Consider the following 115,343-nt stretch of genomic DNA (forward strand, 5'->3'; position numbering starts at 1 on the left):
CGCCGCCGATAATCAGCAGCTTGGGGGAGCCTTTAGGCATGGAGGGGCCATTACCACTCCCCGGAGGCATGCCACCCGGAGGGGAACGACGTCCCTTTTTGCCAAATAGAGATCCCAAGCGACTATTGAAGTCACGCCACACCTCGTCGAGGTCAGGCGGGCCATCTTGTTTCTCGGGGCGGCGAGGTGGCTCGGAACCGTTTTTGCCACTGTCTCGTCCCCAACCGGGATCATTGAGATTGAATATTTTATTGTTCAGACGCATTGTTTTCCGCGAAATGACCTGATTCGACGATTGCTGCACGCAACCCGTCCAATCCGATGCGCTCTAAAGCGCTAACAAAGACTCGGGCAATAGTACCATGTTCGTCCCGCTCTACCCGTGGCTCATAGCCAGCCTGGTCAATTTTGTTGTAGACCAGAATACGAGGTATCTCATGGGCCCCGATGTCCTCCAGAACCTTATGAACTTCAGCGATTTGCTCATCGCGTTGAGGGTTGGCGGCATCGACCACATGCAGCAATAAATCCGCATGGACGGTCTCTTCCAAAGTGGCCCGGAAAGCCGCGATCAAGGTCGGCGGCAATTCCCGAATGAAGCCCACCGTATCCGAAATCACGACCTGCCCAGCCCCTTCAATCCAGATACGGCGCGTCGTGGTGTCCAAGGTAGCAAATAACTGGTCGGCCGCGTAGGCATCCGCCCGAGTCAAGGCATTGAACAAGGTGGATTTACCCGTGTTGGTATAGCCCACCAGTGACACCGACAACGTCCCGCTGCGAGTGCGGGCACGGCGCTGGGTACTGCGTTGACGCTGCACCTTGGCCAGACGTTCTCGCAAGGTACGGACTTTGTCGCCAATCATGCGGCGGTCCATTTCCAACTGTGATTCACCTGGACCACGCATCCCGATCCCGCCCTTTTGGCGTTCCAGGTGAGTCCACATCCGGGTCAATCGGGAAGTCAGGTGCTGCAACTGCGCCAGTTCGACCTGCAACTTACCTTCATGGCTTTGCGCCCGCAGGGCAAAAATATCCAGAATCAGAGCAACCCGGTCGACAACGCGCAATTCCAGCTTACGCTCCAGGTTACGCTGCTGTGCCGGGCTCAAGGCATGGTCAAAGAGCACCACTTCGGCCTCTGTCGCCTTGGCCAGCGCGACGGCCTCTTCCAGCTTGCCTGTACCAATGTAGTAAGCAGAATCTGGGCGGGAACGACGCACGACCAACTGTTCCACAATCTGGGCGCCAGCACCTTCGGCCAGCATGACGAACTCTTCCGCATGGGCTTTATAGTCCAGCTCGCCCATATCCACACTAATGACCAGTGCCTTCAACGCTTGCTCCAGAAATAAAGACCCGCCCGCGGGCTCCGCGAGACGGGTCTTTCAGAGTACAAAGAACTGGGTGAGGATTTATTCAGCCTGCTCATCCGCAGCCAAAGTAACAGGGCGTGCAGGAACGACGGTAGAGATCGCGTGCTTATACACCATTTGAGTGACGGTATTGCGCAGCAGTACGACATACTGATCGAAGGACTCGATCTGACCTTGCAGCTTGATGCCGTTGACCAGGTAGATCGACACAGGGATATGCTCCTTGCGCAGCGCGTTCAAAAACGGGTCTTGTAGAATTTGCCCTTTATTGCTCATTGGTGATGCTCCGGTTATGTTGTTTTTCCAGAAATGGAAGCGAATCCCACTACTTTACCGGGTTTTCCCTGAATTCGCACGTTCCAAACTGGAGATTTTTATCTAATAAGTGTATATCAGGCGCCTTGCCCTAAAATCTGCCGCAAACTGTTACACAGTCGGGCACACTGCTCGGGCGATCCTACCGTAATACGTAAATATTGCTCAATGCGTGGCTGACGGAAGTGACGAACCAAAATCCCCTGCTCGCGCAGGGCTTGCTGAATACCCGCTGCCGAATGCTTAGGGTGCGTTGCCAACAAAAAGTTCGCTTTCGAGGGTAAAACCTCAAAACCCAACTGCTCCAGATCGGCACGCAACTGTTCGCGAGCATCAATCACCGCCTGGCATTGACGGTCAAAATACTCCGTATCCTTCAAGGAAGCCACGGCGCCCACCTGGGCGATGGTGTCCATGGGGTAGGAGTTGAAACTGTCTTTCACCCGCTCCAGAGCCTGGATGATGTCGGCACTGGCCAGGGCATAACCAACACGCAGGCCTGCCAAGGCACGTGACTTGGACATAGTCTGGATCACAACCAGATTGTCATACTTTTCCAGCAGGCTGACCGAAGAGGTACCGCCGAAATCCACGTAAGCCTCATCCACAACAACCGTGGTATCCGGGTTGGCAGCCAGAATGGTTTCGATATCTTCCAGAGACAGCGGAATACCGGTAGGTGCATTGGGGTTGGCAAAGATAATGCCGGCGGGCGGCAGGCTGCGCTTGCGCACATAGTCCTGCACGTTCAGCGTGAAGTCCTCACGCAGGGGCACGATATCAGCGGGCACACCAAAGTACGAACAGTAAGTGGTGTAGAAGCTGTACGTGATATCGGGCAGCAGGACCGGACGCACACCACGCAGGAACAGGGCGCTGAACACATGGGCCAGCACTTCGTCCGAGCCATTGCCCAAAAAGACATTATTGGCTTTGACGCCATGGTTGTGCGCCACGGCGTCACGCAGCTCCTGCGCGCTGTAAGAGGGGTAAAGACGCAAATCGTCGGTCGCCGCCTGGCGGATCGCTTCCAATGCCTTAGGCGACGGACCGAAAGGATGCTCGTTTGTGTTCAGCTTCAAGAGGTTATCCAGCTTGACCTGCTCACCCGGTACATAGGGAGAAAGCCCTGCTACATGATCACTCCACAAACGGCTCATTACGCGTCCTTCAGATAAGGGTTTTTAGATGATTTGAACTCGATGCGCAAAGGCGTGCCTTCCAACTTGAAGGCCTCGCGAAAACGCGTCTCCAGATAACGGCGATAACTGTCCGAAATGGCATCCAGGGCGTTGCCGTGAATCACCACAATCGGCGGGTTCATGCCACCTTGGTGAGCATACCGCAACTTGGGACGGAAAATACCTTTGCGTGGCGGCTGTTGCTGTTCCACCGCTTCTTGCATGACACGCGTAAGTTTGGGAGTCGACAGCTTGGCGAACGCGGCGGCGTGTGCGGCATTGACCGACTTGAGCAAGGGATTGATGCCCTGCCCTTTCAGAGCCGACAAAGTATGCATCTTGGCAAAGCTCAAAAAACGCAGTTTGCGATCGAACTCACGCTTGATCCACTCGCGCTGGTACTCGTCCAGCCCATCCCACTTATTGATGCCGACAACCAGCGCACGGCCGGTCTCTACCACGAAGCCGGCAATGCTGGCGTCCTGGTCGGAAATTTCCGTGTGGGCATCAATCATCAGCAAGACCACATTACATGCCTCAATCGCCTGCAAGGTCTTGATAACAGAGAACTTTTCCACCGCCTCGAACACCTTGCCGCGTTTGCGCAAACCGGCCGTGTCGATCAGGGTGTATTCCACCCCGTTGCGCTCGAACTCGATTTCAATGGCATCACGCGTGGTACCAGGCTGATCGAATGCAATCACGCGATCCTCACCTACCAAGGTGTTGATCAGGGTGGACTTGCCCACATTGGGGCGGCCCACAATCGCCAACTTGATACGATGCTGAAACTCCTCATCGTCCTGGCCCTCGCTATCAGAATCGGGGCTGGGCACCTGCTCCAGAGCCAGATTGATCAGCTCTTCCACGCCATCGCCGTGCGAAGCGGAAATCAGGTAAGGCTGGCCCAGACCCAGTTCGTGAAACTCTGCCCCACCGGCCTCATAACGCATGCCTTCGGCTTTATTCACGGCCAACAGCACTTTTTGACCCAGCTTGCGCAGCAACTGCGCAATTTCCAGATCCAGGGCATTGACACCTTCACGGGCATCGACCAAAAAGACAACGACATCGGCCTCGGCAATTGCTTGCTGAGTCTGGCGAGCCATCTCCAGCAACATGCCGGTTTTAGCGACAGGTTCAAAACCGCCCGTATCGACCACAATGTAGGGACGTTCACCCACCCGGCCTTCGCCGTAATGACGGTCGCGGGTCAGGCCCGGGAAGTTCGCCACCAGAGCCGCGCGCGAGCGCGTCAAGCGGTTGAACAAAGTGGACTTGCCAACGTTGGCCCGACCGACCAAAGCCACTACGGGCTTAAAAGAAACGCTTTTCAATTGATTCCAACCAAGACCAAATTACCATTGCCGGTCTGGACCAGAACCCCGCGTGGGGTTCCGACCAAAGGCGACACAATGGCACCACCGCCGACACTGACCCGGCCCAACAAGGTGCCGTCCAGTCGCGATAGAAAGTGAACATAGCCTTCCATGTCACCGGCGGCAAGCGCCTGGGGCATGACGGCCAAAGGAGCCAGACTACGGTTACGCAACGCATTCTGCGTCCAGATCGTTTGCCCGTCAGTCATGGCAAACGCTTCAATCTGGCTGCGGCTATTGGCGGCATACAACATATGGTTGTCCGCTGCGATACCGGTACCGGCCGAAAATTCCCTATCCCACACCAAGCGCCCACCTTGGGAAACGTCAAAGCAGGCTACGCGCCCCTGATAGGTGGCGCCGCACAACAAAGGATCGACGACCTGGGGAGCACCCACAACGTCATTAATGCGCTCCAGGTCGGTTGCACCGCGAGAAACAGAGATACTACCTTCCCACACCAGATTTCCCTGAGCGGCGTCAATCGCCATCAGGCGACCATTGGGCATACCTGCCAGCAACAAACCGTCGATAATGCGCATCTGCATGCTGGTTTTCAATGACAAGGCCGGACCAGGACGCTGTAAGCTCCAACGCAAATCACCCGTACTGGCATCAAAGGCTTGCAAGCGGTAGTCACTAGTGCGCACGACAACCACACCAGCACCAACGGCAGGAGGCACATTCACGGCACTGCTGCTACGGCTGCGCCACAATTCCTTGCCCGAGTCGTCAAACGCAATCACGTTGCCATCCACTGAAGCCACGGCCGTCACTACGCCATCCGAACCTGCACCAGCCGTCAACTTCTTGCCGGCATTGGTCGACCACTGCACACGACCCGTATCCAGATCCACCTTGCTGACCTGACCCGAGACCGATGCAGCGTAGACCGAAGAGCCAGTCACTTGCGGTGCAAAGCCCGAATCTGCCCCGCTGCCAATAGAGGTGCTCCAGCTAATTTTGGCGGCCACACCGGGCGTGTATTCCGTCAAGGGAGTGGGCTCGAAACGTGGGTCCTTGCTGGAGAACATGGAGCAACCAGCCAAAGCGGTCAGACTCAAAGCCAGAGCACTCAGACGCAAGGCACGCATGGCAGAGGATGAGGATGGGCGAATAGTAGAAAGAGACATGCGTTAAGCTCCTGCCAGGGCATCAAGTTTGATCTGGACCAACTGCGAAATAGGGTCTTGCTTGAGCAACTCCACGGCCTGTTTCCAGGCGTCGCGCGCTGCATCGTTCTGTCCTTGAGCGGCCAGAATATCGCCTTTGCGATCCGCAAACAGACCGGCAAAGCTGGCAGGAGGATTTGCCAGTTGAGCCAGCGCTTCGTCATAATTCTTTTGTTCCAGCAAGATACCGGCCAGACGCAGACGTGCCAGCGGGGTCAGCGCGGGGTCGTGGTTGGTTTTGACCATCCACTCCAGTTGCTCTCGAGCAGGCGTCAGATTGCCGCGTTGCTGCAAGGCCTGGGCAGCCAGCAGAACACCGCGAGAGGTGTAGCCAGACTTGGGAAAATCGTTACGCAAGGTCGTGCTGGCAGCCAGCACGCGGGCATCAGCCTCTTCGCCGGTCTGGGCAGCAGCACTTTCCAGCGCCTCAAAGTAACCCATGGCCTGACCTGCCTGATGGCCCTGGTACCACTGCCAACCGCGCCAGCCCGCTACCGCAGCCAACGCGGCAAACGCCAGCACAATGCACAAGGTGCCCCAGCGGTCCCACCATGCTCGCATGGCATCTAGTTTTTCCTGTTCTTCAAGATCGTAGGCCATGCTCAAATCCTTGCTGACAAAACACTGGCGAGTTCAGAAAAATCAACAGACTGTTGCTGCTCGGCGCCATCCGCAGCACGCAACCATTTCACACTGGCCTGTTCTTTTTGGAGTTCATCGTCACCCAAAATAACGGCGGCCTGCGCGCCACTGGCATCAGCCCGTTTGAACTGGGACTTGAAGCCACTGGAGCCTGCATGGACGATCACCTGCAAACCGGCATCACGCAATTGCTCGGCCAACAGTGAGGCCTTGCGCTGGGCAGCCTCGCCTTGGTGAACCATATAAACCTGACATTCAGGAATGGCTGGCTGCTCGCCATCTTGCGAGCACAGATCCAGCAAACGCTCCATGCCAATGGCGAAACCCACGGCAGGCGAAGGTTTGCCACCCATCAATTCGATCAGGCCATCATAACGGCCACCACCGCACACCGTACCTTGTGCACCCAGGCGATCCGTTACCCACTCGAACACAGTCAAGTTGTAGTAGTCCAGACCACGCACCAGGCGCGGGTTCAGTGTGTAGGCAATACCGGCATCATCCAGACGCTCGCACACGCCCTGAAAATGCGCACGGGACTCTTCACCCAGGAAGTCGAACAGGCGTGGAGCTGCATTGGCCATTTCCTGCATGGCCGGATTTTTGGTATCCAGCACGCGCAAGGGATTGGTATACATGCGGCGCTGGGCCTCTTCGTCCAGCACATCCTTGTGGGCTTCCAGGTGTTCGATCAAGGCCGCACGGTGGGCGGCACGCTCTTGCGCCTGCCCCAGGGAGTTCAGCTCCAGACGAATATCCGTCAAACCCAGCTTCTTCCACAAACGAGCCAGCATGACGATCAGCTCGGCATCCACATCCGGCCCGGGCAGACCCAAGGCCTCCACATCAATCTGATGGAACTGACGGTAGCGGCCACGCTGCGGGCGCTCATGACGGAACACCGGCCCCATTGCATAAACACGATGAGGGCGATCGTACAAGAGATTATGTTCGATAGTGGCGCGCACCATGCCCGCCGTAAATTCGGGGCGCATGGTGAGCTTGTCGCCATTGAGCGAGTCGGTGAAGGAATACATTTCCTTCTCGACAATGTCGGTGACCTCGCCAATACCACGGGCAAACAACTGGGTATGTTCCAGCACGGGGGTACGCATATTGCGATAGCCATAGCTGGCCAACCAGTCCCGCACCAGAGCCTCCAGGGCTTCCCACTGTGCGCTTTCACCCGGTAAGGTGTCTTTCATGCCCGTCAGGGCGCGGAGCTTTTGAAACTGCTGCGTCATAATTCTAATGGTTTGCTCGCCATAGACTGACAAGCGTGTTGATCAAACCGTTGGAGCCTTGCCATAACGGCGCTCAACGTAATTCTGGACAATGGTCTGAAATTCTTGAGCGATAGTATCACCCTTCAGGGTCACCACCCGCTCGCCATCCACATAGACGGGTGCCGAGGGTACTTCCCCGGTTCCCGGCAAGCTGATGCCGATATCGGCGTGGCGGCTTTCCCCTGGACCATTGACCACACAGCCCATCACCGCGACGTTCATGGTTTCCACGCCGGGATACAGATCTTTCCAGACGGGCATCTGGTCACGCAAATAGCCTTGAATATCGTTGGCCAGCTCCTGGAACACCGTACTGCTGGTGCGACCACAACCCGGACACGCCACCACCATAGGGGTGAAGGCACGCAAACCCATGGTCTGCAAAATTTCCTGAGCCACCACCACTTCACGGGCGCGATCGCCACCGGGTTCGGGCGTCAGGGAAATACGAATGGTGTCACCAATGCCTTGCTGCAACAAGACGGACAAGGCGGCGGTGGAAGCCACAATACCCTTGCTGCCCATCCCCGCTTCGGTCAAACCCAGATGCAGGGCGTAATCGCAACGCGCGGACAAATCCTGATAAACCGTAATCAAATCCTGCACATGGCTGACCTTGCAAGACAGCACGATACGCTTGCCGTCCAGACCCAGCTCTTCGGCACGCTGGGCATTGCTGATGGCCGAAAACACCAAGGCATCACGCATGACAGCTTGCGCCGTCCAGGGGTGTGCGCGTTGATTGTTCTCGTCCATCATGCGGGCCATCAGCTCGTGATCCAGGCTGCCCCAGTTCACACCGATACGCACGGCCTTGTCGTAACGGCAGGCGATTTCAATCATCTTGGCAAAGTTATCGTCCCGACGCTTGCCCCCGCCCATATTGCCCGGATTGATCCGGTACTTGGACAAGGCTTGTGCGCATTCCGGAAAGTCGGCCAGCAGCTTGTGCCCGTTGTAATGAAAGTCCCCCACCAAGGGAACATTGACACCCATGCGGTCCAATTGCTCACGGATCGCCGGCACTTCTCGCGCAGCTTCCGGGGTATTGACGGTAATACGCACCAGCTCGGAACCCGCACGCGCCAACTCCTTGACCTGGATGGCCGTTGCAATGGCATCGACCGTATCCGTATTGGTCATGGACTGCACCACGACAGGAGCCGAGCCCCCCAGTTTCACGACATGATCGCCCCAGCGCACATCCACCGTGCGCGTCACCCGTTTGGGTTGAGCACCAACCGGCAAGGGCTGGCAAGCAGAGGGAGTTCCGGGACCCTGCGTCATTTCTTCAAATCCTTAAGCCAATCAAACACCAACCATTGATCAGGAACCCAGCCCCGATCAATGGCGTAAAAACCGGCTACCAACAACAAAACAATAATGATTAGAATCCAGATCCAGCCTGAACCACCGCGTGATTCGGCATATAGGCCCAAATCCGTACTGGCCAGCCCCGAACCGGAATGATCACGCGGTACGGGCTTGGGGGCTGCAGTATCACTGACCTGAGATTCCAGCATGACCAGCACTGCCGAGACATCGGTCTCGAGAAAGCGCGCATAATTGCGCACCATGCCACGCAAGGGCTGCCCCCCGGGCAACTGACTCCACTCCTGAGCCTCCAGAGCCTCCAGTTGCCGAACCGAAAACTTCAGGCGGGTGGAGGCTTCGTTCAGCGTACACGATTGCGCCAGACGCAACTCACGGAGTGTGGGACCCACACCTGAGCCCGCTTCCGGCGCCGATTGCTTGGTAGGGTCCAGAGTCTCGCTCATGCACGTTCCTGTTTGATTTGAATGACGGCCCGATCAGGCAAACGCTGCTCGATACGGGTGCGATCACGAATATCACCCGCCAACTGCCCGCAAGCAGCCGCAATATCGTCGCCACGCGTCTTTCGTACGGTAGTGACCACTCCGCCATCCATCAGCCTTTGGGCAAACTGTTTGACCCGTGCGGCAGAGGAGCGCTTCAGACCGGACTGCGGAAAAGGATTAAAAGGGATCAGATTAAATTTGCAGCGCACAATGCGCGCGATATCCAGCAATTCCTGCGCATGTTGGTCGGTATCGTTGATGCCGTCCAACATGATGTATTCAAAGGTAATGAAGTCACGCGGGGCATGCTCCAGATAGCGATTACAGGCATCCAGAAGCTCGGCCAGCGGATACTTCTTGTTCAGCGGCACCAGACGGTCGCGCAACGCATCATTGGGCGCATGCAGCGACACAGCCAGAGCCACCGGGCAATCTTTGGCCAAACGATCCATCATGGGTACCACACCGGAGGTGGATACCGTCACGCGACGGCGCGACAGACCGTAGGCATTATCGTCCAGCATCAGGCGCAAGGCACCGAGCACCTGATCATAATTAAGCAAGGGCTCGCCCATGCCCATCATGACCACATTGCTGATGACGCGCGTACTGGTTTGTTCAGCTTCCCCGATACGGGCCGTTTCAGGCGCACCCAGCAAAGCACGGCGGGCAAACCAAAGCTGACCAATGATTTCAGAGCTTGTCAGGTTGCGGTTGAAACCCTGGTAACCCGTGGAACAGAATGGACAGGCCACGGTACAACCAGCCTGACTGGAAATGCACAGGGTGCCCCGATCATCCTCGGGAATGAAAACCGCTTCGACGGCGTTATTGCTGCCTACATCAAACAGCCATTTACGAGTGCCGTCGGTAGAAATGTGTTCGTGCGACATGCTGGGCGCAGTGACAACGCAATTGGCGCTCAGCTGCTCGCGGAACTCGCGCGCCAGATCTGTCATCTGCCCAAAATCGTCCTGTTGACGCTGGTGTATCCAGCGCTGCAATTGGCGCGCACGGAAAGGCTTGCCGCCCCATTGGGCAACCAGTTCAACAAGTTGCTCCGGGCCCAGGCCCAGAATATTGGTAGGTTCGAGCGATGACATAAAAATAATACCTTCACGCGGTCTGGCGACTCATTTTTTGCAGAAATGCAAAAAAGCCTCTTCTTGTAGGACTTACCCGGCACACCAGAGTTCCAGTGGGCCGGGCAAGTCTTGATCAGAGTGCCGCCGGTACTGCGCGGTTTAGCCAATTAACGGCTGTAAACGTTGCACTCTGGGAAGAAGAAAGCGATTTCGACAGCAGCAGTTTCAGGAGCGTCGGAACCGTGAACAGCGTTGGCGTCGATGCTCTCAGCGAAGTCAGCGCGGATGGTGCCAGCGTCAGCTTTCTTGGGGTCGGTAGCGCCCATCAATTCGCGGTTCTTGGCAATGGCGCCTTCACCTTCCAGAACTTGTACGAATACAGGACCGGAAACCATGAAGTCGACCAGATCCTTGAAGAAAGGACGCTCGGCGTGCACGCCGTAGAAGCGCTCGGCTTCGCCACGGGACAGGTGAACCAGGCGACCAGCGATCACTTTCAGGCCAGCGCCTTCAAAGCGGGAAATAATCTGACCGATCACGTTTTTAGCAACAGCGTCGGGCTTGATAATGGACAGAGTGCGTTCAATAGCCATGTGAAAATCCAAATAAGAACAATATAGTGTAGTCTTTGCTGCGTAAAGCAAAATGCAGATCCGACGGTTCGCGCTAAATTTTTTAATGAAAACAAGCACTTTCATCAGATTTACGGCAACCCGGCATTTTACCACGCCAAAGACGCACGGCCACATCTTAAAATAGTGCATCTTACATTCGTTTTTTACCCAGGATTAGTCCCGCCCTATCTGGCACCGAACGTGCCAAAAGGGGCAGGCAGACCGCATCACCATGACCAACTCATCCGCAACGACCTCCGACGAGCAATTATCCAAGAGCTTTGAACCCCAGGAAATCGAAACGCGCTGGTACGCGCGCTGGGAGCAAGCCGACCTTTTCAAGGGAGGCCAGCACGTCCTGCCCTTGGGTGATCATCAGTCCGAACCCTTTGTCATTCAGTCCCCACCACCGAACGTCACCGGGACTTTGCATATGGGCCACGCCTTTAACCAGACCATCATGGATGGCCTGACGCGCTACCACCGCATGAAAGGCGACGATACGGTCTACATTCCTGGCACCGACCACGCCGGGATTGCCACCCAGATCATTGTGGAGCGCCAGCTCGATGCCCAGAACATCAGCCGCCACGACCTGGGTCGCGAGAAATTCCTGGAAAAAGTCTGGGAGTGGAAAGAGAAATCCGGCAACACCATTACCAGCCAGTTTCGCCGCCTGGGCGCGTCCTGTGACTGGAGCCGCGAATACTTCACCATGGACGATAATCTGTCCCGTGGCGTGCTGGAAACCTTTGTCCGCCTGTACGAACAAGGTCTGATTTACCGTGGCAAGCGCCTGGTGAACTGGGACCCCGTACTGGGCACCGCCGTGTCCGACCTGGAAGTGGTCAGCGAGGAAGAGGACGGTCATCTGTGGGAAATCCGCTACCCGCTGACTACACCCCAGGGTGATCTGACCCACCTGACGGTGGCCACCACCCGTCCGGAAACCATGCTGGGCGACGTTGCCCTGATGGTGCACCCTGAAGACGAGCGCTATATCGGCCTGATCGGCCAGACCGTTACCCTGCCCCTGGTCGGCCGCTCCATCCCGATCATTGCGGACGATTATGTAGACCCAGCCTTCGGCACCGGTGTCGTGAAGGTGACCCCTGCTCACGACTTCAATGACTATGCTGTTGGCCAACGCCACGGCCTGGAAATGATCAGCATCCTGACACTGGATGCCCACATTGCCGACACCGCTCCCGAAGCCTATCAAGGCCTGGAGCGCTTTGCCGCGCGCAAGCAAATCGTGGCCGACCTAGAAGCCCAGGGCCTGCTACAGGCCGTCAAGCCACACAAGCTGATGGTGCCACGTGGCGACCGCACCAATACAGTCATTGAACCCATGCTGACTGACCAGTGGTTTGTAGCCATGAGCAAGCCCGCTCCGGAAGATTCACTGCACCCCGGCAAGAGCATCACCCAGGTTGCCCTGGATGTGGTGGCCGATGGCCGTGTGCGCTTCTACCCCGACAACTGGTCCAACACCTACAACCAGTGGCTGAACAATATTCAGGATTGGTGCATTTCCCGTCAGTTGTGGTGGGGTCACCAAATTCCCGCCTGGTACGCCGAAGACGGTAGCCTGTTTGTCGCCCGTTCCGAAGAAGAAGCTCTGGAACAAGCCCGCGCCGCTGGCGTGACCGGCCCACTGCGCCGCGACGAAGACGTGCTGGATACCTGGTTCTCCTCCGCCCTGGTGCCCTTTACCGATCTGGGCTGGCCTGAAGAAACTCCAGATCTGGCCCGTTACCTGCCCTCCAGCGTGCTGGTCACTGGTTTCGACATTATTTTCTTCTGGGTTGCCCGCATGGTCATGATGAGCATGCACCTGACCGGCCGCGTTCCATTCAACACCGTCTACGTTCACGGACTGGTGTGCGATATGGAAGGCAAGAAGATGAGCAAATCCAAGGGTAATACCATTGACCCTGTGGATTTGATCGACGGCATCGATCTGGAAAGCCTGATCCACAAACGCACGTTTGGCCTGATGAACCCCAAGCAGGCACAAAGCATTACCAAACGCACCAAGAAAGACTACCCCGACGGCATCCCCGCCTTCGGCACGGACGCACTGCGCTTTACCATGGCCGCCTACGCCACTCTGGGCCGCAATATCAACTTCGACATGAAGCGTTGCGAAGGCTACCGCAACTTCTGCAACAAGCTGTGGAATGCCACCCGCTTTGTGTTGATGAACACCGAAGGTCATGAGCTGCACACCGACGCACCCGCCGAACTGAGCTTTGCTGATCGCTGGATCATCAGCCTGTTGCAAGGCCTGGAACAGGACGCCGAGCGCGGTTTTGCCGACTACCGTTTCGACAACGTCGCCAATGCCATCTACCACTTTGTATGGGACGAGTACTGCGACTGGTACCTGGAGCTGGCCAAGACCCAGATCCAGAACGGCACGCCCGAGCAGCAACTGGGCACCCGCCGCACCCTGATCCGCGTACTGGAAGTGGTGCTGCGCGTAGCGCACCCTATCATCCCCTTCATCACGGAAGAACTGTGGCAGAAGGTCTCGGTGGTGGCTGGTAAACGTGCCGCTGACGAAACCACCAGCATTTCGGTCCAGCCCTACCCAATTGCCAACCCCGCCGCGGTTGATGAGCAGGCAGTGGCCCAGGTTGCCGAACTGAAAGCCCAAGTGGACGCCATCCGTGCCCTGCGTGGCGAAATGAACATTTCGCCCGCTCAGCGCGTACCGCTGATTGCCCAAGGCAACGCCGAAACCCTAAAAGCCAACAGCCCGTATCTGGCTGCGCTGGGCAAGCTGGAAAGCGTGGAAATTGTCGATCAACTGCCTACCGATGCAGGCGCACCGGTACAAGTGATCGGCACCACGCAACTGATGCTGCACGTAGAGATTGACGTGGAAGCGGAGCGTATCCGCCTGTCCAAGGAAATTGAACGCCTGCAAGGCGAAATCAGCAAGGCCGAAGCCAAACTGGGCAACGCCAGTTTTGTGGAGCGTGCCCCAGCAGCCGTAGTGGAACAGGAACGACAGCGCGTCATTCAGTTTGGCGAAACCCTGGCTAAAGTCCAGCAGCAATTTGCTCGCCTGAACTAACGGCCTCCCAGCACAAAAAACTGGCTGCAATAAACGACACCCCAAAGATTGGATGCCTATCCAACCTTTGGGGTGCTTTTATGACGAAGCAGGATAGATAGCCCAGATTGGCTGCATCATGGCACAACCGTGCCCAACAATGGCGTGCTCAGTCCCGACTTGCCTCAAGACCATACATCAAAGGGACGCCAGCCTGGCCTACGGGTGCATACATTCGCCGCCCCGGGCCCTCATGCATCTGCTTAAAACCCTTCCAGCCATTTGAATACGGATACTCTTCCAATTTTCGCAAACGCAAACCGGCCTCCAGCAAGACACCAACCAGTTTAGCCAAGCCCCAACTAAACTCCACACTGGGATGCGGGTTCTCAAACTCCTGCATACCTTCAGTTTTGTCTGAAAGCAGCAACCCTTCGCCTGATTCCGCTACGTAATCACCCACCCCTTCCGGGAACACCATGGGCTGGGTATTGAAATAATCGTATTTCAGCGCCCAGTGCTCATCAAAGCAAAGCGCAAAGGGGTGGAACTCCACCAGCACCAAACGCCCTCCAGGCTTCAAAACAGAAGCGACGCCCTGCGCCCACGCCCTTAAATCCGGCAACCAACACAAGACACCATAGCTACTGAATACAATATCGTATTGCAGCCCCTGACTGGCAGCCTGCCTTAACCACTGCACCACGTCTTCGCGATGAAACGCAGCCGGAATACCCGTATCTCGAGACAGAGCCGTCGCAAAGGAAATCGCTTCATCGGCGATATCAACCCCAGTCACTAGTGCCCCAAGCGTGGCCAAACTCAAACTATCCTGCCCGCAATTGCATTGCAAATGCAGCAGTGAGCGCCCCTTGAGTTCACCTAGCAGCTCCAGCTCCTCTGGAAACAAAGTAGAACCACCACGGCGAAAGAACTGAGCCTGATCCCCTTTATGACTATTATGGGCAAGTGTTGCCGCATTCCAGGACTGGCGATTTTGTTGCTCAACTTTACTCATAACCCCCTCATGGGCCACCCTAAGCAGCACACCATCAGATTACTTGCCCAATGTCATACCCACCCCAAGCCGCTTATGACACTCCCCCGTCATCAAGCGAGGCCAGGAAACGCTCATCTGCCTTGTTAAGCTCACCACGCTGACGGGCCTGTTCGATCAACTCCGGGCGCCGCAAGGCGGTCAAACGCAAAGACTGCTCACGCCTCCATGCCTGGATGCGACCATGATGACCGGACATCAAGACCTCAGGCACAGCCTGATCGCGATAAACCTCAGGACGCGTGTAATGAGGGCTGTCCAACAAGCCACTATTGTCGGCATGGAAAGAATCCTGACGAGCCGAATCGGCATCATTCAACACGCCGGGCAAGAGGCGGACCACGCTGTCGATAATCGCCAGCGACGCGATTTCACCGCCAGACAGCACAAAATCACCCAAAGAAAGCTCCTGGGTGACGCGTGCATCAATAAAGCGTTGATCTATCCCTTCGTAGCGACCACAAACCAGAACCGCGCCGGGGCCTTGAGCCAGCTCCTGAGCCACAGCCTGATTAAAGCGTCGCCCTGTAGGGCTAAGTAAAATCACTTCCGGCTTATCGCCACGGTCAGCCAGAGCCTGATCCAAAGCGTCGTTCAAGGGATCAGCCAGCATGACCATACCAGGACCACCTCCGTAAGGGCGGTCATCCACTGTGCGGTGCACATCGGTGGTATAGTCGCGCGGATTCCAGGTCCGCATCTGCCAGATGCCCTGCTTGTGCGCACGGCCGGTGACACCAGCCTGGCTGACCACATCAAACATGTCCGGGAACAGGGTCAGGGCATCAAATCGCATGAGGACTCGGCAAGAGAAAAAGCAGATACGCGTTATAAACCCGGCCAGTCAAGCCAAAGCACCACACGCGCACAGGATTGAAACGATCAGATCGCCCAGTGGCTGTGCAACTCGCGGGCGGACATATCCACCGTATGCACAATGGCTTGCACAAAGGGAACCAGCTCTTCTTGTGGCCTACCCTGTTCGTCCTTTTCAGGTGTAAAGACACCCTCGGCATCCCAGGAGCCACGATGCACGACCAAAATGGAATGCGCGCCGTTATCCAGCACCTCTACCACTTCGCCTAAGCTTTCAGCTTGGCCGTCCTGCTCGCCAAAAAAGCGGCAGCCGATCAGATCGACCCAATAAAATTCGTCTTCGTCCGCTTTGGGAAAAGCGGCACGGGATACCCAAACGGTATGCCCCTTAAGAGCTTGAGCCAGCTCTCGATTATCCAGACCTTCAAACTGCGCCACGATGGTTGCCCCATGCTGCTTTGCGGTTTGTACTTGTCTGGGTGACGCAGACGCAAAAACGCCCGCCTGAGATTCAGGCCGGGGCGTTTTTAACCACCACGTTTTTACATTCAGCAGCGCTTTGGTTTGCATGGAGTGCGGCTGGATTTTGACCCAACCACGTACGCCATAAGCGGAAACAATGCGTCCAAGCTCAACAAGGTCAGCAGGAATCGCTGGTTGCTTCACACTAACACCACTAAAAAAACAGGTGAATCAACTTAGGCAGCCGAAGCAACCTTAGCCGAGTATTCTTTCAACAGGCGAGCCACAGCAGGCGAAACCTGAGCACCGTTGTCGGTGAAGTGCTTAACGCGGTCCATTTGCAGACGCAGGTTTTCATGACCTTCGCCAGCAACGGGGTTGTAAAAACCCAGACGTTCGATGAAGCGACCATCACGGCGTTGGCTCGCCTCGGCGGCTACTACGTTGTAAAAAGGACGCTTTTTGGAGCCACCACGGGCCAAGCGAATTACCACCATTGATAATCCCTTTATTGTGTAAGGTAAACAAAAAATTCTAGCACTATTCTGGCACGTATGCCAAAAGTAACACGCTAAGATAGCAGATTCAGTGCTAGATACGCAACAGACAAAACAGTATTCTACCGCCGTCAGCTTACCGACGGCGTAAAAAATGCAGAGTTTTTTCAGCTTGCTGGTCTTGAGCCAACAGTTCATTGCCAGTTTGGCGACAAAAAGCCTGAAAATCTTGAATAGCGTGCTGATCGGTTGTAATGACCTGCAACACTTGCCCGGACTCCAACTGCGCCAAGGCTTTCTTGGCACGCAAGATAGGCAAGGGGCATTTCAGCCCGCTTGCATCCACCTGCAGATCGCTATTGGGCAAAGCGCCGGTCTCGGACATCGTCATTACGCACCTAACTTGCTTTGTACCCAGGCCTGCACCGAGGCATTGGCCTGAGGCAGGACGCTGGCATCGGTACCGCCGCCCATGGCCATATCAGGACGTCCACCACCCTTGCCGCCCATTTGCGAGGCCACAAAACCCACCAGATCACCGGCCTTGACCTTGGCGGTCAGGTCAGGTGTCACGCCCGCCACCAGACTGACCTTGCCGTCGGCCACGATGGACAGCAAAATCACGGCAGACTGCAGCTTGTTCTTCAACTGATCGGCCATTTCGCGCAGGGCTTTGGCTTCCACGCCTTGCAGCGTGGCCACCAGCAGACGGCTGCTGTCATTCAAGGGTACGGCTTGGGCCAACAAGTCCTGGCCGGCCGAAGCCGCCAGCTTGGATTGCATTTGTTCGCGCTCGCGCTCCAGATCCTTGATCTGAGCTTGCAAGGCACTGATACGGGCAACCAAACCTTCTGGTTGGGTACGCAGGCTGGCAGAGGCATCGTTCAGCAGACGTTCCTGGGCTTGCACCCAGTGCAGGCTGTTGGTGCCGGTGATGGCCTCAACACGGCGCACACCAGCGGCTACGCCACCTTCCGAGACAATCTTGAACAAGCCGATATCGCCCGTACGCTGAACGTGCGTACCACCGCACAGCTCGCGAGAGAAACCAATATCCAGTACACGCACTTCGTCGCCGTACTTTTCACCAAACAAAGCCATGGCACCGCCGCTGACGGCGTCGTCAAACGACATCAGCTGGGCTTGCACGGCCTGGTTAGCCAGAACCTGATCGTTCACAATGGCTTCAACTTGAGCGATTTGCTCGGCCGTCATGGCGGCATCGTGAGCAAAGTCAAAACGGGTCTTGTCAGCGTCCACCAGGGAGCCACGTTGTTGAACGTGACCGCCCAGCACCTGACGCAAGGCCTTGTGCATCAAGTGCGTGGCCGAGTGGTTACGGATCACACGCTCACGACGCTCGGTATCCACCTGGGCTTGAACAGTCTGGCCCACAGTCAGCGTGCCAGCGTTCAGCACACCCTGGTGTCCGAAAACCTGATTGGAGATCTTTTGTGTATCTTGAACGTCAAAGGACAGCCCTTTGGCGTCGCTCAAGATACCGGCATCCCCTACCTGACCACCGGACTCGGCGTAGAAAGGTGTGGCATCCAGAACCACTACCGCTTGCTGACCTTGGGTCACGGATTGCACAGAGGTGCCATCCACATACAAGGCGGTAACCGTGCCGCTACCTTCCAGAGTGGTGTAACCATCAAAGCGGGTTTGCACACCGGAATAGCTCAGGCCTTCGGCTGTTTTGAACTTGCCCGAAGCGCGTGCCATCTGACGCTGGTTTTCCATGGCGACTTCAAAACCGTCCAGATCGACCTCGATGCCACGCTCGCGGCAGATGTCGGCGGTCAGGTCCACAGGGAAACCGTAGGTGTCGTACAAGGTGAACAGCGTCTGGCCGTCCAGCTTGGCATTCTCTGGCAGGTTGGCCAAAGCGCCTTCCAGAATACGCATGCCGTTTTCCAGCGTTTCGCTGAAACGCTCTTCTTCCTGGCGCAGCACTTGTTCGATACGCTCGCGCTGGCTAATCAGCTCGGGGTAGGCTTCGCCCATGGTCTGGCCCAAGTCCTGCACCAAACGGTAAAAGAACAAGCCCTTCTGACCCAGCTTGTGGCCGTGACGCAGGGCACGGCGAATAATACGGCGCAGCACATAGCCACGGCCTTCATTGCTGGGGATGACCCCATCAATGATCAAGAAGCTACAAGCACGGATGTGGTCCGCAATTACCTTGAGCGAGTTATTGCTCAAGTCGCTGGTCTTGGTTTCGCGCGCGGCGGCTTGAATCAAGGATTGGAACAGATCAATTTCGTAGTTGGAGTGCACGTGCTGCAGCACAGCCGAAATACGCTCCAGACCCATCCCTGTATCCACACAAGGCTTGGGCAGCGGTGTCATGGTGCCGTCGGCGGAACGCTCGAACTGCATGAACACCAGGTTCCATACTTCGATGTAGCGGTCGCCGTCCTCTTCAGGCGATCCGGGAGGACCACCCCAGACATCGGCGCCGTGGTCGTAAAAAATTTCCGAGCAAGGACCACAGGGGCCGGTATCGGCCATCTGCCAGAAGTTGTCCGAGTTGTAACGCACGCCGCCCTTGTCGCCGATGCGGATGATGCGCTCTTTGGGCACACCAATTTCCGAGGCCCAGATATCGTAGGCCTCATCGTCTTCCTGGTAGACGGTGACCCAGAGTTTTTCTGCAGGCAGTTGGTAAACCGTCGTCAGTAGTTCCCAGGCATAGCGAATAGCGTCTTGCTTGAAGTAATCGCCAAAGCTGAAGTTGCCCAGCATTTCAAAAAAGGTGTGGTGGCGGGCGGTGTAGCCCACGTTTTCCAGATCATTGTGTTTACCACCAGCACGAACACAGCGCTGAGAACTGGTCGCACGCTTGTAGGGGCGGGTCTCTTTACCCGTGAACACGTCTTTGAACTGCACCATCCCTGCGTTCGTGAACAGCAAGGTAGGGTCATTCCCTGGAACCAAGGAAGCCGAGGAAACGATGTGGTGTCCCTTGGATTCAAAAAAAGAAAGAAACTTCTGACGAATTTCTGAGGTTTTCATTACATGCAACGCGATGGAAAATTTAACTGCCTATTATAAGACGATCAGCCTTGCAGCCCATGCGCGCGCTGCGCTGGCACAACACCTGCCGCCCCGGCATAGCAGTGAGAAGCCCGGACGCCACACTCCCTTTACGAGCGGCTGCGTAAGCGTCAGATAGTACTGTTTTCAGCGGGCAGAAACAACAATTCCGACCCTGGCGAGTCGGAATGTGAATGCACCCTGCTCAGATTCAGGATGTTGTCTTGATGGGCCAGGAGGCATGAACCCTGGCCCTGCCCCGATCAGGCCTTGGGCTGATAGGGATGATGCTCGGCCCAGTGGCGAGCAATGTCCACACGACGGCACACCCAGACACGCTCATGCGATTGCACGTAATCCAGGAAACGCTGCAAGGCGCGGAAACGGCCAGGACGGCCGATCAGACGGCAATGCAAACCGATGGACAGCATCTTGGGAGCCTCTTCGCCTTCCTCGTAAAGCACATCAAACGCGTCTTTCAGGTAGGAGAAGAAATGATCGCCAGTGTTAAAGCCCTGAGGAGCCGCAAAGCGCATATCATTGCTGTCCAGGGTGTAAGGCACGATCAACTGAGGCTTGACAGTATTGTCGCTGAGCTGAACCTCGGCCCAGAAAGGCAAATCGTCACCGTAGTAGTCGGAGCTATACAGGAACTGGCCCTCTTCAGCCACCAGGCGCAATGTATTTGGGCTATCGCGGCCGGTGTACCAGCCTTCGGGATGGTGGCCCAGCAAGTCCGTCAGCACGTTCACGCACTGGCGCATATGCTCGCGCTCGACTTCTTCGGACACGTTCTGGTAGTGAATCCAGCGGTAGCCATGGCAAGCGATCTCATGACCCAGGCGCACGAATTCCTGAGCCAGCTCGGGATGACGCTCCAGCGCCATGCCCACCCCAAACACGGTCATGGGCAGGCCACGCTTTTCAAACTCGTTCAGAATCCGCCAGACACCAGCACGCGAGCCGTATTCGTAAATGGACTCCATGGATAAGTGACGGTCCGGGTAAGCGGCTGCACCAATAATTTCAGACAAAAACTGCTCAGAGCCCGGGTCACCGTGCAGGACGCAATTCTCGCCGCCTTCTTCATAGTTCAAGACAAACTGCACCGCAATGCGCGCCCGATCAGGCCATTGTGCATGGGGCACGTTTTTACCGTAACCGACCAGGTCACGAGGGTACTTGCTCAAGGACATACCGTCTCCGTTTAGCGTTTTACGCTGAGGGCCAGCCAAGGATCGGCAGCATTGCCATCACCCGCTTCGCTCATGCGATGTTCACAATCACTTAAGTGATGATGCATAGCCAGATGCGCGCCTTCGGCATCGCCCTGACTAAGCTTGTCCAAAATCTCTTTGTGCTCGTAAAACGAACACGCCTGTTCGCCCGGTGTATCGTGATACGCAATGATGAGCGTGGTGCGGGCGCACAAGGTGTGCATCAACTCGGTCAGTTCATCATTGCCAGCGCAGCGCGCCAGCATCACATGAAACGCATTGGACAGGCGCAACCAGCTGATGCGGTCGCCATTTTCAAAAGCGTGCTGTTCACGTTCCACCATTTCATACAGGCCAGCCAAACGCTCCGGCAGATCCGGGTAGCTGATCAGTTTTTGCAGAATCAAGGCTTCCAGATCACGCCGCAGTTCAAACACGTCCCGTGTTTGCTTGGCCGTCGGCTTCCAGACAAAAGCACCCCGATTGGGTTCAATGACCACAATCTTGTCGTGTTCGAGGGCAGCCAGCGCCGCACGAACGGTCGCCCGCGAACACTCGAAAATCGTGCATAGCGTGGCTTCCGTCAGTTTGGTTCCAGGCAAAAGACGGCGGTCAACGACCGCATCAAAGATCTGGCTATAAACACGCCCGACCTCGCTATCTGCCATGCCTCCCTCTAGCAGCGAGGAGGCGCTGGGCGCTTGGGATTCACTGCTCATCCCCTCTTGCCGCCGTATCTGAAGCATAGAATTTCTCGTTATTGACTATTGACAATTATTCGGTACCCCGACAAAATCGTCAACATAAATTGTCGACAATCTGATTCCTCAAACAGAGCGACAGTTTCGGGGCCTCAACCCAGCGCACTGATCCTTGCACCGTTGGCCCCCGGCCGGTTCTCAAAACTGGGCTCGCTGGACCTTTTTTGATCACCATAAACCGGAGACATTTATGGGAAAGCTATCAACCCATGTCCTTGACACGACTCAAGGACGCCCAGCCAGCGGCGTGCGCGTCGATCTTTATTCCATCGAAAACGATCAACGTACTCTGATCAAAACCACTCACACCAATAGCGACGGTCGCTGTGATGAGCCCCTGCTGCAAGGCCAGGCCATGCACACGGGCGTTTTTGAACTGGTGTTTCATGCAGGTGACTACTTTGCCGCCAGCGGTGTGACTCTGCCCGAGCCACGCTTTGTGAATCAGGTCGGCATTCGCTTTGGTATCGCTGATGCCAATGCCAATTACCACGTACCTCTGGTCGTGACCCCCTGGTCCTGGTCCACCTATCGCGGCAGCTGATCGCGTATCCAAGTCGACTTTTCGCTTCTATACGAAACCACTCTGATACGAGATCTTTATGTACGCTTACCTACTTGAGTACGGCAACCTGCTGCTGCGCTGGTTGCACGTAATTGCGGCCGTCGCCTGGATCGGCGAGTCCATCTACTTTGTGATGCTGGACAACGGCCTGAAACCGCCTAAAGGCGAAGAAAGCAAGAAACGCGGCGTGTTTGGCGAGATGTGGGCTGTCCACGGCGGCGGCTTCTATCACAACCAGAAATACCTGACCAACCCGGCTGAGCTGCCCGATGACCTGCACTGGTCTTTCTGGAAGTCCTACACCACCTGGTTGTCCGGTTTCTTCCTGTTCGCCCTGCTCTACCTGACCAAGCCCGAGTTCTATCTGGTCAACCCCAACAGCCCCTGGGAATGGGCGGCTCAAATGACCGGCACCCAAGCCAACGTCATGGCTATTGCCTTCCTGGTACTGGGCTGGGTGGTCTATAACGGCCTGTGCCGCTTGATCAGCCCCAACATGAACCGCGACGGTCTGCTGAGCGTGGCCGTGGCCATCATGATGGTGGTCGTGGCTTACCTGAGCGCGCACATCTTCTCGGGTCGTGCTGCTTTCTTGCTGACTGGCGCTGTCATGGCCACCAGCATGTCGGCCAACGTGTTCTTCTGGATCATTCCCGGCCAACGCCGCATGGTCAAGGCACTGAAAGCCGGTCAAGCCCCCAACCCTCTGGATGGCAAGCGCGGCAAACAGCGTTCGGTACACAATACCTACTTCACGCTGCCCGTTCTGCTGCTGATGCTGAGCAACCACTACTCGTTCACGTATAACAACCCCAATGCGTGGATCATCATGGTGCTGTTCATCTTTGCCGGCGCCCTGATCCGTCAATACTTCGTGCTGATGCACGCTGGCATCAAAAAGCCTGCCTACCCGGCTGCCGGTGTTGTGCTGCTGCTGATCGTGGGTTACCTCGCGGCACCTGCCAGCCTGAAAGGTGACGTTGCCAGTGCTCCCGCAGCCGCTAACGGCGCAGAAACCGTCAACGTTGCACGCATCCAGGAAATCATGGATGCCCGATGTGTTCAGTGCCACGCGGCCAAACCCAATGCCGACTTCGGCTTTACGGCTGCCCCTGCCGGCATGTTGCTCGATACCATCGACAACACGGTGCTGCACGCCGAACAGGTGAAAACCGTGGTGCACTCCAAGTACATGCCCCTGGGCAACATGACGCAAATGACCGACGAAGAGCGTGCTGCCATTGCCGCTTGGAGCGGTACCCGCGACTAATGCAGAACAAGGCTCAAGCCTGACCGAGCGACAAGCTCCGTGGTCACTTTCAACCCCGATCTGATGAAAATCACGTCGGGGTTTTTTCTTTCTCAAGGACTGTGGGGAGACGCGCCAGATCTGCGACTTGACGGGCTCCTGGCCTTGAGGAGTCAATGACATACAGGCTCAAGGATATACGGGCTGGAAAACTGAATCATGGTGACTTTGAAAGCCCGAGTTTGGCTAGACGCATCCCCCCGGCCTCAGGAAGGCAAACAGAGTTTTATGGATTGAACTTCCGGCTGCGACTGCTGAGCCTGATCCGAGGCGGTTGACAGATTCAAAACCTGAGCCTGTCCCCGACTGTGGCTTTGGCTTTGGCTTTGGCTTTGGCTTTGGCTTTGGCTTTGGCTTTGGCTTTGGCTTTGGCTTTGGCTTTCAGCATGTTCCCGGGGCAGCCCTATTTCAAGCTCAATACAGCGACTATCTAAAGACAAGAGGCGCATTTGCCTATCTCGCTCGCGCCCTATCGGCCATAACTGTCCTTGCTGAAACAGGAGCAGGCGCTGCCCATGCTGCACCTCAGCCAGCAAGCGCGTATCCCGCCCATAGACAGCTTTCAGTTTTAATCCAGGAATAGCTTTGCTCGATCTGCTCTTGTCCACGTCCGGTTGAGCCAAACCCGCCCCCTCCTGCCCCTCTAATGGCCTGGAACATGAGACCATGTTCTGTCGCGCCTGCTCGGCCTCCAGCAGCAACATATCGCGCACGACCGAAACCATGGCTTCAGTCGCTTGAGCTGGCAAGCTAAGTATCAGCGCTCCGCCAAACAGAATGCTCAAATACCTGCGCGCGTTCCTCCTTGCCCGAACCTGCCCACTCATCAACATAGCCTTCCAGCTCCACGATAAAAACGCTGCCCAGCAGCGAGGGATAAGACTGCGGACTCACTGACAAGCTCAACCTGTCCCACTGCAACTGAGGCAAGTGTGCGGCGAGCAGGTAGGCTGAACGCAAAGGAGACTGACTGCTCCAAGTACGACGCCAGGCATCTGGTTCTGATTGATCTCTGGTGCGCCGAGACTCCTTGGCTTGGATCAGAGCCTGTGTCTGCTCCCCAGCCTTTGCTTGCAGCTGTGTGTTCACCTGATTACCGGTTTGAACTTGCCCTGAATACTGAGATTGGTGGTGCGCCTGTGCCCGGGCAAGCGAAAAACGCATAAATGCGGGCTGCAAAGCCTTCAATTCGGCAATCAGGTTGGCTGATGACTCAACAGGCAGCGTTCGCTGACCTTGTGGCGATGGGCGCTGTTGCTCCTTAGGCAGATAAGTGCGTTGCACATGCAATTCAGCCTGCCCTGCCCCTGTCAGCGCCAGCATGTTCGGAGCGCGAGTTTGACGCTGCATGGCCAAACTAAAGCTTTGTACATCTTCAAACCCATAGCGTGCATGACAGTCCCAAGAAGCCACGCGACGACGGCAGTCCACCTCCTGCAAGCGCCAGCCCACTCCTTGTGCCGGCAGCTCCTCAATCAGATCCAGAACAGTCTGCGCGCTAGATAGCGGCAATGTATTACCCTGCTCAAGAACCCCTTTGCCAGCAGGCTGTCGTTCAGCCCCCACCCCACGAGAGTCGGCAGAAAAAACGCCTGCCAGAGCCAGCACCACCAGCAACGGCGCAACAAGCAAGCGAAGAGGGACCTTACTGGGACGCCAAAGCTCTCTGCCGCCTTGACGCTGCATACAAGCCTGCGCTCGTCTACCCTGCTCCAGGCACACCCATACATCATCGGGTTGCCGCAGTTCACGTATGACGGGATAGCGTTCCTGCATTGCCTGTCGCAAGGCCTGCACCTGCCCGACCTGTGTCAGCACACAATCGCTGCCTTCCACAACCAAACCCTGCTCCAATGCCAGGAACCACAACAGGCCGGGAGCCACGGCCCATAAAAGAAAAACCGCTTCATCAGGGTGATGCACAGCCAGACACGCAGCCGCCGAATAAGCCCGCATATGCCTGCGTTTTACCCGTGTTGGCCCCTCTTGAACCAATCGCAATATCGAGTGTGTCCGTTTGGAATAGAGCCACCGGTTTTGTACCCAGCCTATTGCTTGTCCTGCTGCCTGCCCTTCCAAGAAACAAGCCCAATGCGATTGTGTCGAATTCCGAGTGTGAGTCCAGCGCGCGTCCTGTCCGTGACGTGCCCATTGCAAACCAAACCAATACTCACGCTTGGCTGTAGAAGCACTCATTTCTCTCTCCCGCCGCTACCCACAGAGCGGCTAGCTCGCGCACTATCGAAGTACCACAATTCAGGCTGGTGCTTCAACGCTGAACCCAATGCCTCCAAGCGTTCCGGTGTATCAGTCACCAACAAAGCATGGGGCGGCACCCCAAGCACCTGGACCCTTCCAGCGCGAGATAGAAAAGCTTGTGCCGTGTCTTGCAGATAAACATGGGCGGCGTTTTCCAGACTTGGCGTTTCAGTCTGCACAGACGTCACAGCGGACTCGAAGGCACTAGCTGCAGGTTTATCCAAATAAGCAGCATTCACAGCTTTGATCAGCGGTAAGGCAAAGTGACGCGTTTCCGTGCGATATAACTCGATACGTCCTGCCCGATAGCGCCACCGAATGCTGTATACCGCGCTGACTTGATTGAGCAACTCCGGCAAGCGTAATTGCTCAAAAACCAGGCTGCCATATTGGGGCAGCACTTCCAACTGATCCCCCACACTGAGTCGCGGCAAGAAAAGCGCCAAAGGCAGTCGCGCCTCCGGGCTGATGGATACCGTCAGATCCGACAAAAAAGACAAGCGGCGCGCCAGTTCATCCAGACCAGGTAAAGGCGTTTCCAAGGAAAAGCTGAATGTCTGTCTGGAACTCATCAGGTCTGGTGAGTCAGCGGCTTGCTGGATGGGCACAGCAGCGCCCAACAGCCAAGGTCTATCAACAGACTGGGCCAGTGCATCTGTAGGCAGGTCTAACTTGCCAAAAAAAACAGCATCGTCCAGCCACGGCGGGTCAAGGTGATGCTCCGCTGTTTGCAAAGCACAGCCCGACAACAAAACCAAAAGCAGCAAAAAGAGGTGATTCATGACCGCTCCTGCTGCTGCACACTCGGGTCGCAGGGTTGCGGACTGGCCAGAACACGCAGCACCTGATTGGAATAAAAACAGGCCTGCAAAGAATGGGCGTTCAGTTGTGCCGCCGTCAGCAATTGGACCACCGCAGACTCAAAGTTCCCCTTGAAGCTGGCGGCAGCCTTGACAGGAAAATCCACCTCCAAAGTCCAATGTTCCGGCGCAAAAACCCATTTCGCTTGTTTGGCCCAACGCATTAGCGCCTGCCTTAGCGTCCGATCTTTCAAACGCAGTTCAAAAACAGTGGAATCAGGGTTCGGGAGATTGACCGCCCACGTATCCGAGCTGGCTTGAAAGGCAACCCGTTGCACCAACTGTGCGGGCGCGGGCTCTGGTTCCAGCTCCAGCACTTGTACCGCCCCCACAGAGCTCGGTTTCAAGGGATCTCCTACAGGCAAAGGCCGGGCTGAAACATCCGATTCCTCTGCCCCTGACAAGGCAGAGCCTTCACTCTGGCTACTCTTGCGCCGCAGACTGGCCTGTGCCTGCGCCTTGCCTGCACGAAACACCAGCTCCGCCCACAAGCCATCGACTAACTGAAACTGCCCCGAAGGTCGTAGCGACAGCAGCACTTCCTGGCCGTCCCTGCGGCCAAACACCGCTGGCAAAATCTGATCTGGTGCAAAATGCAGCCAAATGCGCGTCCCGTTATCAAAGACCTGCATAGGCCCCACTTTGGGGTCGCCGGATAAGCGCCAATCAAAATTGAAGACGCGCGCACCCGGATCGGCCAACAGACCATCCGGCCCCTGACTGGACTGACAGGCAGACAGCCCAAGCGCACAGATCAGCACGATGCAGAAACGGACAAGAAAACGCATTACAAACACCCAAAGAAAAAACCCCATGTCCCGTCAAGGGCATGGGGTCTATCTTCAAGGATGCTTGCTCAAGCCGCTAGATCGGCTTGTACGCACAGATAAATCAGCGTCCTCTCTGTGCCACCAAACGATTAGCTTGCGTGGCGGCAGTACGCAATGCCGTCATGGCAGGTTGCTGCCCATCCAGCGCACTTTCCAGGCTCTGATTGAACACGGCACGAATCTGACGATAGTTACGGAAATTGCCCTTGGCTGTGCCCGACGTACCGCTGCTGTAGGCTCCCACCAGGTGCATCCAGTCGCCCTTGTCCTTGTAGTAGTCGTTGCCTGTGGCATTAAAGGCTTCGCGGCTCACCGGTAAAAAACCTGTCTTCTGGTACCAACGTGCGGCGTTCTCAGGCTGAGCCAACCAGCTGATGAAACGGGCCGAAGCCTGATTCTGTTCGGCATTATGGCCTTTTACCGCCCACAGCGCCGATCCGGTCACAAACGGTTTACCAGGAGTTTGGGTCACTTCAGGATAGTAAGGCAGACCAGTCACTGCGTACTTCAAGCCACGCGTGTCGCTGTATTCACCAATATGGCCGGAGTTCGAGAACATGACGGCACATTCGCCCTTGGCAAAGCGCTGGGGCGATTCTGGCAATGTGCCGGGCTTGACCATCAGCTCGGATTTCACCCAACTGATCATCATGGACAGGTGACGGATGTACATCACATCAAAGTCAAAGCCCACTTTGCCTTTCACCTTGGGACCCGGTGCCAGACCGTAAATCTGGTTATTCACCGCTGCCAGGTTCTCCAGGTTGATGGAGACAGACTGATCCGAAGTCAAGGGACAACGGCGCGAGCCTTTATTGGCCAGATCGACGAGCTGGGCCTGCAAATCCAGCCAGACACGGCTGGGCACCGCAGGCTCGATCTTGGCTTTATCAAACGCGTCCAGGTTGTAGTACATGACCGGAATTTCGGCCATATAAGGGAAGCCTTGCAATTGACCGCGGCCATTGCGCACAAAGGAGTTCGAGGCCAGGAACCAGGACACATTATCCATTTTTTCCCGAGCCAGCAAGGTGTGCATAGGCATGATGTAGGGGCGATCAGCGACCTCGTCCAGGCCGGACATCTCGCCTAATTGCACCAGATTGGGCAAATCCTTGCCCGCTTGCAAAACCTGTTCTAAAGAAGCTTCCGTATCATGAGCCTTGACCGACACCTTGACATCGCTCTGGCTACGATTGAAATCCCGAACCAAGCGTTCAAACTCGTCCTGATTGTGCGAGTTCAAAGCGGTCCAGACCTGAATATCAACGGCTGCCAGGGCAGTCGACCCGAACAGCAAAGCGGCTGAGCCACCCGCTGCCATCGCCAAAGCCATAACACCCCGTTTCAACAGTAATCCGCGTAGATTTTTCATACATCCTTCATGATAAAAAAGGAAATTCAGGTTCGGGTTTGTGTCCCATGAGCAGGTCTGCCAGGGCTCGGCCAGAGCCTACACCCATCGTCCACCCCAGGGTGCCATGCCCGGTATTCAGGTACAGGTTAGGTATGGAAGAGCGGCCTATCAGTGGGATATTTGATGCTGTGGCAGGACGCAGTCCTGACCAGAAATGAACATTATCAAAATCCAATGCGCTTGGGAACAGATCCGCTACATGCGTTAACAAAGCCTGACAGCGGGCGGGGTTCAAATTGCGCGAATAGCCCGACAATTCTGCAGTTCCAGCGACCCGCAGGCTATCACCTAAGCGGGAAAAAACAAGTTTGTGATCTTTATCGGTCAGGCTGACCGTGGGCGCCCCCTCGGGAACCAGTACCGGAAAAGTAGCCGAATAGCCTTTAGCCGGGTAAACGGGGCAGGAAATCCCCAGCGGCTGTAAGACGGTGGGACTGAAGCTACCCATGGCCACCACAAAGGCGTCTGCCTGTATGGACTCGTACGTACCGTCCGGGCCAATGACCTCGACACCTACCACACGCCCCTTGGCCGTCAGCAAACGGGTGATTTGTGTAGAAAAGCGAAACTCCACCCCGGCTCGCTTGGCCATGGCCGCCAAACCGCAGGTAAATTGGTTGGCATCACCGGATTCATCATCCTTGGTATAGTCGCCACCCACAATCTGGCCACGGGCCGACGCCAGAGCAGGCTCTAACTGCACCAGCTCGTCCACGCTCATGATGCGGCGATCCACCCCCATATCGCGCATGATATCGGCCATCTGCTGAGAATCATCCAGGCTTTGAGCATCACGGTAAAAAGTGATGATGCCTTTTTCCTGATGGCGGTAATCAAAATCCAGGCTAGGACGCAATTGCTTGAGTGTGCTGCGGCTGTATTCCGCCATGGCCACCAGGGCGCGCACATTGGGCGTAACCCGTCCAGGCAGGCATTCACGCAAGAACGACAGGCACCAGCGCCACTGGCGCAGATCCAGACGCGGACGGAATAACAAGGGAGCATCGTCCTGCAACAACCACTTCAGCAGTTTGAACGGCATTTTCGGGTTGGCCCAGGGCTCGGCATACGACACCGAAATCTGGCCGCCATTGGCACGCGAGGTTTCCTGCGCAGGGCCGGTTCCCCGCTCCACGACCACCACCTCACAACCTTGCTGGCTAAGCCACCAGGCAGTTGATACCCCAATAATGCCGCTGCCCAGAACTGCTACTTTCATGTGTACTGTCCGCTTGTTGAGCTATTGACCAAGACGCTTACTTTACATCTGCCAGGGACGTAAAGGCATCTGCAAAATAATTGTCCGGATTCAGTTGGGCCTGCTCCACAAAATCCTTGCGCGCCGCTTCAACCATGCCCGGCGCGCCACAGGCGTATACCTGCCAGGCTGACAGGTCCGGCAAATCAGCCAGCACAGCTTGATGCACAAAACCGGTGCGGCCTGTCCAGCCATCTTCAGGCTGAGCGTCGGAGACCACCGGAATGAAACGCAAATTAGGCAATTCGCTGGCCCATTTCTCGGCCAGTTCGCGCTGGTACAAATCCTTGGGTCGACGCCCGCCCCAGTACAGCGCCACTTCGCGCTGGCTGCCGGTTTGAATCAGGCGTTCGATCAAGGCCTTGATCGGAGCAAAGCCCGTACCGCTGGCCAGAAACACCATAGGAGCCGCGCTGTCTTCACGCAGAAAGAAAGAACCCAGAGGCGCTTCCACACGCAGAATTTCGCGCTCTTTCATGGCGGTGGCACCGGCACCGAACACGTGATCGGTAAACACGCCGCCGGGCATGTGACGAATATGCAATTCCACCTGATTGTCTTCCCGTGGCGGTGTGGCCATGGAGTAGCTGCGACGGCTGCCGTCCTTCAGGATGAACTCCAGATACTGACCCGGGTAGTAACGAAATGGCTCGGATGACGGCATTTGCAGACGCACCACCATCACATCATCACGTACTTTTTCCAGGCCCACCACGCGCGAGGGCATTTTGCGAATCTGGATATCGGTCGCCATACGAATTTCGTGGGACTCGATCAACATGTCGCTGCTGGGCTTGGCCTGACAAAACAGGGTGTAGCCTGCAGCGCGATCCTCTTCGCTCAACAATTGCTCGGGCGCACGGCCTGCCTCGTACTCACCTTCAATGACCTTGCCACGGCAAGACGAACAGGTGCCGTTGCGGCAGCTATAGGGCAAGACGATACCGGCATTCAGTGCGCCATCCAGCACAGACTGTCCGGGCTGAACGTCAAAACTGTGCCCGCTGGGCTGAACCGTGACTTTGAAACTCATATCCAACACTCAAAAAAGAAATCTATCAGGCGGAGGGCCAGCCTCCGGCGGCTATACAAATTCAGGCCTGTTCAGGTCGATGCAACACAGGGTCGTTCAATTTGAGCGACAGGGTCTTGCCCTTGCCTGCGCGCTTGCCCAGATAATTGGCCAGCATATCCAGATCCATCACGATGGTAGACGGACGTTTGCGATTCACCCCGCTAACGGCCAGACCCGCCTCCCCAAAGGCCACCCATTGACTGAGCGTATCGCCATCGTTCAGCTTGATCAGCACCGTGCCACGGCCGCCTTTGGACAGCACCTTCAGTTCCTTGATATCCACCACCAGGAAACGCCCCTGTTCGCTGAGCAGGCCTACGTACTGGTCATCCGGACGCAAGGCCAAAGGTTTGAGCAGCTTTTTGCCGTCCTCAATAGTGACAAACTGCTTGCCCGCTTTCTGGCGTGTATTCATGTCGCCTTGAGAGGCCACAAAACCGTAGCCGTCGCAGGCAGCCAGCAAATAGTTCTGATCCAAAGGAGCGCCCAGGATGTGCTCGATAGGCGCACTGGGGCTGACTTCAATCATGGAGGTAATGGGCTGACCGTCTCCACGCGCCGAAGGCAAGCTGGAGACCGGAACAGTATAGACCCGGCCATCGGTACCGATGGCGACCAGGTCTGTGGTACTACGGCACTCCAGCGCATCGCGCAAGCCATCGCCCGTCTTGAAACTGAACTGTGAAGCGTCATGACCGTGGCCCTGGCGCGAACGCAGCCAGCCTTTGCGCGACACAATCACGGTGACCGGCTCATCCACCACCTTGGTTTCCAACACAGCACGCTCGGCCGCTTCAATCAAGGTGCGACGCTCATCGCCATAGGTTTTAACGTCTGCTTCGATTTCTCGAATCATCAAGCGTTTCAAGGATTTGGGATCGTCCAACAGCTTTTGCAAAGACTCCTGTTCCTCCAGGCGCTCTTTCAGCTCTTTCTCGATCTTGAAACCTTCCAGACGGGCCAACTGACGCAAGCGCATTTCCAGAATATCGTCAGCCTGGCGCTCGCTTAAATCAAAGCGCTCCATCAAGGCAGCACGCGGCTCGTCGGACTCACGAATGGTTTGAATGACCTCGTCCACATTCAGGTACACCACCATGCGCCCTTGCAGCACATGAATACGATCGGTGACCTTGTCCAGACGGTAACGAGTACGACGCTCCATCGTGTGACGACGAAATTCCAGCCAGCTCAGCAAGACCTGACGCAGGGAGCGCTGGCCAGGACGACCGTCCGTATCGATACATACCAGGTTGATGGAGACGTTGCGCTCCAGGCTGGTCTGTGCCAGCAAGGTGGTCACGAACTCGTCCCGATCAATGGCGCGGGATTTGGGTTCAAACACCAATCGCACCGCAGCCTGCTTGCCGGACTCATCGCGCACGGCGTCGAGCATGTTCAGCATCAAGGCTTTGGTTTGCTGTTGCTCGGTGCTCAGGGATTTCTTGCCCGCCTTGACCTTGGGATTGGTGCGCTCTTCAATCTCTTCCAGAATCTGCTGAGAGGAGCTGCCGGGCGGCAATTCAGTGACCACCAATTGCCATTGACCACGTGCCATTTCCTCAAATACCCAACGGGCACGTGCCTTGATGGAGCCCCGGCCCTGAGCGTACACCGCCGCAATATCATCGGCAGCGGAAATGATCTGGCCACCCCCTGCAAAATCCGGGCCAGGAATGATCTCGTGGATGTCCTGGTCGCTTAAATTCGGGTTGCGCAGCAGGCTGACACAGGCTTGGGCTACCTCACGCAGGTTGTGCGACGGAATCTCGGTGGCCATCCCGACAGCAATCCCCGATGCGCCGTTAAGCAACATGATGGGCAAGCGGGCTGGCAAGGTCACCGGCTCTTTCTGGCTGCCATCGTAGTTGGGGATAAAGTCCACCGTGCCTTCGTCCAGCTCGTCCAGCAGCAACCGCGAGAACGGAGTCAGGCGCGCTTCCGTATAACGCATAGCGGCGGCATTGTCGCCATCGCGCGAGCCAAAATTGCCCTGCCCGTCCACCAGCGGATAGCGCAGCACAAAATCCTGCGCCATACGCACCATGGCGTCATAGGCGGCCTGGTCACTGTGGGGGTGATATTTACCCAGCACATCCCCCACCACGCGCGCCGATTTCACAGGCTTGGCCGTTGGGCCCAGGCCCATGGCATCCATCGCATACAGAATGCGGCGCTGTACCGGCTTCTGACCATCGGTCAGGTCGGGCAAAGCCCGTCCGCGTACGACCGAGACGGCGTAATCCAGATAAGCCTGTTCCGCGTAAGTCCCCAGCGTGATGCTATCGTCCGATCCCGCCGGCTCAAAATCCAATTGATTGCTGTCCATAAATAACTCTTAAATCGGGCTTAGACGTCCAGATCGGCCAAATTGCCTTTTTCTTCCAACCAGGCACGGCGGGCAGAGGCCTCGCCCTTGCCCATCAGCATGGTGAACATAGCCTGCGTGCCGCTTAAGCCATCTTCGCCCCAATGCACTGGCAATAAACGACGGGTATCCGGATTCATGGTGGTATCCCACAACTGCTCCGCACTCATTTCACCCAAACCTTTAAAACGGCTGATGCTCCAGGACTCGTTGCGTATACCTTCATTGCGCAACTTCTCCAAAGTGGCATCCAGCTCGCCCTGATCCAGACAATAGATCTTGCGAGCCGGGCGTTTGCCAGCGGCAGGCACATCGACGCGGAACAAGGGTGGGCGCGCCACATACACGTGCCCGGCTTCGATCAGCTTGGGGAAATGGCGGAAAAACAAAGTCAGCAAGAGCACCTGAATGTGCGAGCCGTCCACGTCCGCATCGGACAGGATACAAATGCGGCCATAGCGCAAACCGGACAAATCCGGCTCGGACTGGGCATCATGCGGGTCCACGCCAATGGCTACGGAAATATCATGAATTTCCTGGTTGGCGAACAGGCGATCCCGGTCCACTTCCCAGGCGTTCAGCACCTTGCCGCGCAGGGGCAAGATGGCCTGAAATTCCTTGTCGCGGCCCATTTTTGCAGAGCCACCGGCCGAGTCGCCTTCGACCAGAAATAGTTCGGAGCTCTCCAGATCGTGCGATTCGCAGTCCGTGAGCTTGCCGGGCAACACGGCTACCCCGGAGCTTTTACGTTTTTCCACTTTCTGGGCCGAACGGGTACGGGCCTGAGCCTGACGCACCGCCACTTCAGCCAATTTTCGACCCTGATCCACATTCGCATGCAGATGCAGTTCCAGTGCGTTGCGTACATAGCCACTGACCAGACGCACGGCATCGCGGCTATTGAGTTTTTCCTTGATTTGCCCCTGGAATTGCGGATCCAGCACTTTGGCCGACAGCACAAAACTGGCACGGGCAAAAACGTCCTCAGCCTGCAGCTTGACGCCCTTGGGAATCAAACTGTGCAGCTCGGCAAAGCTGCGCACGGCCTGATACAGACCATCACGCAAGCCCGATTCGTGCGTCCCCCCGGCACTGGTCGGAATCAGATTGACATAAGACTCGCGCACAATCTGAGAGTCCAGGGTCCAGGCCACGACCCAATGAGCCCCTTCACCAGGGGAGAAATTATCGTCATCCTTCGGGGCGTACTGGCGGCCCTCGAATAGAGGCACCAACAACTCCACGCCGTCCATCTCTTCTTGCAAATAACCGCGCAAACCGTCCTCATAGCACCATTGCTGGCGCTGGCCGGTTTTCTGCTGCACCAGCTCCACGGTCACCCCTTCCAGCAAGACCGCTTTGCTATGCAGGATGTGCGTCAGTTGAGCCAGGGGAATCTGGGCGGAGTCAAAGTACTTGGGGTCAGGCCAGACCCGCACACGGGTCCCGGTCTTGCGCTTGCCCACGGTGCCCGTCTGGGTCAGGGGCTGCTCCAGCTCGCCGTCGGCAAACACAATTTCATTGGCTTGCCCGTCGCGCCAGACCAGCACTTCCAGGCGACGCGACAAGGCGTTGGTCACCGACACACCCACCCCATGCAAACCGCCGGAAAAGGCATAGGCTCCGCCATTGAGCTTGTCGAACTTGCCCCCGGCATGCAGTCGAGTGAACACCAGCTCAACCACGGGCGCATTCTCTTCAGGATGCAAGCCAACGGGAATACCGCGCCCGTCGTCTTCGACCTGGATACCGCCGTCCTCCAGCAAGGTAACGGTCAGGGTGCGGGCAAAACCAGCCAGGGCTTCGTCGGCGGCGTTATCGATGACCTCCTGCACAATATGCAGGGGATTATCCGTGCGGGTATACATGGCCGGGCGCTGCCGGACCGGTTCCAGCCCTTTAAGCACCCGTATAGAAGATTCGTCGTAACGTGTAGTAGACAACTTGATTCCCGGTAGATCGTACAGAAAAACGCTATTTTACGAGTGGTTAGGCGCCAGTGGGGAAACGCTTTATTGGCGCGCGTTGCGCAGTGAATGCACATTATCAACCAGACGCAATGGTATCCTGTCAAAAATTGGCAACAAGACCGTCGCAATTGGCCGTAGAATACATTGTGCTCAGGTCACGCCACACGTATAGTTTTTCGTTATCTTTTATTTTTTTGCATTTTGCCATGAGCGACTCCATCATTCACGTTACAGACGCCTCCTTCGAGAGCGACGTCCTCAAAGCCGACCTTCCTGTTTTGGTCGATTATTGGGCTGCCTGGTGCGGCCCCTGTAAAATGATTGCACCTTTGCTTGATGAGGCGGCCGAACTGTATCAAGGTCGTGTTATCATCGCTAAGCTCAATGTCGATGAAAATCCCGACACTCCTGCTCAATTCGGTGTTCGCGGTATTCCAACGCTCATGCTGTTTAAAGACGGTAAAGTCGCCCAGACTAAAGTCGGTGCACTTTCCAAGTCTCAACTTAGCGCGTTTCTCGACAGCTCCCTGTAATCTCTGATTAACCGCACGCAGGCCCATCGCTGGCCTGCGGTCTGCTGCTGAAAGCCCTTCCCCACACTCATGCACCTGAACGAATTAAAAGCTCTGCACGTCTCGCAGCTGCTAGAAATGGCTGCCACTTTGGAAATCGACAACGCGAACCGCTTGCGCAAGCAAGAGCTGATGTTCGCGATCATGAAAAAGCACGCCAAAAAAGGCGAGCAGATTTTCGGTGACGGGGTGCTTGAAGTCCTGCCGGATGGTTTTGGCTTCCTGCGTTCGCCAGAAACCTCCTACCTGGCCAGCACAGACGATATTTATATCTCTCCCTCGCAGATACGCCGTTTCAATCTGCACACAGGCGACTCCATTGAAGGCGAAGTGCGCACCCCTAAAGACGGTGAACGCTACTTTGCCCTGGTCAAGGTCGACAAGGTCAACGGCATGCAGCCCGAGGCCATCAAACATCGCATCATGTTTGAGAACTTGACCCCGCTGCATCCTGATCAGCCCATGCGCCTGGAGCGTGACATCAAAAGCGAAGAGAACATCACAGGCCGTATCCTGGATATCTTCTCGCCTATCGGCAAGGGCCAGCGCGCCCTGATCGTAGCCAGCCCCAAATCCGGTAAAACCGTGATGATGCAGCACATGGCTCACGCCATCACGACCAATTACCCCGAGGCCGTCATGATCGTCCTGCTAGTGGACGAACGCCCCGAGGAAGTGACCGAAATGCAGCGTACCGTACGCGGCGAAGTGGTGGCCTCCACCTTTGATGAACCCGCGACGCGTCACGTACAAGTGGCCGAAATGGTGATCGAAAAGGCCAAACGCCTGGTTGAATTGAAAAAAGACGTGGTGATCCTGCTGGACTCCATTACCCGTCTGGCTCGCGCCTACAACACCGTGGTCCCTGCTTCGGGCAAGGTATTGACCGGTGGTGTAGACGCCAACGCCCTGCAGCGCCCCAAACGCTTTTTTGGTGCTGCCCGTAATCTGGAAGAAGGTGGCTCCTTGACCATCATCGGTACTGCCCTGATCGAGACCGGCAGCCGCATGGACGAAGTCATCTATGAAGAATTTAAAGGTACCGGCAACTGCGAGATCCATCTGGAGCGCCGCCTGGCCGAAAAACGCATTTACCCTGCCATCAACCTGAACAAGTCAGGTACACGTCGCGAAGAATTACTGATCAAACCCGACCTTCTACAAAAGGTCTGGGTTTTGCGCAAATTCATCCACGGAATGGATGAAATTGAAGCCATGGAGTTTATCCTGGACAAAATCCGGGCAACAAAGACCAACTCCGAATTCTTCGACATGATGAAGAAGTAAATCGAACATCCTGCGCAAGCCTCTCTATACGAGAGGCTTGCTTGCGATGGGCGTATTGATCGGGTGCAATCCCATGCATCCATTCTTTCAATCTGCTGAGTTCTACTCGAAATCTCAGTATTGCAAACAGAGTTCGCTTGCAATGAAATCTATCTCTCTAGAACAGTTCCTAGCCAGAGTGCAGTCCCGCGACCCAAGTCAGCCTGAATTTATGCAGGCCGTACGGGAAGTGATGACCAGCTTGTGGCCCTTCATCGAGAAAAACCCCCAGTACGCCGACCACGGTCTGCTCGAGCGTCTGGTTGAACCCGAACGTGTTATCCAGTTTCGCATTTCCTGGGTAGATGATCGTGGTCAGGTTCAGGTCAATCGCGGCTTCCGTATTCAGCACAATAATGCCATTGGTCCTTTCAAGGGCGGCATGCGCTTTCACCCCTCGGTCAATCTGTCTATCCTGAAGTTCCTGGCTTTTGAGCAGACCTTCAAAAATGCCTTGACCACCCTGCCCATGGGCGGCGGCAAAGGCGGCGCGGATTTTGATCCCAAAGGCAAATCAGATGGCGAAGTCATGCGCTTTTGCCAGGCCCTGATTGTTGAGCTTTACCGTCATCTGGGTCCAGACACCGACGTTCCTGCAGGTGATATCGGCGTAGGCGCGCGTGAAGTGGGCTTTATGGCCGGCATGATGAAAAAACTCTCCAACAGCGCGGCCAGTGTCTTTACCGGCAAGGATTTGTGCTTTGGCGGCAGTTTGATTCGCCCTGAGGCCACGGGTTATGGCACCGTATATTTCGTACAGGAAATGTTGGCACGTAAAGGGCTGTCTTTAGACGGCATGACAGTGTCCGTTTCTGGCTCGGGCAATGTCGCTCAGTACGCCATTGAAAAATGCCTGGACCTGGGTGCCAAAGTGGTGACCGTTTCCGACTCGCAAGGTTGCGTGGTGGATATGGATGGCTTTACGCGTGAAAAACTGGCGGCTCTGATGCACATTAAAAATGTACAGCGCGGCAGCTTGGTCGATTATGCCCAACAACACCGCCTGCTGTACGAGCACGGAAAACGTCCTTGGCACATCCCCGTCGATGTCGCCCTGCCTTGCGCAACCCAGAACGAGCTCGATGGCAAAGACGCCGAAATTCTGATCAAGAATGGTGTGCGTTGCGTCGCCGAAGGTGCCAATATGCCCAGCACGCTGGACGCAGTCGATGCCTTTATCCACGCCAAGATTCTGTATGCCCCAGGTAAAGCCAGCAATGCTGGTGGTGTCGCCGTCTCTGGTCTGGAAATGAGCCAAAACGCCCAGCGTTTGAACTGGACACGTGAACAAGTTGACGCAAAGCTGCACTCCATCATGCGTGACATCCACGAAAATTGTGTGAACTATGGTCAAGAAAGCGACTTCATCCACTACGTTAACGGCGCCAATATTGCCGGCTTTGTCAAAGTCGCCAATGCCATGCGTCATCAAGGTGTTTATTAAGTTTTGCGCCTTGCTCAGTAGTCAAAAAACCGCCCACAAGGCGGTTTTTTTTGTCCACAGAATCCGACATTCATATAACGGCAGCCAGATAAGCTCCCTGAAAAAAGCTCGTCAGCACTCCACAAAAAATCAAAACCGAGCTTTTTGATCCACCGCCGCTGCCATGGCCTTGCCAATCGTGGCTATGGCCGCATTGCGCGCTTGCATCGAGGCCTTGGTTTCCGTGATGTAGACAGCCGCCACCAGCGGCCCACGCTCAGGGGGCCACATCACCGCCACGACACCGCGTGTGCCGTAAGCGGCTGCCCCGGTTCGGTCTGCTACGGTCCAGCTTTCAGGAACGCCAGCTCGCAACAAGGGCCCGCCCACTTCGTTATGGCGCAACCAGTCAATCAGCCGATCACGGTCTGAGGCTTTAAGCGCGTCGCCCAAAACCAGATTCCGCAAAGTTTGCACCATGGCTTGCGGGGTCGTTGTGTCGCGCAGGTCGCCGGGCGTGGCTTCATTCAAGCTGGGCTCGTTGCGATCCAGGCGCGTCACCGTGTCACCCACGCCACGAAGAAAGGACGTGATAGCCTCAGGCCCGCCCAGAATCTCCAAAACCCCATTAGCGGCACTATTGTCGCTGTTGCGCATCGTGATCGCACACAATTGAGCTGCTGATACCTGCTGGCCGATCAGCTCCTTTGTGGTGGGTGCGTAAGACTGAATGGCCTCCTCCTTGATCAGCCAGGCAGTTTTCATCGCACCTGGCCCTCGGGCCAACAAAGCCGCACAGATCAAGGCCTTGCTGGTACTGGCCATAGGAAAGCGCTCATCGGCACGGTATTGCCACCACTGCCCGTCTGCCGTGTCCAGTACGGCCAGACCAACACGGGCCTGCAAGGACTGTTCGACCTCTTGTACGGCCCGAACCACCGGATGGGTTTGCGCCCCAACAGCATGGAAAGACAGGCCCGCCACAACCAATGTCGCTGCCAGTCGTTTCAGTCTATGTGCGCTCATCGGCCCATCCTTGGTATAAGAGTTAAATCACGAAAAAACCTTGCTGCTACCCTGACGAAGACCTACGCAAAAGCGTTTTGGGCAAAACACTTGGTCTCAAGGCTCAATCCGCAGTTGCTTCTCTTTTTTCGCAGTGCTGGCCGCAGGCACCTCCAGCTCTTTGAGCTGCGGATCATCAATCTTGCCTGTCACTGCATAAGAGACAGACAGGTGACTGCTCATTGGGATCTGCATCAACCACTGCGTCAACAAAGCCCCTACCCCTACCATCGGGTTAACCGTGAAATAGGCCGCAATCGCCGCGCCGCTCATATCCAGATTCGGATTAACCACCGCAATCAAATCCAACGTCTCATCCTTGATATCAATCCAGCCTTCCAGGTTGACCGCTCCCGCCGGGCCCTTGATCTGATAATTATCCAGCTCCAGCTTGCCCTGCGACAGGTTCATGCGCCCGGTCAGGCTATCGAATGCAAAGCCTTGCTTCACGGCGCCGAACAAGTCCATATCCAGTCTGCTCAAGCGTGAAATGGACTGCAGGCTGAGCAACTCCAGCAATTTTGCCGAGCGTGATTTCAGGCTGATAAAGCGTCCTTTACGTAGATCTACATTGAACTGGCCACGAATGTTGCGCTTATCAAAAGACCAGGGGAAATTACTCCAGAACAAGGCGGCCTGCACCGTTCCCTCGCCATCTTTAATGGACTCTGTCAACAAGCCGCTGACATCCACAAACTGCCCCAAATTGCTTACCTGGCTATTGGCGAGCAATTCCAGCCCTCGCTGTGGCCCACTCAATGCCAAAGAACCGTAACCGTGCAGTTGCATGCCCTGCGCGTTCAAGGAAACGTTTTCAAGGGTCCATTTGTGGCCCTTTCCTGCGGGCTTGCCTTTGGCTTCCAAAGCACCAAAGCGCACGCCCTGTATCTGCAAATCATCCACTTTGAACGAGATCGCAGGCAAAACCAGATCATCGCTCATGGGCAGGTCGGCGTCGGGCCAAGCCCAATCCGGCCTGCCACCATTCAGGTACAAATGGGAAAAATTGGCGTTGAACATGCCGGTATAGCGGCCACCTTGATGCTGCGCCTGCAAACGCCCTTCGGCTTGCTTGGCCTTCAGGCTCAGAAACAAGCTGCCAGCGGCATCTTCCGTGCTTTCCATCTCCAACTGATCCAGCACTTGCCCTCTAAAAAATGCCTGATCCGCTTTCAGGCGCACCCGTTCCAGCAAAGGCAACAGGGGACGGCCCGACGGAATCAAAGGACTGCCGTCCAGATTTTGACCGAACTCCTCGACGACTCTCTCCCAGGCATCCAGATCCATACGGTCATAGCGGCTATGCAATTCCAGGCCACGTTTGGGCCAACTCACTAGCCCCGGCGTTCCCATGCTGCCACTTTGAAAATAGCTGCCTTGACGGGAACCTTGAGCATGCAACAGGTTCAACAAAAAGGTCTGTCTGTCTTGCAGGCTGATCTGCAAGCGGTCCATCTTGGCGGCAGAGTCGCTGCTCCAATCTGCCTTCAATTTGGCTGCACGCTCGGCAGGTTTGTAGAAAGGCTCGGGCAAGTTCAGCGCCAGCCCCGTCAGATCGGACTCCGCGCCAAAGGAAAAAGAACCCTTGGCATCGAGCTTCATTAATACCTGATAGGGAGTCTGCCCTTGCAGACGCTGTACGCCCTTCAATTCCAGGTATTGCTCCAGACCTTGCGCAGTGATCACACCATTCAGGCGCAAACCGGGCTTGCCGGGCTCGAGCACACCACTGATTTGGGTGTCGCCCCCCAGCACCTTGCCCGTCAAGGTTTGGGCACTGACGCCCTTTTCACTGAAGGCGAGCTCGCCCTTTAACGCCGTCAATGACGGAGCTTCAGGCATGTACTGAAACTCGCTATTGTTCATCTGGATTTGCCCCTGTACCTGGGTGTCATCCGCATTATCCAAGGGAACCTGCAATTTGATGGGTACAGTCCAATCCCCTTTAACGCGACTGTCGGCCAGCAAGCCATCCAGCAAGGCGTTCAGGGGGGACTGGTGCACCAGGGCCAGATAGCTGGTCGCTGGAGCCTGAGACACGCCCTCCAGCTTCAGAAAGCTGTTTTGCTCCAAGGACGTGATGTGGGTCTGAATATCCCGCAGCACAATATCCGGCTGCTTGGCGATAGGCATGCGCGCCTGCTGAGCCACAATATCCAGATTATCGTTATGCATGCGTATGCTGCCTTGTATGCCTTCCAGACGTGGCCAGGCCAAACGTTGGGGCTGGGCAGGCTGATAATCCACAATCCCTTCACCCAAAATCCCGACCACTTCAAAGCTGCCATCCGCCGGGCTCAGGCCATACGGGAAGGTGTCCAGGCCACCTTGCAAGCGGATTGTCCCGTCTCGTACCGCCCCCTGTACCAGTCCAGCCTGCATCCATTCACGCGCCAAAGGGTTGACCGTCAAAGGCAGGTAATTCACCAAAGCCGCCAGATTCAGGTGCGTGAATTGCCCCTGCCAGTCAGCCACACCCGCCTCAAACTTGGCATCCTCACGCCAACTACCTGTTAATTGCGCATCTAAATCAGGATTACGCAGAGCCAGATTCATGTTGCCAAGGCTCAGTCTGGCCTGCTCATCGCGATGAACCATGCCTTGGGCATTGAGCTGATCCAATGCCAAATAGTGGGCAAACAAATCGGGCAGGCGCAGACCAAAGCCATTCATCGACAGCGTCCACTGCACATCGCCACTTTGCTTGCCTTGGGCCAATGCCTGCACATCACGTAAACTGCCATTGAGCTCCAGATGGGCTTGCTCCAACTGCAGGCGATCTTCGCTATCCGTCAGCACGGCCACATCCTGCAATTGGGCTGCCAGTTGCATCTGTACGGCCTGGGCGGCTTGAGGCTGGCGGGCCTGGGCACGCACATCGATCCAGCCTCTGTCCAGAATCACAGGTACGTCCAGCCAAGGGCGCAGCGCGGGAGTATCGACCCCATTGGCCTGCACCGTCATCTCCCAGGGCAAGTCCATCACATCCACGTTTTCGGGCAGACGACGCTTGCCCTGCACGCGCAAGGCCAAAGCCAGGGATTCGCCCAGATCGGCGGGCAAGGCCGTAGCCAGATTGACCTCGTGCCAACCCTGCCTGTAGCCAATCTGCAATTCAATCGATGGCAGATCCAAGGCGGGGGCACCACGCAGATCATCCTGCCATTGCAAGGACGTACCCTGAATATGAATGCCGCGCTGCTCCAGCAACCAACGAACCGGCCCTTGCCAGACTTCGGGTTCTGCTGGGGCACGGTCATTGTTAAGATCCAGTACCTGGCCCATCACCAGAATTTGGCCCTGAAGATCGCGCCGCACCGGGATCGTCAAACCTTGCACATCCAGCTGGCGCAATTGCAGCGAACCGCTGAACAAGGACTTCCAGCTGATATCGGCTTGCAGCTTGGGCAACTGCAACATGGGCTCTTGCCCTGGCTCTGACAGCGACAGGTTCGTCACAGAAAGATGGGGATTCCAGCCCTGCCAGTCGCCTTTTAATTCTTGAATCTGAACTTGCAGGCCGGTTTGCTCACTGATTTTCTCCACCAGATAGGGGCGCAAATTATCCAGTTGGGGCACGAGCAGATAACGTAGCCCGACAAGGCTTAGCATCAGCGCAAAATAGAGCACTAGCGCCAGTCGCACAAGCCCTCGAACTACCATGCAATCAATTCCCGAGTATAGTTAGATACGGTCATTTCCGGCCTTGTCAGACAAGTCATCTCACTTGTCGTCCCCCCTTATCCGAAAAGCCTCTTATCGTATGAGCCAGTCCATTATATTGAAGCCCGTGATGCAATGGTCCGGCCCCTTGCGTCGAAAAGTAAACGCTCAGCCACAATTTGGGGCGTGGTTGCAAGAGCAAGCCCAGCACCCTGTCACCGCCACACTGATTACGCAATGGTATAGGACTTTACTGCCCGAACCCGATAATGATCGCTTGGCACAAGTGCGTCAGGCCTTGCGCCAACTGCGTGAACGGGTCTTTCTGGTACTGATGATCCGTGATATCAATGGTCTGGCCCCTCTTGAAGAGGTGATGCTGGCCATGAGTAGCCTAGCTGATCTGGCCGTGGCACAAGCGTATGAAACCGTCGCCCGACAACTGGCTGAAGTACACGGTATTCCTAAAAACTCGGAAACTGGCTTACCCCAGGAGATGATTATTTTAGGTATGGGTAAGCTGGGTGGAGGGGAATTAAACGTTTCCTCAGACATTGATCTGATCATGCTCTATGACGAGGACGGTGAGACCGATGGCCGCCGCCCCCTGAGCTATCACGAGTTTTACGGCAAAGTAACCCAGCGCATGATGCCCGTGCTGTCCGATACCGACGCCTTCGGGCAGGTATTTCGCACGGACCTGCGCCTGCGTCCGGACGGGGATTCCGGGCCGCTGGCCTGGAGCATGCAGGCGCTGGAAAACTATCTGGTCAACCAAGGCCGGGAATGGGAACGCTATGCGTGGATCAAGGCCCGCCCTATCAAGGCCCAGGCTTTTAAGGGCAGCCGCAGCGCCGGTGATGTGCATCACTTCGAGGCACTGCGTACCCCTTTTGTGTACCGCAAATATTTTGACTTTGATGCCCTGTCTGCCTTGCGCGGCCTGCGCGAGCGCATTCGCCAGGACTGGACGCGCCGCGCCCTGAACCGCAATGGCGTGGAAACCTGGCACAACATCAAGCTGGGAGACGGTGGGATCCGGGAAATTGAGTTCGTCGTCCAGCTCAATCAGCTGATTCGCGGGGGACGACAGCCTTCCCTGCAAACACCCAGCCTGCACAAAGCACTGCAAGGTCAATGTGCGGCCGGTCTGCTGGACCAGGAGGTCTGCGACAAGCTGCTGGCCGCTTATACCTTCTTGCGACGTGTCGAACACCGCCTGCAGTATCGCGAGGACGAACAAACCCATTTGCTGCCCCAGGACGAGGAGCTACGCACCGAGCTGGCGGCCACCTTAGGCCTGAGCCTGGCTGATTTCGACGAACAGTTAGGCCAGCACAGAAAATTTGTCTCGCACACCTTCCGCAATGCCTTCCGTCTGGCAGGCATGGGCGAAGAAGCCAGTACCGAACCTCCTGCGGCGGCTGCACCCGCCCCCGAAGAAAGCAAGGCAGAGCACGATCAGGCTTTGCAGGAACGCATCGAACAATTGCGTCAGGCTCTGCTAAATAGCCATCGTCTGCGCAGCCTGCCCAATGCCAGCCTGGATCGCGTACAGCGCCTGATCCCCTTGGCCGAGGACTACGCCTGCCGCTCCGAGAACCCGGAAGTCACCGCAACCCGCCTGTTCAACCTGATCGAGCTGATCGCCCAGCGTAGCGCGTATCTGGCTTTGCTGGCCGAGTACCCAGATACGCTGGCCCGCGTTGCCCGAATTGTCTCGGCCAGTCCGTGGGCCGCACAGTATCTGGCTCAATACCCGCTCTTACTGGACAGCCTGATCGAATGGCATTCGCTGATGGAGATTCCGGACTTTGCCGCCCTGTCCGAGCAAATGCGCCGCGATCTTGATGCCTGCCGCTTGCCCGATGGCCAAGCCGATGTCGAACAGCAGATGAACATGATGCGCGACTGGCAGCACCAGATCACGTTCCAATTGCTGGCCCAGGACCTGGAAGGTGTACTGACCGTCGAGGCTCTGGCCGACCAACTCTCGGCTCTGGCCGATATGATGCTGGCCGAGACACTGGAGCGCACCTGGCCTCTGACACGCCCCCGCAGCCTGGGCCCAGAACACGACTCCTCACCGCACTTTGCCGTCATTGCCTACGGCAAACTGGGGGGCAAGGAAATTGGCTATGCGTCCGACCTGGATCTGGTATTTCTGTACGACGATCCCAGCCAAGACAATGTAGAGCGCTACATCAAGCTGGCGCGCCGCATGACCAGTTGGTTGTCGGCCATGACCTCCTCGGGACGTCTCTACGATATTGACCTGCGTTTACGCCCCGATGGCGATGCCGGTTTGCTGGCTGTCAGCGTGGATGCCTTCGAGCAGTATCAGACGCGGAGTGCCTGGTCCTGGGAGCATCAAGCCATTACCCGTGCCCGTTTCGTGACCGGGGATGCCCAGATCAAAAACCGCTTCGATGACATCCGCCGATCCATCTTATTGATGGAACGGGACCAACGCAAATTACGTGCAGATATTCTGGACATGCGTGACAAGATCAGTGCCGGACACCCCAACCGCAGCGAACTTTTTGACTTGAAGCACGACCGGGGCGGCATGGTGGATGTGGAGTTCATCACCCAGTATCTGGTGCTGTGCCATAGCCGCGAGCATCCCAAACTGCTGGAAAACCTGGGCAATATCGCCTTGCTGGGTATTGCCGCGCAGGCGGGCCTGATCGCGGTCGACCATGCTCAAGAAGTGGCCGATGCCTACCGAGCCCTGCGCCGCCGTCAGCACGCTTTGCGTCTGGAAGGAGCAGAAAAAGCCCGTGTGCCGCAATCTGAGCTGACCCAGGAACGGCAGGCCGTGACACGCCTTTGGGACGAGGTCCTGGGGTACTAAGGCAACAGATTGATTTCACTAAACTTTGCCAAGAATCTACAATAGTCGCATTGATTTATTGTGCGACCGACTCGGGACGCCTTTTTACTCGGATTCAGATTCATGTCCACTCAGCTCAATCGTCCAGTTTTAACCATGCCGGAGAAGCGCGAGAAATTGCTGCTGCACTCCTGCTGCGCCCCCTGTTCGGGCGAGGTGATGGAGGCCTTGCACGCCTCGGGGATTGAATACACCGTTTTTTTCTACAACCCCAATATCCATCCTGTACGCGAGTACGAACTGCGCAAGCAGGAAAACATCCGTTTTGCCGAACAGCACGGCATCGAGTTCATTGACGCCGACTACGACGTAGATAACTGGTTTGAACGTGTACGCGGCCTGGAACACGCTCCCGAGCGTGGCGAGCGCTGCACGGTCTGCTTTGACATGCGCTTTGAGCGCACGGCCCTCTACGCCCATGAAAATGGCTACGACATCATCTCCAGCGTGCTGGGTATCTCGCGCTGGAAAGACATGAACCAGATCAACGACTGCGGCGAACGCGCCGCAGCCCGTTATCCGGAGATGAAGTACTGGACCTACAACTGGCGCAAAGGGGGCGGCTCGCAACGCATGCTGGAAATCAGCAAACGCGAGAACTTCTATCAGCAGGAGTACTGCGGTTGCGTGTACTCGCTGCGGGACACCAACCGCCACCGCCGCTCGCAAGGCCGCCCTCGTGTCGAGATCGGTGTGAAGTTCTACGGCAAGGACGAACTGGACCTGACACCGCCTCCAGCTCCGGTTCAAGAGAACGCTTAAAAATGGGAATAGGCTGGTGGCTGGATTGATCATCTCACTGGGGGCCTATTCCTCTTGAGACCCTAGGCAGGAATGATTTAGAGGCCAGCCGATAGGCACTTAGCCGATTAACCTCCGTCTACGACACGGAATATCAGCATTCATCTAGATGCTGACGGCCAAGCGATCAAACCACTTCAATCCAAAACACCATCGCCTAGTCTCAAAGTCACGTGTTCCAAATAGCAATGAGCACAAAAAAACCGCCTTGGATTTCCAAGGCGGTTTTTCTTTACAACGTCGATGACGAGGTGCAACACGGCAGCCTACTTTAAAACCTCAACTTGAGTGACGCATTAAGCAATCCGGTAGCACCGTCGCCATCAAAGCCCTGCTGATTACTGGATACTGCGGGTGAACGTAAACTCGCCGTCCTTCCAGTCCACAGGCACCACGTCTTTAGGACCAAAGCGGCCTTCCAGGATCAGGCGTGCCACCGGGTTCTCAATATACTGCTGAATAGCACGTTTCAAAGGACGGGCACCGAACACAGGATCGAACCCGGCCTTGGCCAACTGCGCCAAAGCAGCGTCGCTCACTTCCAGATGCATGTCACGCTGAGCCAGGCGCTGATCCAGACGTTCAAGCTGGATACGAGCAATGGACTCGATGTGTTCTGCTTCCAGACTGTGGAACACCACCACCTCGTCGATACGGTTCAGGAACTCGGGGCGGAAATGCTGTTTCACTTCTTCCCACACCACTTCCTTGATCACATCGTAAGGCTCGCCCGACAAACGCTGGATATGCTGCGAACCCAGGTTGGAAGTCATGATGATCACCGTGTTGCGAAAGTCCACCGTACGGCCCTGGCCATCCGTCAAACGACCATCGTCCAACACCTGCAAGAGCACGTTAAAGACATCCGGGTGAGCCTTCTCCACCTCATCCAGCAGAATCACCGAATACGGTTTGCGACGCACGGCTTCAGTCAGGTAACCTCCCTCTTCGTAGCCCACGTAGCCGGGAGGCGCCCCGATCAAACGAGCCACCGAGTGTTTCTCCATGAATTCGCTCATGTCGATGCGAATCATGTGATCCTCGGAGTCAAAGAGGAAGTTGGCCAATGCTTTGGTCAGCTCGGTCTTACCCACACCGGTTGGCCCCAGGAACAAGAAGGAACCATACGGGCGGGAAGGGTCAGACAGACCCGCACGCGAGCGACGGATAGCATCCGACACCAAACGTACCGCTTCACCTTGGCCGACCACACGCTTGTGCAGGTAGTCTTCCATTTGCAAGAGCTTTTCACGCTCGCCCTGCATCATCTTGGACACAGGAATACCGGTTGCACGTGAGACCACTTCCGCGATTTCCTCGGCACCGACCTGCGTGCGCAGCAAGCGAGGTTTGTCCTGATCGGCCTTGTCCATATTGGCTTCGGCCGCTTTCAGGCGCTCTTCCAGCTCGGGCAGCTTGCCGTACTGCAGCTCAGCCAATTTATCGAACTGGCCCTTACGTTGCAGCTCAGCCATTTCGGCACGAACTTTCTCGATTTCCTCTTTAACAACTTGCGAGCCCTGAACCGCCGCTTTTTCGGCTTTCCAGATCTCTTCATAGTCGTTGTACTCGCGCTGCAGCTTTTCCATCTCATCATTGATGGCCTGCAAACGACGCTGAGAGGCTTCATCCGTGTCCTTGATGACGGCTTCACGCTCGATCTTCAACTGAATGATGCGGCGATCCAGCTTATCCATGACCTCGGGCTTGGAGTCAATCTCCATACGGATACGGGCAGCGGCCTCATCGATCAGGTCAATGGCCTTATCGGGCAGGAAGCGGTCCGTAATGTAACGCTGCGACAGCTCGGCCGCAGCCACAATGGCCGGGTCGGTAATCGCCACACCATGGTGCAGCTCGTAGCGCTCCTGCAAACCACGCAGGATCGCAATAGTGGACTCCATGTCCGGCTCGTTAACCAGCACCTTCTGGAAACGACGCTCCAAAGCGGCATCCTTCTCGATGTACTGGCGGTACTCGTTCAGCGTGGTGGCACCAATACAATGCAGTTCACCGCGCGACAAGGCCGGTTTGAGCATGTTGCCGGCATCCATCGCACCTTCGGCCTTGCCGGCGCCCACCATGGTGTGCAGCTCGTCAATAAAGACAATGGTTTTGCCATCGTCCTTGGACAGCTCTTTCAAGACAGCTTTCAGACGCTCTTCAAATTCGCCACGGTACTTGGCACCGGCCAGCAAAGCAGCCAGGTCCAACACCAGAACGCGCTTGCCCTTCAGGGTTTCAGGCACTTCGTTGTTCACGATACGCTGCGCCAAACCTTCCACGATGGCGGTCTTACCCACCCCAGGTTCACCAATGAGAACAGGGTTGTTCTTGGTACGGCGCTGCAGAATCTGGATCGTGCGGCGAATTTCGTCATCACGGCCAATAACCGGGTCCAACTTGCCCAGACGAGCACGCTCGGTCAAGTCAGTGGTGTATTTGTCCAAGGCCTCACGATTGCTGTCACCTTCAGCGTCACTCACATTGGCACCACCGCGTACGGCTTCAATGGCCGCCTCCAGCGCACGGCGCTGCAAACCCGCATCGCGCAAAGCACGACCGGTTTCGCCTTTATCATCGGCCAGGGCCAGCAAGAACAATTCACTGGCAATATAAGTATCACCGCGTTGAGCGGCTTCCTTGTCGGTTTTAGCCAAAGCGGCTTGCAAGGCCGAACTGAGCTGCTGCTGACCTTCCGCCCCTTGCACCTTGGGCAGATTGGAGATCAGGCGGTTAAGCTCGTTTTCCAGGCGGGGAATGGCAACGCCCGCACGAGCCAGCAAACTGCCTGTGCCTGAATCGGCATCAGCCAGCAAGGCGACCAGTACGTGGGCGGGTTCCAAATAGGGATTGTCTTCGCGAACAGCCAGGCTCTGCGCATCGGCTAGAGCCTGTTGAAACTTCGTTGTCAATTTATCGATTCGCATAGAATTTTCACTTGAGAAAATATGCGAGAAGCTAAAGCAAACAGTTACTAAATACTGCTTGCCCAGATTTCGCAACAAATAACAGGATGAATTGAAGATGAGGACAAAAACCAAGTATTCAAGTGTTTAGATCGCTTTTAAACAACAGCATGCCAAGAGCAGTATTACCGCGCTGTACCCGGCATGGACAGCCGTTTCACGTGTGACAAGAGCCTTAAGAACTAAACATATTAAGGATTAGCGGGAATACCAACCAATAAAAAGCTACAATTACACTTGATTTGACTCAAAGATTTAGCGTTTCGCCATCTGACATTATTCCTTATGCAAAAACGTATCTCGGTTACCGCTGACTCCATACGCTGCTCCAGCTGTATGCTCAATGAGGTGTGTCTACCTCTTGGGATGCCTAAGCACGAAATGGAGCGGTTGGACGAATTAGTCAAGGAGCGCATCCGCATCCCTAAGGGCGGCGTGCTGTTTCGACTGGCCGACTCAGTCGAAGGAATCTATGGTCTGCGCTCTGGTTCGATCAAGATGCAGCTGGAAGATTCCACTGGCCACATTCAGATTACGGGTTTTTTATTACCAGGAGAAATCCTGGGCATGGACAGCCTGGTTGAAAATCGCCATGTTTCCCATGCCATCGCCTTGGAAGACAGCGAAGTCTGTGTGATTCGCCTTGATGATCTGGACCGCCTGTCGGCCCAGTTGCCTATATTGCAACAACAGTTCCGTCGCCTGATGAGCAAGGAAATCAACCGCGCCCATCAGTTGATGATGACCTTGGCTGGACTGCGTTCCGAACAGCGCCTGGCTGCCTTCTTGCTGAACCTGTCCCAGCGTCTATCACTACTGGGCTACTCCCCTTACGAGTTCATTCTGCGTATGAGCCGCGAAGAAATCGGCAACTTCCTGGGCCTGACGCTGGAAACCGTCAGCCGCCTGTTCTCACGCTTTGCACGCGAAGGTCTGCTGAAAATCTCTCAGCGCGAAGTCCACTTGCTGGATCTGGCCGCCCTGCGCTCTCTGGCAGGCACGGAGTGCGATTGAGCCTCATGGCTGCTGCCTAGGCCTCAAACAGGCTGCTGAACGTCTTTACAGCCCACTATACCGCTCCCCAGCACCCAAGCCCACACAAAAAAAGCACATGCAATTTGCATGTGCTTTTTTATCGTTTGGTGCTTGTCCGAATCAGTCCAGACTATCTGCCGGTTCAGCCAATACCGCTGGCGAACCGGCCGACATATACAAGCTAAGCGCGCACGCAACTGCAACGGCCAACCAAAACAGAAAAAACGCCACCGTATAAAAGGTCAGTCGATCTACTTGCATATGTCCAAGCACAACGATGTCCAACGGGTCTACCAAAGCAAACACAATTGCACTGAGCACCCCGGCGACCAGGAATGAAGGCCACAGTATCCACATCAACGATCGGATGGTCATTCGTACCCCCTTCTTGAACGGAAACATACTTCTCTCAACCCTAGCGTAACGGTGAATCGATTACGTTTAGCGCTGCTCAGGGGCAGGCTCTACCTTGCTGACAACCAGACCCTGCTTGACCCCTCCGTCCGTAATCCCTTGATTACTGAAATTCTGAAAGGCCAAGACAATCGTAATGACGCAGCCCACAATAGCCAGAGCTGGCCCTGCCATCAACAACCATGGCCACGGCTCGCGCCACCAGGGTCCACTGTCCTTTGATTCGTCCATGTTTTGCTCTTTATAAAATTACTGAGGAATGTAAAAACTACTGCGTTCGTTCACGTAGGTCTTGCGGCCCCCGTCGTGCTCGCCTACCGCCTGGATAGAAATATCATACAGGCCCGGCTTGGCACTACTAATTGGGACTTGCACCACGACCGGCAACAGTCTATTGCCTGCAGGCGCCACATGAATGTGATCCTGGCCGTTCTCGGTCAAATGAATGCGCGCGCCTTCCAGACCTGTGACGGACAACTGCAGCTCCATAGCCTCTTCCGAGGTATTGATCACTTGTAGACGGAACACGTTTTCAATCATGCCGCCGGGCACTTCGCGCCCCAGCGCGCCACGATCACGAATCACGTCCACGCGCATGGGCGTACGGGTCGCCAAGGTGTAGACGAAAGCACCACAAATGACGGCCAGAATCAGGATGTAAGACAACACGCGCGGTCGCAGCATGCGACGTCGCACCTGAGACTGCGTCATGCGTTCCTTGATGGCACGCTCTGAGGTGTAGCGGATCAGGCCTTTTTCGTAGCCCATCTTATCCATGACCTGGTCACAGACGTCCACACAGGCACCACAGCCGATACACATGTACTGCAAGCCATCACGAATATCGATACCGGTCGGACAGACCTGAACGCAGAGGCTGCAGTCCACACAGTCGCCCATGCCGGCTTCTTTGTGGTCAATCTTGCGAGATCGGCCACCACGGGTTTCACCCCGCACAAAGTCGTAGGTCACCACAAAGGTATCGCTGTCCACCATGGCACTTTGGAAACGTGCGTAGGGGCACATGTACTTACAGACGGCCTCGCGCATGAAACCGGCATTACCCCAGGTGGCAAAGGCGTAGAACAAGAGCCAGAACCACTGCCAAGGGCCCAGGGACAGAGCGATCAGCTCGCCGCCCAGTTCGCGGATAGGAGCGAAGTAGCCAATAAAGGTAAAGCCGGTCCACAAAGCGATCACGACCCACAAAAAGTGCTTGGTGGCTTTGAGACGTAATTTACGAGCGTTCCAGGCCTGTTCATCCAGACGGATACGCGCCAGACGATCCCCTTCCACCTTGCGCTCGACCCACATGAAAATCTCTGTGTAGACCGTCTGCGGACAGGCGTAGCCACAAAACAAGCGGCCCGCCATAGCGGTGAAAAGGAATAAAGAGAAAGCAGATATCAGAAGCAGCACCGTCAGGTAAATAACGTCCTGGGGCCACAGAATCATGCCAAAGATATAGAACTTGCGTTCCAGCAGGTCAAACAGCACGGCCTGACGGCCATGCCATTCCAACCAGGGCAGACCATAGAAAATGATCTGCGTGAAATACACCATCCAGATCCGCCAACGGGCGAACACGCCCTTGACGGATCGTGGATAGATTTTGCTACGAACATCGACCAGCGCCTTCTCGACTTGCGGAGAGGTTCCACCCGCTCCCTTGGTGTTACGTGGAGGTTGCCACTTGGGCACAGTTCCCTGCGCATTATCAGCGCTGGGTTGGGAAGAATCACTACTCATTGCATGTCCTGAAGGCGTCAGATCAATTTAAAAGACATTAGTTAGCCTGGGTCGGCGCGGGATTGGACAAGCCCCAAACCCAGCCCGCCAGCAACCGGATCTGCTCTGGCGTCAATGCTCCTTTTTGTGCCGGCATCTGGTTCGTGCGGCCCTGCAGCACCGTCTGAACAATAGTGGCCTCGGAACTGCCATACAACCAGTAATCGTCCGTCAGGTCAGGCGCCCCCATCAGCGTATTACCTTTGGCATCCGCGCCGTGGCAGGCAAAACATGCGCTGTCGTACACACGTTTGCCCGCAACCAGGCGCAAAGGATCTGCCGCCAGACCAGACAAAGAACGCACATACTGAGCGACGTCCGATGCTTCAGCCGGGCTGAACTGGGACTGTGGCGGCATAATGCCGGTACGGCCTTCGGTAATGGTGTACAGAATCGCATCGGGCTCGCCACCCCACAACCAGGCTTTGTTGGCCAGGTTAGGGAAGCTTGGAGAGCCTTGGGCATCCGAACCGTGACACTGGGCGCAATTGTTCAGGAACAAACGCTGGCCAATTTCACGCGCTTGCGGATCATGAGCAATCTCTTCAATGGGCATTTCGCGGTAACGAGCGTACACAGGCTCCAGACGCTCATTAATTTCGGCCTGTTGCTGCTTGACCTGCTGACCAGCGGTAAAGCCCAAAGTCCCCTTGAAGCTACCCAAACCGGGATACAGCACCAGATAACCCAATGCAAACACACACAGGCCGATGTACATCACCGTCCACCAGCGAGGCACAGGTGTATTCAGTTCGGTCAGGTCACCGTCCCAGACGTGGCCAGTATCTTCCACGTCCACTGTTTTGCCCAGAAATGCGCGCTGGGTAAAGAGCAGCCACAAACAAAATATGATGCCAAGCAAGGCGATGCCGGAGATCCAAAGGCTCCAGCCATTATTAAAAAAGTCACTCATTCGGAACCCCCAGGGTTTTTATCGTTGCTTCCCTCGTCGGGCAAGGCGAAAGGCAGAAGCGCTGCTTCTTCGTTGGCCTGGCGGCGTCCCCGAGAGAACGCCCACCAGCAAATGCCAAGGAAGGTCGCCATCGCCAAAGCAGTCATAACACCGTTGATGATGGCTACCATTTAGAAGCTCCCCTGCTCCACAGCTTTGGCAGCTGCGTCGCGACTGGCCACACCCAAACCCTGCAGATAAGCGACGACCGCATCTTCCTCGGTCTTGCCTACCAATTGCTCGGGAGCGGCATCAATTTGTTCCTGCGTGTAAGGCACACCCAATGTACGCAGCACATTCATGCGATCCTGAATGTTTGCACCTTCCACCGAGTTCTTCTGCAGCCATGGATAGGCAGGCATATTGGACTCTTTGACCACATTACGTGGATTGCGCAGGTGGATGCGGTGCCACTCATCGCTGTAACGCTGACCCACACGGGCCAGATCCGGACCGGTACGCTTGGAACCCCACAGGAAGGGGTAGTCGTACACAGACTCACCGGCCAGCGAGTAAGGACCATAGCGTTGCACTTCGGACTGCAACATACGGATCTGCTGGGAGTGACAGCCAACACAACCTTCACGGATGTAGATGTCACGCCCCATCAGACGCAAGGGTTCGTAGGGCTCGACCCCTTCAGTGGGCTGGGTGGTCGAGTGTTGGAAAAACAAAGGAACGATTTGCACCAGGCCCGCGAAGGAAATCACCAAGATACTCAGAATGATCAGCAGCCCGGTATTTCTCTCGATCGTGGCGTGAGAAAAGCGCTTATTAGTGTCATTAGCCATGATTTACTCCTTAGGCCAGCAAGGTGGTTTGGCCCACCAGCGCTGGGTCGCGGGCATCCGGGTTTTTCAGAGGCACAACGGGGTTGATATCTTTTTGACCTGCACGAATGGTCAGGAACACGTTCCAGGACATGAGCAAGATACCGGCCACAAAGAAGGCGCCGCCCAAAGCACGGATTGCGTAGAAGGGGTAAGTAGCCTTCACGACTTCCACAAAGCTGTACGTCAAGGTGCCATCCACACCGGTTGCACGCCACATCAAACCTTGCATGACACCGGCAATCCACATCGCGGCGATATACAGCACGACGCCCAGAGTCGCCAGCCAGAAGTGCAGGTCGATCAGACGAGGACGAGCCATTTCCGTGCGGCCGTACAAACGTGGGATCAGGTAGTACAAGGAACCGAAGGTAATCATGGCAACCCAGCCCAGCGCACCAGAGTGTACGTGGCCCACTGTCCAGTCGGTGTAGTGCGACAGCGCGTTGACCGTACGGATAGCCATCATGGAACCTTCAAAGGTGGACATGCCGTAGAAGGACAGGGCCACAACCATGAACTTCAGAATCGCATCAGTACGCAGCTTATGCCAAGCACCCGACAAGGTCATGATGCCGTTGATCATACCGCCCCAAGAAGGAGCCAGCAGAATCAAGGAAAACGCCATGCCCAGCGATTGCGTCCAGTCTGGCAAGGAGGTGTACAGCAGGTGGTGAGGACCGGCCCACATGTATGTAAAGCCCAGGGCCCAGAAGTGGACAATGGACAAGCGGTAGGAATAGATAGGACGGTTGGCCTGTTTGGGGATGAAGTAGTACATCATGCCCAGGAAAGACGTGGTCAGGAAAAAGCCCACGGCGTTATGACCATACCACCACTGAACCATGGCGTCCTGCACACCGGCGTAAGCCGAGTAGGACTTCATGAAGCTGACAGGCAATTCCAGGTTATTGAAAATATGCAGGACAGCGATCGTGACAATGTAAGAGCCAAAAAACCAGTTGGCCACATAAATATGACGCACGCGGCGCTTGACGATCGTGCCAAAGAACACAATAGCGTAGGCCACCCAGACCAGCGTAATCAGGATGTCGATGGGCCATTCCAGCTCAGCATACTCTTTGGAGCTGGTGTAACCCATAGGCAAGGTAATGACCGCTGCCACCAGCACGGCCTGCCAACCCCAAAAGGTAAAGGCAGCCAGCTTATCGCAGAACAAACGGGCCTGACAGGTACGCTGTACCACATAGTAGGAAGTGGCAAACAAGCCAGTTCCACCAAAGGCAAAAATCACAGCGTTCGTATGCAGTGGACGTAAACGTCCAAAACTAAGCCACGGTGTGTCGAAATTGAGTTCTGGCCAAATCAACTGCAAGGCAATAAAAAGGCCTATTGCCATGCCGATGACGCCCCAAAATACGGTCATGATGGTGAACTGCCTCACAATCCCGTAATTGAAGACTTCGGCGTTATTTCCGACTGCATCGGAAGTGCCCATTTGCTTCCCCTAAACAAACATTGTTAATACAAGCGACAACAAGCTACATCATCCCGCAAGTCGATAAACTGCTACTTGATGCTTATCAAAAAACATCGGAAAGCACGCGTTCACGCGTGTTTCCGCCCTGCAGACTGTGTGTCGCCGACCATTTGCAGGGCTAAAAAAACAAAACAGTAAGAATCAGGTATCAGGTGGACGCTCTGCGCCCGACAGACCCGCAGTGGAGTCGTCGTCCAGCAAGATGGAATCAGCTGCGTTGCCCGTATCCTCGAACTGGCCGGCAAAAATTGCCCACCAGAAAGACACGCCGATAACAATGACTAGAAAAATGGAGATGGGGATCAGGACCAGCAACGAGCCAAACATCTCAGCCCTGCCTTGCTGCTGGAGCGGTCCACTGGGCCGATACCTCGCGGCTGCGGCTGCGATAGATACGCCAAGAGTTGGCCGCAACAGCCAAAGAGGACACCAGCATAGAGACGGCAGCCAACCAAGGGGCCACAATACCCAAGGCCGCCAGGGGTGTCATCAGCAGATGCCAGACTATAGAACCGTACAGGTTTTGACGGGCGATGCGGCCCGTTTGCTGGGTCAGCTGTACAACTTCAAACTCGCTCTTGGCGGGTCGAGCCAGCAATCCAGCATGCGCCGAGGCAACGGCTGAAGGAACCGACATAGACATAGCACAGGGACAGCTCATGACCAGCATGGCGACCACCACCGGAACGACATGCGAGGGGTCCATCCAGTACCAAACCAAACCAAAGGCGGCGGCCAACACCAACTGAATACTGACAAACCAGAAAGCCAAGGTATTGGCATGGCCTGTGACGGACTGACGAAAGCGTTCAATCAGGTCATGGGAGGCGGACTGCGTCACCGACTGGCGCGCGCACAGCTCCAGATAACGGGCCGTCAACAAAAAGGCCACGAACATCGTGACCGAGTCGTAATACACCTCGCCCTGCTGCGTCCAGGTGTTATAGACGCTAGGTAGGAAGGCGCCAACAATACCCAAGGCCACGGGCACATCCATGCCTACGCGACCTTCGGACAAGCTTTTGACAGCCCCCTTCAAGATGGGCCAGGCACAGTACAGAACAACGGGCATGGTCAAGCACAGACCGGCCCAGTTCATGAGCACAATGACTTGCGAAAGAGATTCAATATCTTCAGCACGAGTGCTGAAGGAGCGCATATAGCCGGGAAAAGCAAACATCATCACCTGCATGGCGGCCAGCCAGGACAGACCCAAACGGGCTAATGTGTGCCGCCGGCGTGACCGTTGCTCATCAGTGAGAGGCTTTGGGAGGGAAAAAATCGAATATGCGCGCATGAAAGGACTATAAGCCACTGATATTTCTTCATTCTTGATTTAAATCAATACGACTTTGTTTGGATCCTATATCGTTGTCCATATGCATCTTGTTCAGGCCGTTCCCCCCCCAACACGGCGCTAACTGTTCAATGCTTTCAAGGCTGCTTATTAGCAGCCTTTTTTTTATTCCCAAGCGCAAGGTGGAACAACGATTTTGCATTAGCTAATTACGCCTTGTGCGGCCAAAGTCTAGCACGCCTTTTCTCTATGCAAACGGCTTGATTTTCAAGGATTTTTATCACGAAATGATGCTGCAGCGCGAATGCAAATCAATTCATGAAAGCTTGAATCCTGAATTTAACAATACGCAGGCTTTGCCAGCCACGTCGCAAGCCTTTTCAGGCCTGTTTTCTGCTTCCTTTTCGATACTTTCAAAGTCTGTTCAAAACCCCTTCCAATAAATATCAAGCCTTCAAATTTGATATTTGAAATATGTAGCTTTTAAGCAAAAAAGTGGCACCCAAACAAAAAGCAGCCCACCGACTGGAGCGTACGGTGGGCTGCCTGCAACCAGAAAAGGGGCTATCTACCCTTCCCTGTCCTGCTTATGCCTCGGAGGGCGCGAACTGCTCGGCTTCTGTAGAGCCGGCCAGCGCGGTCGTCGAGGACTTACCGGCTTCAACTGTCTGAGTGACAGCGTCAAAGTAGCCTGTACCCACTTCGCGCTGGTGTTTCACAGCGGTAAAGCCCAGCGGTGCAGCGGCGAACTCCTTTTCCTGCAATTGAACGAAGGCGCTCATCTGGTTGCGGGCGTAGCCGTGAGCCAGTTCAAACATGCCGTAATTCAGTGCGTGGAAGCCAGCCAGAGTGATGAACTGGAACTTGTAGCCCATGGCACCCAGTTCGCGCTGGAACTTGGCAATGGTGGCGTCATCCAGGTTCTTCTTCCAGTTGAACGATGGCGAGCAGTTGTAGGACAGCAGCTTGCCAGGGAACTGACGGTGAATAGCTTCGGCAAAGCGGCGAGCGTATTCCAGATCCGGCGTGGAGGTTTCGCACCAGACCAGGTCGGCGTAAGGAGCGTAGGCCAGACCACGGGCAATGGCTTGGTCCAGACCTGCACGGGTGCGGTAGAAACCTTCAACCGTACGCTCATCCAGAATGAAGGGGCGATCGTACTCGTCCACATCGCTGGTGATCAGGTCGGCTGCGTCTGCATCGGTACGGGCAACCAGAATCGTGGGAACGTCCAGAACATCAGCGGCCAGACGAGCAGCCACCAGCTTGGAGATGGCCTCACGAGTTGGCACCAGCACCTTGCCACCCAAGTGACCACACTTCTTGGCCGAAGCCAGCTGGTCCTCGAAGTGAACGCCAGCAGCGCCAGCCACAATCATGGCTTTCATCAGTTCAAATGCGTTCAGCACGCCACCGAAACCGGCTTCCGCATCAGCCACGATAGGAGCAAAGTAATCCACGTAGCCTTCATCGCCTGGGTTCACCCCTTCCATCCACTGGATCTGATCACAGCGGGCCAGCGAGTTGTTGATGCGGCGCACCACGGAGGGCACCGAGTTAACGGGGTACAGCGATTGGTCAGGGTACATTTCGCCGGCGCTGTTGGCATCGCCAGCCACTTGCCAGCCCGACAAGTAAATCGCTTTCAAACCGGCCTTGACCTGTTGCATGGCCTGGTTACCCGTCAGGGCGCCCAGCGCATTGACAAAGGGTTCCTGATTGATGGACTGCCACAGACGTTCTGCGCCACGGCGAGCCAGAGTGTGCTCCTCGACCAGAGAACCACGCAAACGAATGACTTCCTCAGCGGTGTAACCACGCTTGATACCTTGCCAGCGTGGATCTTCTGCCCAGCGTTTTTGCAAGTTGCGGATCTCAGTTTCTCGAGCATTCATGATGGACTCCTAAGATGGATTTAACAGTGAACAAGATGACTACAGTCTACCCAAATGCTGCATCGCAACCATGTTTTCTATCTTATATAAGAGTAAATATTTTTTCCTTTTATATCAAATATATAGATAATTTATTTCGAGATATGAAATGACTTATCTGTTTATGAAATGAAAAACGGTGCAGCGCGACAGCCGGTTTTTGCATACTGAGACAAGGATTTCACAATGTGGGATAATCGCCCTTATACCACCCGGCGGGCGCCTGTTCGCTGCACCGGTTTTCTTATCTATTTCTGCAATACCCGCCAATGAGCAACACCTCCCCACTTAAAGACTCGCCTCTTGGACACGATGTGGTTTATCCCACACGGTACGATCCCAGCGTCCTGTTTGGCATTGAGCGCTCCCTGAACCGGCAGACACTTCGCGTTCCGGAACAATGGCATGGTGCCGATATCTGGAATGGCTACGAAATTTCCTGGCTCAACACAAAAGGCAAGCCCGTCGTCGCTCTGGCGCGGTTTGTCATTCCCTGGAACAGCCCACGCATCATCGAGTCCAAGTCGTTCAAGCTTTACCTGAACTCGTTTAATGATGAGGTTGTGGAAGACATAGCCAGTCTTGTGCAGCGTATGGAGCAAGACTTAAGCGCGGTTGCCGGTGCCGCCGTCAACGTGACGCTGATTCCGCTCAGCGCCTTGAATGGTCAGCCTATTGCCCAGTTGGAAGGCCACTGTATTGATGAGCTGAATATCAGTATTCAGGACTACACGCCACAAAGTGGCTTGCTTCAATGCCTACCAGACGCCCCCATCGTGACCGAGTCTCTGGTCTCTGATTTGCTCAAGTCCAATTGCCCTGTCACCGGCCAGCCCGACTGGGGCAGCGTGCAAGTGCGTTACACAGGCCCGCAGATTGATCCTGCTTCCTTATTGCGCTATATCGTTTCGCTGCGCCGTCACACCGAGTTCCATGAACATTGCGTAGAGCGCCTGTATAGCGATATTCAGCAAAGCTGCCAGCCCGAGCGTTTGCTGGTGTATGCGCGTTATACCCGCCGTGGAGGCCTGGATATCAACCCCTGGCGCAGCAGCCATGCGGATAGCGTGCAAGAGCCACGACTGGCGCGCCAGTGATCACTATAACGATGCGCTCAAACCAGAAAGGCCAATGTGCTTTTCTGGTTTCACAGTGCCAAGCTCCACACTAAGACACGACAAGGCCAAGCAAGGCAAGAAAAAGCCCCAAAAACCGATCAAGTTTTTGGGGCTTTCTTTTATGACCGCATCAGACGGTCATCATTGCAAAGTGCATCAGGATTTAGTCGCGCGACTTACTGTCGAGGCCACATACATAGCCAAGCCAGCCGCCGTCCAATACCCGATGGCCGCCCCGTACCAGGGAGCCTGAGTCAAACCCACATCCAAGAGCAAGCCAAATCCCACGGGCGCCAGAGAAGAACCGACGTCCATGCCGGAGTACACCAGGCCATAGACAGCGCCAGTAGAACCTTTGGGGGTGACACGACGTATCAGCATGTCGCGCGATGGTGAAGCGATGCCCGAGCAGAAACCAGCCGCCCCCACCACGAACAAGGCCAGGGAAGGCATGATCCAACCTGCGCCCAGCACCAACAGCAAAGCCCCGGATACGCATAGAGACACAAACACAATCACTTCAGAGCGCGGTGTGGTGGAAGCAATGAAGCCACCGACAAACATGCCCGCCGCCGAGGCCAGCATAAAACCGGACAAGGCCGTGCCTGCCACCACCTTATCAATGCCGTACGTGTTATGCAGCATGGGAATAGTGTAGTTTTGCACGACCGCCATCGCCGCTGTGGCAAAGGCAAAGAAAAGGAAGGCGCCCCATAAGGAGGGACGCGACAGCAAGGTAGACAGTGTCGTCCAGACCGATTCCTTGCTTTGTGGACGAGCCGGCGCCGCACCCGAGGCTGTACGCCCCGCCAAGGCATCCCGGTTTATCAGTACCAACACCAACACAGCCGCAATCAAGGCCGCCGCCGACAATACGGCAACACGCCAGTTGAAATAAATGGTCAGCGTCGTAATAAAGACAGGCGTCAAAGCCCAGCCCAGATTTCCCGTCAAGCCGTGGGCGCTAAACGCGTGCCCCAGACGAGCCGAGCTGACACGATGGTTAAGAATGGAGTAGTCCACGGGATGAAACACCGCATTACCTACCCCGCCAATCAATGCAGCCGCCAGCAACATGCCGTAGCCATTGGCCATGCCAATCAGCAAAGCAGCGACAACAAAACAGGACAAGCCCACTTTCAGAACCGGCAAAGCGCCGATACGATCAACCAGAAAGCCCGAGGAGGCCTGTCCAAAGCAGGAGACCAGATAAAAGGTGGTGACCAGCCCACCCAGCTTCAGGAAGTCGTACCCGAACTCCTGCCCCAAAGCGATGTAAAGCGTAGGCAAAATCAGTTGGAAAAAATGCGAACTGGCGTGCGCAATACCGATAACACCGATCACCTGCCAGTCCTGTGAACCGTCAGGCCCCGCCCCGTCCAGCGTTCTTGTTGATGAATTAGCCATTGGTCTTAACGTTGCTTTTTCTTGATCTCCGGCCAGGCCTTCTGCAAGTAATAGCACATGGACCAGACCGTCAGGACCGCAGCAACAATAATCAGGGCTTGCCCAATGATCCGTGTCGGCAAGCCCATGACGGGCGACCAGTACAGCAGACAAGGGATGGCAACCATTTGCGCGGCGGTTTTGAATTTACCCAAGCGATGAACAGCCACACTACCACTGGCGCCAATCTTGGCCATCCATTCCCTCAGTGCCGAAATGGTAATTTCACGCCCAATGATGATCAGGGCGATAAACGCATCCACACGGCCAAGATCGAGCAAAACCAATAACGCGGCGCTGACCATGAGTTTGTCCGCAACCGGATCCAGGAAGGCCCCGAACGAGGAGGTCTGGTTCCAGCGACGAGCCAGCCAACCATCAAACCAATCCGTCGCGGCGGCCACGATAAATACGGAGGCGGCCCACAGATCGCGTGTCTCCATGCTCAGCCAACTGGCTGGCAGATAAAACAAGGCAACGATCAGCGGAATCAGGACGATGCGAAGCCACGTCAGGGCTATGGGCAGATTAAAAGGCATAGCTTGGATACCAACCTAATTTAAAACAAAGGCTCTCGCCTATCGTAAAGCATGATAAATGCGTTCGGCCAGTTCAACGGATATTCCATCAACCGCACTGAGCTCATCAATACTGGCATCGGCAACCCCGCTAAAACCACCAAAGCGGGCTAACAGACGCTGACGCCGTTTGGCGCCAATCCCGTCAATATCTTCCAGGCGTGACACATTACGCGTTTTGGCACGTTGAGCGCGCATGCCCGTAATGGCAAAACGGTGCGCTTCGTCACGTACCTGAGCAACCAGCATCAGTGCTGCAGACTCCACCCCCAAAGCCACAGGCGGGCGATCATCGGCAAATACCAGGGTTTCCAGACCTACTTTACGCTTTTCACCCTTGGCAACACCGACCAGAACATGAATATCCAGGCCCAGTTCCACAAAAACCTGACGGGCGATCTCGATCTGACCCTTGCCTCCATCAATCAAAACAATGTCGGGCAAGGGCGCCAAACCCTCTGCAACCCGCGAGAACCGTCGGTTCAGCACCTGGCGCATGGCCGCGTAATCGTCACCGGGCGTGATGCCTGCAATGTTGTAGCGGCGATAAAGCGAATTCTGCATTTCATGGTGTTTATAAACCACACACGAGGCCTGTGTGGCCTCCCCTGCTGTGTGACTGATGTCAAAGCACTCGATGTGCAAGGCATCGAGCTGTGCCTCATCCAGATCCAATTGCAAGGCTTCGGCCAGTGCCCGGGTGCGATCGGCACGGGCGGTCGATTCACTTAAGACCCGGGCCAATGCCAGGCCAGCGTTCTTGGTAGCCTGCTCCAGCCAGATCTTGCGCACACCTTGGGGGCGCACCACGACACGCGCCTTCACCCCCGTCTGCTCGGCCAGCAAAGGCATCAGGTCTGCATCGGGTAAGGCGTGTGAGCACACCAGAACCGGCGGCATGCGACGCTCCAGATAGTGCTGGGCGATAAATGCCGCCAGCACATCACTGGGAGTGTCATCGTTGATTTGTGTGGGAAAGAAAGCGCGGTCGCCCAGGTGACGGCCACCACGCACCATGGCCAGGTTCACACAGAACTTACCACCGGCGTTCAGCACCACGATAATGTCGACGTCTTCCTTGCCCACCTGCTCCATGCTTTGCTGCTGCAAGACAGCAGACAAGGCTTTCATCTGGTCGCGCAACATCGCTGCCTGTTCGAAATCCAGCGAATCTGAGGCCTGCATCATGCGCTCTTGCAGCTCGCCCAGAATTTCCGCCGTATTACCATCCAGAAAACTGATGGCGCGCTGTACATCAAGCTGATACTGCTCGGGCGAGATCAGGTTGACACAGGGTGCCGAACAGCGCCCGATCTGGTGCAGCAAACAGGGGCGACTACGGTTGGCGTAGACGCTGTCCTCACAGGTGCGCAAACGAAATACCCGTTGCAGGATCTGAATGGTTTCACGCACCGCCCAGGAGTTGGGATAAGGGCCGAAGAAATGCCCCTTCCCGCTGGTACTGCCCCGGTAATAAGCAATACGCGGCGCCTGGTGGGCGCTGATCATCAAGTAGGGGTAGGACTTGTCGTCCCGGAAAAGAATGTTGTAGCGCGGCCGCAGACGCTTGATAAGGTTGTTTTCCAGCAGCAAGGCTTCAGCCTCGCTGCGGGTCACGGTGACCTCGATGCGCGCGACGCGCGCCACCATATGGGCAATACGGGGACTGCTCAGCGTTTTCTGGAAGTACGAGCTGACACGGCGCTTGAGATCACGCGCCTTGCCCACATACAGTACCTCGCCCTGTTCGTCGATATGCCGGTACACGCCCGGCAGATTCGGCAAATCAGACAGATAGGATTTTAGATTGAAGTCCGCGGGCATATTGATAGTGTTCATCCGCTTGCAAAGCGTCCCAATCCAAGGCTGGCGTGGTGGGCATCAGACGACGAATGCGGTTTTGCGATTCCTCGGACATCGTGAAGTCCAGGCGCGAGAGCAAGTCGTCGGCCAGATCAGGACGATTGCATACAAGCACCATGTCGCAACCGGCCCCCAAGGCGGCCTGAGCACGTGCCAGGATATCGCCCACAACAGTGGCGCCTTCCATGGTCAGGTCGTCAGAGAAAATCACACCATCATAAGCAAGGGCTTTGCGCAGCACGCGTTGAATCCAATAGGGTGAAAAACCGGCTGGCAGTGGGTCAACCTTGGAGTAAATCACATGAGCGGGCATCACCGAGGGTAATTGCAAAGTGCCCAGCCAACCGTAAGGGGCCGCATCCTCATCCAGAATTTCTTCCAGGCTACGGTCATCGACGGGGATCTCGTGATGCGAATCCGCCTCTACCCCGCCATGCCCTGGAAAATGTTTGCCACAAGCGGCCATGCCAGCTTTGTTCAGGCCACGAATCAAGCCGGCGGCCAACATGGACACAGCACGCGGGCTGCGGTGGAAAGAACGGTCACCGATCACTTTGCTAACCCCCCAGTCCAGATCCAGCACGGGTGTAAAGCTCATGTCCACGCCGCAGGCGCGCAACTCGGCAGCCAGCACATAGCCTGTGTCGGCAGCGACGGCAGCCGCCTTGACGGCATCGCGCGTCCAGAGTTGCCCAAGCTGGCTCATGGCGGGCAAAGTCGTAAAACCGTCTTCGCGGAAACGCTGGACGCGGCCACCTTCGTGGTCCACGGCAATCAACAAAGGCTCATTGCGTACTTCGTGAATGGACTGGCACAGAGCGGTCAGTTGGGCACGGCTTTCAAAGTTGCGACTGAACAGGATCACGCCGCCGACCAATGGATGACGCAGGCGCTCGCGCTCCTGATCCGTCAGAACCATGTCTTGTACGTCCACCATGACCGGGCCCGGAGGCAATACTGCTTGCGAGGAAAAACTCATTTAGTGTCAGACTCAGCTAAGGGTAAAGGGGATACTTCCGGCGCTTTGGCTTCCAGCACCACAAAGGCCATGGCCATATCGGATTCATCCGTCAGGGAAATATGGACGGCCCCGAACCGGGCATCAAACCAGCGGCGCAGATCTGCGGACAGGTGCACCGCAGGACGGCCTCCGGGTGCATTCAGGGTTTGCATGCGCGACCAGGCCATCGGCATGCGCATGCCCAGCCCCACCGCCTTGGAAAAGGCTTCCTTGGCCGCGAAACGGGTGGCCAGATAGCGCAGGCCACGCACCGGATCACGTGCCTGACGGCGGGCGTAGACTTCGCGCTCTTGCTCGCCCAGGATGCGCTTTACAAAGCGATCACCATGACGAGCCAAGGCGCGCTCGATCCGGTCAATACGGATCAGGTCGGTGCCGATGCCGGCAATCAAACCGGGCTGTATTGGGGGCATGATGTCATCGGAAAAAAAACGCAAAAACGGCCTGCGCCGCCTACCAGCTTGCAATGATACCGTGAGAGCGCCGAATACAAAAACGGCCCTGCCTGGGCAGAGCCGTTTTTTTACTTCAGGCCAGGCACGTTCAGAACGCGCGCTTGTCGATCACGCGTTTGGCTTTACCGGTTACGGTACGCTCGACCATGCCGGAGGACTGCACCCGGATACGTGCGCTGACACCGATAAAGGTCTTAATAGAGTGAGTCAAACGACGGGCCAGTTGCTCGCGCTGGGCTTCATTCAAATGATTGAACTCGGCACGCACTTCCACCAGAATTTCCAGCTCGTCCATATTGCCATTACGGCTCAGAACCAGTTGATATTGGGCAGCCAGCTCAGGCATTTTCAGAACCAGTTCTTCGACCTGGGTCGGGAACAGGTTCACGCCACGCACAATCAACATATCGTCGCTGCGGCCCGTGATCTTGCCGATGCGGCGCATGCTACGCGAAGTAGGAGGCAACAACTGTGTCAAATCGCGAGTGCGGTAGCGAATGACGGGCATGGCTTCCTTGCTCAAGGAGGTAAAGACCAACTCACCGCTTTCGCCCTCGGCCACCGGTTCGCCGGTTTCAGGGTTGATGATTTCCGGGTAGAAATGGTCTTCCCACACCACTGGGCCGTCCTTGCTTTCCACACACTCCATGGCCACGCCTGGGCCCATCACTTCGGACAGACCGTAGATGTCCACGGCATCAATACCGGCACGCTGCTCAATGTCCAGGCGCATCTGGCCTGTCCAGGGCTCGGCACCAAAAATACCGATACGCAGGGAGGTATCGCGTGGGTCCATACCCTGACGCTCAATCTCTTCGACGATATTGCAGAAGTACGAGGGGGTCACCAGAATCACGTCGGGACGGAAATCCTGAATCAGCTGAACTTGTTTTTCAGTCTGGCCACCGGACATGGGGACCACGGTACACCCCAGACGCTCGGCACCGTAATGCGCACCCAGACCGCCGGTGAACAGGCCGTAGCCGTAAGCCACGTGAGCAATGTCACCGGGACGGGCACCGGCCGCCCACATGGAACGGGCAAACAAGTCTGCCCAGGTGGAAATGTCCTTCGCGGTATAGCCAACCACGGTAGGCTTGCCCGTGGTGCCGCTGGAAGCGTGAACACGTGCTACCTGCTCACGGGGAACCGCAAACATCTTGAAGGGGTAGTTGTCACGCAAATCTTGCTTGGTCGTGAAGGGGAACTTGGAAATATCCGACAACTGCTTCAAATCGTCGGGGTGTACGCCCGCTTCATCAAATTTCTGCCGGTAATGCGGCACATTGTCGTAAGCATGCTTTAGCGTCCATTTCAGACGTTCCAGTTGCACGTTACGGATTTCGTCAACACTGGCATGCTCGATGGCATCGCGGCCAACCTGTTCTTTAATTGCTGTCATGGTGTACTCCTGCCCTGCCGCTGGTGTGGTACTACCGACCCCCCCGGGGTCCACAGGGTATGTATCGTCAAAAATTATTTTTTTTCAATCCCGCCCAATACCGTGCCATTTAGCCGGTACGAGCGCCCACGGAACAAGGCAATGCGCTTGTCGTTCTGGTTGACCACCTCGATGTCGTAGACACCGGTGCGGCCTGCCAGGGACGCCTCGACAGCGCGAGCTGTCAGGACATCCCCTTCAAAAGCAGGTGCCAAGTAATCGATAGTGCAACCGGACGCAACCGTCGGTGCATTGCGAGAATTGCAGGCAAACGCAAAGGTGCTGTCAGCCAAGGCAAAGATGAAACCACCGTGACAGGTCTTGTGGCCGTTGAGCATGTCGGCGCGCACCGTCATGCTCATATTGGCTGCACCCGGTGCCACGCTGTCCAGGCTCAGGCCCAGGCCCTGAGAGGCCTGGTCATTGCCATACATATGCTCGCTGACCTGTTGGGCCAGCGTTTGTGGGTCTTCAACAGCAAGTGCGTTGCTTTGCATTACTTTCCTTTGAATTGGGGGGCACGTTTGCCCAGGAATGCATTAACACCCTCGCGATAATCCTCGGATGCACCCAGTTCACGCATCAAGTCGCGCTCCAGATCCAGCTGTTGATCAAGCGAATGGGCATCACTGGCATAAATTGCTTTCTTGGCATAGGCCAGACCTTTGGTCGGCGCCTGTGCAAAATGAGCTGCCAGCTCATTCAGGCGAGCCTGAAACGCGTCGTCATCCACACATTCCCAGATCAGGCCCCACTGAGCTGCCTGCTCGGCCGAGAGCTTATCGCCCAGCAAAGACAGCCCCATGGCACGCGCTGTACCCACCAGACGCGGCAAGAAGAAGGTACCGCCGGTATCGGGCAAGAGGCCCAAGCGGCAGAAAGGCTGGATGAAGCTCGCCGAGCGGGTGGCGATCACGATGTCACCGGCCAAGGCCAGGTTGGCTCCGGCACCGGCTGCCACACCATTGACGCCGACCACCACAGGGGCCGCCAGCGCGCGCAGACGACGCACCAGCGGTGCATAGAATTTTTCAATGGTGGCACCCAAATCCACGGGGGCATCGCCTGCACTCATCTGGCGCTCGGACAAGTCCTGGCCAGCGCAAAAGCCACGACCATTACCCGTCAGAATCAGTACACGCAAATCGGTGCACTGTTCGACTTTGTCCAGGGCCTGAGCCAGCTCACCGTGCATATCGGCCGTAAAGCTGTTGAGCTTGTCGGGACGATTCAAGGTAATGCGTGCTACGCCATTTTCCAGCTTAAATTGAATACTTTGGTCAGTCACCTGGCCACCCTCCTTTAGAAATGCCAGCGAGTCTGAACGACACGGAAACGATTAGCAACATAGGCCGAATCCGACAGGGATGCGTTAGCGGCCGGGTTGGCGCCCGTGCCGTGGAAGTCGCTGTAAGCGGCGGTCTGGTTGATGAACACAGCGCCGGTCAGGTTCAGGGACAGAGACACGCCGGAACGCTCGGCCATGCGCTGGATCTTGGCGGTCACCGCATCATCGGTGCTGTAAGCCGACAAGGTCAGAGCACCGTGCTCAATCACGTTGCGACCGGCCACTTCAATGCTTTGCTCGGTCGAATCGGTTTGCACCACAAACACGATGGGGCCAAACCACTCTTGCTGGATCTCGGGCTGGTCCACACGGGCCTGCAAGACCAGCGGTGTACGTACGCGGGCACCGGGAAATGCGGGGTGTTCCAGCGTCTGGCTGTCAGCCAGGATAGGCATGCCCAGTTGGCGAGCCTGATCAATACGCTGTGCGCAGGCTTCGTTTTGCACGGCGCCGGTAATTTCAACGGCACGGGCCGGATCGGACACCAGCTTTTGCACGGCTTGTGCCAAGCCTTGAGCGACTTCATCAAAGCTCATCACGCCATCGGCAGTACGGATACCGTCGCGAGGCACATAGATGTTTTGAGGAGCGGTACACATCTGGCCGGAATACAGCGCAAAGGAGAAAGCCAGATTGCGGGCAACAGCCTTGAAATCATCAACCGAATCAATAATGACCTGGTTCACACCGGCTTTTTCGGTGTAGACCAAAGCGTGGCGAGCATTTTCTTCCAGCCAGTTACCGTTCTGGCTGCTGCCGGTAAAGTCGATCAGCTTGACGGCCTTGTTCATGGCCAGTTGCTGGGCGGTGTCTTCTTGAGGCTCGTGAGCGGCCAGCAAGACCACATTAGGATTGAAACCGGCTTCGGCCAGCACGTCGCGGGCGACGGCAACGGTAATGGCCAAAGGCAGGATTGCGCCAGGATGCGGCTTCACAATCACGGTGTTGCCGGTAGCCAGGGAAGCAAACAGGCCTGGATAACCGTTCCAGGTCGGGAAGGTGGAGCAACCAATCACCAGACCTACGCCACGGGGCACCACCTTGAACTGCTTCTTCATCTGGATGGGATCGTGCTTGCCCTGGGGCTTGATCCAGTCAACCAGACCAGGGATACGGGACATTTCCTGCCAGGCATAGGCCACAGCTTCCAGCGCACGCTCCTGAGCGTGAGGGCCACCGGCCTGGAAGGCCATCATGAAGCCCTGGCCCGTGGTGTGCTGCACAGCGTGAGCAATCTCGAAGCTGCGCTGGTTCAAGCGATGCAGGATTTCCAGGCAGATACCAACCCAGGCTTGCGGGCCAGCATCACGCCAGCTGTCCAGCGCCAGTTGCGACTGGGCCAACAATTGATCCACGGGAACTTTGGGGTAACGAATGCCCAGATCAAAACCAAAAGGCGATTGCTCATTGCCCACTTCTCCTTGGGCGCCTTCCAGCGTCAAAGGAAAAGCTTTGCCGCGGTAGGCTTCAAAAGCAGCCTGACCATCCTGAGCCGCGGTTTCGCCGTAGGCGCGCGGGCTGGGATTTTCAGGATAAGCGCTCCAGAAGTTGCGCTCCAGAATGCTGCTCAACGCGTGATCCAGCGTCGCCTGATGCGTTTTGAAAAAATCTGCTGCCATACAATGTGCTCCTGAAACTAGTAGGACGCCAAGCCGGGAAGCTGGCGTCCAAATTCTTGGAAAACCGCTTGTTCGCTGCGGTCTTAGGTTTCCTGATCGAAGTCAATGACCACCCGGTCGGTCACCGGAAAGCTTTGACAACTGAGCACGAAACCGCGGGCTACTTCGTAATCTTCCAGTGCAAAGTTGGCGTCCATGTCCACTTCGCCCTCTACCACTTTGCAACGGCAGGTAGAACAAACCCCACCCTTACAGGAATAAGGCAACTCCAGCCCTTGCTCCAGTGCCGCATCCAAAATACTGCTGTTGCTCTTGCTGATGGTCAGGTTGCGAGTAATGCCATCCTGAATCACGGTCAGTTCACACTCTTCCTTACCCGGAGCCTTGCGCGACTCCTCGCCCGTACGCAAGGCACGCGGGCCTTTAGGGGCACCGAACAGCTCGAACTTGATCTGGGATTTTTCCAAGCCATTTTCCTGCAAGGCGGCAACCACCTGCTCGCTCATGTCCTGGGGACCGCAGACAAAGGCCACATCCACACTGGCGGGATCGAACCATTGCTGCATTAGCTGACGTACTTTTTCGCCGTCCAGACGACCGTTGAACAAGTCAATATCCTGCGTTTCCCGGCTCATGATATACACGATGGAGAAACGTTCCATATAGGTGTTTTTCAGGTCCTCGATCTCTTCGCGGAACATGATGGCCGAGGAAGCGCGGTTACCGAAAAACAGCGTGAAGGTCGATTTTGGCTCGGTATCCAGCGCGGTTTTCACCAGCGACAGAATCGGGGTAATACCACTACCGACCGCAAAGGCGGCGTAACGATGGGCCTGGCTGGGATCAAAGTCCACGGTAAAGTTGCCATCAGGTGGCATGACTTCCAGGGTGGCACCCGCTTCCAGATGGCTGTTGGCCCACGTGGAGAACGCCCCATCATTGACACGCTTGATCGCCACGCGCAGCAAACGGTCGTGCGGTGCCGCACAGATCGAATAGGAGCGGCGCAGTTCCTGGCCGTCCAGATGGGTGCGCAAGGTCAGGTACTGACCGGGGCGGAACTGAAACACATCCTGCAAATCGTCGGGCACGGTAAAAGCCACCACCACGGCATCGCGGGTGCTGCGGGAGACCGAGGCCACAGGAAGGGAATAAAACTGACTCATAGGACTAATGCGCCTTAAAGTAATCGAATGGTTCACCGCAGCTGATGCAGCGATACAGCGCCTTACAGGGTGTAGAGCCAAACTGGCTGATTACCCGTGTATGCGTGGAGCCGCATTGAGGACAGGCCACCACGGGCGCCTCGGGCTGACGCAGCAAACCAGAAATATCAACTGCACTTTGGGCCGGAGGAGCGATACCGTAGTCGCGCAAGGCCACTTTGCCCTGCTCGCTCATCCAATCGGTCGTCCAGGCCGGTGACAACTTGGTCTCTACCCGAACCTGCTCGATACCGGCCTGTTGCAAGGCCTGTTCAATCGAGTGGCTCATCTCGTACATCGCCGGACAACCGGAGTAAGTCGGTGTGATGGTGACCACACACACGCCCTGCTCCCAATTCACGTCACGCACAATACCCAGGTCCAGCAAGGAGATCACGGGGATCTCCGGATCTGGAACCGTGGCCAATACTTGCATGACCTGCTCGGTGCTCCAGGTCTGTGTCATGACGATCACCAAGTGGCGTCGGGGTACATACGTGGCAGATGCTGCATTTCCGCCAGCAGATACCCTAACGCTTCCGTGTGGCGGCCTTGTGGACCACCGCGATAAGCCTTGTGCTGAGCATCCTGCTCGGCCGGGCAACGCAAGGTGGCACGCTCGAGCGCATTTTGGATGTATTCCAGGCAAGGCTGCCACAGACTGGCCATCAAAGGCACGGCTTGGCGCTGAGCCAGTTCCTCGGTGATCTCGTCATCCAGAAACAACTCACCCAGGTAGAACCAGGCATCATCAATGGCTTGCTGCATGCGTTTGTGGCTCTCTGGCGTACCGTCGCCCAGGCGCACAATCAGGTCGGTCGAGCGCCGCAGGTGATACAGCACTTCCTTATGCGCCTTCTGGGCAATTTCACGAATCTGCTCGTCGCTGGATTCGATCAACTGCTCCAGCAGGAAGCAATGCCAGGCATCAAACAGAAACTGACGTGCCAGCGTGTCGCCATAGTGACCATTCTCGCGCTCGACCAGCAGGTAGTTGGTGTACTCGTGAACATCACGGTGATAGGCCAGACGATCTTCGTCACGGCCCTGGCCTTCGGTTTCGCCAGCCAGAGTCAGCCACATGCGAGCCTGACCCAACAGGTCCAGTGCGGTATTGGCACAGGCCAACTCTTCTTCCAGAGCCGGGCCGTGGCCAGTCCACTCACCCAGACGCTGTGCCAGCACCAAGGTGGAATCGCCCATGCGCAGGGCGTAAGAAAACAGGGCTTTGTCCATGCCGGTTCCTACATATTGATGCCGTCAGGCATTGGAAAAAAAGTAGGGTGGCGGTAGACCTTGCTGTTGGAAGGCTCGAACAGCGGGCCTTTGTCGCCAGGGCTGGAGGCCGCGATATCGGCGGCACGCACGACCCAGATGCTCACGCCTTCATTACGGCGGGTGTACACATCGCGGGCATTGTTAATCGCCATTTCGGCGTCCGGAGCGTGCAGGCTGCCCACATGTTTGTGGGCCAGGCCGTGCTGGCTGCGAATGAAAACTTCCCACAGGGGCCAATCGTTCTTGCTCATAACTGAAAATTCCTTGCTGTGCAGCGGTGCTGTCAAAGCGCCTGCTGCGAATCGGATCGAATCAGAAACCGTACCGGCTTCTTAGCCTTGATGATCAGGCTACCTTGCGGACGCCTTCCTGCTTTTGGGCATGGGCATCCAGTGCATCACGGAACCAGGCGCCATTTTCGTGGGCCTGGACTCGGGCTTGGAGTCGCTCACGATTACAGGGACCATTGCCCTTGATCACTGCCCAGAATTCTTCCCAGTCAATCTCGCCAAAGTCGTAGTGACCGCGCTCTTCGTTCCAGCGCAGATCAGGGTCGGGAATGGTCAGGCCCAGGTACTCGGCCTGAGGTACGGTCTGATCCACCATCTTCTGACGAAGTTCGTCGTTGGAGAACAGCTTGATTTTCCACTGCATGGACTGAGCGCTGTTGGTGGAGTCCGCATCGGAAGGACCGAACATCATCAAGGCAGGCCACCACCAGCGGTTGATGGAATCCTGAACCATCGCCTTTTGCTCGGGCGTGCCATGCAAGCACATCTGGAGCAGCAAGTCGTAACCCTGGCGCTGGTGGAAGGATTCTTCCTTGCACACACGTACCATGGCACGGGCGTAAGGACCATAGGAGCAACGGCACAGCGGAATCTGGTTAATGATGGCCGAGCCGTCAACCAGCCAGCCGATCATGCCGATATCGGCCCAGTTCAGTGTGGGGTAATTAAAAATGCTGGAATACTTGGCTTTGCCCGACAGCAAGTCATCGACCAGCTTGTCACGGCCTACGCCCAGTGTTTCGGCAGCGCTGTACAGGTACAGACCGTGACCGGCCTCATCCTGCACCTTGGCCATCAAGATGGCTTTGCGTTTGAGCGAAGGGGCGCGGGTAATCCAGTTGCCTTCAGGCAGCATCCCGACGACCTCGGAGTGCGCGTGCTGAGAGATCTGGCGCACCAAGGTTTTGCGATAGGCTTCGGGCATCCAGTCCCTGGCTTCGATGCGGACACCCTCATCGATGCGCTCTTGGAACCGACGTTCTTCGTCGGACATCTGCTCGACATCCTGGACCTGCTTGACGCCTGTCTCTACAAGTTGTGCATACATGACCATCCCCGGTAAGAGTGCTGAAAGCGCCCAAACAAATTTTGTTTCGACGCAAACCATATACACTTCATTATTTAATACGAAAAATGTGATGTCAATCGCAAAACCGTATCATATGAGCCCAGAACAGATACTTTAAGGGTAAATACTTAGACGTAAAAAAACCGAGGAGCGACAAATCGCTATCCTCGGTTTTAATCCAGCCAAAGCGCCCCCACCTAGAACAGGCTGCCCGATTACCTATCTGGCTCGGACCCGCGCAACATCGACCTTGCCTGTTCTTGCTGCTTACAGACGGATGAAGTGCTCGCGGTAGTGTTTCAGCTCGTCAATGGACTCATAAATATCGGCCAAGGCCTCGTGACGGCTTTGCTTGACGAAACTTTTAACCACTTCAGGCTTCCAACGCAAGGCCAGCTCTTTGAGCGTACTGACATCCAGATTACGGTAGTGAAAGAAGGCTTCCAGGCGGGGCATGTAGCGGTACATGAAACGGCGGTCCTGACTGATGGTATTGCCGCACAAAGGCGATTTGCCAGCCGGTACGTGCTCTTTCAGGAAGTCCAGCAACTGGTCCTCGGCCTGCGCCTCGGTCAGGGTAGAAGCTTTGACCTTGTCGATCAGGCCACTGCGGCCATGCGTACCCTTGTTCCAGGCGTCCATGCCATCGAGCAATGCATTGCTTTGATGAACCACCAGAACCGGGCCTTCGGCCACCAGAGTCAAGTCTGCTTCTGTTACCACGACCGCAACTTCAATGATGCGCTCTTTGTCCGGATCCAGTCCTGTCATCTCCATATCGAGCCAGACCAGACGCTGTGTATGAACCGCCATATAATCATTCCTCAAAACGCCCATTTTACATATAGCCACCTACATGCTGACCTTGTTGTTCATTATCTTTCTGCTTGCAGACGTTTTGCTGCGCTTTTATCTAGGCCTGCGGCAGATCCGGCACGTTTATCGTCATCAAAACGAGGTGCCTGCCGAGTTTTCCGAACGCATTGGCCTGCATAGCCATCAACGTGCAGCGCGCTACACCATCGCACGCACCCGACTGGGCTTGAGCGAGCGTCTGGTCGAAGCCCTGGTGCTGCTAGGCTTTACGCTGCTGGGAGGCTTGCAATGGCTGGATGTCACGCTGGGCAACTGGATCAGCCATGAGCTGCTGCGTCAGCTCGCCCTGATTGGCGCGGTATTAGCGATTATGGGTGTCGTGGGCCTACCTTTTGCCTGGTATCGCAAATTTGTACTGGAAGCACGCTTTGGTTTTAACCGCATGAAGCCCGCGCTGTTCTTTGCCGATATCGCCAAAACGCTGCTTATCATCCTGATTCTGGGTACCCCCTTGTGTGCCGCCCTGCTCAGTCTGATGGATTGGGCTGGCCCATCCTGGCCCTGGTACGGCTGGGGACTGTGGCTGGTTTTCAACCTGCTAGTGCTGTGGCTGTACCCGCGCGTTATCGCCCCCATTTTCAATACCTTCAAACCGCTGGAAGATACCAGCCTGCGTGAGCGCATCAATGCCCTGGCGCAGCGTTGCGGCTTTCAGACCAATGGCTTGTACGTAATGGATGGCTCGCGCCGCTCCGCCCATGGCAATGCGTACTTCACCGGCCTGGGTCGCCAAAAGCGCATCGTATTTTTTGATACCTTGCTAAACAAGCTGCAACCCCAAGAAGTGGAAGCCGTGCTGGCGCATGAGCTGGGTCACTTCAAACATCGCCATATACAACGTCGCCTGCTGATCAGCGTGCTCACATCCCTGATCTTTTTCCTGCTGGCTGGCTGGGCCTGGGGCAAGGTGGGTTTTTATACCGGGCTGGGCGTCATTCCCCAACTGGGCCGCCCCAACGATGCCCTGGCTCTGATCCTGTTCTTCATGGTGGTACCCACCTTCACCTTCTGGATGGGCCCCTTGAGCGCCCTGCTCTCGCGCCGGGATGAGTATCAGGCCGACAGCTTTGCCGCCCAGCACAGCCAGGCCCAGGACTTGATCAGCGCCCTGCTCAAGCTTTATAACGACAATGCCGCAACCCTGACACCCGACCCTGTGCACTCTACCTTTTACGATAGCCACCCCAACGCGATTGATCGCATCCGACACCTGAAAAGCCTGGCATGACATCCAAATACATTAGCGGTCTTGTGACTGCCGCCCACGGTCGCCACTACTTTGTCGAGCTGCCTGATGGCGAAACCATCAAGTGCTTTCCACGCGGAAAAAAAGCCGGAATTGCGGTTGGCGATCAGGTCAATGTACTGATGCAGGCCAAAGGAGAAGGCTCTATTGAAGCGGTGCAGGAGCGACGCAATCTGCTGTATCGCTCTGACGATTTCCGCACCAAGCAGTTTGCGGCCAATATCGATCAGCTTCTCATTGTGGTCGCGCCCGAACCCGCTTATGCCGAAGACTTGCTGGGGCGCGCCCTGGTCGCGGCCTGGAGTGTAGATATTGAGCCGGTAATTATTCTGAACAAGGCTGATCTGAGCACTCACCTGGAACGTGCGCGCGCCAAGCTGGCCCCCATCGCCGCTTTGGGCGTGCCTATTCTGGAAATGGTCGCACTGGAGCCGGAACAGACACGCGCAGCCTTGGCCCCTTGGCTGGCGAACAAACGCACCTTGCTGCTGGGACAAAGCGGCATGGGCAAATCCACCTTGCTCAATGCCCTGGTCCCGGATGCAGGCGCGCTGACCCAGGAATACTCGCAAGCCCTGGGCGCAGGCCGACACACCACCACCAGTACCCGCCTGTATCACCTGCCCAATAGCGGCGACCTGATCGACAGCCCCGGTTTCCAGGCCTTTGGCCTGTCGCATATGACACAGGAAGATATTGCGCACGGTTTCCCCGACTTTCGCAAAGCCGTGGAGTCCTGCCGCTTTTATAACTGCACCCACAGGCATGAGCCGGGCTGTGGCGTACTGGCCGCTATCGAAGCAGGCAGCATCCACCCTGAGCGGCACGCGCTATACCAACGACTACTGGCCGAGCACGAAAACAAGCCACGTTATTAAGGGAATGAGGGGCGAAACACAACGCCCTTTTTTTTTGAAGGCAGGATCCGCTGCCAGAGTGCCCGCTTGACAGGCCTGATTACAGGCCGTTGGACCGAGTATCCCCGCCAGCGGACAACTGCACCCAGGCAGCCGACAAATGGTGGTAGAGATTGCGGATCAAGACCGCTGTGGCACCCCAGATAAAATATGAGCCCCAAGGAATCGAAAAGTAATAGCGTCCCGCCCCATCCGGCAAATCCGCGTGGTGCAACTGATGGCGCTGCGGGTCTAACAAGACCGACAAGGGCACTTCAAAAACCTCGGCCACTTCGGAACTATCGGGCAAGACCTGAAAGCCCTCTTGCAACTCGCCAATAATGGGGCGCATTGCAAACTGGGTACTGGTGACAAAAATAGGATGCTGACCCAGGTAACGCACAAAGCGCGGCTCGATGCCGATCTCTTCCTGGGTTTCACGCAGGGCCGCTTCTACGGGCCCCAGATCCGACGCCTCGATACGCCCACCAGGAAAACTGATCTGCCCAGCATGGTTATGCAAATGCATGGCCCGACGTGTAAAAATGACGGTGGGCCCCTCCGGGCGCTGCATCACGCCAATACACACGGCGGAGCGCACATTCATGGAACCGGGCAAAAACTCTGGATAAAAGGAGCCGCGAAACAACGGCTCGACCTGCCACTGGATGGGCTGGGCAAAGGCACTACGCAGAAAATCCAGTTGCTGGGCCTGAGCAGGCAATTCAGGCAAAGCGTCTAATGCAACCAGGGGCTGGCTGCGAGGGTCGAACCCAGGAACGATAACGGGCCTGATACGAGGCTTATCCATAAGAACGGGTAGTGATCCCACATAAAGACAAAGGCACCCGCCTGGGTGCCTTTGCATCGCTGTTCGCTAGGGGATTAGTTACCCGAACGACGAACGAGTTTTTCTTTGATGCGAGCGGCTTTACCCGAGCGTTCGCGCAGATAGTACAGTTTAGCACGACGCACAGCGCCACGGCGCTTGACTTCGATGCTGGCGATCTGCGGGGAGTACAGTTGGAATGTACGCTCAACGGCTTCGCCAGAAGAAATCTTGCGAACGGTGAAAGCAGAATTCAGACCACGGTTGCGACGGCCAATAACCACGCCTTCGTAAGCCTGCACGCGCTTGCGTGTACCTTCAACCACGTTTACGTTCACAACAACAGTGTCACCAGGACCGAACTCGGGAGGCAGCTTGCCACCGGTCAGGCGCTGGATTTCTTCTTGCTCAAGAATAGCGATCAAATCCACGATTGACTCCAAAACCATCGTATCAGCCGCACACATTATAAAAATCGCGCTGACAGAGGATGAAAAAATGATTAGCCAATAATTCTATCAGTAAAAGGCTTAAATCACCAAGCCTTTTGAGTGATTACGGCTGCGTTTCCAGGCGTTTAACTACGTTAAAATACGACACTTTGGGCATCATGCCCCTGTATTAAACGCAGTAAAAGCGCAGATTTACTCGCTTCGCCTCTCCCTTGGCAAAAAGGGCCGACCTTATTAAAGGACACAGTCTATGCATGCTGAATACAAAGTTCCTGGCGGCAAGCTGGTCGTGATCGATCTGGATGTCAAAGACCATATGATCGAACAAGCACGACTGAGCGGCGACTTCTTTCTGGAACCTCCCGAAGCACTGGGCCTGATCAATCAAGCCCTACAGGGCTTGTCCGTCAATAGCAGCGCCGAAGAAATTGCGGCTCACGTTAGCCGCGCCCTACCTACCAACATCGATATGTTCGGCCTGGACTCGCAGGCGATCGGCGTGGTCGTGCGGAGGGCCTTGGCATGATGAGCTGGAACGAGTTGCCTTGGGAGCTGATCCATATGGAGCCGCAGCCCGCTGCCCTGCATATGGCGCTGGATGAAATCATTACCCAGGAAGTCAGTGAAGGCACCCGCGCCCCTACCCTGCGTATCTGGGAGTGGCAAGAAGCTGCTGTAGTGATTGGACGTTTCCAGTCCCTGCGAAATGAAATTGAAGCCGAGGTCGCCGCCCATCACGGTATTCGTGTGGTGCGTCGCATCAGTGGCGGTGGCGCCATGTTTATCGAACCTGGCAATACCATTACCTATTCGCTTAGCGTACCCAAACAATTTGTAGCCGGCATGACCTTTCAGGAGTCCTACGAGTTTCTGGACTCATGGGTCATTGAAGCCCTGCGCGACATTGGTATTGATGCCTGGTACCAACCGCTGAACGACATTACCAGCGCCGGTGGAAAAATTGGGGGTGCCGCACAAGCACGACGTGGCAATGCCGTCTTGCATCATGTCACCATGGCCTACGACATTGATGCTGACAAGATGTTGGAAGTTCTACGCATCGGCAAAGAAAAGCTCTCAGACAAAGGCACCACCAGTGCCAAGAAACGCGTGGACCCTATCCGCAGCCAAACAGGTATGAGCCGTGAAGCGGTTATAGAAGCCATGCTGGATATATTCCGCAAAAAGACGGTTCTTAACCCCGGCACACTACCCACTTCAACATTGGAACAGGCCGAAAAACTGGCACGCGACCGCTTCCTGTCAAACGACTGGACACAACTGGTGCCCTGATCGCCCCCTCTGGAGCAGCACAAGGACGTGGCTTCAAAACCCGCCCATGCTGCCCAACCATAACAAGCCAGGAATACTGGCACCCCACACAGCAACCAAACACACATCCATGACCTTGGCTTTGAAAGACAAGGGCTTGTTAAATGGACTGGAAGAAGCTGCAGAGCGAACCGGGCCACGGAAACGTGGAGTGGCTTGCGGACGGTAATGACGGCTTGGACTAGACATGGCTAACTCCATTTACTGTTTTCTTATACAGTACTGTACTTAAAACTAGCAACCAGTGCAATCAGTACCTGTCATGATGTTGCGCTTGCCCCACTGACACACTGCAAACCCAGTCCTGACGCCACTTACAGCCAATTGACCATAAAGCGTACCATCCCTGCCCTAACCGTCTTCGCGACTGAAAAGCCACTTGCATCCAGTGCTTTGCACAGTAGTTCCATACCGTAACGATGCCCACAAAAAAGCCCTCGTGCCATAAGCAGGAGGGCTTTCTGTCTGAGCCTAAAGGCCAAGTAGCAATTACTTGTTAGGCTGAGGCGTCACACGCAGGTAGGGACGAATCTCGGTGTAGCCTTTAGGGAACTTCTGCTTCAGAACTTCAGGATCTTTCAGGCTAGGAACGATAATCACATCGTCGCCGTCTTCCCAGTTCACTGGCGTAGCCACGCTGTGGCTGTCGGTCAGTTGCAGGGAATCGATCACGCGCAGAATTTCGTTGAAGTTGCGGCCCGTGCTGGCAGGGTACGTAATGATCAGACGCACTTTCTTGGCAGGGTCGATGATAAACACCGAACGCACTGTCACGGTGGTGCTGGCGTTGGGGTGGATCATATCGTACAGATCCGACACCTTGCGATCCGCGTCAGCCAGGATGGGGAAATTAACGGTGGTTTTTTGAGTTTCGTTGATATCGTCAATCCACTTGCCGTGGGAATCAACATCATCAACGGAAACAGCAATTACTTTTACGTCGCGCTTGGCGAACTCGTCCGCCAGCTTGGCGGTATAACCCAGTTCGGTGGTGCACACAGGCGTAAAGTCGGCTGGGTGGGAGAACAAGACGCCCCAGCTATTACCCAGAAACTCGTGAAACTTGATGGTGCCGGCGGAGGATTTTTGTTCAAAATCAGGGGCCAGGTCACCCAGACGAAGTGTAGCCATTGCGTTCCTCTTTTTGAAATGCAGCCGCGATCAGGAGATCGTCAACTTAAATGATCAGGACTAGTCAGATGATTTTGTCAGTATAAAGAGCGCGTTTCAAATAATTTAAAGCTATATCAATATACCGAAAAAAGGCCCGGCAGCCAAACAACTGCACGGGCCTTGATGGCTTGAGCCAGGTCGGCTTACAGCAGTTCGGTCGTCAGGTAAGGCATCAGCTCCGCACCATCAGCCACGGATTGAGCCAAAGCATTAGCACGTGGCAACAAGTGGCTGGCAAAGAACACGCTGGTCGACAGCTTGCGGCGCAGGAATGGATCCTGATCACCTTCGCTCAGTGCTTTTTCTGCTGCCAAGGCGGCACGAGCCATCTGCCAGCCGGTCAACACATAGCCGGACAGCATCAGGAAAGGTACGCTGCCCAGGAACACGGCAGGCAGGTCTTTCTGAGCGTTCATCAAGGTGAACATGGCAGCACGTTCCACACTCTTGACACCTGCCTCCAAACGATCAGCGATCAGGGTCAGTGCAGCTTTGTGCTCACCACCTTGAGCCGCACGTTCACGCAGCTTGGCAACAGTCGCGCCCAGCTCCGGAGCCAGGCCCTGGATCACAGCGCCGGCATCACGCAGCACCTTGCGACCGATAAAGTCGTTGGCCTGAATGGCAGTGGTGCCTTCATAGATAGGCAAAATGCGCGAATCGCGGTAGTGCTGGGCCGCACCGGTTTCTTCGATAAAGCCCATACCGCCATGCACCTGCACACCCAGGGAAGTGACTTCCAGAGACATTTCAGTGCTGAAACCCTTGACCACAGGCACCAGGAATTCGTACAGAGCCTGATAACGCTTGCGGGCATTTTCATCTGCACTGTGACGCGCCTTGTCGTTCACACCAGCGGCGAAGTAAGCCAACGCGCGGGAGCCTTCCGTCAGGGCACGCATTTGCACCAGCATGCGCTGTACGTCGGGGTGATGGGCAATCGACACGGCCTTGCCGCCAGTCAGAGGCGCACCCTGCACACGATCGTTGGCGTAGTCAAGGGCCTGCTGGAATGCACGTTCGGCCACGGCGATACCCTGCACGCCCACCGCGTAACGAGCCGCGTTCATCATGATGAACATGTACTTCAGGCCTTCGTTTTCCTTGCCGACCAGATAGCCGACAGCGCCCTCGCCCACATCGCCTTTGCCTGAGCCATACAACAGTACAGCGGTTGGGCTGCCATGAATGCCTAGCTTGTGCTCCAGCGATGCACACCAGACGTCGTTACGAGCGCCCAAAGAGCCATCGTCGTTCACCATGAACTTGGGCACGATAAATAGCGAAATCCCTTTCACGCCGGCAGGTGCGTCGGGCGTGCGGGCCAGCACCAGATGGACGATGTTCTCGGCCATATCGTGCTCACCGTAAGTGATGAAAATCTTTTGCCCGCTGATGCGATAGCTGCCGTCATCTTGAGGAACTGCGCGGCTGGCAACCTGGGCCAGATCCGAACCGGCCTGAGGCTCAGTCAGGTTCATGGTGCCGGTCCAGCGGCCTTCCAGCAAAGGCGGCAGGAAGCGTTCTTTCTGTTCGTCTGAACCCACCATAGACACGGCTTCGATCACGCCATCGGTCAGCAAAGGACACAGGGAAAAAGCCAGGTTGGCGGCATTGATGTTTTCACACGCCACGGCACCGATCAGCTTGGGCAGGCCTTGGCCGCCCAGTTCAGCTTCGTGCTGCAAACCTTGCCAGCCGGCTTTGGCAAATTCTTCAAAGGCTTTTTTAAAGCCGGGTGTGGTGGTGACCACACCGTCATTCCATTTGGCACCATTCTGATCACCGGCGCGGTTCAAAGGTGCGACTTCCTGCTCAACGAAGCGGGCGTTCTCATCAATAATGGCATCGATCAACTCGGCCGAGAAATCCTCAAAGCCAGGCAATTCCAGCACACCAGGTAGATCAGCCAGCTCTTTAAGTGCAAAGCGGATGTCTTGGGTGGGTACACGATACGTCATGAACACTCCTACACAGAAACAAAAAGGACCGAAGCCACAACCAGGCCCCTGGGGTATACGCACTGAAAAAAAGCCTGCTGGAAAAGTATCCAGCAGGCCGTTTGGCGCTTAGAGCGCTTTTTCTAACTCAGGCACAGCCTCAAACAGGTCCGCGACCAAACCGTAGTCAGCCACGCCAAAAATAGGCGCTTCGGGATCTTTATTGATGGCCACAATGACCTTGGAGTCCTTCATGCCAGCCAAGTGCTGGATGGCACCAGAGATACCCACAGCCACGTACAACTGAGGAGCGACGATCTTACCGGTCTGCCCCACCTGCCAGTCGTTCGGTGCATAGCCGGCGTCCACTGCAGCGCGCGAGGCACCCAGGGCAGCACCCAGCTTGTCAGCCAGACCGTCCAGCAATTTGAAGTTTTCGGCGCTGCCCATACCACGGCCACCGGACACGACCACACCGGCACCTGCCAGTTCAGGACGGTCGCTCTTGGCTACTTCACGGCTGACGAACGTCGAACGGCCCGAATCTGCCACAGCGCTCAGCTCCTCAACAGCGGCACTACCACCTTCAGCGGCCACAGCGTCAAACGCGGTGGTACGCACGGTGATCACTTTCACGGCATCGCTGGACTGAACGGTGGCCACAGCGTTACCGGCATAAATCGGACGGGTGAAGGTGTCTGCCGACTCGACGGACAAGATGTCCGACAATTGGGCGACATCCAGCTTAGCGGCCACGCGAGGAGCAATGTTCTTGCCCGAAGCGGTGGCAGGGAACAGGATGTGGCTGTAGTTCGAAGCAATGGCCAGCACTTGGGCTGCCACGTTCTCGGCCAGACCCTCAGCCAATGCAGGCCCATCGGCCAGCAGCACTTTGCTGACACCCTGGGCTTTGGCAGCCGCCTGGGCCACGCCAGCGGCCTGATTACCCGCGACCAGAACATGCACATCACCGCCGATCTTCTGAGCGGCAGCCAGGGCATTGAGTGTTGCAGCCTTCAGCTGCTGATTGTCGTGCTCGGCAATAACAAGGATAGCCATTTAAATCACCTTCGCTTCGTTCTTCAGTTTCTCGACCAGTGTGGCAACATCGGGCACCATGATGCCAGCAGCACGAGCTGGGGGCTCGGTCACTTTCAAGGTTTTGATACGAGGAGCCACATCAATGCCCAGTTCTTCAGGAGTCAGGGTTTCCAACGGCTTTTTCTTGGCCTTCATGATGTTGGGCAGTGTCACGTAACGAGGCTCGTTCAAGCGCAGGTCAGTAGTGATCACGGCAGGCAGGCTCAGTTTCAGTGTTTCCAGGCCACCGTCCACTTCACGAGTGACCGATACGCTATCGCCCGACACTTCAACTTTGCTGGCAAATGTGGCTTGTGGCCAGTCCAGCAAGGCAGCCAGCATCTGGCCGGTCTGGTTGGCGTCGTCGTCGATCGCCTGTTTGCCCAGGATCACCAACTGAGGCTGTTCTTTGTCCACCACGGCCTTGATCAGCTTGGCCACGGCCAAAGGCTGCAACTCGACGTCGGTTTGTACCAAAGTGGCCCGATCAGCCCCAATGGCCAGCGCCGTGCGCAAGGTTTCCTGGCTTTGCGCCACACCGCAAGAAACAGCAATCACTTCAGTGGCTGCACCGCTTTCTTTGAGGCGGGTGGCCTCTTCGACAGCGATTTCGTCAAAGGGGTTCATGGACATTTTCACATTGGCAATGTCCACCCCGGTTTGGTCAGATTTCACGCGTACCTTGACGTTATAGTCAACTACGCGTTTCACGGGTACTAACACCTTCATGTAATGTTCTCCAGTGCAGTCTTAAATAAAAATTGTTCTGTTGAAATAAGGCTTTGGAAGAATTCCAAAGCCCGGAGCCAATCGCCTAAAGCCCGGCGAAGGCCTTGATATGGGCCACCACGCTACGTCCCAGGGACGAGGGATCGTACCCCCCTTCCAGCATACTGACCAGACGATGTCCGGCACTGGGCGCACAGGCTTGGACCACCATGGCAGTCAATTCCGCATAATCGGCTTCAACCAGGCTTAGCTGTCCCATCTCGTCTTCACGGTGAGCATCAAAGCCTGCCGAGAAAAAGACCATTTCAGGGGCAAAAGCCTCTATGCGGGGCAAACAAACCTGCTTGAACAGATCGATAATCTGAGCAGACTTGGTGTAGGCCTCAACCGGTATATTTACCATGTTTTGCGCTGCCGGGTCCTGAAAGGAATCAGGAAAAAACGGGGACTGAAAAAAACTGCACATCAGAACTCGATCGTCGCCGGCAAAAATCTGTTCGGTTCCATTGCCGTGGTGCACATCAAAATCGACGATCAGCACCCGCTTGAGGCCATATTTTTCCAAGGCATAGGCTACAGCGACAGCGATATTGTTGAAAAAACAAAACCCCATCGCCCGCGCCCGCTCGGCATGATGCCCAGGAGGTCGTACAGCACAAAATGCACCGGCCGCCCCTTCATTCATGACGCCATCGACGGCATCCAGACCCGCCCCGGCAGCGGCATAGGCAGCTTCCAGGGTATGGGGATTCATCAGGGTGTCAGGATCGATATTGAAATACCCCTGCTTGGGCAATTGCTCTTTTAGCTTTTGCACATAAGCAGCATCATGCACCCGCAAAATATCCTCATCCGTGGCCAGCCGAGCTTGTCGCTGAGCCAGATAGGATGCCAGACCGCTGGATAGCAGTTGATCATTTATGGCATCGAGCCGCTGCGGACTTTCCGGATGCCATCGACCCATCTCATGCAAATGGCACGATGGATGGATAAAATATAGTGTCTCCATGAGGATGGATTATGTTCAGACCCACTCGAATTTTGCAAGCAGTACTGATCGCGCTGAGCACTGCCGGCTGCGCTTCCACCACTTCACAAGCTCCGTCTTCGGACACCAAACCCAATAACGGCGCGGTTTTCCTGACCCCAACAAAAAATACTGAGGCCATCACAATCAAGGCCTTAGCCGAACCCCAATCCATTCAGGCTGGCCAGTCCCGTTCTGGCCGGACACAGTTTTTTAAATTAAACGGTGAATTAAACGATGATATTGCGGCCTACGCCCAGGAAGTGGCAACAGCACGCGACATCCCATTGGATCTGGTCACTGATATTTTGCAGCAAGCCCAATATAACGAGACCGCTGCCAGATTAATGCGTCCCACCAAAGGGCGCATCAAACGCAGCTGGGTAACGTATAAAAAACGCAATGTAGACCCAGCCCGCATTCAAGGTGGCGTCCAATTCTGGCAAAAGCATCGATTGGCGCTGGAGCAGACCTCCAAAGACTATGGCGTGCCACCCTCAATTATTGTGGCCATCCTGGGCGTGGAAACCGTCTACGGAAAAATCATGGGTGATTTCAAGGTGCTGGACGCCCTATTTACGCTGGGCTTTGCCTATCCGGACGACAGTCGGCCCGAGCGCGGTCAACTATTCCGCGATCAATTGGCTGATCTGATCGAACTTCACTATCAAGGGGAGCTGGATGCCCGGATTGCTCAAGGTTCGTTCGCCGGTGCCATGGGTATGTCCCAATTCATGCCTGGCAGCCTGATACGCTATGCCGTGGACGGTAACGGAGATGGCCGCATTGATCTGCGCAACAATCCCGCCGATGCCATGGCTTCGATTGCCAATTTTTTGCGGGCACATGGCTGGGAACCTGGCTTACCCGTTTTTGCGCCGGTTGAGTTGAGTAACGCGAACAAAGGCATGGTGGACGGCGGCATCTACCCCAAGCTGAGCTGGACGCAATTGACTAATGCCGGTGCCAAAATGAAGGGCCAGAGCCACAATGCAGGCCCTTGGCAGCAGGCTCAATTAGGTGTGGTGAACCTGGTGGATGAGCCACGCAATACCACGGAGTATCGCCTGGGTACGCCCAACTTCTTTGCCATTACCCATTACAACCGCAGTTATTTTTATGCCAGCTCGGTCGCCGACCTGGCTTCCGAACTGGCTAAACAAATGGGTTATGGCAACCCTAATTAATTAAAGATGCCGGTAGACAGGTAACGGTCGCCACGGTCGCACACAATAAAAACGATCGTGGCGTTTTCTACGCGCTGAGCAACGCGCATAGCGGCCACCAAGGCACCGCCAGACGAAATGCCAGCGCAGATTCCTTCTTCAGCGGCCAGACGGCGCGTCATGATCTCGGCCTCTTGCTGGCCGATTTCCTCGAACAGATCCACTTTGGATGGATCGTAAATCTTGGGTAAGTACTCTTCTGGCCATTTACGAATGCCGGCAATTTGCGCCCCTGGTGCAGGTTGAGCACCCACCACCACAATGCCACTGTTCTGGCTGCGCAAGTAATTACCCACACCCATGATGGTGCCGGTCGTACCCATAGCGCTGACAAAGTGCGTGACCTGCCCGTCGGTTTGCTTCCAGATTTCCGGACCAGTGCTGTGCACGTGAGCTGCTGGATTGTCCTTGTTGGCAAACTGGTCCAGCACCTTGCCCTGCCCTTCGGCCTGCATCTTCAGCGCCAGATCACGAGCGTACTCCATGCCACCCTGATCGGCGGGCGTCAGAATCAACTTCGCACCATACGCTGTCATGGACGCACGACGCTCCAGCGACAAGTTATCGGGCATGATCAAAATCATTTTGTAGCCACGTACGGCCGCAATCATGGCCAGCGCAATACCCGTATTGCCGCTGGTAGCCTCGATCAAGGTGTCTCCCGGCTTGATGTCGCCGCGACGTTCAGCCTCTTGAATCATGGAACTGGCCGCCCGGTCTTTGACCGAACCGGCAGGGTTATTGCCTTCCAGCTTGGCCAACAAGACATTACCGCGTGCCTGCCCAAACTCGCCCGGAATACGCTGCAAGCGCACCAAAGGGGTTTGGCCAACGGTATCTTCAATGGTGGGATAGTTTTTCATCGATCAATCTCTTACCTTGAACAAGAAGGCAGCCAGCTCGCACTGACTGCCCATGCAGACTCAACAAACCACTAGCTTAAAGCGAGTCTACGCCCAGAGCTACGGCTTTCTTCTTATATCCGCGCCGGCCGTATTGGAAACGGCCTTGCTGGCCGCCTTGGCGGGCTCCACTTTCAAACCCGACTGCTCCATCGTAATAATCTTTTTGGCACCTATCCCTTTAACCCGGTCTGCCAAATCCTGTAGAGAATCAAAGGGGCCACCACGCTGACGTTCCTCAAGGATCAGCTCGGCCGTCCGGGGGCCAATGCCCTTGATTTGCTGGAGCTGCTGGGCATCCGCGGTATTCAGGTCGATTGCCGTCGCCAACCCCCAAGGCCCAAACAAACATAGGGCAAGCAGGACGCGCAAAACAGCACCACGCCAGCGTTGCATCGAACGCAACTGGCGATTGGAAACAGGGGACGACTGGGCAGAGGTACACATGATAAAGGCTCCTTGAAAAGAAGCCTTTATGGTGCCGCCTAGATGATTGAAAAAGCGGCCAGAAGCGCGCGTTTAGCCATGCGTGGCAGCCCGCATGGACTTTCTTGTCCTGGCTCTTAACGCAGAGCGCCTGACTGAAGCAGACGACGTACGTACTCGGCCACGCCGGTCTGCACGTCATGGAAAGGCTTGTCGTAGCCAGCGGCACGCAATTGAGTCAAGTCAGCCTGCGTGTGGCTTTGATAACGGCCTTTCAAATCATCCGGGAATGGGATGTATTGCAGGAACTGTTGCGTCACCAAATCTTCCAATTCCAAGGCAGGCAAACCATCGTGTTCCCGCAAGGTGTTGACGACCGTTTGGGCCACATCATTGAATGGCTGAGCACGACCCGAACCGCAATTGAAAACACCGGACTGCTTGTCTTGACCCAGGAAATGCAGATTCACCGACACCACGTCATCAATAAAGACGAAGTCGCGCTGCTGCCCACCATCCACATAACCATCCCAACCACCGAACAGCAGCACATGACCGTCACGGCGGTATTGCAGCATATTGTGATAAGCCACCGATGCCATGCGCCCTTTGTGCTGCTCTTGTGGACCGTAGACATTAAAGTAGCGCAAACCCACCACGGGTGCGCTCAGTCTATCCAGATGACGACGCAGCACTTGGTCGAACAGGAACTTGGAATAACCGTAAACATTCAAAGGGGCTTCGTTACTAAGGTCTTCGGCGTACAGCGGGCCCGCACCGTAAACAGCGGCGGACGAAGCGTACAGGAGAGGGATGCGCTTGGCCTGGCAATACTCAAAGATTTCCAGTGTCACGCGATAGTTATTGTCCATCATGAACTGGCCATTGCGCTCGGTGGTGTCCGAACATGCGCCCTGATGCAGTACAGCTTCAATATTGGAGAACTCGTCCCGCGCCAAACGGGCACGGAAATCATCCTTGTCCATATAGTCGGCAATTTGACCATGCACCAGATTGACGAACTTGTCGCCATCGCTCAGGTCGTCCACCACCAGAATGTCGGTCACACCCTGCTGGTTCAGGCCTTTCACCAAATTGCTGCCAATAAAGCCAGCGCCACCGGTCACTACGATCATGCCAATTCCTTTGCCGTCACAATGGACGTACCCAATTTTCCGACCACGATACCACCCGCACGATTTGCCCAGCGCATAGCCTGCAACCAATCCAGGCCAGCCGCTCGCATCACCGCCAGCGTTGCCAATACCGTGTCCCCGGCACCCGAGACATCAAACACCTCTTGTGCCTGGGCATCCACATGCTCACGCCCCTGCTCGGTGAACAAGGTCATGCCTTGCTCGGAACGGGTAATCAGCAAGCATTCCAAATTCAGCTTACGACGCAAATCCTGGGCGCGTCGCATGAGATCATCTTCATCTTTCCAAGCACCCACGGCTTCCTGCATTTCCGAACGATTCGGGGTCAGAATAGTGGCGCCCTGGTAGCGCTCGTAGGTCTTGCCTTTGGGGTCGACCAAAACGGGAATATTCTTGGAGCGTGCCAAGGCAATCAGGCTTTCCACCTGCGCCAAAGCGCCTTTGGCGTAATCAGACAAAACCAGCACCTGATGCTGATCCAACAGATCGCTCATATTTTGCTGTAGCTGCTCCAGAGCGCCGTCAGCAGGGCTTTCTTCAAAGTCCACCCGCAACAACTGCTGCTGACGACCCAGTACTCTCAACTTCAAGGAAGTGGGCATCAGAGGGTCTTGCACCCAGTGGGCCTGAACATGGTCGGCTCTCGCCAAGTCTTGCACTGTCTTGCCCGCTTCATCCTGCCCAATCACGCCAAGCAAGCTGGCTTGAGCACCTAAAGCAGCAATATTGCGCGCCACGTTGGCAGCACCACCCAAACGATCCTCCACCCGGCCCATCTTGACCACGGGGACAGGGGCCTCGGGGGAAATACGATCCACATCACCAAACCAGTAACGGTCCAGCATGACATCGCCTACTACCAGTACACGACTGGCGGCGACGGCTTCACCTGGAAACGTCATCATTTCAACTCCTCAAGGCGCCGAGGGGCATACGTCTCCCAGGAGTTGCAACCAGGACATTGCCAGTAAAAATGGCGAGCCTCAAAGCCGCAAGAACTGCAAGAATATCGATCCAGGCGCTGTGTATGCCTGTGAATCAAAGAACGCAGCAGACTTAAATCCGCGCCCGCAATAATTTGATCGACACCGACCGCTTCTGCGCCTTCGGCACCTTCTTTGCTCTGCCCTTGATCCTGGAGTTCGACTTCCAGCATCTTGTCCAGACCCAATAAAGAAGGATGGGCGCGCAAGGCATCGCGCGCAAAGGCCCAGGCCTGCAAATGGCCTTCCTGCTCACGCAGAACGCGGAACAGCACATTGAAAATATCCAGGCTGGGGTGCTGCTGATAATGACTACGCAGCATGGCAACACCTTCTTCACCACGACCCAGCTTGCGATAACTGTCCAGCAACTCGGTAGCGTACAGACCCACATATTCGGGGGCACTGCTCAGGATGGACACCAGATAGGCACGCTCCTGCTCGTTCTGCCCTTGCATACGCGCAACACGAGCACGCAAACCAGCAACCCGAGCCTGGGAGGCATACATGCCCTGACCAGTACCCAGTTTGCGAATGGCATTATCAGCCTCGTCCAAGGCTTTGGCAGCACGTTCGAAATCAGGCTGCTTGCCCTGCAAGGCCCCTTCGGCCTGCTCACACTGGTAATGCACCAACTGCGGCACGGGCTCATCGACCAGGGCTCGCAGGCGGCGCACCGCTTCGATCGCACGTGGCCAATCATGCTCGGACTCATAAATACGAATCAAAGCGCGCATGGCCGGTATCGCAAACCGCGTTTCACGCACCGCCTCAAAAGCGGCTTCAGCCCGATCCAGCATGCCAGCTTTGAGGAAATCCTGGGCAATCTGAAACTGGGCATTTTCACGATCTGCAACAGGCAGATCGGCACGCGACAGCAAACTTTGATGCACACGGATAGCGCGCTCCATTTCGCCTCGACGGCGAAACAGGCTGCCCAGTGCAAAGTGCAGCTCGGTGGTTTCAGGGTCCAGTTTGGCCACTTCCACAAACGCATCAATGGCACGATCCGGCTCTTCATTAAGCAGGAAGTTCAACCCCTTGAAATAGGAGTCCGGCAACGTGCGGGTTTCGGACATCATTTGCCGAAAATCCACCCGTGCTGCGACCCAACCCAAAGCAAAAAGAATGGGTACAAAAACCAACCACCAGGTTTCAAAATCCACTGTTTACTCCAACGGCTTACAAAGGCGCCAAGGGGGCGACGGTCTCGGGCGCAACAGCAGCCGTGTTCACAGGCGCTTGCTGCACTTGCTCGAGCCTGTCTTGCAAACGGTCCATTTCGCGGCGCAAGCGGTTGACCTCGCGACGGCGACGCATGACTGCACCCACCATCAAAAGCAGCCCCAACACCAAGCCTAAAATAAACGCGGCCAGCATCACGACGATCAGCGGGACGTCTTGAATAATATGCTCGGCAAAGAAGCTGACCTGCACGGGTTCGGTGTTTTTCAGTGCGAACAGCAGCACGATCACAAAAACGAGCAGACGCAGTACCCAGACTAGATAGCGCATTTTTAGGGCTCCAACAGTGTTTTTATAATGTCTGATTGTACGTGCAAGCGGAATTTAGCGCACACGCAAAACAGGCCCTGTAAAGGGCCTGTGTAATCAGTGTGCAAGTAGGTCTTAACCGTGACGGACTCTCGCATTGAGCTGCTCGAAGGCTGAGGACTGGTCGTCCGCCTCGATTTGCTCTTGCTCAAGAAAGACAGAATCGACTCGCTCGCGCAACTCCTTACCCGCTTTGAAGTGAGGCACCTGTTTACCAGGCACCATCACTTTTTCACCGGATTTGGGATTGCGCCCTACCCGCGGCGAGCGGGTAGAGAGCGAAAAACTGCCAAACCCTCGGATTTCGATCCGCTGACCACTGGCCAGAGCCTGGGTCATCGAATCCAAAACCGTTTTCACGGCGAAATCCATATCGCGCAGAGCCAGCTGCGGATAGCGACTGGCCAACAACGCGATCAGCTCAGACTTTGTCACGCTGATTAACCGTCGTCACGTTGCTGCTGGTCCAGCTTGGCACGCAGCAGAGCACCCAGATTGGTCGTACCGGACGAAGCGCTGGCTTCGGTCAGGCGGGCCATGGATTGAGCGGTTTCGGCAGTATCACGAGCCTTGATGGACAACTGAATCGAACGGGTCTTGCGATCCACGCTCAAGATCATGGTTTCGATTTCCTGACCTTCTTTCAGAGCCGTCGTGGCATCTTCAACACGACCCGAGGAGATCTCGGAGGCGCGCAGGTAGCCTTCAACGTCCAGCGACAGAGTAACAACCGCACCCTTGGCTTCGACCGACTTGACAACGCCGCTAACCACAGCACCCTTGTCGTAAGTCGCTACGAAGTTGTTGAATGGATCGCCTTCCAGCTGTTTGATACCCAGGGAAATGCGCTCTTTGTCGGTGTCGATACCCAGAACCACGGCGTCAACTTCGTCGCCCTTCTTGAAGTTGCGAACGGCTTCTTCACCCGTCTCGGACCAGGACAGGTCGGACAGGTGAACCAGACCGTCGATGCCGCCTGGCAGACCAACAAACACGCCAAAGTCGGTGATGGACTTGATGCCACCGCGAACCTTGTCACCGCGCTTGAAGTTGATGGCGAAATCTTCCCATGGGTTGGCACGGCACTGCTTCATGCCCAAGGAGATACGACGACGATCTTCGTCGATTTCCAGAACCATGACTTCGACTTCTTCACCCAAGGTCACAACCTTGCGTGGGTCAACGTTCTTGTTGGTCCAATCCATTTCGGATACGTGAACCAGACCTTCGATACCGTCTTCCACTTCAACAAATGCACCGTAATCGGTCAGGTTGGTAACCTTGCCGAACAAACGGGTGTTTTGTGGGTAGCGACGTGCCAGACCGATCCATGGATCTTCGCCCAGCTGCTTGACGCCCAGGGAGACGCGGCTCTTTTCCTGATCGAACTTGAGAACCTTGGCTTCGATTTCCTGACCCACCTGCAGAACTTCGGATGGGTGACGAACACGGCGCCATGCCATGTCGGTGATGTGCAGCAGACCGTCGATGCCGCCCAGATCCACGAACGCACCGTAATCGGTGATGTTCTTGACGATACCTTTGACGATAGCGCCTTCGGACAGGGTTTCCAGCAATTTCTGACGCTCTTCGCCCATGGAGGCTTCCAGCACAGCGCGACGCGACAACACAACGTTGTTACGCTTGCGATCGAGCTTGATAACCTTGAATTCCAGGGTCTTGCCTTCGTATGGCGTGGTGTCCTTGACAGGACGCAGGTCAACCAGCGAACCAGGCAAGAAGGCACGGATGCCGTTGGTCATGACAGTCAGACCGCCCTTGACCTTACCGGTGATGGTACCGTTGACCAGCTCGCCGGACTCAAGCGCTTGCTCGAGGGACAACCAGGCCGACAGACGCTTGGCGCGGTCGCGGGACAGGATGGTGTCGCCGTAGCCGTTTTCAAAGGCATCGATAGCCACGGAAACGAAGTCACCTGCTTGAACTTCCAGTTCGCCCTGATCGTTCAGGAACTCTTCCAGAGGGATCAGTGCCTCGGACTTCAGGCCAGCATTGACCAGAACGTAGTTGTGGTCAATACGCAGAACCTCGGCGGAGATAACTTCGCCGCTTTTCAGGTCTTGGTTTTTAATGCTTTCTGCAAACAAATCGGCAAAGCTTTCGCCGCCCGTTGCGTCTGTGTGAAGGTTAGTGGACATTAAATCAATCCGTTAGCCAAAATGGCCATAAAAAACACACCAGGCAGAACCCGGTGGAGTGAACAAAGCCCGATCAGCACGGGATTAGGCTGTCGGGACCGCAATACCCGACCAAAGGTCGAGCACCTTATTTACAACTTCCTGGATGCTGAGCTGGGAAGAATCCACAATGTGGGCACCCTGCGCAGGCACGAGCGGGGCATGGGTTCGAGAACGATCACGTTCATCGCGCGCACGCAAATCCGCCAAAAGACTCGTAAGATTAGCAGAAATACCCTTTTCGCTCAACTGTTTACAGCGTCTTTGGGCTCGCACTTCTGCATCTGCCAGCAAAAATATCTTTAAAGGCGCGTCCGGGAACACAACGGTGCCCATATCGCGCCCATCGCCCACCAAACCGGGCGCAACGCGAAAATCCCGCTGCCGTTGCAAAAGCGCCTCACGCACCAGTGGCAGAGCTGCCACTTGCGAAGCCAGATTACCTACTTCTTCCTGACGGATAGCATCACTGACATCGTCGCCGTCCATGTAGATATGGGGGTAGTCAAAACGCACGTTCAGGTTCTGGGCGGCGTGCTGGACCTGAGCCTCGTCCTGCACATCCACACCACGACGCAGGCAGGACAAGGCTGTCAGGCGATACAAGGCACCGCTATCGAGCGTATGCCAGCCCAGCCGCTGCGCAACCAGAGAGGCAATCGTTCCTTTACCGGAAGCCGTAGGACCATCAATGGTAATGACGGGAATGCTCTGTTCTGTCATGCCTGCACCAATTGTTCAAAAACAGAAAAATACTCGGGGAACGTCTTGCTGACGCAGGCAGGATCCAGAATAGTGACCGGCACCGGGCCAAAGCTGGCCAGCGAAAAACACATGGCAATGCGGTGATCATCATAGGTTTCAATGCTGGCTGAACGCCATTGATCGGCCGCAATAGGATGCACAGTCAGCCAATCCGGCCCGGATTCCACTGTCGCGCCCAGTTTGCGCAATTCGGCCTGCATGGCATCAATACGATCCGTTTCCTTCACGCGCCAGCTGGCGATATTACGCAAGGTGCAAGGACCATCAGCAAACATGGCCATGGCCGCCGCCGTCATGGCCGCGTCGGGAATGTGGTTAAAGTCCAGATCAAAGGCCTTGAGCTTGTCGCCCTTGGCCACGGACAAGCCAGAGACAATCAGCTCGTTGGCATGGCGTTCGATACGGGCACCCATAGCCTGGGCCACATCCGCAAACTGAATATCACCTTGCAGACTTTCTGTACCCACACCCTGAATGCGCAGCGGACCACCCCCAATCGTTCCCAATGCAATGAAATACGAAGCGGACGAGGCATCGCCCTCCACGGCATACAAACCGGGGCTGACATAAGTAGCATCGGCAGGGACCGTAAAGCTGCTCCAACCGTCGCGCTCTACCTGCACACCGAAACGCGCCATCATGGCCAGGGTGATTTCAATATAGGGCTGGGAGATCAACTCCCCTTGCACTTCAATACGTAAAGGCTGACCCGTACGAGCGGTCAACAAGGGTGCGGCCATCAACAAGGCTGTCAGAAACTGGCTGGATACCGAGCCTTTCACCGACACGTAACGCTGATCTGCTTGGGCCAACTCACCAATCGCCAGGGGAGGATAGCCTTCCGCACCCAGGTAGTGCACCTCGGCCCCCAGGCTACGCAGCGCGTCTACCAGATCACCAATGGGACGCTCATGCATGCGAGCAATACCGCTAAGATTGAAGCGCCCTCCCATCAAACCCAAGGCAGCGGTCAAGGAACGGAAAGCCGTGCCGGCATTCCCCAAAAACAGATCGGCATCGCGATGTGCAAAAGGAGCGCCACCGTCAATCACCACCACGCCCTGTCCAAGATCCTGCACCGCCACGCCCATTTGCTGCAAAGCAGCCATCATGACGCGGGTATCATCCGAGTGCAGCAAACCTTCCAGGCGGGTTTGCCCTTGGGCCAAAGCGGCCAGCAAAAGGGCTCGATTGGAAATGCTCTTGGACCCTGGCAATTGCAGTTGCCCACTGGCACGGCTGACCGGGTTCAAAACAAGACTGTCGCTCTGACTCATTGCAAACCACTCCTACTTGCCCAAAAACGGCGCGCTAAAGCAGCGCGCTCTAAAAATTCGTATAAAGCCTGACCATCCTGATCCTGCAAGGCCTGTTCAGCCTGATCCAGGGCTTGGCGCACTTCCTGTAACTGCCCCAGGACAGCCTCGCGATTGCTCAGGAAAATATCGCGCCACACCTCCGGCGAACCGGCGGCAATACGGGTGAAATCCCGAAAGCCCGTCCCCGCCAAGGCGAAGCGTTGATCCGAGTTCGCACTGGAGGCTACCTGCCACATAAAGACCGAGGATAGAAAATGCGGCACATGGCTGACCGAGGCCAGCACTTCGTCGTGCGTAGCCGGGTCCATCAACATGACCCGCGCCCCGCAGGCCTCCCAAACCGCAATCAAACGTTCGCGTGCACTGACACTGTTTTCTTCCAGAGGGGTCAAAATGACATTACGGCCGTCGTAAAGATCAGCACGTGCGGCTTCCGGGCCTACGGTTTCCGCGCCCGCAATAGGGTGGCCGGGAACAAACTGGCCGATACGATCCCCCAGCGCCTCACGCGCCACACTGACCACATCGACCTTGGTGCTGCCTGCGTCGCTAATCAATGTATGGTCGCGCAAATGGGGACGCAGGCTTTTCAATGTCGAAGCCATGGCACCAATAGGCGTAGCCAGCACAATCAAGTCTGCTTGCTGCGCGGCTTGTTCCAGCGTGGCGACCTCGTCGATCAAGCCCAGCTCCTGAGCTCGTCGCAAGCTCTTCAGTTGCCGACCTACACCCAGCACTTTTCCAACAGCCCCGGAGCGCTTGAGCGCCAGAGTCAAAGAGCCGCCAATCAAACCGACTCCAACGACCGCCAGCACTGGAACCAAGGGCGGCGACGCCATAGTTTCTGATGACGCTATCATGATTAATTCCGTTCCCTCTCAGGCCGTCCATGCTGCGCGTATTGCGTGAAATAGCACCAGCAAAACCGGGATATTGATGCAGACTTTGCCTGACTGCTGCGTGAACGCCATCAAGGGGTTAAAGCAATGCGCAAAGCCTCTATTCTGCCTAGCCACGTCTTGATGAAACAGAGCATCAAACGGCTGCTTAACACATGCCAAAACAAGCCGATTTTGCACAAACCACCTGTCGCAGCCCGTCCCAGCAGGCAATCAGGCCTTGAGAGGGAAAATTTCCCCACTCAGGCCTTTCTTGTTTCCGATGCTTAAAAGTCGTTTACGGGGTAAGAACCCAGAATCTTGAAAAAGGCGACTTGTTTCTTCAATTCAGCCAAAGCCGCTGCCATGGCAGGCTCGTCACGATGGCCGATCAGGTCTACGTAGAAATAATATTCCCACTGCCCTGTCCGTGCAGGACGCGACTCCAGACGAGTCATGGAAACGCCATGTACCGCCAACGGAGACAGCATGTCATAGACAGCGCCAGCCCGGTTGGGCACGGCCAGAATGATGCTGGTCTTGTCGTTGCCGCTAGGCAAGGACTCGATGTTACCGATCGCCAGGAAACGTGTGCGGTTATGCGGATCGTCCTGGATACCGGCTTCCACCACGCCCAGATTCCAGGCAGTGACAGCGGTATTACCGGCAATCGCCGCCACGGTGGGGTCGGAAGCCGCAATGCGAGCGGCCTCCGCATTGCTGGAAGCGGCTTCACGCAAAAGCTGGGGGTAGTGCTTTTGCAGCCAGTTCTGACACTGCGCCAAGGCCTGCGGATGAGCCATCACCCGAGTGACGCCTTCCATGGTGCCGGTCTGGGTCAGCAGATTGTGGTGTACACGAATCGAGCGCTCGCCCAGGACACGCAAGGGCGAGTTCAGCAAAAGATCCAAGGTGCGGTTAACCGCACCTTCGGTCGAGTTCTCGACGGGCACCATACCCACTTCTGCTTGCCCCACCTCGACGCTGCGAAAAACCTCATCGAAGGAGTCACACTGCAGGCCATCCAGAGCATGACCAAAATGTTCGTAAGCGGCTTGCTCGGAAAAAGAGCCTTGTGGACCCAGGTAAGCCACGCGCAATACGCTTTCCAGACCGCGGCAGGCAGAAATAATCTGCCCCCACACGGCTTCCACTGCGGCAGGAGTAAACGGGCCATCATTTTCAGACTGCAAGCGACGCACAATACGTGCCTCGCGCTCGGGCTTGAGGATGACTTCCTCTGTATTGAAGTCCTGCTTGATCTTGCCCACTTCCAAAGCCGCACGAGCACGCTCGTTAAGCAACTCCAGGATCTGGCGATCCAGCTCATCAATACGATTGCGCCAAGGGAGCAGGCGCTCAGTTAAGGTATTAGCCATTCCGTCGTTCAAAATCAGTCATGAAATCGATAAGTGCCTGCACACCCTCCAGCGGCATGGCGTTATAAATAGAAGCGCGCATACCACCCACGCTCTTGTGCCCTTTCAGGGAGGTCAAACCCGCTGCCGTGGCCTGCTCCAGGAACAAGGCGTCCAACGACTGATCACGCAACAGGAACGGTACGTTCATGCGCGAACGGTAAGCCGGATGCACGGTATTGGTATAGAACTCGGAGGCATCCAGAAAGCCATACAAGGCCTCGGACTTGGCCGCATTGCGGGCCTGCATGGCCGCCACACCACCCTGGCGTTCCAGCCACTTGAACATCAGGCCAGCCATGTAGATTGAGTACGTAGGCGGCGTGTTGAACATGGACTGTTGCTTTTCGATGTTGGCGTAATTGAACGCCGACGGGCACAGATCCATGGCATGGCCCAACAAGTCCCTGCGTATCATCATCAAAGCAATACCGGACATGCCGGCATTTTTCTGGGCACCCGCGTAAGCAACCGACACGCGCGAGAAATCAATCGGGCAGGACAAAATATTGGACGACACGTCGGCAACGACGGGGACATCCAGCTTGGGAATATCGTTGAACTCTACGCCACCAATGGTTTCATTGGTGCAGACGTGCAAGTAAGCTGCGTCCGGGCGCACATCCCATTGGGAAGGCTCGGGGAACCAGGTCCAGGGCGCCCACTCCTTGCCCTGGTCCTGCCAAGTCTGTCCGCTGGTGCCGGCAACACGAATGTCACCGTAGCGCTGAGCCTCTTCGCAGGACTTGACCGACCAGCTGCCCGAAAGCACGTAGTCGGCCTTGCCACTGCCATTGCGCTGGATCAGGTTCAAAGGCAGCAGGCCATTCTGGCCCTGTGCCCCACCCTGCACAAACAACACGGCGAAATCATCCGGCACGGACAGCAAAGCGCGCAAATCGGCTTCTGCCTCGTCACGCACCCCCATATAGTCCTTGCTACGGTGACTCATTTCCATGATGGACATGCCTGTGCCGTGCCAATCGGTCATTTCAGCGGCAGCTTGTTCCAGCACCTCCAACGGCAGCATCGACGGGCCTGCCGAAAAATTCCATACACGCATTACTCGTTTTCCTCGCCAGAAGGGTCCGCCTGATCTTGGGCGGAATCAGTTTGATTGTCCTGCTCAAGACCTTCTGGCGCCTGACCGTCTTCGCCCAGCTCGGCGTCGACCTCGTCATCGGTCTCTACCACGCGGTACACACCAGACAGTTCGCTGTCGTCATCGACGCTGATCAAGGTCACACCTTGCGTTGCACGACCCATTTCACGGATCTCGGCCACACGCGTCCGAACCAGCACACCCGCGTTGGTAATCAGCATGATTTCGTCGGTTTCACGAACCAGGACGGCACCTACGACCTTGCCGTTACGGGCCGAAGTCTGGATGGCAATCATGCCCTTGGTGCCACGACCGTGACGCGTGTATTCGCCAATCGGAGTGCGTTTGCCAAAACCGTTCTCGGTCGCGGTCAGCACGGATTGCGTTTCGTCCTCTGCCACCAGCAAGGCGATCACGGACTGCCCCTCTTCCAGAGTCATGCCGCGTACGCCACGGGCGGCACGGCCCATTGGACGTACATCGCCTTCATCAAAGCGCACCGCCTTGCCGGCGTCAGAGAACAACATGACGTCGTGAACACCGTCGGTTAGCTGAGCCCCGATCAGGTAGTCGCCCTCGTCCAGACCCACAGCGATAATGCCGGCCTTGCGAGGGTTGGAGAAGTCGGACAGCGGGGTCTTTTTGACCGTGCCGCGCGAGGTTGCCATGAACACGAACTGATCTTCGCTGAATTCCTTGACGGACAACACCACGTTGATCTTCTCGCCCTCTTCCAGAGGGAACATATTGACGATAGGCCGGCCACGCGAGTTGCGTGAACCTTGTGGCACTTCCCAGACCTTGAGCCAGTACACACGGCCACGGTTGGAGAAGCACAACAGGTAATCGTGCGTGTTGGCGATGAACAGCTTGTCGATCCAGTCGTCCTCTTTCATGGTGGTGGCCTGTTTGCCACGGCCACCACGACGCTGAGCTCGGTATTCAGACAGCGGCTGGCTCTTGATGTAGCCGGTATGCGAGAGAGTCACCACCATATCCATCGGGGTGATCAAGTCTTCGGTATCCAGTTCGGTCGCGTTGTGCTCGATTTGCGAGCGACGAACATCCTTGCCGGTCGCCGAGAACTCGTCGCGCACGGCGATCAGCTCGTCGCCAATAATGGCGGACACACGGGCGGGACTGGCCAGGATGTCCAGCAAGTCGGCAATCTTGTCCATAACCTCGCGGTACTCGTTAACAATCTTGTCCTGCTCCAGGCCGGTCAAGCGCTGCAAGCGCATGTTCAGAATTTCCTGGGCCTGAACGTCGCTCAGACGGTACAGACCTTCCGAGCCCATGCCGAATTCGGCACCCAGATTATCCGGACGATAAGCCTGACGGCCACCCACAATGGCGCTGGTATCAGCACGGGCCAACATCTCGCGCACCAGACCGGAATCCCAGGAACGAGCCATCAGCTCGACGCGGGCAACCGGCGGCGTAGGAGCGGCCTTGATGATTTCGATGAATTCATCAATATTAGCCAGGGCGACAGCCAGACCTTCCAGCACATGACCGCGCTCACGCGCCTTGCGCAGTTGAAACACAGTGCGACGGGTGACCACTTCACGTCGGTGGCTAAGGAAGTAATCGACCAACTGTTTCAGGTTAAGCAAACGGGGCTGGCCATCGACCAGTGCCACCATGTTCATCCCGAAGGTCTCTTGCAACTGCGTGTTCTTGTAGAGGTTATTCAGCACCACTTCCGGCACTTCGCCACGCTTGAGCTCAATGACCAAACGCATACCGTCCTTGTCGGACTCGTCGCGAATATCGGAAATACCCTCGATACGCTTTTCGTTGACCAGCTCGGCAATGCGTTCTTGCAGCGATTTCTTGTTGACCTGGTAGGGGATGGCGTCGACCACAATGGCCTGACGGTTGCCCTTTTCCATGTCTTCAAAGTGCGTACTGGCGCGCATGATGACGCGGCCACGACCGGTGCGATAGCCTTCACGCACACCGGACATGCCATAAATAATGGCGCCAGTCGGAAAGTCGGGAGCCGCAATGTATTCGATCAGTTCATCGACCGTGCATTCGGGGTGGCTCAGGCAATACAGACAGCCATTGACCACTTCAGCCAGGTTATGCGGTGGAATATTGGTAGCCATACCCACGGCAATACCCGAGCTGCCATTTACCAGCAGGTTGGGCAGACGCGAGGGCAACAGGGCCGGTTCTTTTTCGCTGCCATCATAGTTGGGCACGAAATCCACGGTTTCCTGGTCAATATCGGCCAGCAGTTCGTGGGCGATCTTGGCCAGACGGATTTCGGTGTAACGCATGGCTGCGGCGTTATCCCCGTCGATGGAACCAAAGTTACCTTGCCCGTCGACCAGGGTGTAGCGCATGGAAAAGTCCTGCGCCAGACGCACGATCGTGTCATAGACGGCAGAGTCACCATGAGGGTGGTACTTACCGATAACATCACCGACGATACGAGCCGACTTCTTATAGGCACGATTCCAGTCGTTATTGAGTTCATGCATGGCGAACAGAACACGGCGATGCACGGGCTTCAAACCATCTCGCACGTCGGGAAGAGCACGGCCCACAATCACGCTCATGGCGTAATCGAGGTAGCTGCGGCGCATCTCCTCTTCAAGCGAAACGGGAAGCGTCTCCTTGGCAAAGGAATCCATAGGTCAATTCTTTATAGATATGGGTTAAGCAGTAAGCCAGCCGTAAACGGACAAGGGGAAATTCTAGCACTTTCACATAGAGGGACGCAGCGTCGCGCGGCGACAAGGCAGGTGATAGGTGATTGAAAGGGTCGATCCATCAAAAATCTGCCATCCACTAAACGTATCGATCAGGAATTGGGGAAGCGACGCCACCCACCTCCTGTTGCCTAAAACCAACAATAACAGGAAAGAACAAGGCTAATTCCACGCATCTTCGCGAATCGTTCCTTGTCCCCCTCACGCATAAGGCCGAAATGTCTTAAGATTCGACCTAACACGCATGAAACCCAGCGCAAGCAAGTCTTTGTTCCGTTCAAAGGATTGCTATACTGGTTCCGTTAATCAGCGGCAGGGGTTCGCTGCGGTCACTTAACAGCATCAGCTCAACGAGGAGAAATATGAACAAACCCTCCAAAATCGCACTTGTACTCGCCATTGCCGCCGCATCGGCTACTAGTGCAGTTTCCGCACAAGAGTCCGGCGAAGTTAACAACTGGCGCAATCCGTTCGGCGACGTTTGGAAAAACGGCACCAACGAACTGTGCTGGCGCAACAACTTCTGGACACCTGCTACAGGTATTCCAGGTTGTGACGGTGTGCCCGTTGCCCAAGCCCCCGAAGCTCCTGTCGTCGCTCCTACCGTCACTAAAGTGACCCTGAACGCTGACACTTTCTTCGACTTCGACAAATCCACCATCAAGCCAGAAGGCCGCCAGGTTCTGGATCAAGTGGCTGACACTGTTCAAGCCATCGATCTGGAAACTCTGATCGCTACCGGTCACACTGACTCGATCGGCGCTGAAGCTTACAACCAGAAGCTGTCCGAGCGTCGCGCCAATGCTGTTAAAGCATACTTGGTCAACAAAGGCGTACCTGCTGACCGTATCTACACCGAAGGCAAAGGCGAAGCCAACCCCGTGGCGTCCAACAAGACCCGCGAAGGCCGTGCTCAAAACCGTCGCGTAGAAATCGAAATCGTGGGCAACCGCAAGTAATTCTTGCTGCATCACGTATTTCTGTAGCTAAGGCTACAATTAAGGCTCCGCTTTTGCGGGGCCTTAATTTTTTTGGATAAGCCATGACCGCTTCCACTGCCACTAACCTCAATGTCGATCCCGCAGAGATCGATAAATTCAGTGCACTGGCATCCCGCTGGTGGGACCCAGACAGCGAGTTCAAACCGCTGCACGCCATCAACCCTTTGCGTCTGGACTGGATTCTGTCCTACACCGGCTCCCTGGCGGGCAAGCAGGTATTGGACGTCGGTTGTGGGGGCGGGATTCTGTCAGAAAGCCTGGCTCAGTCCGGTGCCGACGTCACCGGCATTGACCTGGCCGAGCGCTCCTTGAAGATTGCGCGCTTGCACAGCCTGGAATCGGGTGTGCCGGTCAAATACGAAATGATCAGCGCCGAAGACATGGCCGATCAGCACCCGGAGCGTTTTGACGTCGTCACCTGCATGGAAATGCTGGAGCACGTCCCTGATCCGGGCTCTATCATCGCGGCCTGCGCCAAGCTGGTCAAACCTGGTGGCTGGGTCTTTTTCTCAACACTGAACCGCAACCCCAAGTCCTTTTTGTTTGCCATTGTGGGCGCCGAGTATCTGCTGCGCCTGATCCCCAAGGGCACGCATAGCTATGAAGGTTTCATCAAACCCAGTGAGCTGATTTCCTCGGCCCGTCGCAGCGGTCTGGATGCCCTGGCCCTCAAAGGTCTGGAATACAACCCGATTACCGAGCACTACCGCCTGTCCGGTGACACCTCCGTCAACTACCTGCTGGCCAGCCGCCGCCAACGTTAAGCACTAATGAATAAACTGGTTCTATTCGATTTTGACGGCACCTTGGCCGATTCCGCGCCGGATCTGGCAGCTACAGCCAATCGTATGCGCAAAGAGCATGGCCTGCCTGAGCTGCCTTACGACGCGTTGCGTCCGTATGCCTCACACGGAGCCCGCGGTCTGCTCAAGGTAGCACTGAATATCAACACTGATCATCCAAACTATGCTCAGTTGCGAGCACAGTTTTTGCAGGACTATCACGATCACATGACAGAGTTGACCCATCTGTTTGAAGGCGTGGCCCCCATGCTCACACAGCTGGAGCAAGCAGGTTACACCTGGGGCATTGTCACCAACAAGCTGGAATACCTGGCCTTGCCGCTGATTCATCACCTTGGCCTGACTCAGTCGTGTGCCGTTACGGTAGGCGGGGACACCACCCAACATACCAAGCCGCATCCCGAGCCCCTGCTGTACGCGGCAAAACAAGTCGGCTTTGCGCCGGCAGACTGCCTGTACGTGGGCGATGACCTGCGTGACATTCAAGCAGGTCAGGCGGCTGGCATGGCAACCATGGTTGCCGCCTACGGCTATTGTGCTGGCGACGACAGTATCAGCACCTGGCAGGCTGATCTGACCGTGCACCACGCCAGCGATATCTGGGAAGGCGTAGAACGCTGGGCGAACGGCCAATTGCCGACCCCCACCCCGCTGGCCTGCTAATCAGACTTAAGGCAGCAGCTCCGACAGGCGCTGCTGCATCCACACAGCCACCGGCGCCAACGATTGCCCCTGTCGCCACAACATCTGCACTGACAAAGGCGGCAAGGCTAGCTCCTTGCAATGTAGCTGCGCCAATTTATTGCGCAAGCTCTCGTACTCCGCAATATTCAAGGGCAAAATCGCCCAGCCCAAGCCGTCAGCCACCATATCGGCAATCACATAAAAACTGTCCGAGCGCCATACGCTGGGGCTGACCACCGTTTGTTCCACCCCTTCGATATGAATCAGCAACTGTCTATGCGCTGTCAGTTCCTTACGGCTGACCTGCTGTTGGCTGGCTAGCTGGTGCGTACGCGCAACACAAATCGCCTGAGGCACCGCCCCGATATAGCTCTGCGCAAAAGAGCTGACATCGGCCCCACGATCAAACTGAATGGCTATATCGGAGCGCCCTTCACCGAGATAATCCATAACCTCGGCCGCCGTCCCGTTCCAGATCGTCAATTCCAGAGCAGGCCAACGCACCGCCAGCTCTTTCAGCAATAAACGCAGTGGTCCTTGCGGCAAAGCCTCATCCAGACCGATTTCCAATCGGGCCGACTGCCCCTGAGACAAGTCCAGGGCACGGCGATTCAACCCGTCTGCCTGGCGCAACAAAGCCTTGGCTTCGAGCAACATGATTTCACCTGGCACTGTCAGGCTCAGGGTTCGGCGCGAGCGATCGAACAGCTCCAGGTTCAAGTCGGCCTCTAGCAGGGAAATTGAGGTGCTGACGGCAGACTGCACCTTGCCCAGCTCTTTGGCCGCTTGCGTCATGGAGCCAGTTTCAGCCACGGCCACAAAGTGTCGAATACGTTCTAAAGTCCAATCCATTCATCTATTTTATAGATGCTAATTAACTTTGTCTGTTGATAATATTGATAGATCATAGTGGCTTTCCTACCCTTCTGGCGTTCTATGCTGCACAGCTCGATTACCCATCAAGCCCAAACTGCCCCCCTGTCTCCAAGCCGTCGCTGGTTGATCCTGGCGATTGTGTCGGCAGCCCTTTTATTGATTGTGGTGGACATGACGGTGCTCTACACCGCCCTGCCACGCTTGACACATGATCTGCATGCCTCTGCCTCGGACAAGCTCTGGATCGTCAACAGCTACGCCTTGGTCGTGTCCGGCCTGCTCCTGGGCATGGGCACCCTGGGCGACCGTCTGGGTCACAAACGCCTGTTTCTGTGCGGCCTGGCCACTTTTGGACTGGCCTCGATCGCGGCAGCCTATTCCACCAACCCGACCGCCCTGATTGCCGCACGCGCGTTTCTGGGGGTGGCGGCAGCCATGATGATGCCGGCCACCTTGTCGCTGATCCGCATCACTTTTCACGATGAGCGCGAACGTGCCGTGGCCTTTGGTGTCTGGTCGTCAATTGCGTCGGGCGGGGCCGCTTTTGGCCCAGTCCTGGGCGGCTTCTTGCTGGAACACTTCTGGTGGGGATCGGTCTTTCTGATCAATGTCCCGATTGTGCTGATCGCCTTGCCTATGGGCTGGCTGCTGGTCCCCAGATCCGCGCCCAATACATCCCGCCCCTGGGACATCAAAGGCTCGTTGCTGATCATGGTGGGCCTGGTTGCCAGTACCTTGGCAATCAAAGAAATGGGCAAGTTGCACATCAACTGGGGGCTAGTCGCTCTCGCCCTGCTTATTGGCATTGCCTTTCTAAGCTGGTTTGTCCGTCAACAAAACCGCAGCCCTTTTCCTTTGCTGGATTTTTCCCTGTTCAAGGACGCCACACTAAGCACCGCCGTGCTCTCTGCCTTGACGGCCTCGGCCGCCCTGATTGGCATGGAACTGGTTTTTAGCCAACGTTTGCAATTGGTACTGGGTTTCTCGCCTTTAGAGGCAGGTCTGGCGATTCTGCCCTTGCCCCTGGCCGCTTTTGTATCAGGGCCCCTGGCTGGCCGCCTGTTGGTTGTCATTGGCAGCAAACATCTGTTGATCGGCTCTCTGAGCCTGGCGGGAACGGGCATGGCCGCCTATTTGCTGTGGCATAACAGCGCGCAGTATCTACAAGTGACCAGCCTTGTGATGCTTGGTCTGGGCGTTGGTGCGGCCATGACCGCCGCTTCCAGCACCATCATGCAAAGCGTGCCGCCTTCGCGCGCCGGGATGGTAGCTTCAGTTGAAGAAATGTCTTACGAGCTGGGTGGGGCACTGGGCGTGACCATTATGGGCAGTTTGCTGTCCTTCGTATACAGCACCAGCCTGATCTTGCCGCAGGAGTTAAGTGATCGCCCATTGGCCTACGACAGTCTGGACCAAGCCTTGCTGGTGGCAGAAACCATGCCGCAGAATCTGGCCCTCACCTTAAGTGAGTTGGCTCGCGATTCTTTTGATAAAGGCTATGTTGCCGTGCTGGCCAGTTGCACGGCCTTACTGGTGATGGCGACCTTGGCTGTCTGGTACTTCCAGCGCAACAAAAGCAGCCACGCGAGTTCTGCCTATTAGTCTTTTTGCAGCAGCGCCAACTTGTCGGTCTGAGTGGCCCAGTACTCATGGTCCGGCAAGGGCGCTTTTTGTTGACTGATGCGTGTCCAGGCCGGGTTCTCGCTCAAAGTTCGATTCAGCTCGACATAGACCTGCTGTTCGGACGTCACGTCCTGATCACTGACAATCGCCCCCACGGGGCATTCGGCCACACAAATGGAGCAGTCAATACATTCATCAGGATGAATGACCAGGAAATTCGGGCCTTCAAAAAAGCAATCCATGGGACACACCGTCACGCAATCGGTGTACTTGCACTGGATACAGGCTTCCGTCACTACATAGGTCATGACACGGCTACTTCAACAAATAAAGACGGGGCATAGCATAACAGCTGAACATGAATATCATGTGTTCGCTGTCGGCCATGCCCCGCCTATTCGGCCTGATTTCAGACCGTCCTGAAACGGCCCTAACTGCTCATGGCCTTAAACAGCAGGCCCCTTCGCTGGCAAGAACTGAAAGGGTTTGGCTGGCTTGAAGTGCTCCAGCGCTTCACCCATATAGACCGTGCTTTGCTCAGGTCCCAGATCCAGCTTCATGACCTTGCCCGTCTCGGCCGAAAAATCGACCTTCTTCATGTCAACCCAGAACGCACCGGGCGACAGCACCGAATCAAAGTAATACAGGCTGCGCTGGTGGTCGAACACCGTGCGCCAGCGTGTCGACGAGTTATTAGGCTGATCGGGCACGGTCATGCCGTAGGAGGTGGACGCATTGCGCATCACGCTCAGCACGCTGGCCACGGCCTTGTCATCGCTCAGATTGCGTGGCACGGCATCAATGTAGAAAGAAGCGCGAGCAAAGCGGTCGGCGGCACGGCTGGTGCCCGGCAACATATTCATGCCACCTACCGACTGCCAGTAATCACGAATAGCCAATTGCTGGTCAAAAGTCGGCGAGTTCGTCATCACCTGATACTTGCGGCTGTGATGGATATGCTGCTTGCCATCGATGTACTCAATAATGGCACTGTCACCAGAGGAGTCCGACATGGACAAATGCAAGGTCGCCAAACGCTCTTCATTGGGAACCTTGTCGCTGATCACCACGAAGGGGGTCTTTTCCAAGGCAGCCACCGCTTCAGCCACCGTTGCGAAGTTATCCAGAACATATTGCCCCCACAAGGACATACTCAAGGTTTTGTCACCTTTTTGAGGGGTGGGGTACTCCGACTCCACCAACCACAGCAAATTGACGTTCAGTCCCTTTTCATTTGCTCCGTCTGTCGAGGCCAGGTCGTAACCCGAAGCAATCACGCTGCCATATTTGGATGTCCATTCAATCGACGATGGACCTGCTTCACCGTTGCGCTTGGCGCCACGAGGAAAAATCCAGAGGTTGGTTCCAACGTCCAGCTTCCAGTCCATGGAACGACCGGTAATCACCTGACCGTTATCACCCAGAAAAACAGCTCGAGTACACGCCTGAGAGGCCGCAGGCACCAAAGCCAGCCCAACTGCGCAAGCCAGCAAAGTACGACGACATTTTTTTAGCAACATCTTTCTCTCCAGAGACGGCTAGCCGCCCAATCAATCAAACAAAAAACCGACTGTTTAGACAGCCGATACATTGGACACGGGTGTAACAAAAACAGGATTAGGACAGCGCGTCAAGCCAAGTGACAAGTTGTGGCAGAAGACCTACAGATACATGAAAAAGAGCTCTCTTGATTTGAGAAACACAGCGTTTAGATAATAATAACTGTTCTCATTATTGTTCCTTATTCTGATTTTTATGTCTCTCTTGTTTCCTCTTTCTCCGGCTGCCCGTGCCGTAGCCATTCTTGCTGGCTCCATCGCCCCCTTCTCCTGTGCCTTGGCTCAACAAAGCGTCAACCAGCTCGACAATATCGTGGTTACTGCTTCCGGCTTTGAGCAAGCGGTTCAAGATGCCCCCGCCTCCATCAGCGTCGTACCACGTGCCGAACTGGAAAAGAGAGCCTACCGTGACGTCACCGACGCCTTGCGAGATGTACCTGGCGTGGTGATCACAGGTGGTGCAAGTGGTAGCGATATCAGCATTCGTGGTATGGCTTCGGCCTATACCCTGATCCTGGTTGACGGCAAGCGACAAAACTCGCGTGAGACACGTCCCAACAGCGATGGTGCCGGTATTGAGCAGGGCTGGTTGCCTCCCATGCAGGCAATCGAACGTATTGAAGTGATTCGTGGTCCCATGTCCTCCTTGTATGGCTCAGAAGCCATGGGGGGAGTGATCAACATTATTACCCGCAAAGTCCACCAGGAATGGACCGGCTCGCTGCGCACCGAAGGCACCATCCAAGAGGACTCCAAGTCCGGCAATATTTATCAAGGCAATTTCTATCTGGCAGGCCCCATCAAGAAAGACATGCTGGGGCTGCAGATTTATGGCCAGGAATCCCGTCGCAATGAAGACGAAATTCTTGACGGTTTCAACAAGCAAAATACATCCTCGGGCACCGTCAAGCTGACCTTGACACCTTCGGCCAATCACGACTTTACCGCCGAGTTCTCCCGGACTTTGCAAGAGCGAACCTCTACACCCGGCAAAAGCATGCCCGCCGAAACCTGCGGCAGAAACGGCAAATGCTCCCCCAACAGCATCTCCTCCAGCAAGTACTCTCGCAATGTGTTCTCCGTGGGCCACAACGGTCGCTGGGGACGGGCTGTTTCCAACACCTACGTACAACGTGAAGAGATTGATAACCCCGGCCGTAGCATGTTCCTGAAAAACACCGAGTTCAATACGCAATGGAGCCTGCCTTTAGGCGACCACATGCTGACCTCGGGCTTTCAGTATCTGCATGAGCAACTGCGCGACAACGGCAACCAGTACAAGCCCGATGTCAATCGCCTAAGCCGTGAACAATGGTCGGTATTCGCGGAGGACGAATGGAGCATGACCGACAACTTTGCCCTGACCGGCGGCTTGCGCATGACTCACGACGAGAACTATGGCAATCACTGGACTCCACGCCTTTATGGTGTCTGGCATGCCACCGAGCAACTGACCTTGAAGGGCGGCGTCTCCTCTGGTTTCAAGGCCCCTTCCCTGCGTTCGGCCGTGGCTGACTGGGGGCAGATCACCGGTGGCGGCGGCGTTCCTGCTGTGATCGTTGGCAACCCGAATCTGAAGCCAGAAAAGAGCCTGAGCCAGGAACTGGGCATTGTGTGGGACAACCAGAACGGTATGGTCAACAGCCTGACCTTCTTCAATACCAATTTCAAAGACAAGATCTCTGAAACTCGCCGTTGTACAGATCCTGATGGCCTGCCTAACTGCCACGTTTTCCCAGGCGATCAAGGCTACAAATTCGTAAGTGACCGCGTCAACGTAGACAAGGCCATCATGCGTGGTGTGGAGGCCTCCACAACCTGGTCGATTACCGATGACCTGCGTCTGGCCGCCAATTACACCTACACCTACTCCAAGCAAAAGAGCGGTGAGTTCTCCGGCCAGCCTTTGAACAAGATGCCCAAGCATATGTTTAACGCCACCCTGGATTGGGATGCCAATGAACAACTGGGCTTGTGGACACGTGTCAACTACCGTGGCAAGACTTCAGACTACCTGAGCCGCACCAGCATGGCGCAAGGCACCCCATCCTTCACCTTCCTGGATGCCGGCCTGAACTACAAGGTCAACAAGACCACCACGCTTGGCTTTGGTATCTACAACATCTTTGACAAGCGCGTCACGGATGAAACCTTTGATGCTGTGTATGATGGGCGCCGTTACTGGGCTCAACTCACTGTCGGTTTCTAAAAACACCGCTTCATGCAGAATCAAAAACGGCCCTTCACGGGCCGTTTTTACAGCTCAGTTCAAACCAGCCATTCAAAACTCCAGGCAGTCAAAAAACCCTGGCAATCTTGCATAGCTGTCCATGAGCTGATCAATCAGATACGCGCTGTCTCGGGTTTCCAGAGCCAACAGATTTTCCCGGTAGTCCTCATCAGCCAAACCAACCGCACTGCGGCCCGGATCAACTCGGGCACCGGCCAGAAGCTCGGACAGCTTAGGGTCTTGTAAACCCTCCAGAGCAGCGCGCAAGGCCAACTCTTGATCAGTAAAACCGACTTGCCCGCCTTGGCCAGCGTGTAACGCCGCTTGCACTAGGGGCAACAACTTATCAATATCTTGCTTGCTAAGGTAAAACACATGCATGACACGTTCTCCACGGATTGGTGATCGGCTGGTCCAGCATACCGAAAGAAACAAGGCCGGCGCTAGTACGCCATCATTTACAGAATTAAAAAAGGGGGCCCATGACAGTAATGCGTAAATTCACTCACTCCCGCTGGCTACTGTTGGGGCTGTTGCCACTGACCACCCTGGCACAAGCCCAAACGACGGATCTCAATTCGGTAGCACTGCCCGAAACCAACACCTGGGGCTCCACACCTTACGCATTACAGATCACCCCCTACGCCTGGATTACGGGCTTGTCCGGTGAATCTTCTCCATTCAAGCGCGCACCCTCGCTGGATATCGAAAAGTCCTTTTCCGATGTGCTGCACAATCTGCGTGCCGCCGCCTTTCTAAACACCTGGGCGCGGCGCGACCGCTATGTACTCAATAGCGACCTGCTCTACGTGAACACGCGTGAAAGCGAGGTAGTGGGAGGCTTGCCCTTGGTCGGCGCCGCCCAGGGAACGGTAGACACGCGCCTGTTCATGGCGACCTTGCAAGGCGGGTATCGTGTCTACGATTCCGAACAAGCCAGCCTGGATGCACTGGCCGGCTTTTCGTATTGGGATATTCGCACTCGTGCCCATCTGAGCACAGCGGGCCGGACCAAACACCACGAAGAAAGCTTTAGCTGGGTGGACCCCATGATCGGACTGCGTGCGTTCTACCGCTTCACACCCGAGCTGTCCACTCATGCCCAGATCCATTTAGGCGGCTTTGACGTGGGCTCGCGTCTGAGCTATCAGGCCACGCTGACGCTGAACTACGACCTGTCAAAGCACTTCTCGCTTGCCGCCGGATACAAAGTGCTGGATGTGAATTACCGTCGCGCCGGTCATGTCTTTGATACTCGTATGTCCGGCCCCGTACTGGGGCTTAGCTGGCGGTACTGATTGAACGGAAAGGGGCGGCCTGGACCGCCCCTTTTCCCATCAGATCAAGCCATACCATCTACTTGATGACGACGTTCCCAGAAACGCGAGGCCACCTTGCCAAGCAGGTCGTCCCCGGTTTTGATAACAAACACCTCTTTGTCTACGGACACGCCCGCCCGATCCAACAGAGGCTGGGCCGCACCGTTGTGGCCAATGGCCTTCAAGTGCCCATAGGCGTCTGCCACAAAATCAACTGCGGCCTTGTTATTACACAACTTTGAAGCCTGCTCCTGTGTCAACAACAAGGCGACCGCATCAAACAGCACCGACGGAGCACCAGCGATCTTTTCATCAGCGGCCAACTGGGTGCCGTCCGACAAGGTTACGCCCCCAACTTGCGGAGCAATCAGCTTGACGGCCACACCGGCCTCTTGAGCGCCCGTCAGCAACATCTCCAGCAAGCCTTTATCCGCCCCATCCGTCACCAGTATGCCCAGCATCCGGCCTGCAACAGGTGCTTTCTGAGCCAATATGGACAAGGCTTTAGAGGGCGGCATATCTACTGGTTTGCGGGCAGGTTTGGCAGGCGGCGGCAAATCCAGGCCCAAGCCCTGGGCCGCTCGCTTGGCCAGATCCTCATCAATCACACGCAGATGAGAGAGCACCCGCACACGAACATGATTGAGTTGAACCTTGGATAGCTCAAAGACCAAACCGGCAATCAGATGCTCTTGCTCGACTTCCGTCTGCGAACGGTAAAACAAACGGGCCTGACTGTAATGGTCAGCAAAAGACTCCGCCCTTACCCGTAGTTTCGCCCCATCGTCTACCGTGCTGGGCAAGCTGCGAAAACCATGGGCCTGGGCACGGGGGCCAGCAGACTCGCCCGCCTCATCCAGGCTGTTAGGCTCATAGGTCGCGCGGCCTTTGGGAACCTGAGTTTGCATCATGCCGTCGCGCTGCATATTACTGAACGGACAACGTGGCGCATTAATGGGAATCTGATGAAAATTGACTGTTCCCAGACGAGACTTCTGTGTATCCAGGTAGGAGAACAAACGGCCTTGCAGCAAAGGATCGTCCGTAAAGTCGATGCCCGGAATAAGGTTGGACGGCAAGAAGGCGACTTGTTCTGTCTCTGCAAAAAAATTATCGGGATAACGATCCAGCACCATGCGACCCACAATTTTGACCGGCACGCTTTCTTCGGGAATGAGCTTGGTCGCATCCAGCACGTCGTAGTCCTGCTTGTCGGCCCACTCCTGGTCGAAAACCTGCACGCCAAGCTCCCACTCCGGGAAGGCTTCGCTTTGAATGGCCTCGTACAAATCGCGGCGCAGGTAATCCGAATCCGCGCCGGAAATCTTGACCGCTTCGTCCCACAAGGTCGACTGCAAACCCTGTTTGGGCTTCCAGTGAAACTTCACAAAATGCGACTTGCCCTTGGCATTCACAAAACGGAAGGTATGCACACCAAAGCCCTGCATCATGCGAAACGAGCGCGGCAAGGCTCGGTCCGACATCAACCACATGACGGTATGCAAAGACTCAGGCATCAGGGAGACAAAATCCCAGAAAGTGTCATGAGCTGACGCTGCCTGTGGAAAGCCCCGGTCTGCCTCCGGCTTGACGGCATGGATCAGGTCCGGAAACTTGATGGCGTCCTGGATAAAAAAAACGGGCATATTATTGCCCACCAGATCCCAGTTCCCCTGCTCGGTATAGAACTTGACGGCAAAGCCACGCACATCACGCGGCGTGTCTTTGGAGCCTTTGGAACCGGCCACTGTTGAAAAACGGCAGAACACCGGCACCCGGTGTCCTTCCTTTTGAAACACACAGGCCTGAGTCAACTCCGGAATGGCCTGCGTACATTCAAAATAGCCATGTGCGCCCGTGCCGCGAGCATGAACAATCCGCTCCGGGATGCGCTCGTGGTCGAAATGGAATATTTTCTCGCGCAGGACAAAATCTTCCAACAAAGTCGGGCCGCGCGCGCCAAATCGCAAGGAGTTCTGATTGTCCGATAGGGGCACGCCATGATTGGTCGTCAAGCCAGTTTGGCCAAACTGATGCAACTCCCCGCCTTGACCCACGGCATCCTGATTGGTCCTGGTTGAGGATTTTTTCGTCACCATATGTCCTCCAGTCGAGTCACCTAACAA

105 protein-coding genes (1 of these 105 cut by a window edge) are annotated in these 115,343 nt (G+C 55.9%); 21 read left to right on the plus strand and 84 right to left on the minus strand.

All coding sequences use genetic code 11. The features are described 5' to 3' along the window. From hflK to ndk, 12 genes are all read right to left on the minus strand, one after another. On the minus strand, positions 1-265 hold the beginning of the coding sequence (gene hflK / locus OKX01_RS11345; RefSeq protein WP_094197051.1) for an FtsH protease activity modulator HflK. Its footprint begins 1,055 nt before the window's first position; 265 of the gene's 1,320 nt are visible here — the first part of the coding sequence; it begins with the start codon at positions 263-265; its stop codon lies off the left edge, out of view. Then, positions 249-1,337 (minus strand): GTPase HflX, encoded by a 1,089-nt coding sequence (hflX, locus tag OKX01_RS11350; protein WP_094197052.1) that lies wholly within the window; start codon positions 1,335-1,337, stop codon positions 249-251. Before hflX ends, hflK begins: the two co-directional genes overlap by 17 nt. A 78-nt stretch (positions 1,338-1,415) precedes the next feature. Beyond that, positions 1,416-1,652, minus strand: coding sequence for an RNA chaperone Hfq (gene hfq / locus OKX01_RS11355; protein ID WP_003799329.1), 237 nt, complete (start codon positions 1,650-1,652; stop codon positions 1,416-1,418). Positions 1,653-1,768: 116 nt separating this feature from the next. Then, complete coding sequence (hisC, locus tag OKX01_RS11360) at positions 1,769-2,851, minus strand: histidinol-phosphate transaminase (RefSeq protein WP_108727647.1); 1,083 nt, start codon at positions 2,849-2,851, stop codon at positions 1,769-1,771. Next, positions 2,851-4,209 (minus strand): ribosome biogenesis GTPase Der, encoded by a 1,359-nt coding sequence (gene der, locus OKX01_RS11365; protein ID WP_108727648.1) that lies wholly within the window; start codon positions 4,207-4,209, stop codon positions 2,851-2,853. The genes hisC and der overlap by 1 nt, the downstream gene beginning before the upstream one ends. Then, positions 4,206-5,384, minus strand: coding sequence for an outer membrane protein assembly factor BamB (gene bamB, locus OKX01_RS11370; protein WP_395013496.1), 1,179 nt, complete (start codon positions 5,382-5,384; stop codon positions 4,206-4,208). Before bamB ends, der begins: the two co-directional genes overlap by 4 nt. Before the next feature lie 3 nt (positions 5,385-5,387). Beyond that, positions 5,388-6,023 (minus strand): YfgM family protein, encoded by a 636-nt coding sequence (locus tag OKX01_RS11375; protein ID WP_094197056.1) that lies wholly within the window; start codon positions 6,021-6,023, stop codon positions 5,388-5,390. A 2-nt stretch (positions 6,024-6,025) separates the two neighbouring features. Further along, positions 6,026-7,309 (minus strand): histidine--tRNA ligase, encoded by a 1,284-nt coding sequence (gene hisS / locus OKX01_RS11380; RefSeq protein ID WP_094197057.1) that lies wholly within the window; start codon positions 7,307-7,309, stop codon positions 6,026-6,028. Between the two features lie 42 nt (positions 7,310-7,351). After that, a complete protein-coding gene (gene ispG, locus OKX01_RS11385) occupies positions 7,352-8,638 on the minus strand; it encodes a flavodoxin-dependent (E)-4-hydroxy-3-methylbut-2-enyl-diphosphate synthase (RefSeq protein ID WP_230017841.1) in 1,287 nt (428 codons plus the stop codon). Beyond that, entirely contained in the window at positions 8,635-9,129 is a 495-nt protein-coding gene (locus OKX01_RS11390; RefSeq protein ID WP_094197059.1) for a helix-turn-helix domain-containing protein, read from the minus strand. The genes ispG and OKX01_RS11390 overlap by 4 nt, the downstream gene beginning before the upstream one ends. Further along, positions 9,126-10,274, minus strand: coding sequence for a 23S rRNA (adenine(2503)-C(2))-methyltransferase RlmN (gene rlmN, locus OKX01_RS11395; protein WP_094197060.1), 1,149 nt, complete (start codon positions 10,272-10,274; stop codon positions 9,126-9,128). Before rlmN ends, OKX01_RS11390 begins: the two co-directional genes overlap by 4 nt. Positions 10,275-10,423: 149 nt before the next feature. After that, positions 10,424-10,849, minus strand: a complete 426-nt coding sequence (gene ndk / locus OKX01_RS11400) for a nucleoside-diphosphate kinase (RefSeq protein WP_009455885.1) — start codon at positions 10,847-10,849, stop codon at positions 10,424-10,426. Positions 10,850-11,102: 253 nt separating this feature from the next. On the opposite strand from ndk, the gene OKX01_RS11405 reads away from it, so the two are divergent. Next, positions 11,103-13,955, plus strand: coding sequence for a valine--tRNA ligase (locus OKX01_RS11405; RefSeq protein ID WP_264671760.1), 2,853 nt, complete (start codon positions 11,103-11,105; stop codon positions 13,953-13,955). A 148-nt stretch (positions 13,956-14,103) separates the two neighbouring features. On the opposite strand, the gene OKX01_RS11410 is transcribed toward OKX01_RS11405, so the two are convergent. From OKX01_RS11410 to OKX01_RS11445, 8 genes are all read right to left on the minus strand, one after another. Further along, positions 14,104-14,952 (minus strand): class I SAM-dependent methyltransferase, encoded by an 849-nt coding sequence (locus OKX01_RS11410; RefSeq protein ID WP_264671761.1) that lies wholly within the window; start codon positions 14,950-14,952, stop codon positions 14,104-14,106. A 73-nt stretch (positions 14,953-15,025) separates the two neighbouring features. After that, complete coding sequence (trmD, locus tag OKX01_RS11415; RefSeq protein ID WP_108727653.1) at positions 15,026-15,787, minus strand: tRNA (guanosine(37)-N1)-methyltransferase TrmD; 762 nt, start codon at positions 15,785-15,787, stop codon at positions 15,026-15,028. An 86-nt stretch (positions 15,788-15,873) separates the two neighbouring features. Further along, positions 15,874-16,473 carry a ribosome maturation factor RimM gene (gene rimM / locus OKX01_RS11420; protein WP_094197064.1) on the minus strand — a complete coding sequence of 200 codons (600 nt, stop codon included), beginning with the start codon at positions 16,471-16,473 and terminating at the stop codon, positions 15,874-15,876. Between the two features lie 32 nt (positions 16,474-16,505). Continuing rightward, positions 16,506-16,766: a 30S ribosomal protein S16 gene (gene rpsP / locus OKX01_RS11425; protein WP_009455906.1), complete on the minus strand. Its 261-nt coding sequence runs from the start codon at positions 16,764-16,766 to the stop codon at positions 16,506-16,508. A gap of 136 nt (positions 16,767-16,902) precedes the next feature. Continuing rightward, on the minus strand, positions 16,903-17,157 hold the full coding sequence (locus OKX01_RS11430) for a sulfurtransferase TusA family protein (RefSeq protein ID WP_009455909.1): 255 nt from the start codon (positions 17,155-17,157) through the stop codon (positions 16,903-16,905). Further along, on the minus strand, positions 17,157-19,784 hold the full coding sequence (gene alaS, locus OKX01_RS11435; protein WP_264671762.1) for an alanine--tRNA ligase: 2,628 nt from the start codon (positions 19,782-19,784) through the stop codon (positions 17,157-17,159). The genes OKX01_RS11430 and alaS overlap by 1 nt, the downstream gene beginning before the upstream one ends. A gap of 284 nt (positions 19,785-20,068) precedes the next feature. After that, a complete protein-coding gene (puuE, locus tag OKX01_RS11440; RefSeq protein WP_264671763.1) occupies positions 20,069-21,001 on the minus strand; it encodes an allantoinase PuuE in 933 nt (310 codons plus the stop codon). Between the two features lie 11 nt (positions 21,002-21,012). Then, positions 21,013-21,768: a GntR family transcriptional regulator gene (locus tag OKX01_RS11445; protein ID WP_230017836.1), complete on the minus strand. Its 756-nt coding sequence runs from the start codon at positions 21,766-21,768 to the stop codon at positions 21,013-21,015. Positions 21,769-21,973: 205 nt separating this feature from the next. Here OKX01_RS11445 and uraH point away from each other — a divergent pair, with 205 nt between their 5' ends. Together uraH and OKX01_RS11455 are read left to right on the plus strand one after the other, a co-directional pair. Continuing rightward, a complete protein-coding gene (uraH, locus tag OKX01_RS11450) occupies positions 21,974-22,327 on the plus strand; it encodes a hydroxyisourate hydrolase (RefSeq protein WP_264671764.1) in 354 nt (117 codons plus the stop codon). Between the two features lie 58 nt (positions 22,328-22,385). Further along, positions 22,386-23,618: a urate hydroxylase PuuD gene (locus tag OKX01_RS11455; RefSeq protein ID WP_230017835.1), complete on the plus strand. Its 1,233-nt coding sequence runs from the start codon at positions 22,386-22,388 to the stop codon at positions 23,616-23,618. A gap of 245 nt (positions 23,619-23,863) precedes the next feature. On the opposite strand, the gene OKX01_RS11460 is transcribed toward OKX01_RS11455, so the two are convergent. From OKX01_RS11460 to OKX01_RS11500, 9 genes are all read right to left on the minus strand, one after another. Continuing rightward, on the minus strand, positions 23,864-24,442 hold the full coding sequence (locus OKX01_RS11460) for a hypothetical protein (protein ID WP_264671765.1): 579 nt from the start codon (positions 24,440-24,442) through the stop codon (positions 23,864-23,866). Continuing rightward, entirely contained in the window at positions 24,408-25,853 is a 1,446-nt protein-coding gene (locus OKX01_RS11465) for a hypothetical protein (RefSeq protein WP_264671766.1), read from the minus strand. The genes OKX01_RS11460 and OKX01_RS11465 overlap by 35 nt, the downstream gene beginning before the upstream one ends. Further along, positions 25,850-26,698, minus strand: coding sequence for a hypothetical protein (locus OKX01_RS11470; protein ID WP_264671767.1), 849 nt, complete (start codon positions 26,696-26,698; stop codon positions 25,850-25,852). The genes OKX01_RS11465 and OKX01_RS11470 overlap by 4 nt, the downstream gene beginning before the upstream one ends. Further along, complete coding sequence (locus OKX01_RS11475) at positions 26,695-27,564, minus strand: TcpQ domain-containing protein (RefSeq protein ID WP_159063939.1); 870 nt, start codon at positions 27,562-27,564, stop codon at positions 26,695-26,697. The genes OKX01_RS11470 and OKX01_RS11475 overlap by 4 nt, the downstream gene beginning before the upstream one ends. Before the next feature lie 103 nt (positions 27,565-27,667). Then, the gene (locus tag OKX01_RS11480; protein ID WP_094197073.1) at positions 27,668-28,981 is read right to left on the minus strand and encodes an extracellular solute-binding protein; all 1,314 of its coding nucleotides are present in this window, start codon (positions 28,979-28,981) and stop codon (positions 27,668-27,670) included. Between the two features lie 7 nt (positions 28,982-28,988). Continuing rightward, positions 28,989-30,242, minus strand: a complete 1,254-nt coding sequence (locus tag OKX01_RS11485; protein WP_094197074.1) for a D-amino acid dehydrogenase — start codon at positions 30,240-30,242, stop codon at positions 28,989-28,991. Positions 30,243-30,279: 37 nt separating this feature from the next. Then, complete coding sequence (locus tag OKX01_RS11490; protein WP_094197075.1) at positions 30,280-31,314, minus strand: CDP-6-deoxy-delta-3,4-glucoseen reductase; 1,035 nt, start codon at positions 31,312-31,314, stop codon at positions 30,280-30,282. Positions 31,315-31,375: 61 nt separating this feature from the next. Further along, on the minus strand, positions 31,376-33,685 hold the full coding sequence (parC, locus tag OKX01_RS11495; RefSeq protein ID WP_094197076.1) for a DNA topoisomerase IV subunit A: 2,310 nt from the start codon (positions 33,683-33,685) through the stop codon (positions 31,376-31,378). Between the two features lie 20 nt (positions 33,686-33,705). After that, complete coding sequence (locus OKX01_RS11500; RefSeq protein ID WP_376913651.1) at positions 33,706-35,673, minus strand: DNA topoisomerase IV subunit B; 1,968 nt, start codon at positions 35,671-35,673, stop codon at positions 33,706-33,708. A gap of 227 nt (positions 35,674-35,900) precedes the next feature. Between OKX01_RS11500 and trxA the strand changes: the two genes are divergently transcribed. The 3 genes from trxA to gdhA all read left to right on the plus strand — a co-directional run bounded on the left by trxA (position 35,901) and on the right by gdhA (position 39,036). Next, entirely contained in the window at positions 35,901-36,227 is a 327-nt protein-coding gene (trxA, locus tag OKX01_RS11505; protein WP_094197078.1) for a thioredoxin TrxA, read from the plus strand. Positions 36,228-36,296: 69 nt separating this feature from the next. Next, entirely contained in the window at positions 36,297-37,553 is a 1,257-nt protein-coding gene (gene rho / locus OKX01_RS11510) for a transcription termination factor Rho (RefSeq protein ID WP_094197079.1), read from the plus strand. A gap of 142 nt (positions 37,554-37,695) precedes the next feature. Continuing rightward, a complete protein-coding gene (gene gdhA, locus OKX01_RS11515) occupies positions 37,696-39,036 on the plus strand; it encodes an NADP-specific glutamate dehydrogenase (protein WP_094197080.1) in 1,341 nt (446 codons plus the stop codon). A gap of 129 nt (positions 39,037-39,165) precedes the next feature. Here the strand turns inward: gdhA and bla are convergent, their stop codons facing one another. Then, positions 39,166-40,041, minus strand: a complete 876-nt coding sequence (gene bla / locus OKX01_RS11520) for a class A beta-lactamase (RefSeq protein ID WP_264671768.1) — start codon at positions 40,039-40,041, stop codon at positions 39,166-39,168. A 96-nt stretch (positions 40,042-40,137) separates the two neighbouring features. Beyond that, the gene (locus tag OKX01_RS11525; RefSeq protein WP_264671769.1) at positions 40,138-43,725 is read right to left on the minus strand and encodes a YhdP family protein; all 3,588 of its coding nucleotides are present in this window, start codon (positions 43,723-43,725) and stop codon (positions 40,138-40,140) included. 118 nt (positions 43,726-43,843) lie between these two features. Between OKX01_RS11525 and glnE the strand changes: the two genes are divergently transcribed. Both glnE and OKX01_RS11535 read left to right on the plus strand, forming a co-directional pair. Continuing rightward, a complete protein-coding gene (gene glnE / locus OKX01_RS11530) occupies positions 43,844-46,600 on the plus strand; it encodes a bifunctional [glutamate--ammonia ligase]-adenylyl-L-tyrosine phosphorylase/[glutamate--ammonia-ligase] adenylyltransferase (RefSeq protein WP_094197083.1) in 2,757 nt (918 codons plus the stop codon). A gap of 102 nt (positions 46,601-46,702) precedes the next feature. Next, a complete protein-coding gene (locus tag OKX01_RS11535; protein WP_094197084.1) occupies positions 46,703-47,401 on the plus strand; it encodes an epoxyqueuosine reductase QueH in 699 nt (232 codons plus the stop codon). A gap of 377 nt (positions 47,402-47,778) precedes the next feature. On the opposite strand, the gene clpB is transcribed toward OKX01_RS11535, so the two are convergent. Continuing rightward, a complete protein-coding gene (gene clpB, locus OKX01_RS11540; RefSeq protein ID WP_094197085.1) occupies positions 47,779-50,370 on the minus strand; it encodes an ATP-dependent chaperone ClpB in 2,592 nt (863 codons plus the stop codon). Positions 50,371-50,694: 324 nt separating this feature from the next. On the opposite strand from clpB, the gene OKX01_RS11545 reads away from it, so the two are divergent. Then, complete coding sequence (locus OKX01_RS11545; RefSeq protein ID WP_094197086.1) at positions 50,695-51,423, plus strand: helix-turn-helix domain-containing protein; 729 nt, start codon at positions 50,695-50,697, stop codon at positions 51,421-51,423. 141 nt (positions 51,424-51,564) lie between these two features. Here the strand turns inward: OKX01_RS11545 and OKX01_RS11550 are convergent, their stop codons facing one another. The 10 genes from OKX01_RS11550 to aceA all read right to left on the minus strand — a co-directional run bounded on the left by OKX01_RS11550 (position 51,565) and on the right by aceA (position 60,121). Continuing rightward, positions 51,565-51,819: a hypothetical protein gene (locus OKX01_RS11550; RefSeq protein ID WP_094198378.1), complete on the minus strand. Its 255-nt coding sequence runs from the start codon at positions 51,817-51,819 to the stop codon at positions 51,565-51,567. Between the two features lie 66 nt (positions 51,820-51,885). Continuing rightward, the gene (locus OKX01_RS11555) at positions 51,886-52,089 is read right to left on the minus strand and encodes a FixH family protein (RefSeq protein ID WP_094197087.1); all 204 of its coding nucleotides are present in this window, start codon (positions 52,087-52,089) and stop codon (positions 51,886-51,888) included. Between the two features lie 18 nt (positions 52,090-52,107). Continuing rightward, entirely contained in the window at positions 52,108-53,607 is a 1,500-nt protein-coding gene (gene ccoG, locus OKX01_RS11560) for a cytochrome c oxidase accessory protein CcoG (protein ID WP_094197088.1), read from the minus strand. 37 nt (positions 53,608-53,644) lie between these two features. Beyond that, a complete protein-coding gene (ccoP, locus tag OKX01_RS11565; protein ID WP_125276683.1) occupies positions 53,645-54,559 on the minus strand; it encodes a cytochrome-c oxidase, cbb3-type subunit III in 915 nt (304 codons plus the stop codon). Further along, positions 54,556-54,729, minus strand: coding sequence for a cbb3-type cytochrome oxidase subunit 3 (locus OKX01_RS11570; RefSeq protein ID WP_094197090.1), 174 nt, complete (start codon positions 54,727-54,729; stop codon positions 54,556-54,558). The genes ccoP and OKX01_RS11570 overlap by 4 nt, the downstream gene beginning before the upstream one ends. Further along, on the minus strand, positions 54,730-55,389 hold the full coding sequence (gene ccoO / locus OKX01_RS11575) for a cytochrome-c oxidase, cbb3-type subunit II (RefSeq protein ID WP_125276682.1): 660 nt from the start codon (positions 55,387-55,389) through the stop codon (positions 54,730-54,732). A gap of 10 nt (positions 55,390-55,399) precedes the next feature. Continuing rightward, complete coding sequence (gene ccoN, locus OKX01_RS11580) at positions 55,400-56,887, minus strand: cytochrome-c oxidase, cbb3-type subunit I (RefSeq protein ID WP_125276681.1); 1,488 nt, start codon at positions 56,885-56,887, stop codon at positions 55,400-55,402. 183 nt (positions 56,888-57,070) lie between these two features. Beyond that, entirely contained in the window at positions 57,071-57,256 is a 186-nt protein-coding gene (gene ccoS / locus OKX01_RS11585; protein WP_094197093.1) for a cbb3-type cytochrome oxidase assembly protein CcoS, read from the minus strand. Position 57,257: 1 nt separating this feature from the next. Continuing rightward, the gene (locus OKX01_RS11590) at positions 57,258-58,226 is read right to left on the minus strand and encodes a hypothetical protein (RefSeq protein ID WP_199827926.1); all 969 of its coding nucleotides are present in this window, start codon (positions 58,224-58,226) and stop codon (positions 57,258-57,260) included. A 587-nt stretch (positions 58,227-58,813) separates the two neighbouring features. Continuing rightward, positions 58,814-60,121 carry an isocitrate lyase gene (gene aceA / locus OKX01_RS11595; protein WP_009455950.1) on the minus strand — a complete coding sequence of 436 codons (1,308 nt, stop codon included), beginning with the start codon at positions 60,119-60,121 and terminating at the stop codon, positions 58,814-58,816. Positions 60,122-60,429: 308 nt separating this feature from the next. Here aceA and queF point away from each other — a divergent pair, with 308 nt between their 5' ends. Next, positions 60,430-61,257: an NADPH-dependent 7-cyano-7-deazaguanine reductase QueF gene (queF, locus tag OKX01_RS11600; protein WP_264671770.1), complete on the plus strand. Its 828-nt coding sequence runs from the start codon at positions 60,430-60,432 to the stop codon at positions 61,255-61,257. A gap of 177 nt (positions 61,258-61,434) precedes the next feature. Here queF and OKX01_RS11605 read toward each other — a convergent pair whose 3' ends face one another. The 15 genes from OKX01_RS11605 to orn form a co-directional block, all read right to left on the minus strand. After that, positions 61,435-62,685: an MFS transporter gene (locus tag OKX01_RS11605; RefSeq protein ID WP_230017823.1), complete on the minus strand. Its 1,251-nt coding sequence runs from the start codon at positions 62,683-62,685 to the stop codon at positions 61,435-61,437. A 5-nt stretch (positions 62,686-62,690) separates the two neighbouring features. After that, a complete protein-coding gene (gene pgsA / locus OKX01_RS11610; RefSeq protein WP_094197097.1) occupies positions 62,691-63,263 on the minus strand; it encodes a CDP-diacylglycerol--glycerol-3-phosphate 3-phosphatidyltransferase in 573 nt (190 codons plus the stop codon). A gap of 39 nt (positions 63,264-63,302) precedes the next feature. Further along, the gene (gene uvrC, locus OKX01_RS11615; RefSeq protein WP_094197098.1) at positions 63,303-65,126 is read right to left on the minus strand and encodes an excinuclease ABC subunit UvrC; all 1,824 of its coding nucleotides are present in this window, start codon (positions 65,124-65,126) and stop codon (positions 63,303-63,305) included. Next, positions 65,089-66,144: a beta-N-acetylhexosaminidase gene (gene nagZ, locus OKX01_RS11620; protein ID WP_108727668.1), complete on the minus strand. Its 1,056-nt coding sequence runs from the start codon at positions 66,142-66,144 to the stop codon at positions 65,089-65,091. The genes uvrC and nagZ overlap by 38 nt, the downstream gene beginning before the upstream one ends. Continuing rightward, positions 66,141-66,599: a holo-ACP synthase gene (gene acpS, locus OKX01_RS11625; RefSeq protein WP_094198380.1), complete on the minus strand. Its 459-nt coding sequence runs from the start codon at positions 66,597-66,599 to the stop codon at positions 66,141-66,143. Before acpS ends, nagZ begins: the two co-directional genes overlap by 4 nt. 130 nt (positions 66,600-66,729) lie before the next feature. Further along, positions 66,730-68,043, minus strand: coding sequence for a phenylacetate--CoA ligase PaaK (paaK, locus tag OKX01_RS11630; protein WP_042481657.1), 1,314 nt, complete (start codon positions 68,041-68,043; stop codon positions 66,730-66,732). A gap of 74 nt (positions 68,044-68,117) precedes the next feature. Further along, positions 68,118-68,579: a hydroxyphenylacetyl-CoA thioesterase PaaI gene (gene paaI / locus OKX01_RS11635; protein ID WP_094197100.1), complete on the minus strand. Its 462-nt coding sequence runs from the start codon at positions 68,577-68,579 to the stop codon at positions 68,118-68,120. After that, a complete protein-coding gene (gene paaG, locus OKX01_RS11640) occupies positions 68,579-69,370 on the minus strand; it encodes a 2-(1,2-epoxy-1,2-dihydrophenyl)acetyl-CoA isomerase PaaG (protein ID WP_230017820.1) in 792 nt (263 codons plus the stop codon). The genes paaI and paaG overlap by 1 nt, the downstream gene beginning before the upstream one ends. 14 nt (positions 69,371-69,384) lie before the next feature. Then, complete coding sequence (gene paaN / locus OKX01_RS11645) at positions 69,385-71,049, minus strand: phenylacetic acid degradation protein PaaN (RefSeq protein ID WP_094197102.1); 1,665 nt, start codon at positions 71,047-71,049, stop codon at positions 69,385-69,387. An 83-nt stretch (positions 71,050-71,132) separates the two neighbouring features. Beyond that, positions 71,133-72,215, minus strand: coding sequence for a 1,2-phenylacetyl-CoA epoxidase subunit PaaE (gene paaE / locus OKX01_RS11650; RefSeq protein ID WP_094197103.1), 1,083 nt, complete (start codon positions 72,213-72,215; stop codon positions 71,133-71,135). A gap of 4 nt (positions 72,216-72,219) precedes the next feature. Beyond that, positions 72,220-72,720, minus strand: coding sequence for a 1,2-phenylacetyl-CoA epoxidase subunit PaaD (paaD, locus tag OKX01_RS11655; RefSeq protein WP_094198381.1), 501 nt, complete (start codon positions 72,718-72,720; stop codon positions 72,220-72,222). Positions 72,721-72,725: 5 nt separating this feature from the next. Further along, positions 72,726-73,490 (minus strand): 1,2-phenylacetyl-CoA epoxidase subunit PaaC, encoded by a 765-nt coding sequence (gene paaC / locus OKX01_RS11660; RefSeq protein ID WP_125276671.1) that lies wholly within the window; start codon positions 73,488-73,490, stop codon positions 72,726-72,728. An 8-nt stretch (positions 73,491-73,498) separates the two neighbouring features. Further along, positions 73,499-73,783, minus strand: a complete 285-nt coding sequence (gene paaB, locus OKX01_RS11665; RefSeq protein WP_094197105.1) for a 1,2-phenylacetyl-CoA epoxidase subunit PaaB — start codon at positions 73,781-73,783, stop codon at positions 73,499-73,501. 94 nt (positions 73,784-73,877) lie between these two features. Continuing rightward, positions 73,878-74,870 (minus strand): 1,2-phenylacetyl-CoA epoxidase subunit PaaA, encoded by a 993-nt coding sequence (paaA, locus tag OKX01_RS11670; RefSeq protein WP_094197106.1) that lies wholly within the window; start codon positions 74,868-74,870, stop codon positions 73,878-73,880. 288 nt (positions 74,871-75,158) lie between these two features. Continuing rightward, positions 75,159-75,704, minus strand: a complete 546-nt coding sequence (gene orn, locus OKX01_RS11675; protein ID WP_094197107.1) for an oligoribonuclease — start codon at positions 75,702-75,704, stop codon at positions 75,159-75,161. Between the two features lie 43 nt (positions 75,705-75,747). Here orn and OKX01_RS11680 point away from each other — a divergent pair, with 43 nt between their 5' ends. Then, entirely contained in the window at positions 75,748-76,995 is a 1,248-nt protein-coding gene (locus tag OKX01_RS11680; protein WP_264671771.1) for a M48 family metallopeptidase, read from the plus strand. Continuing rightward, positions 76,992-77,891, plus strand: coding sequence for a ribosome small subunit-dependent GTPase A (gene rsgA, locus OKX01_RS11685; protein WP_264671772.1), 900 nt, complete (start codon positions 76,992-76,994; stop codon positions 77,889-77,891). The genes OKX01_RS11680 and rsgA overlap by 4 nt, the downstream gene beginning before the upstream one ends. 79 nt (positions 77,892-77,970) lie before the next feature. On the opposite strand, the gene OKX01_RS11690 is transcribed toward rsgA, so the two are convergent. Together OKX01_RS11690 and rplS are read right to left on the minus strand one after the other, a co-directional pair. Beyond that, the gene (locus OKX01_RS11690) at positions 77,971-78,642 is read right to left on the minus strand and encodes an NUDIX hydrolase (protein WP_094198382.1); all 672 of its coding nucleotides are present in this window, start codon (positions 78,640-78,642) and stop codon (positions 77,971-77,973) included. Positions 78,643-78,794: 152 nt separating this feature from the next. Beyond that, the gene (gene rplS, locus OKX01_RS11695; protein WP_094197110.1) at positions 78,795-79,169 is read right to left on the minus strand and encodes a 50S ribosomal protein L19; all 375 of its coding nucleotides are present in this window, start codon (positions 79,167-79,169) and stop codon (positions 78,795-78,797) included. A 271-nt stretch (positions 79,170-79,440) separates the two neighbouring features. On the opposite strand from rplS, the gene OKX01_RS11700 reads away from it, so the two are divergent. Both OKX01_RS11700 and OKX01_RS11705 read left to right on the plus strand, forming a co-directional pair. Further along, positions 79,441-79,716, plus strand: coding sequence for a biotin--protein ligase (locus tag OKX01_RS11700; protein ID WP_162496894.1), 276 nt, complete (start codon positions 79,441-79,443; stop codon positions 79,714-79,716). Then, complete coding sequence (locus tag OKX01_RS11705) at positions 79,713-80,483, plus strand: biotin/lipoate A/B protein ligase family protein (protein WP_264671773.1); 771 nt, start codon at positions 79,713-79,715, stop codon at positions 80,481-80,483. Before OKX01_RS11700 ends, OKX01_RS11705 begins: the two co-directional genes overlap by 4 nt. Positions 80,484-80,516: 33 nt before the next feature. Here the strand turns inward: OKX01_RS11705 and OKX01_RS11710 are convergent, their stop codons facing one another. The 6 genes from OKX01_RS11710 to OKX01_RS11735 form a co-directional block, all read right to left on the minus strand. Then, a complete protein-coding gene (locus tag OKX01_RS11710) occupies positions 80,517-80,711 on the minus strand; it encodes a hypothetical protein (protein WP_094197111.1) in 195 nt (64 codons plus the stop codon). A gap of 300 nt (positions 80,712-81,011) precedes the next feature. Beyond that, positions 81,012-81,653 (minus strand): peroxiredoxin, encoded by a 642-nt coding sequence (locus OKX01_RS11715; RefSeq protein WP_094197112.1) that lies wholly within the window; start codon positions 81,651-81,653, stop codon positions 81,012-81,014. A 185-nt stretch (positions 81,654-81,838) separates the two neighbouring features. Further along, positions 81,839-83,656 (minus strand): acyl-CoA dehydrogenase, encoded by a 1,818-nt coding sequence (locus OKX01_RS11720; protein WP_125276667.1) that lies wholly within the window; start codon positions 83,654-83,656, stop codon positions 81,839-81,841. A 108-nt stretch (positions 83,657-83,764) separates the two neighbouring features. Next, complete coding sequence (locus OKX01_RS11725; RefSeq protein WP_086060209.1) at positions 83,765-84,694, minus strand: electron transfer flavoprotein subunit alpha/FixB family protein; 930 nt, start codon at positions 84,692-84,694, stop codon at positions 83,765-83,767. Then, the gene (locus tag OKX01_RS11730) at positions 84,695-85,444 is read right to left on the minus strand and encodes an electron transfer flavoprotein subunit beta/FixA family protein (RefSeq protein WP_094197115.1); all 750 of its coding nucleotides are present in this window, start codon (positions 85,442-85,444) and stop codon (positions 84,695-84,697) included. Positions 85,445-85,529: 85 nt separating this feature from the next. Beyond that, complete coding sequence (locus OKX01_RS11735) at positions 85,530-86,453, minus strand: histone deacetylase family protein (protein ID WP_162496896.1); 924 nt, start codon at positions 86,451-86,453, stop codon at positions 85,530-85,532. A gap of 11 nt (positions 86,454-86,464) precedes the next feature. On the opposite strand from OKX01_RS11735, the gene mltB reads away from it, so the two are divergent. Next, positions 86,465-87,658: a lytic murein transglycosylase B gene (mltB, locus tag OKX01_RS11740; protein WP_094197116.1), complete on the plus strand. Its 1,194-nt coding sequence runs from the start codon at positions 86,465-86,467 to the stop codon at positions 87,656-87,658. Here mltB and cysM read toward each other — a convergent pair. The 14 genes from cysM to gyrA all read right to left on the minus strand — a co-directional run bounded on the left by cysM (position 87,655) and on the right by gyrA (position 103,044). Further along, positions 87,655-88,560: a cysteine synthase CysM gene (cysM, locus tag OKX01_RS11745; protein ID WP_094197117.1), complete on the minus strand. Its 906-nt coding sequence runs from the start codon at positions 88,558-88,560 to the stop codon at positions 87,655-87,657. The genes mltB and cysM overlap by 4 nt on opposite strands. Before the next feature lie 99 nt (positions 88,561-88,659). Further along, a complete protein-coding gene (locus OKX01_RS11750) occupies positions 88,660-89,046 on the minus strand; it encodes a ComEA family DNA-binding protein (protein ID WP_264671774.1) in 387 nt (128 codons plus the stop codon). 116 nt (positions 89,047-89,162) lie between these two features. Next, positions 89,163-90,161, minus strand: coding sequence for an ADP-glyceromanno-heptose 6-epimerase (gene rfaD, locus OKX01_RS11755; protein ID WP_094197119.1), 999 nt, complete (start codon positions 90,159-90,161; stop codon positions 89,163-89,165). Continuing rightward, entirely contained in the window at positions 90,158-91,087 is a 930-nt protein-coding gene (rfaE1, locus tag OKX01_RS11760) for a D-glycero-beta-D-manno-heptose-7-phosphate kinase (RefSeq protein ID WP_094197120.1), read from the minus strand. Before rfaE1 ends, rfaD begins: the two co-directional genes overlap by 4 nt. Continuing rightward, positions 91,084-92,331, minus strand: coding sequence for a lipopolysaccharide assembly protein LapB (lapB, locus tag OKX01_RS11765; protein ID WP_108727675.1), 1,248 nt, complete (start codon positions 92,329-92,331; stop codon positions 91,084-91,086). The genes rfaE1 and lapB overlap by 4 nt, the downstream gene beginning before the upstream one ends. Positions 92,332-92,347: 16 nt before the next feature. After that, positions 92,348-92,680 carry a lipopolysaccharide assembly protein LapA domain-containing protein gene (locus OKX01_RS11770; RefSeq protein WP_094197122.1) on the minus strand — a complete coding sequence of 111 codons (333 nt, stop codon included), beginning with the start codon at positions 92,678-92,680 and terminating at the stop codon, positions 92,348-92,350. A 114-nt stretch (positions 92,681-92,794) separates the two neighbouring features. Next, positions 92,795-93,154, minus strand: a complete 360-nt coding sequence (locus OKX01_RS11775; RefSeq protein ID WP_026482971.1) for an integration host factor subunit beta — start codon at positions 93,152-93,154, stop codon at positions 92,795-92,797. A gap of 5 nt (positions 93,155-93,159) precedes the next feature. Beyond that, positions 93,160-94,878 (minus strand): 30S ribosomal protein S1, encoded by a 1,719-nt coding sequence (gene rpsA / locus OKX01_RS11780; protein WP_022983279.1) that lies wholly within the window; start codon positions 94,876-94,878, stop codon positions 93,160-93,162. An 84-nt stretch (positions 94,879-94,962) separates the two neighbouring features. Beyond that, positions 94,963-95,640: a (d)CMP kinase gene (cmk, locus tag OKX01_RS11785; protein ID WP_094197123.1), complete on the minus strand. Its 678-nt coding sequence runs from the start codon at positions 95,638-95,640 to the stop codon at positions 94,963-94,965. Further along, complete coding sequence (aroA, locus tag OKX01_RS11790) at positions 95,637-96,959, minus strand: 3-phosphoshikimate 1-carboxyvinyltransferase (RefSeq protein WP_094197124.1); 1,323 nt, start codon at positions 96,957-96,959, stop codon at positions 95,637-95,639. The genes cmk and aroA overlap by 4 nt, the downstream gene beginning before the upstream one ends. Beyond that, the gene (locus tag OKX01_RS11795) at positions 96,956-97,840 is read right to left on the minus strand and encodes a prephenate dehydrogenase (protein ID WP_094197125.1); all 885 of its coding nucleotides are present in this window, start codon (positions 97,838-97,840) and stop codon (positions 96,956-96,958) included. Before OKX01_RS11795 ends, aroA begins: the two co-directional genes overlap by 4 nt. Before the next feature lie 326 nt (positions 97,841-98,166). Continuing rightward, on the minus strand, positions 98,167-99,258 hold the full coding sequence (gene pheA, locus OKX01_RS11800) for a prephenate dehydratase (protein ID WP_094197126.1): 1,092 nt from the start codon (positions 99,256-99,258) through the stop codon (positions 98,167-98,169). Then, on the minus strand, positions 99,251-100,360 hold the full coding sequence (gene serC, locus OKX01_RS11805; RefSeq protein WP_094197127.1) for a 3-phosphoserine/phosphohydroxythreonine transaminase: 1,110 nt from the start codon (positions 100,358-100,360) through the stop codon (positions 99,251-99,253). The genes pheA and serC overlap by 8 nt, the downstream gene beginning before the upstream one ends. Beyond that, positions 100,360-103,044 (minus strand): DNA gyrase subunit A, encoded by a 2,685-nt coding sequence (gene gyrA / locus OKX01_RS11810; protein ID WP_094197128.1) that lies wholly within the window; start codon positions 103,042-103,044, stop codon positions 100,360-100,362. Before gyrA ends, serC begins: the two co-directional genes overlap by 1 nt. Before the next feature lie 440 nt (positions 103,045-103,484). Between gyrA and ompA the strand changes: the two genes are divergently transcribed. From ompA to gph, 3 genes are all read left to right on the plus strand, one after another. After that, positions 103,485-104,081 carry an outer membrane protein OmpA gene (ompA, locus tag OKX01_RS11815; protein WP_094197129.1) on the plus strand — a complete coding sequence of 199 codons (597 nt, stop codon included), beginning with the start codon at positions 103,485-103,487 and terminating at the stop codon, positions 104,079-104,081. Positions 104,082-104,164: 83 nt separating this feature from the next. Beyond that, entirely contained in the window at positions 104,165-104,887 is a 723-nt protein-coding gene (ubiG, locus tag OKX01_RS11820) for a bifunctional 2-polyprenyl-6-hydroxyphenol methylase/3-demethylubiquinol 3-O-methyltransferase UbiG (protein WP_094197130.1), read from the plus strand. Between the two features lie 6 nt (positions 104,888-104,893). Beyond that, complete coding sequence (gene gph, locus OKX01_RS11825) at positions 104,894-105,589, plus strand: phosphoglycolate phosphatase (protein WP_264671775.1); 696 nt, start codon at positions 104,894-104,896, stop codon at positions 105,587-105,589. Between the two features lie 6 nt (positions 105,590-105,595). Here the strand turns inward: gph and OKX01_RS11830 are convergent, their stop codons facing one another. Next, a complete protein-coding gene (locus OKX01_RS11830) occupies positions 105,596-106,462 on the minus strand; it encodes a LysR family transcriptional regulator (RefSeq protein ID WP_264671776.1) in 867 nt (288 codons plus the stop codon). Positions 106,463-106,546: 84 nt separating this feature from the next. On the opposite strand from OKX01_RS11830, the gene OKX01_RS11835 reads away from it, so the two are divergent. After that, positions 106,547-108,088, plus strand: a complete 1,542-nt coding sequence (locus OKX01_RS11835) for an MFS transporter (RefSeq protein WP_264671777.1) — start codon at positions 106,547-106,549, stop codon at positions 108,086-108,088. Here OKX01_RS11835 and fdxA read toward each other — a convergent pair. Next, the gene (gene fdxA, locus OKX01_RS11840) at positions 108,085-108,417 is read right to left on the minus strand and encodes a ferredoxin FdxA (protein WP_094197133.1); all 333 of its coding nucleotides are present in this window, start codon (positions 108,415-108,417) and stop codon (positions 108,085-108,087) included. The genes OKX01_RS11835 and fdxA overlap by 4 nt on opposite strands. 138 nt (positions 108,418-108,555) lie before the next feature. Then, a complete protein-coding gene (locus tag OKX01_RS11845; protein ID WP_264671778.1) occupies positions 108,556-109,629 on the minus strand; it encodes a linear amide C-N hydrolase in 1,074 nt (357 codons plus the stop codon). Between the two features lie 235 nt (positions 109,630-109,864). On the opposite strand from OKX01_RS11845, the gene OKX01_RS11850 reads away from it, so the two are divergent. Further along, positions 109,865-111,877, plus strand: coding sequence for a ligand-gated channel protein (locus OKX01_RS11850; protein WP_094197135.1), 2,013 nt, complete (start codon positions 109,865-109,867; stop codon positions 111,875-111,877). A gap of 72 nt (positions 111,878-111,949) precedes the next feature. Here the strand turns inward: OKX01_RS11850 and OKX01_RS11855 are convergent, their stop codons facing one another. After that, the gene (locus OKX01_RS11855) at positions 111,950-112,279 is read right to left on the minus strand and encodes a hypothetical protein (protein WP_094197136.1); all 330 of its coding nucleotides are present in this window, start codon (positions 112,277-112,279) and stop codon (positions 111,950-111,952) included. Between the two features lie 110 nt (positions 112,280-112,389). On the opposite strand from OKX01_RS11855, the gene OKX01_RS11860 reads away from it, so the two are divergent. Continuing rightward, a complete protein-coding gene (locus tag OKX01_RS11860; RefSeq protein ID WP_264671779.1) occupies positions 112,390-113,196 on the plus strand; it encodes a hypothetical protein in 807 nt (268 codons plus the stop codon). Positions 113,197-113,240: 44 nt separating this feature from the next. Here the strand turns inward: OKX01_RS11860 and OKX01_RS11865 are convergent, their stop codons facing one another. Then, the gene (locus tag OKX01_RS11865; RefSeq protein WP_264671780.1) at positions 113,241-115,316 is read right to left on the minus strand and encodes a catalase; all 2,076 of its coding nucleotides are present in this window, start codon (positions 115,314-115,316) and stop codon (positions 113,241-113,243) included. Between the last annotated feature and the right edge of the window lie 27 nt (positions 115,317-115,343).

This window comes from Alcaligenes sp. SMD-FA (genome assembly GCF_025960365.1).
GTDB classification, from domain to species: Bacteria; Pseudomonadota; Gammaproteobacteria; order Burkholderiales; family Burkholderiaceae_B; genus Alcaligenes; species Alcaligenes aquatilis.

Coding starts and splice junctions, on each gene's coding strand:
- hfq (WP_003799329.1), bottom strand. CDS start 1,652: ATGAGCAATAAAGGGCAAATTCTACAAGACCCGTTTTTGAACGCGCTG.
- hisC (WP_108727647.1), bottom strand. CDS start 2,851: ATGAGCCGTTTGTGGAGTGATCATGTAGCAGGGCTTTCTCCCTATGTA.
- bamB (WP_395013496.1), bottom strand. CDS start 5,384: ATGTCTCTTTCTACTATTCGCCCATCCTCATCCTCTGCCATGCGTGCC.
- OKX01_RS11375 (WP_094197056.1), bottom strand. CDS start 6,023: ATGGCCTACGATCTTGAAGAACAGGAAAAACTAGATGCCATGCGAGCA.
- hisS (WP_094197057.1), bottom strand. CDS start 7,309: ATGACGCAGCAGTTTCAAAAGCTCCGCGCCCTGACGGGCATGAAAGAC.
- ispG (WP_230017841.1), bottom strand. CDS start 8,638: ATGACGCAGGGTCCCGGAACTCCCTCTGCTTGCCAGCCCTTGCCGGTT.
- OKX01_RS11390 (WP_094197059.1), bottom strand. CDS start 9,129: ATGAGCGAGACTCTGGACCCTACCAAGCAATCGGCGCCGGAAGCGGGC.
- rlmN (WP_094197060.1), bottom strand. CDS start 10,274: ATGTCATCGCTCGAACCTACCAATATTCTGGGCCTGGGCCCGGAGCAA.
- ndk (WP_009455885.1), bottom strand. CDS start 10,849: ATGGCTATTGAACGCACTCTGTCCATTATCAAGCCCGACGCTGTTGCT.
- OKX01_RS11405 (WP_264671760.1), top strand. CDS start 11,103: ATGACCAACTCATCCGCAACGACCTCCGACGAGCAATTATCCAAGAGC.
- OKX01_RS11410 (WP_264671761.1), bottom strand. CDS start 14,952: ATGAGTAAAGTTGAGCAACAAAATCGCCAGTCCTGGAATGCGGCAACA.
- trmD (WP_108727653.1), bottom strand. CDS start 15,787: ATGCGATTTGATGCCCTGACCCTGTTCCCGGACATGTTTGATGTGGTC.
- rpsP (WP_009455906.1), bottom strand. CDS start 16,766: ATGGTGGTAATTCGCTTGGCCCGTGGTGGCTCCAAAAAGCGTCCTTTT.
- OKX01_RS11430 (WP_009455909.1), bottom strand. CDS start 17,157: ATGACGATGTCCGAGACCGGCGCTTTGCCCAATAGCGATCTGCAGGTG.
- alaS (WP_264671762.1), bottom strand. CDS start 19,784: ATGAAAACCTCAGAAATTCGTCAGAAGTTTCTTTCTTTTTTTGAATCC.
- puuE (WP_264671763.1), bottom strand. CDS start 21,001: ATGTCCTTGAGCAAGTACCCTCGTGACCTGGTCGGTTACGGTAAAAAC.
- OKX01_RS11445 (WP_230017836.1), bottom strand. CDS start 21,768: ATGCTTCAGATACGGCGGCAAGAGGGGATGAGCAGTGAATCCCAAGCG.
- uraH (WP_264671764.1), top strand. CDS start 21,974: ATGGGAAAGCTATCAACCCATGTCCTTGACACGACTCAAGGACGCCCA.
- OKX01_RS11455 (WP_230017835.1), top strand. CDS start 22,386: ATGTACGCTTACCTACTTGAGTACGGCAACCTGCTGCTGCGCTGGTTG.
- OKX01_RS11465 (WP_264671766.1), bottom strand. CDS start 25,853: ATGAGTGCTTCTACAGCCAAGCGTGAGTATTGGTTTGGTTTGCAATGG.
- OKX01_RS11470 (WP_264671767.1), bottom strand. CDS start 26,698: ATGAATCACCTCTTTTTGCTGCTTTTGGTTTTGTTGTCGGGCTGTGCT.
- OKX01_RS11475 (WP_159063939.1), bottom strand. CDS start 27,564: ATGCGTTTTCTTGTCCGTTTCTGCATCGTGCTGATCTGTGCGCTTGGG.
- OKX01_RS11480 (WP_094197073.1), bottom strand. CDS start 28,981: ATGAAAAATCTACGCGGATTACTGTTGAAACGGGGTGTTATGGCTTTG.
- OKX01_RS11485 (WP_094197074.1), bottom strand. CDS start 30,242: ATGAAAGTAGCAGTTCTGGGCAGCGGCATTATTGGGGTATCAACTGCC.
- OKX01_RS11490 (WP_094197075.1), bottom strand. CDS start 31,314: ATGAGTTTCAAAGTCACGGTTCAGCCCAGCGGGCACAGTTTTGACGTT.
- parC (WP_094197076.1), bottom strand. CDS start 33,685: ATGGACAGCAATCAATTGGATTTTGAGCCGGCGGGATCGGACGATAGC.
- trxA (WP_094197078.1), top strand. CDS start 35,901: ATGAGCGACTCCATCATTCACGTTACAGACGCCTCCTTCGAGAGCGAC.
- rho (WP_094197079.1), top strand. CDS start 36,297: ATGCACCTGAACGAATTAAAAGCTCTGCACGTCTCGCAGCTGCTAGAA.
- gdhA (WP_094197080.1), top strand. CDS start 37,696: ATGAAATCTATCTCTCTAGAACAGTTCCTAGCCAGAGTGCAGTCCCGC.
- bla (WP_264671768.1), bottom strand. CDS start 40,041: ATGAGCGCACATAGACTGAAACGACTGGCAGCGACATTGGTTGTGGCG.
- glnE (WP_094197083.1), top strand. CDS start 43,844: ATGAGCCAGTCCATTATATTGAAGCCCGTGATGCAATGGTCCGGCCCC.
- OKX01_RS11535 (WP_094197084.1), top strand. CDS start 46,703: ATGTCCACTCAGCTCAATCGTCCAGTTTTAACCATGCCGGAGAAGCGC.
- clpB (WP_094197085.1), bottom strand. CDS start 50,370: ATGCGAATCGATAAATTGACAACGAAGTTTCAACAGGCTCTAGCCGAT.
- OKX01_RS11545 (WP_094197086.1), top strand. CDS start 50,695: ATGCAAAAACGTATCTCGGTTACCGCTGACTCCATACGCTGCTCCAGC.
- OKX01_RS11550 (WP_094198378.1), bottom strand. CDS start 51,819: ATGACCATCCGATCGTTGATGTGGATACTGTGGCCTTCATTCCTGGTC.
- OKX01_RS11555 (WP_094197087.1), bottom strand. CDS start 52,089: ATGGACGAATCAAAGGACAGTGGACCCTGGTGGCGCGAGCCGTGGCCA.
- ccoG (WP_094197088.1), bottom strand. CDS start 53,607: ATGAGTAGTGATTCTTCCCAACCCAGCGCTGATAATGCGCAGGGAACT.
- ccoP (WP_125276683.1), bottom strand. CDS start 54,559: ATGAGTGACTTTTTTAATAATGGCTGGAGCCTTTGGATCTCCGGCATC.
- OKX01_RS11570 (WP_094197090.1), bottom strand. CDS start 54,729: ATGGTAGCCATCATCAACGGTGTTATGACTGCTTTGGCGATGGCGACC.
- ccoO (WP_125276682.1), bottom strand. CDS start 55,389: ATGGCTAATGACACTAATAAGCGCTTTTCTCACGCCACGATCGAGAGA.
- ccoN (WP_125276681.1), bottom strand. CDS start 56,887: ATGGGCACTTCCGATGCAGTCGGAAATAACGCCGAAGTCTTCAATTAC.
- ccoS (WP_094197093.1), bottom strand. CDS start 57,256: ATGTTTGGCTCGTTGCTGGTCCTGATCCCCATCTCCATTTTTCTAGTC.
- OKX01_RS11590 (WP_199827926.1), bottom strand. CDS start 58,226: ATGCGCGCATATTCGATTTTTTCCCTCCCAAAGCCTCTCACTGATGAG.
- aceA (WP_009455950.1), bottom strand. CDS start 60,121: ATGAATGCTCGAGAAACTGAGATCCGCAACTTGCAAAAACGCTGGGCA.
- queF (WP_264671770.1), top strand. CDS start 60,430: ATGAGCAACACCTCCCCACTTAAAGACTCGCCTCTTGGACACGATGTG.
- OKX01_RS11605 (WP_230017823.1), bottom strand. CDS start 62,685: ATGGCTAATTCATCAACAAGAACGCTGGACGGGGCGGGGCCTGACGGT.
- pgsA (WP_094197097.1), bottom strand. CDS start 63,263: ATGCCTTTTAATCTGCCCATAGCCCTGACGTGGCTTCGCATCGTCCTG.
- uvrC (WP_094197098.1), bottom strand. CDS start 65,126: ATGCCCGCGGACTTCAATCTAAAATCCTATCTGTCTGATTTGCCGAAT.
- nagZ (WP_108727668.1), bottom strand. CDS start 66,144: ATGAGTTTTTCCTCGCAAGCAGTATTGCCTCCGGGCCCGGTCATGGTG.
- acpS (WP_094198380.1), bottom strand. CDS start 66,599: ATGCCCCCAATACAGCCCGGTTTGATTGCCGGCATCGGCACCGACCTG.
- paaK (WP_042481657.1), bottom strand. CDS start 68,043: ATGACAGCAATTAAAGAACAGGTTGGCCGCGATGCCATCGAGCATGCC.
- paaI (WP_094197100.1), bottom strand. CDS start 68,579: ATGCAAAGCAACGCACTTGCTGTTGAAGACCCACAAACGCTGGCCCAA.
- paaN (WP_094197102.1), bottom strand. CDS start 71,049: ATGGCAGCAGATTTTTTCAAAACGCATCAGGCGACGCTGGATCACGCG.
- paaE (WP_094197103.1), bottom strand. CDS start 72,215: ATGAGTCAGTTTTATTCCCTTCCTGTGGCCTCGGTCTCCCGCAGCACC.
- paaD (WP_094198381.1), bottom strand. CDS start 72,720: ATGACACAGACCTGGAGCACCGAGCAGGTCATGCAAGTATTGGCCACG.
- paaC (WP_125276671.1), bottom strand. CDS start 73,490: ATGGACAAAGCCCTGTTTTCTTACGCCCTGCGCATGGGCGATTCCACC.
- paaB (WP_094197105.1), bottom strand. CDS start 73,783: ATGAGCAAGAACGATTGGCCCCTGTGGGAAGTTTTCATTCGCAGCCAG.
- paaA (WP_094197106.1), bottom strand. CDS start 74,870: ATGTATGCACAACTTGTAGAGACAGGCGTCAAGCAGGTCCAGGATGTC.
- orn (WP_094197107.1), bottom strand. CDS start 75,704: ATGGCGGTTCATACACAGCGTCTGGTCTGGCTCGATATGGAGATGACA.
- OKX01_RS11680 (WP_264671771.1), top strand. CDS start 75,748: ATGCTGACCTTGTTGTTCATTATCTTTCTGCTTGCAGACGTTTTGCTG.
- rsgA (WP_264671772.1), top strand. CDS start 76,992: ATGACATCCAAATACATTAGCGGTCTTGTGACTGCCGCCCACGGTCGC.
- OKX01_RS11700 (WP_162496894.1), top strand. CDS start 79,441: ATGCATGCTGAATACAAAGTTCCTGGCGGCAAGCTGGTCGTGATCGAT.
- OKX01_RS11705 (WP_264671773.1), top strand. CDS start 79,713: ATGATGAGCTGGAACGAGTTGCCTTGGGAGCTGATCCATATGGAGCCG.
- OKX01_RS11710 (WP_094197111.1), bottom strand. CDS start 80,711: ATGTCTAGTCCAAGCCGTCATTACCGTCCGCAAGCCACTCCACGTTTC.
- OKX01_RS11715 (WP_094197112.1), bottom strand. CDS start 81,653: ATGGCTACACTTCGTCTGGGTGACCTGGCCCCTGATTTTGAACAAAAA.
- OKX01_RS11720 (WP_125276667.1), bottom strand. CDS start 83,656: ATGACGTATCGTGTACCCACCCAAGACATCCGCTTTGCACTTAAAGAG.
- OKX01_RS11725 (WP_086060209.1), bottom strand. CDS start 84,694: ATGGCTATCCTTGTTATTGCCGAGCACGACAATCAGCAGCTGAAGGCT.
- OKX01_RS11730 (WP_094197115.1), bottom strand. CDS start 85,444: ATGAAGGTGTTAGTACCCGTGAAACGCGTAGTTGACTATAACGTCAAG.
- OKX01_RS11735 (WP_162496896.1), bottom strand. CDS start 86,453: ATGGAGACACTATATTTTATCCATCCATCGTGCCATTTGCATGAGATG.
- mltB (WP_094197116.1), top strand. CDS start 86,465: ATGTTCAGACCCACTCGAATTTTGCAAGCAGTACTGATCGCGCTGAGC.
- cysM (WP_094197117.1), bottom strand. CDS start 88,560: ATGAAAAACTATCCCACCATTGAAGATACCGTTGGCCAAACCCCTTTG.
- OKX01_RS11750 (WP_264671774.1), bottom strand. CDS start 89,046: ATGTGTACCTCTGCCCAGTCGTCCCCTGTTTCCAATCGCCAGTTGCGT.
- rfaD (WP_094197119.1), bottom strand. CDS start 90,161: ATGATCGTAGTGACCGGTGGCGCTGGCTTTATTGGCAGCAATTTGGTG.
- rfaE1 (WP_094197120.1), bottom strand. CDS start 91,087: ATGATGACGTTTCCAGGTGAAGCCGTCGCCGCCAGTCGTGTACTGGTA.
- OKX01_RS11770 (WP_094197122.1), bottom strand. CDS start 92,680: ATGCGCTATCTAGTCTGGGTACTGCGTCTGCTCGTTTTTGTGATCGTG.
- rpsA (WP_022983279.1), bottom strand. CDS start 94,878: ATGTCCACTAACCTTCACACAGACGCAACGGGCGGCGAAAGCTTTGCC.
- cmk (WP_094197123.1), bottom strand. CDS start 95,640: ATGACAGAACAGAGCATTCCCGTCATTACCATTGATGGTCCTACGGCT.
- aroA (WP_094197124.1), bottom strand. CDS start 96,959: ATGAGTCAGAGCGACAGTCTTGTTTTGAACCCGGTCAGCCGTGCCAGT.
- OKX01_RS11795 (WP_094197125.1), bottom strand. CDS start 97,840: ATGGCGTCGCCGCCCTTGGTTCCAGTGCTGGCGGTCGTTGGAGTCGGT.
- pheA (WP_094197126.1), bottom strand. CDS start 99,258: ATGGCTAATACCTTAACTGAGCGCCTGCTCCCTTGGCGCAATCGTATT.
- serC (WP_094197127.1), bottom strand. CDS start 100,360: ATGCGTGTATGGAATTTTTCGGCAGGCCCGTCGATGCTGCCGTTGGAG.
- gyrA (WP_094197128.1), bottom strand. CDS start 103,044: ATGGATTCCTTTGCCAAGGAGACGCTTCCCGTTTCGCTTGAAGAGGAG.
- ompA (WP_094197129.1), top strand. CDS start 103,485: ATGAACAAACCCTCCAAAATCGCACTTGTACTCGCCATTGCCGCCGCA.
- ubiG (WP_094197130.1), top strand. CDS start 104,165: ATGACCGCTTCCACTGCCACTAACCTCAATGTCGATCCCGCAGAGATC.
- gph (WP_264671775.1), top strand. CDS start 104,894: ATGAATAAACTGGTTCTATTCGATTTTGACGGCACCTTGGCCGATTCC.
- OKX01_RS11830 (WP_264671776.1), bottom strand. CDS start 106,462: ATGGATTGGACTTTAGAACGTATTCGACACTTTGTGGCCGTGGCTGAA.
- OKX01_RS11835 (WP_264671777.1), top strand. CDS start 106,547: ATGCTGCACAGCTCGATTACCCATCAAGCCCAAACTGCCCCCCTGTCT.
- fdxA (WP_094197133.1), bottom strand. CDS start 108,417: ATGACCTATGTAGTGACGGAAGCCTGTATCCAGTGCAAGTACACCGAT.
- OKX01_RS11845 (WP_264671778.1), bottom strand. CDS start 109,629: ATGTTGCTAAAAAAATGTCGTCGTACTTTGCTGGCTTGCGCAGTTGGG.
- OKX01_RS11850 (WP_094197135.1), top strand. CDS start 109,865: ATGTCTCTCTTGTTTCCTCTTTCTCCGGCTGCCCGTGCCGTAGCCATT.
- OKX01_RS11855 (WP_094197136.1), bottom strand. CDS start 112,279: ATGCATGTGTTTTACCTTAGCAAGCAAGATATTGATAAGTTGTTGCCC.
- OKX01_RS11860 (WP_264671779.1), top strand. CDS start 112,390: ATGCGTAAATTCACTCACTCCCGCTGGCTACTGTTGGGGCTGTTGCCA.
- OKX01_RS11865 (WP_264671780.1), bottom strand. CDS start 115,316: ATGGTGACGAAAAAATCCTCAACCAGGACCAATCAGGATGCCGTGGGT.